The following is a 112,885-nucleotide window of genomic DNA, read 5'->3' on the forward strand; positions in this document are numbered from 1 at the left end:
TCGTAGCGCTTCACTTCGCGCACGTGGTCGGCTTGTTCCTCGACCGTCAGGTTGCGGTGCAGGATGCCCATGCCGCCGGCCTGGGCCATGGCGATGGCGAGCCGGCTTTCGGTGACCGTGTCCATGGCGGCAGACACGAGCGGAATGTTCAGACTGATTTCACGCGTGAACTTGGTCTCGGTCGTCACCTGGGTAGGCATGACGTCTGACGGACCGGGTTCGAGCAAAACGTCGTCGAAGGTGAGCCCTTCGCGAATCTCCATTGGAGTCTCCATTTTGCGAGCCGCGTATACCTATGCAGGGCCGTCGTGTCGACCTGATTTGGCGGCATAAATGGTGACGAGGGGGCCGGAAGTTCAGGGTCGGCGGCGTCGAACGAGGCTCGACGCCGCCGGATCGCCTCAGGGAATGGGCTTGGCGCCGGGCGCGGAGCACTTGGCGAACTTGCCCTTGGCGTCCTTGCACTTGACCGGCTTGGCCGGGGCGGCGGCCGGACACTTGGTGAACTTGCCCTTGGCGTCCTTGCAGGGCGCGGCGAAGGCGGACGGCGAGGAGGCCGCCAGTCCAATGGCGAGAGCGACGGCGATACTGAGCGATTTTGACATCTAACGGCCTCTCGTGGTGACGCGTCGAATACGCCTGACGATGGTCACGCGCAGAATCTCGTCACCACAAGAGTTCGAAATGCAAATTTCGTCCCGCAGTCAGTTTCAGTGGGGAAAAGACAAGGAAAACACATCCAATGGAGGATTTAATTTCCTTGCAATCTGACCGATCTCTTCTTGGGCGAGATCCGAACATGCGAATTCAATTTAGACGTTATTTTATAAGCTCGAAATATCGGGAACTCCTTGGGGCGCTCTACCGCCCCTTGAACCCCGTCGCCACGAGGAAGACCTCCGAGCTGTCGCTACGGCTGGCCTTGGGCTTGAAGTGCACGACCTTGTCGAAGTGCTTCTTGAGCTGGGCGATCACCGCCGCAGTCTCGCCGCCCTGGAAGGCCTTGGCGACGAAGGCGCCGCCGGGCTTGAGCACCTCAATGGCGAAGTCGGCGCCGATCTCGATCAGGCCGACGATCCGCAGGTGGTCGGTCTCGCGGTGACCGACGGTGTTGGGCGCCATGTCCGACATCACCAGGTCCGGCGCGCCGCCCAGCAGCTCCAGCATTTTCGGCGGGCAGGCCGGGTCGGTGAAGTCCATCTCCAGGATATGGGCCGGCGCCACCGGGTCGACCGGCAGCAGGTCGACGCCGACGATGTCGGTCACCCCGCGCTCGGTGGCCATCTGCAGCCAGCCACCCGGCGCGCAGCCCAGGTCGATGACCTTCGCGCCCTTCTTGAAGAACCGGTACTTGTCGTCGATCTCGCTGATCTTGAACGCCGCGCGGCTGCGATAACCCAGGGCGCGGGCCTTGGCTGAGAACGGGTCGTTGATCTGGCGCTCCAGCCAGGCCTGCTGCGAGGGCGTGCGGCCGAACGCGGTCTTCAGCCGCGCCGGCTTGGCCCGGCCGCTCTCGTTGCCGCCGGCCGGCGGCTTGACCATGCGCTTGCGGGGAGGTTCGTCGTTCATGCGTTCACCGTCGAGGGGCGGGACGACCGACCCGCGCCGCCTCGCCGACGCCGGCGCGGCTTTTGCTGTTGATCGGACATCAGGGACATCAGGAGCCCCTCTCTAAGCCCCCGATCGGCGACACGCACGCGCGAACACGGCCAAAGCTCCTGCACGGCCTGCAGGATCGCCGCTCCGGCCAGCACCAGATCGGCGCGATCGGCGCCGATACAAGGCTCCAGGGCCCGCTCCCGGGCGGTCAGGGTCAGCAGGCGATCGGCGGCCGCCTCGCACTCGTGGCGCTGCATCCACAAGCCGTCGACGATGTTGCGGTCGTAGCGCGGCAGCCCCAGGTGCAGGCCGGCCAGGCTGGTGATCGCGCCGGAGGTGCCGACCATGTGGGCGCGGCCGTTCTCGAACAGTCGCCGCATCGGCTCGGCGTGCGGAAAGGCCTCGATCCGCGCCTTGACCGCGTCGACCATGGCCCGGAACCAGCCCTCCTCCACCCGCTCGCCTTCGGGAAAGCGCTCGGCCAGGGTGACCACGCCGATCGGGATCGACAGCCAGGCCTTGATCGGCAGCTTCCAGGCCGCGAACTGGCGCGGCTTGCTGTCCAGCCCGCCGCCCTTGAGGTCCACCCACGACAGTTCGGTCGAGCCGCCGCCGACATCGACCACCAGGGCGGCCTCGGCGTCGCGGTCGAACAGGCTCATGCAGCCGGCCACCGACAGTTGGGCTTCTTCCTTGGGGGTGATGATCTGCAGCCGAAGGCCGGTCTCCTCGGCGACGCGGCGCACGAAGTCGGGACCATTGGTCGCACCCCGGCAGGCCTGAGTGGCCACGGCCTTCACGCGCACCACCTTGCGGCGGCGAATCTTCTCGGCGCAGACCTTCAGGGCGGCCATCGAGCGGTCCATGGCCTCGTCCGAGAGCTGACCCGTCTGGGAAAGCCCCTCGCCCAGACGCACGATGCGGGAATAGGCCTCGACGACGCGAAAGCCGCGCGGCGAGGGCGTCGCCACCAGCAGGCGGCAGTTGTTCGTACCCAGGTCGAGCGCCGCATAGCACGACTGCTCGCCCGGCGGCCGGCGCCGGCCCGAGCCCGAAGGCTGAGGCGCGCCGGGCGCTCTCGGCGCCTCCGACATGGTCGTTCCACCTTGTCTCGCAGGCGATTCATGCCGAACCACCTCACTTCGGAAGCGAGCATAGCGGCGAGATTCCCGCGCCGGAAGGCCTCGCCTTGTTATCCGATGACGGAAGTCTACGTTCAGGTTCTAGTCAGGAGACTCGTGTAGGCTGCTCGACATGAATTCGAGACTTGCCAAATTCGCGATCGGCCAGGTGGTCAAGCACCGGATCTTCCCGTTCCGGGGCGTGGTGTTCGACGTCGACCCGGTGTTCGCCAACACCGAGGAGTGGTGGAACTCCATCCCCGAGGACATCCGGCCGACCAAGGACCAGCCGTTCTACCACCTGCTGGCCGAGAACGACGACAACACCTATGTCGCCTATGTCTCCGAACAGAACCTGCTGGCCGACGAGACCGGCGAGCCGGTGGGCCATCCCCAGGCGGCGGTGATCTTCGAGAGCTTCGACCACGGCGCCTACAAGCTTCGCCCCCGGATCTCGCACTAGGCGCAAGCTCTCTCCGGACGATCCTGGTTCTCGCGCAAAATCCGAACGGAACTTGCCGCGAGACGGGCGTAACGTCGCTTCATGAGCGCAGACGGTTTTAGCAGCGGCCCGCCTCCCGGCGCGGCCGCCGATTGGACGATCGACCAGGGCTGGGAAAACTATTCCCAGGCCGAGCACGACGTCTGGATCACCCTCTACGAACGCCAGACCGCCCTGCTCCCGGGCCGGGCCTGCGATGCCTTCCTGCGCGGCCTCGACGCCCTGGACCTGCACCGGTCGGGCATTCCCGACTTCCGGCGGATCAACGAGGAGCTCCAGCGCCTGACCGGCTGGAGCGTGGTCGCCGTGCCGGGCCTGGTGCCCGACGACGTGTTCTTCGACCACCTGGCCAATCGCCGGTTCCCGGCCGGCCAGTTCATCCGCAAGCCCGACCAGTTGGACTACCTGCAGGAGCCCGACGTCTTCCACGACGTGTTCGGTCACGTGCCGATGCTGACCGACCCGGTGTTCGCCGACTATATGCAGGCCTACGGCCAGGGCGGCCGGCGGGCCTTGAGCCTGGGCCGGCTGGCCAACCTGGCCCGGCTCTACTGGTACACGGTCGAGTTCGGGCTGATGGAGACCCCCGCGGGCCTGCGCATCTACGGCGCCGGCATCGTCTCCTCCCGCGCCGAGTCGATCTTCGCCCTCGACGACCCCTCCCCCAACCGGCTGGGCTTTGACCTCGAACGGGTGATGCGCACCCCCTACCGGATCGACGATTTCCAGCAGGTCTATTTCGTCATCCCGTCGATCCAGACCCTGCAGGAGGTCACCCTGCGCGACTTCGGGCCGCTGTACGACCGGCTGGCCGGCGCCAGCGACCTCGGCATCGCCGAGATCACCAGCGCCGACCGGGTGATCACCGCCGGGACCCAGGCCTATGCGAAGACCGGCGGGCGGCTGGCCTCGGCGGGCGGCTGACCTTTCAGGCCGAACAGGAGCCGAACTCCGGGGATCCGCCGGACGATCTCGTAGGTGGCGAAGCAGCCGGCGAAGGTGAAGACGACCAGGATCAGCGCCTCCAGCGGCTGCGGCAGGCCCAGCTTGGCCAGGTGGTGGGCCATCACCACGATCAGGGTCTGGTGCACCAGGTAGAACGGAAACACGCCGAGCGTCAGGTAGCGCAGCGCGGGTCCGCCCCGGTTCAGGTGCTTGGCTCCGAAGCCCAGGATGGCGGCGATCGAGCACCAGGCGTCGGTGGCCTGGACGAAGCGCATGATCGGGCGCAGCCATTCCGGCGGGATCGGCGTGTCGTTGCGATAGACATAGGCGTAGGTCGCCCAGCCCAGATAGCCGGCGATGGCCAGGGCCAAGGCGGGCCAGCGGGCCGCGATCAGCCGCTGGCGCAGCGTTTCGGACTTGGCCAGGCCGAACCCCAGCAGGAAGGCCGAGAACGACACGGCGTGCACGTAGTGGTCGCCGACCAGGGCGTGGGTCTCGCCGAAGCGCGGATAGAGGGTGGCGCGCAGCAGGCCCAGAAACAGGATCGGCCACAGGATCAGGCCGGGGCCACGCAGGGCCGTCTCGGCGGCGGCCTGCAGGTGAGCGCCCAGCCGACGCCAGACCAGCAGCAGGCCCGCCAGCACCAGGGTGTAGAACAGCAGGTAGGCCACGAACCACATGTGGTTCCAGGTCGGGGTGACCAGGCAGCCTTCCGGGGTGCACCAGCGGCCGGAGGCGGTGACGTACTTGGTCCAGAACTCTCCGTAGGAGGTGAAGTGCAGCGACGCGCCCGGATGAGCGGCCACGTATTCGACGATCTGGTAATAGGACTGCGGCGGCACGATCACGAACATCGCGAACAGCAGCGGTGGCAGCAGGCGGGCGATCCGCGCCCCGGTCAGTTTCCCGACCGTGACCTTGTCGGCCATGAACCGGGTCGCCGCGCCCGAAACGAGGAACAGCAGCGTCAGGCGCCAGGGATTGGTCAGGAACATCGCCAATTCCAGTTCCTCGACCGGATGCGGCGACTTCACGTGCCAGTCCCAGGGCACGTAGAACATGCCGACGTGGTACAGAATCAATAGGAAGAACGCGCCGACCCGAATCCAGTCGAGGTCGTAGCGGCGGTCAGGGATCGAAGCGGTCAAGGGCATGACGGGGCGTCCGGCGTGAAAAACGATGTGAACGTCGTGGCCCATGCCGCCGACGCCAGCCAAGCCCCGGGGGACCGGCGGCTGCCGGCAGGGACGAACGGAAAACGCCCGGGGACGAACGGCGCGCTTTTCGGGATGAGCGGCGAAGAGCGCCAAGGCGTCTGGCGCGCCTGGCTGCTCGGCGTGGGCCTGATCTCGTGCATCGCCGTGGTCAACGTCCTGACCATCCGCCACGATGCGCCGCGCCTGGGCACGCTGCCTCCAGCGATCTGGGAAGCCAGCAGCGCCCTGGTGACGATGGTGATCTTCACGCTCCCCGCGGCCGTGGCGGTGTGGACGACCCGAACGGCGCCGCGCTGGTGGCGCGCCCTCCCCGTTCACCTGGCGGCGGTCGTGCTCTATTCGGTGCTGCACGTCTCCGGCTTCGTGGCTTTGCGCAAGCTGGCCTATTGGGTCGTGATGGACGGCCCGTACCGGTTCGGCCCGTTGTCGACGGAATTCCCCTACGAGTTCCGCAAGGACCTTCTGGCCTACGGCCTGGCCTCGATCATCTTCTATCTGTCGCTGAGGCGCAGCGCTCGCGAGGCCGCCGCCCAGATCCAGACGACGACGACCGCCGCCAGCTTCGACATTCGCGACGGCGCCCGGCTGGTCCGCGTTCCGGTGTCAGAAATCCTCGCCGTGCGCTCGGCCGGCAACTATGCCGAGTTCCTGCTGGCCGACGGCCGGCGACCGCTGATGCGAACCTCGCTGGGCGCGCTGGAGACCGGCATGGCCGAGCACGGCTTCGTGCGCACCCACCGCTCCTGGCTGGTCAATCCAGTCCGTGTGACCGGCCTGCGCCCCGAAGGCTCGGGCGACTACGCGGTCGAACTCGGCGCGGTCGAGGCGCCGCTGTCGCGACGCTTCCCACAGGCCCTGGCGGCGCTGCGCGGGTAGGACGGCTTCAGCCGTGGCGGCCGAAAACCTCGTCCTTCGACAGGCTCAGGATGAGGTTTTCTAAGCGCCGGGCTTGCAAATGGTCCTCATCCTGAGCCTGTCGAAGGACGAGGACCACGCACCGCCTGAACGTCGATCCGCCCTAATCCAGCAACAGACCCATGACGATGTCGTCGTCGACCGTGCCGTCCGGCAGCCGGCCGCGCCCGATCATCCGGCCCTCGATTCGGAACCCCAGCCGCTCATAGAGCCGCTGGGCGCCGAGGTTGGCGGCGCCGGTCCACAGCTCGATCCGGCCGACCGGCGGCGTCATCGTCCGGGCCGCGGCGATCAGGGCGCGGAACAGGGCGGAGCCGACGCCCCGCCCCTGCCAGTCCGGATCGACCGCCACGGTCAGGTCGGTCAGCACGTGAGCGAAGATCGCCACCTTCATCCGCTCGACGTGCAGTTCGCCGCACAGCGCCCCGTCGACGCCCACCGCGACCAGGTTGACGCCGCCGTCCGCCGCGGCCGCCAGGGCGTGGGCGACATAGTCGGCCGTCACCTCTTCGGGCTGGCGCGCCAGGCCGCCGGGCTGGGCGGCGACCTTGCGGTGCAGGGCCAGGACGGCGGCCGCGTCCTCAGGGGTCGCGGGTCGGATGGTGAAGTCGCTCATGGTCAGGCGGCCTTCTGGAACGGGTAGAAGTCACCGCCAAGGTCGAGGATCGTCGTCAGGTCGTCCAGCGCCTCGCGGCCTTCGACGATCAGCGACGGATCGGCCAGGTCGGCCGGGGCCAGGCGGTCGCGATAGCGACGCTTGGCCCAGGCGTTCAGGCGCTCATGCAGGACGGCGTCGAAGCGCTGGGCGGGATTGGTCGCGGCCAGCTCGGCCTCGGTCAGCACCACCCGCAGCCGTAGGCAGGCTGGGCCGCCGCCGTTGCGCATGCTCTGGCGGACGTCGACATACTCCACCCGGCCGATCGGGCCGTTCGAGCCGGCCAGCCCCTGGGCGACGGCGTGGGCCCTGGGGTTGTCGCGGGTCTCGCCGGGCGCCAGCAGCACCAGGCGGTCCTCGCCCGGCAGGACCAGGAGCTGGGAGTTGAACAGGTAGCTCTTCACCAGGTCGTCCATCGGCAGGTCGGCCTCGCTGATCTCGACGAAGACCGGCTCGAACAGGCCGTCGGCGGCGCGGCGGACGTCGGCCTCCATCGCCGCGCGGTCCTCGAACGCGCGCTCATGGAACAGCAGGCATTGGCGCGTGCCGACGCAGACCACGTCGTTGTGGAACGCCCCGCCGTCGATCGCCGCCCGGCCCTGGCGGGCGAAGACGCCGCGCGCCGCGCCATGACGGCGCTCGATCGCCTCGAAGGCCTCGCGGGTCTGGCGCGCCGGATAGCGGCCCTCCCAGCGTTCCCAGGCCTCGCGGCCCCAGACGAACAGGTTCACGCCCGCCTCGCCATGGTCGGCGCACAGCCGCACGTGGTTGGCCGCGCCCTCGTCGGCGAAGTGGGGCTGGGCCGGCAGCGGATCGTGCACCGCGAACCGGGACGGGTCCGGGAACAGTCGCCGCAGCGAACGCGCCGTCTGCGGTCCCTCCAGGCTGCGATGCAGATTGGTCAGCAGGTTGGCGGGCGTGAAATGCACGCGGCCGTCGCCCGTGTCGGCGCTGGGGGTAACCGTGGCGGCGTTGGCGGCCCACATCGGCGAGGCCGAACAGGCCGCCGCCGCCAGGGCCGGCGCGTCCTTCCAGGCCTTTTCCAGCACGCTGGCGTCCGAGCCCGAAAAGCCGGTCGACCGAAGCAGGGCTAGGTCCGGACGTTCGTGCGGCGGCAACACGAACTGCGGCACGCCCCAGTCGGCCAGCTTGCGCATCTTGGTCAGGCCCTCCAGCACCGCGGCCCGCGGGTTGGAGACCTCGCCGGCGTTGGTCTGGCTGGCGATGTTGCCCGGCGACAGGCCGACATAGGAGTGGGTCGGCCCGACCAGGCCGTCGCAGTTGGCCTCGACCGCGCGCGAGGTCATTCGCGCAGCCCTTTGATATCGCTCAGCGTATTGACCACGCCCTGCGCCTCGAAACTGGCGACGGGATAGGCGCAGTAGTCGGCGGCGTAATAGGCGCTGGGCCGGTGGTTGCCGGAACTGCCCAGGCCGCCGAACGGCATGGTCCCGGCTGCGCCGGTGGTCGGACGGTTCCAGTTGACGACCCCGGCCCGGATGCGCTTCAGGAAGTGGTCCCAACGCGCTGTTTCATTAGAGATAAGTCCCGCCGAGAGGCCGTAGCGCGTGGCGTTGGCGGCGGCGATCGCCTCGTCGAACGACCCGACTTTGCGCACCTGCAGCAGCGGCGCGAACAGTTCCTCGTCCGGCACGGTCTCGCCGGTTACGTCGACTAGGCCCGGCGAAACGAACGCCCCGCTCAGACCGTCGACGGCGGCCATGGCGCGCACCGCCTTGCCGGGCATGGCCTTGGCGCCGGCCAACGCCATGGCGGCGGCGCGGGCCGAGATCAGCGGCCCCATGAAGGGCTCCTCACGCCCGTTCCACGGACCGATCACCAGGCGCTCGGACAGGCCCGCGATGGCGTCGATCACCGCCCGCCCCGCCGCATCGTCCGACACGATCAGGCGCCGGGCGCACGAGCAGCGCTGGCCGGTGGTGATGAAGGCCGACTGCACGACCAGAGCCGCCACGGCCTCGGCGTCGCCGGCGTCCCAGACCACCAGCGGATTGTTGCCGCCCAGCTCGAGGGCCAGGATGACGTCGGGCCGGTCAGCGAAGTGGCGGCGGAAGAAGGCCCCGGCGGCGGCGGAGCCGGTGAACAGCAGGCCGTCGATTTCCTGGTCGATCAGGGCCTGACCGACCTCGCGGCCGCCCTGCACCAGGTTGATGACGCCGGACGGAACGCCGGCCGCCTCCAGGGCCTCGACCAACAGCTGGCCGGCCAGGGGGGTCTCTTCCGACGGCTTGAACACCACCGTGTCTCCGGCCAGCAGGGCCGGCACGATATGGCCGTTGGGCAGGTGGCCCGGGAAGTTGAACGGCCCCAGCACCGCCATCACCCCGTGCGGACGGTGGCGCAGCACCGCCCGGCCGAACGCCATGTCGCTGGCGTGCTCGCCGGTGCGCTCGTCATAGGCCTTGATCGAGGCGTCGACCTTGCCCGCCATCGAGCCCAGCTCTGCCTTGGTCTCCCACAGCGCCTTGCCGGTCTCGCGGCTCAGGGCCTCGGCGAAGGTCGCGGTGCGGGCGACCAGCACGTCCTTGTAGCGACGCAGGACCGCGATCCGCTCCTCGCGCGGCATGTCGGCCCAGGCCGGGAACGCCTTGCGGGCCGCCGCGACCGCCGCCGCCACGTCGGCCGGACCGGCCGTGGTCTGGCGCCAGATGACCTCGCCCGTCGCCGGATCGACCGAAACCGCTTCCGTTCCGGCGCCGACGCGCCAGACCCCGTCGATGAACACGCCGCCGCTCATGCCTTCACCCGCACCATCTCGCCTTCACTCACGCCCAGGGCCGCCGCCGCGTCGCGGCCGATGATCGCCGTCTCGCCGTCGATCAGCACCGGCGCCCGCACCGCCCGGAAACTGGCGACCGCGCCCGAGGAGATCAGAGCCTCCTCGCCATAAGCGTCCTCGCCCAGCCGCACGCGCAATCGCCGCCCCTCGCGCACCGTCTTGATGTCGTCGCGCCGGGCCGCCACGGTCGGGCCGGCGTCGAAGATGTCGACCAGGCCCGAGAACCGGAAGCCCTCGGCCTCCAGCATGGCCCGCGCCGCCTCGCCCTCGCGGTGCACCCGGCCCAGGGTCTCCGAGGCGGCCGACGGCAGCAGCTCGACATAGATCGGATGGCGCGGCGCCAGGTCGAGGATGAACTGGCCGTCGGTCGACGCGCTCATCCGGTCTGCCTCGTCGAACTCCAGGCGAAAGAACTTGCTGGCCACGTGGTCCCAGAACGGACAGCCGCCGTCCTCGTCGAACCAGCCGCGCAGCTCGGCCAGCACCATCTCGGCGAAGCGCTGTGGCTCCAGCCCGATCAGCATGTAGCGCGACTGGGCTAGCAGCCGCCCCGCCCCGCCCTTGCGGCGCTCGGGCTTGAGGAACAGCGAACCCACCTCCGACCAGCCGGCGCATTCGTTGACCAGCACCAGGGCCCGGTGGTCGAAGCGCTTGTCCAGGGTGGGAGAAGACTGGGCCAAGGTCACGACGCGGAACGAGAAATGCGGCCGCTTCAGGCCCACTCCCGCCTTGATCCCAGCCACCCCGACGATGTCGCCGGCCTCGAGATCCTCCAGCATCAGGGTGTACCAGGCCTCGGGCGCGGCGACCTCGGAATGGAAGCTGGCCTGGGACAGGGCCAGGCGCGAGCGCAGGGTCTGCTCGTCGGCCGGCAGGCTGGTGAAGCCACGGCCCGACAGCACGGCCAGCTCCATCAGGCTGTCGAAATCGGCGGGCAGCGCGGGACGGACGACGAGCATGCTAACGGGACTCCGCAAGGTCGGTCATGGCGGCGCGCAGGGCCGGACCGTCGATCTCGCCGCTGGCCAGTTTCATCAGGATCAGAGCCGAGAGCTGGGCGCGCTCGACGAAGCTGTCGGGCCAGGCGTGCTCGGCCTCGCTGTGGATGTCGCCGCCGCGCACCCCCAGGGTGTCGACATTGGGCAGGCCGGAGGCGAACAGGTTGTTGCCCTCGCAGACCCCGCCGGACGGCTTCCAGACGATGTCCTGGCCCAGCAGCGCGCCCGCCTCCTTCACCGCCCCGAACAGGCGTTGCTGGGCGGCGTTGAACGGCTTGGCGCCGCGGGTGATCCGGCCGTGAAGGTGGGCGTTCAGCCCCTCGCCGATCGCGGCGACGATCCCGTCGACCTCGCGTTCGAACCAGGCGGCGTCCTCGGCGGCGGGGAAGCGGACGTTGAACCGCACCACGGCCACGTCGGGCACCATGTTCAGCGGCGAACCGCCGTCGATCTTGGCGATGTTGCAGGTCACGCCGTCGCGCAGGCCGTTCAGGGCGTGCAGGGCCTGGGCGATGCGGGCGGCCTCCATCACCGCGTTGCGGCCGGCGGCGAAGTCGCGCCCGGCATGGGCGGCCTTGCCATGGACCACGATATGGAAGTTGCCCGAACCCTTGCGGGCGCTGGCCAGGGCGCCGTCGGCCAGGGCCGGCTCATAGGTCAGGCCCACATGCCCAAGGTGGGCGAACTGCGCCAGGATCGGGGCCGAGGCGACCGAGCCGATCTCCTCGTCCGGCGACAGCAGCACGCGATAGCCGAGCTTGTGGGCCAGCGGATGGCGCTCGAAGGCCTCCAGCGCCGCCAGCATCACCGAGATCCCGCCCTTCATGTCGGCGATCCCGGGCCCGTGCAGGGCGCCGTCAGGGCGCGTCGTGACCGTCTGGAAGCCGGAGGTCTCGGGATAGACCGTGTCGTAATGGCCGGTCAGCACGACTTGCACCGGCGCTTCGGGTCGGACGACCACGGCGATCGCCGCCGGATGCGCCTGCTCGCCGATCCGGCCATCGGCCCCGACCTCGGGCGACGCGCCCAGCGGGATATCGGTCGGCGCGGCCGGCAGGTTTCCGAAGGCGTCGAGCAAGACTTGCCGCTGGCGCTCGAGTCCGGCCAGGTGCCGGCTTCCCGAGTTGATGGCGCACCAGGCGACCGCGCGATCGATGATCAACGGGCCCTGGCCGGCCAGATGTCGCAGAACGGCGCGATCCTCGTCGTTGAGTCGCATGAATCCACTGTCTCCCTCAGTTCAAACTAAACCAAGGGCCGCGGACAATTCGTGCTTCCTCGAACCTGGAAACCGGTCGCCCGCGCAACAGCCTTGCTCTGAACAAGGTCCGCCCCGCGGCCAAGCCTGGGTCGGGATCCGGATCGGTCGCCGCGTGCGTCCGCCTCCGGGATCCCGGAGGCCGCTGGCGGAGCGGCCTAGTTGTAGTCCTTTCTCCAGCGGACCGAAAGCTGGGCGTCGCCCTGGCTGCCGATCTTGGACACCAGCGACAGGGCCCGGCGTACGCGCCATTCGACCTGGGCCGAGGTGCCTTCGCGTCCGCCGCCGATGATTTCGACATAGACGTCGTCGGTCACGTACTTGCCGCCGGAGACGGTCATGCCCGTGGCGCTCTCGGCGAACGACAGGCGGTCCAGCCCGGCCAGGCTGCGCAGGTTGCCGATCACGTCGAAACCGCCGCCGCCGGCCAGGGCGGCCAGGGCCGAGGCCAGCTGCGCGGCCTCGATCGGGGTCAGGTTGGCGGCCGACGAGCCGAACAGCACCTGCGACAGCACCTCGTCCTGCGGCAGCTCGGGCTTGGAGGTCAGGGTGATCTCGGGCTTGGCGGCGGTGCCCTGCACCCTGACCACGGCGGTCAGGGCCGGGTCTTCGCGGGTGGCGGTCAGGTCCAGGCGGATGCGGTCCAGCTGGGTGGCCAGGCGGACCGTGCCGTTCTGGTCGAACTCGAAACGCTTGCCGGCGAAGTCGTACTCGCCGCGCACCATCCGCGCCTCGCCGTCCAGGACCGGGCTATTGGTCGAGCCGCCGACATGGGCGTTCAGCGACAGTTCGACGTCCAACCCGCGACCACGCACGAAGATCCGGCGCGGCGCGGTCAGGGTGACGTCCAGCAGCATGCCGCTGCCGGGCTCGACCTTGCGGGCCTCGACGCCCTGGTCCATCTCGTCCGGCCTATTGCGCTCGATGACATCCATCGAGACCACGCCGGCCGGGGTCTTGGTCTGGGCCGAGACGTCGGCGCGGTCGATGACCAGGGCGCCGGCCATCTTGACCTTGCCGTCGGCGCCGCGATTGACCGTGGTCTGGCCGCTGGCCGTGGCCGAGGCCAATTCGTTGTCGATGACCCGGAAGCCCTTCAGGTCCAGCTTGAAGCTGCCCAGGCCGCCCCGGGCCAGGCTGATCCGGCCCGAGCCCGACATCGCGCCACCCTGGCCGTCGTTGGCCGAGACCTGGCTGACGTCGATGGCGTTGTCGGCCAGGGCCAGGCGGACGATCACGTCGCGCAGGCTCAGGCCCGTCTGGCCGTCGTCGACCCGGCCGCCCTCCAGGCTGGCCCGGCCGGTCAGGCGCGGATCGGCCAGGGTGCCGGCCAGTTCGCCCTCGGCGTCGATCTTGCCCGACACGCTGCGTTCGGAACTGCCCAGCAGGTCCCACAGCGGCTTGATCTCGCCCTGGGCGGTGAACTGGCCGCGCACCGCACGCTGGCGATTGATCGCCAGGTGGAACGGCTTGGCCGAGGCCTCGGTCGGCAGGGTGACCTCGGCCTTGGCCTGCAGGCCCTGGGTGGTCGTGCTGCTGGCGTTGATGGTCATGGTGTTGTCGCGCAGCACGCCGCGGATCTGCGCGTTCAGCGCCCGGTCGGTGCGAGGGCCGCGCTCGCGGGCCCCGATCAGGTTGGCGTCGAAGTCGCCGGTCAGGGTCGGGCCCGAGCCGCTGAGCGACAGGTGCGCGTCGACCTTGCCAGCCATGTCAGGATTGATCGCGGTGAGGCTGACCCCGGTCAGCTGGGCGCGCAGCGTGGCCAGGTCGCCGCCGACATCGGCGTCGAGATCGGCCGCGCCGTCGCCGACCGACAGCCGCAGGCGGGCGTTGGTCCGCGGTCCGCCGAACCGGATCTGGGCGGTCTCGCGGGTCTTGATCTCGGTCCGCGCCATCGCGCCGGCCGCGTCGAGGGCCAGCAGGTATTCCGTGTCCGACTGGGTCAGCACGCCCGAGCCGTTCAGCTTCCAGCGGCCGGACGGAGCTTCGCCGCGTGCGTCGATGGAAAGCGGCAGGCGGGCCATCGGACCCGCGGCCTTGACGGCCGCGTGCCGGACCTTCCACGCCCCGCCGACGATGTCGTCGGCGGCCAGGTCGAGCTGGGCGACGGGCCCCGTCGGGCCGTCGGTGATCTTGGCCGTACCGGCGACCCGGCCCTGGGTCAGGAAGGCGCCGGGTCCGACGGCCACCACCAGGTCGGCGGTGGCCGGCCGGCCGCTGCGCAGCGACACCGCGCCCTTGGCCTTGGCGCCGCCGGCGTCGACATCGAGGTCGGACAGTTCCAGCCCGCCCGGCGCGAAACTGAAGGCCGCGCGCCCCTTGGCTGGACCGTACTGGCTGCCGGCGGTGATCGAGGTCACGCCGTCACCGCCGTCCGGCCGCTTGGCGAAGGACAGCACCACATGGGCGTCCTTCAACGGCAGGCGCGGAACGTCGATGGAGTCGAAGTCGGCGATCAGGTCGGCCTTCGGCGCCGTCAGCGTCCCGGTCACCGCGCCCGTGCCCTTGGCCTTGCCGGCGACCTCGACGGGACCGGCGACGAACGGTCCGGTGGCCGTCCAGTCCAGCTTGAAGCCCAGCGCCGCCGCAGGACCAAGCACGCCGGAAGCGCGCACCGAGGCCGCCGTCCCGTCCAGCTTGGCGTCGGCGACCGACAGCCGCTCGTTGGCCCATGACGCCCGGGCGTTCAGCCGCGGGGTCTTGCCCAGCAGGCGATCCAACTCGGGCAGACCCGTGGCGAAATTGCCGCCGCGGGCGTCGACGGTCAGTATCCATGGCCTGTCCACGCCTTGGCTGGCCGACCATTTGGCGGTCGCCTGCCCGGCCATCCCGGCCCGCACCGGGGCCAGGGAGGCGACCTTGGCTTCGCCCTTGAACGACAGACCGCCCAGGACGCCCCGTTCGCCTTCCGCGACCACGGTCAGGTTCGGGGCCTGGACCTTGGCCGAGCGGATCAGGAAGCGGCCGTCCTTCAGCCTCGCGCCCTCGAACTGGGCCGACGGCGCGCGACCCAGCACGGCCAGAAGCCCCTGCCCGCCGCCGCCCTCGCTGGCGGCCGCGCCCTTGAGGCTCAGTTCACCTCGTTTCCAGCCAACGGTAACCGGTCCCCTGACCCGGGCGAGGCGGTAGCCCAGCAGAGAGATGTCGCGAACATCGACCCGGCCGTCGATCAGCAGGCCGTCGCCGGTCAGGTGCAGGACCCCGTCCGCGACGCCCGCCCCCATGGTCGGCAGCGGCGTCAGGCGCGAGAGGTTGCCGACTTTGGCGTTGACGGCGAGGCCGGCCGGCGCGGTGATCCGCTTGCCCAGGTCGGCCGGGCCGTGGGCGGTCAGGCTGAGGTTCTGGCTGTCGACCTTCAGATCGAGGTCGCTGAACGCCCCCGCCTTACGTCCGACGATCGAGAAGCGGGCGTCGGCCCCGAACATCTTCTCCTCGCGGTCGGTCAGGGTGGAAGCGGCCAGGTCGATATGGCCGGTCGCCGAGCCGCCCTGCGGCGTCCAGGCTCCGCCGGCCTTCAGCGGCGTGGCGTCGCCGGACCGCGCCAGGACGGTGAAGGCGCCCTGGCTCATGGTGCCGTGCGCCTTGGCGTTCAGGTCGAAGGGCCGGTCGGGCGACAGGCCCATCGCCCCGGCCAGGGCTCCGCCATTGGCCTCCTGAGCCTCGGCGTCGAGCAGCAGGGTCTGGTCGCGGCCCAGGTCGAAGACCAGCTTCAGGTGATCGCCGACATGGGTGCGGCTCGAAGCTCGCAGAGCGCCCTTCTGGCCGCCCTGCCGCTCGGACTCATAATCGCCGCTCAGGTCGAAATCGCCGGCCTGGCGGCTGAACTCCGGACGGGTGATCAGCCGCAGGGCTACGCGGTCGAGGTCCACCGACAGCGGCGCGGCGCTGGACTTGCCCTTGGGGGTCAGGGTCGGACGGCGCAGGACCACGACCTGGCGGGCCGTGATCTCGTCGGCATGGAAGCGCCGGTAGAACAGTTCGGCCGGACGCCAATCGACATGGAGGTCGGCGGCGTCAAGCCAGACGCCCTTCTCGTCGCTGATCGTCAGGCGCCGAACGCCGAACGCGCTCCAGATGTCGCCGGTCAGGCCCTCGATCTTCAGGCGGCCCATGCGCCCCAGCTTCAGGCCGCTGGTGCGCGCTTCCAGGAAGGCCCGGCCCTGCGGGGTGATCGCCCCGAAGCGCACCCCGCCCAGCAGCACCGCGACCAGCACCACGAGGCTGACCGAAACGATGATCACAAAGCCCGGCCAACCGATCTTGCGCGCGACCTTGGTCGCCGTCTCGGCGACGGCTTCCGGAATGTCCTCGGGCGGTGGCCCGCCAGGTGGTTTTTGGGCGTCGGTCAAAAGGCCTGCCCGATGCTGATATAGACCTGGAACGCCGGATCGCCCTCGCGCCGGTTGACCGGCATGGCGATGTCGGCGCGGATCGGGCCGAAGCCGAGGTCATAGCGGACGCCGACGCCCACCCCGACCCCGAAGTCGTCGCCGTTGGGCCACTTGTCGACCCCGACCGCGCCGGCGTCGATGAAGGCCACGCCCCCCCAGGTGTTGGTGAAACGATGGCGCAGCTCGAGCGAGCTTTCCAGCACCGACAGGCCGCCCTGCGGCGTGGTGGTGTCGCCGATGCGGGGCCCGATGGCCTGGTAGGAATAGCCGCGCACCGAGCCGCCGCCGCCGGCGTAGAAGCGCTTGGAGGCCGGCACCTCGGGCATGGTGCCGCCCAGGATCTGGCCGGCCTTGATCCGCCCGGCCAGCACGGTGCGCGCGCCCTCGCCGAACGGCAGGTAGGCGGTGCTCTGGGCCTGAATCTTCAGGAAGGCCATCGTCAGGTCGCCGGTGATGGCGGTCGGCTCGGCCCGGGCGTCCAGCCGCCAGCCCTTGGTCGGATCCAGCACGCTGTCGGACCGGTCCCAGGCCTGGGCTCCCAGCAGGGTGAAGGTGGCGAAGTTCTGCCGGACGTCCGAGGTCACGCCGTTGGTGGTGGTCGGCGAATCGATCTGCGACAGGTCCAGCGAGACGCCGTAGGTGCGGTAGATGGTCGGCTGCAGGCGCCGGGTCAGGTCCGCGCCGATGTGGCCGCCGGTCTCGGTATAGGCGTCGGTGTTGTCGCGGAAGATGGCGGTGTTGAGCTTCAGAGTCTGCTGGCTTCGGCGCCAGTGCGGCAGGGCCAGTTCCGCCTCCAGGCGACTGTCCAGCTTGGCCAGCCGCGCGGTCAAGGTGGTGGTGTCCGCCCGATGGAGGCGATTGTAGCGGATCCACTTGGCGTCGACGCCCGGGCCGTCGGTGCTCGAATAGCTGGCGCCCAGTTCGATCGTCTTGGCCTTGCGGTCGGCCAGGGTGACGATCACCGGCCGCAGGCCGTCGGCCAGCGCCTTGTCCTTGGGCGCCAGCGAGACCGACACCGTATCGTAGACGCCGGTGTCGCGCAGCCGGCGCTCCAGCTCGGCGATGTCGTCGGGCTCGTAAATGTCGCCCGACTTCCAGGGCGCCAGATGCTGCACCCAGGCGGGTTTGGACCGGCCCTGCGTCACCACCTGGATGCCGTCGACATGGGTCAGGTCGCCGGCCGCGATGTGAAAGGTCGGGCGCAGCGTGTGATCGGCGTGGTCGACGACCACTTCGCGCGGTTCGGCCGCGGCGTCGGCATAGCCCAGCTGCTGCACCTGGGAGATCACGCGCCCCTCGGCCGCCAGCACGTCGGCGGCCCGGCCCGGCGCGCCTGGGGTCAGCCGGATCACGCTCTGCGCCCGCTGAGCGACGCCTTCGTCGGGCGGGGTCCCGCTCCAGGCCAGCCTGGGATCGGCGATCACGAAGACCGGACCGGGGGTGATCTTGAGAATCGCGCGGGGCGGATCGGCTTCGGAGACGTCCGGCTCGACGACATAGCCGTAATAGCCTTCCGAGCGCAGCACGGCGACAGCCTCGTCGCCGGCGTCCCGGGCCCGGCGGCGGGCTTCGGAGCGGCTGCGCGCAGGCTGCTTGGCCTCGGTCATGGCGCGCTGGATCGCCTCGCGCAGCGCACGGTCCTCGACGCCGGTTATGGTGGCCGCGGGCTCGGCCGCATTGGCATGGCCAGCGACCATCAAGGTCGCGGCGGTCATGCCAAGGGCAAATCTCTTACGCACCAAGCCTTCCGATTCCCGCGTGGAGCGCCCCCGAACCCCTGTAATCGCCCCCCCGCCCGCTGTCACGCGGTGAAATGTAACCAAACGCTTCCGGCCACGGGCCTGCATGCGCCAGAGCGGCGCCCAAATGTTGGGCAGGACCGCACATTTCGTCATCGCGGCAAGAAAAGCACCGCTTGCGCCCCTCGCGCGTTCTAGGCTGGATCGGGACGCACCGCCTCATTGCGGCGCGAAGGGCGGACAAAGTGGACACGGGCGTGGCGGCGAAAATCCAGGACATCGACGATACTCCCACCTTGCCGATGACCGGGGCGGCGTACCTCCCTGGCGTGGCCTATGACGAGATGATCGCCCAAGGCGGCGATGTGCGGGCCCATTACGCGGCGCTGCAGAGCCGGATCTCCACCCTGGGGGCCGGCGAGCTGGCCGACCGCCAGCGGATGCTGGAACGCTCGTTCCTGCTGCAGGGCATCACCTTCACCGTCTACGGGGCCGACAGCGCCACTGAGCGGATCATCCCCACCGACCTGTTCCCGCGCATCCTGCCGGCCCAGGAATGGGCCAAGATCGAGGCCGGCCTGACCCAGCGCCTGCAGGCGCTGAACATGTTCCTGGCCGACATCTACGGCGAGCAGCAGATCCTGATGGACGGGGTGGTGCCGCGCGAACTGGTGCTGGGCGCGCCCTCGTACCGTCGCGAGATGCAGAACCTCTATGTGCCGCACAAGGCCTACGCCAACGTCTGCGGCAGCGACCTGATTCGCGGCCAGGATGGCGAGTTCGCCGTGCTGGAGGACAATCTGCGGGTGCCGTCCGGCGTGTCCTACATGCTGGCCAACCGCGACGCCTCCAAGCGGACCTTCCCCGGCGCCTATCGCGAGGCGGGCGTGCGGCCGGTCGAGCGCTATCCCGACCTGCTGCTGGCGACGCTGAAGAGCATGAGCGCCGACTGGCGGCCCAATCCGCAGGTCGTGGTGCTGACCCCCGGGGTCTACAACTCGGCCTATTACGAGCACGCCTATCTGGCGCGGCTGATGGGCGTGCCGCTGGTCGAGGGCCGCGACCTCGTGGTCCATGACAACATGGTCTACATGCGCACCACCACCGGCCTGCGCCGGGTGGACGTGATCTACCGCCGGGTTGACGACGATTTCATCGACCCCCTCACCTTCCGGCGCGACTCCTCGCTGGGCGCGGCGGGCCTGTTCAACGCCTATCGGGCCGGCAACGTGGTGATGTGCAACGCGCCGGGCACCGGCGTCGCCGACGACAAGGCCGTCTACGCCTTCGTGCCCGACATCATCCGCTACTATCTCGGCGAGGACGCCATCCTGCCGAACATCGAGACCTTCCTGTGCCGCGAGCCGGCCCAGCTGAGCCACGTCCTGGCCAATCTCGACAAGCTGGTGGTCAAGGCGGTGGGCGCCTCGGGCGGTTACGGCATGCTGGTGGGGCCCCACGCCTCGGCCCGCGAGCGCTCGGAGTTCGCCGACGCCCTGAAGGCCGATCCGGCCAACTACATCGCCCAGCCGACCATCCAGCTGTCGACCGCGCCATGCCTGGTGGACGGCCGCATCGAGCCGCGCCACGTCGACCTGCGACCCTTCATCCTCTCGGGCGAGAAGACCGTGGTGACGCCCGGCGCCCTGACTCGCGTGGCGCTGAAGCGCGGGTCGCTGGTGGTCAATTCCAGCCAGGGCGGCGGCAGCAAGGACACCTGGGTGCTGGCCGAGGAGAACGGCCACAACGGCAATGGCAACGGCCACTCCGCCGAAAAAGGAGCCGGCCAATGATGCTCGCCCCCTTCCTGACCAAGGAGTCGCTCGCATGATGCTCGCTCGGGTCGCCGACAGCCTCTACTGGCTGGGCCGCTACATCGAGCGGGCCGAACACCTGTCGCGCCTGTCGACGGTGATGCTCAACGCCACGCTCGACCAGACCGACACCGGGGCCGAGGCCGTGCGCATCGCCCTGTCGGCGGTGGGCGAGACCGACCTGACCGCCGGCGCCTTCGAGGCGGCCAAGGGCCTGGTCCTGGACCGCTCGGATCCCAACTCGGTGGTCTCGTCGCTGTCGCGGGCCCGGGAGAACGCCCGCCAGGTCCGCGACCAGATCACCACCGAGACCTGGGAGCGGCTGAACCTGCTGTACCTGAAGGTCATCGACCGCAACGCCGGCCGCGAATTCGCCGACAATTCGGTGACCTTCCTGCACGACATCATCGCCGACGTGCACCTGTTCAAGGGCGCGGCCGACACCACCATGAGCCATGGCGAGAGCTGGCGCTTCATGATGGTGGGCATGTACCTGGAGCGGGCCCAGCTGATCGCCGGCCTGCTGGAGGCCTGCTTCGCCGAGGACAGCCCCAAGGTCAACGATCACCTGGCCCTGGTCAGCCTGCTGCGGATGGGCTGCGCGCTGGAGCCCTATCTGCGGGTCTACACCGCCGAGATCGAGCCGCGGCACATCCTGGAGTTCATGGTCTTCGACGAGGACTTCCCGCGCTCGATCCGCTTCGCCACCAGTCAGATCGAAAAGCACCTCAGCGAGCTGGCCCGACACGTCGAGGCGACAGGCCGCGCGGCGCCCGAACGGCTGGCCGGCCGGCTGAAGGCGCGGCTGGAGTTCGCCGACGTCGGCGAGCTGGAGAGCCAGGGCGCCGGCGAACTGCTGACCACCGTCGCCAACGAATGCGCCCGCATCCACCTGGCGATCTACGAGACCTTCGTCGCCTACCCCCTGGAAATGCGCCTGCCTGCTTAGGACGAACGCCTGTGCTTCTCGAGATCCGCCACGTCACCCAGTACCATTACGAGCGGCCCGTCCGCGAAAGCCTGATGGAGCTGTGGATGCAGCCCCAGAAAGGCGCGCGCCAGCGGCTGGTCAGCTTCGAGCTGGACATCGAGCCGGCCGCCCAGATCTTCTCCTACGCCGACAGCTTCGGCAACGCCGTCTACCATTTCGACGTGCCCCAGCCACATGACGGCCTGACGATCATCGCTCGCTCGGCCGTCGAGACCGAGCCGGTGCACGAATGGCCAATGCCGCTGGACATGGGCGAGTGGGAGCGGCTGAAGAGCGCCTTCGTGAAGGGCGAGTGCTTCGATTACCTGCAGCCGCACGGCTTCGTGCATCTGACGCCCGCCCTGGAGATCTTCATCGCCGAGCACGACTTGGACGCCCTGCGCCGGCGCGATCCGTTCTCGGCGGTCCAGGCCCTGTGCGACACGATCTACAAGGCCTTCGAGTACCAGCCGGGGGTCACCGACGCCGACAGCCCGATCGACCTGGCGCTGAGCGCCGGCCGCGGGGTGTGCCAGGACTTCGCCCACATCATGTTGGCTGTCTGCCGCGCCTGGGGCATCCCGGCCCGCTACGTCTCCGGCTACCTGTTCACCGACCGCGAGGCCGGCGACCGCTCCGACCCCGACGCCACCCACGCCTGGGTCGAGGTGTTCCTGCCCAGCTATCGCTGGGTGGGCTTCGACCCGACCAACAATGTCATGGCCGGCGAACGCCACGTGGCCGTGGCCGTGGGCCGGGACTACGGCGACGTCACCCCGTCGCGCGGCGTCTACAAGGGGGATTCGGAGAGCCACCTGGCGGTCGGCGTCTCGGTGCGCCGGGCCCGGGCGGCGGTGGCCGAGCCGGAATTCCTGCGCCTGCCCCGCCCCTCGGCCCCGTTCGGCTCGGCCAACCGCCGCCGCGCCAGCGCCGACGCCATCCGCGAACAGCAGCAACGCCAGCAGCAACAGCAGTAAGGACCCGCCTCTTAAGCCGCGAAGACGTGGGTGCGGCGGGCCGAGAGCTTGATCTCGCCGCTGAACTCGGCGGCCTCGTCGCGGGCGGCGCGGATCTCGATCCGGCGGCCGTCGGGCAAGGCGGCGTCGACATTGGCCAGCGGTCCCTGGATCACCACCCGCTCGACCTTGGCCGCGAAGCCCCCGGCGTCCAGCACCAGGTCATGCGGCCGTACGAAGGCGATCGCCGCGCCGTCGGCGGCGTCCGGGGCCGGCAGCACGACGGTTCCAGCGGTGAAGCGCTTGCCCGAAACGGCTCCCTCGAAGCGGTTGGCCTCGCCCACGAAGCCGCAGACGAACGGCGTGGCCGGATTGTCGTGCACCTCGTGCGGCGTGCCGATCTGCTCGATGCGGCCGGCGTTGAGGATCGCCACGCGATCGGCCAGCTCCAGCGCCTCTTCCTGGTCGTGGGTGACGAAGATGGTGGTGACGCCGGTGGCGTCGTGCACCCGGCGCAGTTCCTTGCGCAGCGACTTGCGGACGGTTGCGTCCAGGGCGCCGAACGGCTCATCCAGCAGCAGCACGCTGGGCTGCACGGCCAGGGCGCGCGACAGGGCCACGCGCTGGCGCTGGCCGCCCGACAGCTGCGAGGGATAGCGCTTGCCCAGCCCCTCCAGCTCGACCAGCTTCAGCAGCTCGTCGACCCGCCGGGCGATCTCGGCCTTGGGCGGCTTGTCCCGGCCCTTTCGCACGTCCAGGCCGAAGGCGATGTTGCGGGCCACGGTCATGTGCTTGAACAGCGCGTACTGCTGGAACACGAAGCCGACGCGGCGGGCGGCCGCCGAGGCGAAGGTGACGTCCTGGCCCGCGAACAGCACCTGGCCGGCGTCGGGGAACTCCAGCCCGGCGATGGTGCGCAGCAGGGTCGTCTTGCCCGAGCCCGACGGACCCAGCAGCGCCACGAGCTCGCCGTCGGCGATCTCCAGGTCGACGCTGTTCAGGGCCGGATAGCGCCCGAACTTCTTTTCGACGGAACGGATGGAAATGGTCATGGGAGCGTCTTCGTTCCGGTCATCTAGTGGCCGCCGCCGCGCTTGACGTCGGGTTGGGCGATCTCGAGCAGGCTCTTGAGCACCAGGGTCACGATCGCCAGCAGGCAGAGCAAGGCGGCGACGGCGAAGGCGGCGACGAAGTCGTACTCGTTGTACAGGATCTCCACGTGCAGCGGCATGGTGTTGGTCAGGCCGCGGATGTGGCCGCTGACCACCGAGACCGCGCCGAACTCGCCCATGGCCCGGGCGTTGCACAGCAGGACACCGTACAGCAGGCCCCAGCGCACGTTGGGGGCGGTCACTCGCCAGAAGGTGTAGAGGCCCGAGGCGCCCATCGAGACGGCGGCCTCCTCCTCCGACACGCCCTGTTCCTGCATCAGCGGGATCAGCTCGCGGGCGATGAACGGGAAGGTCACGAAGATCGTCGCCAGCACGATGCCCGGCACGGCGAAGATGATCTTGATGTCGTGGTCGATCAGGTGCTCGCCGAACCAGCCCTGCAGGCCGAAGACCAGCACATAGATCAGGCCCGCCACCACCGGCGACACCGAGAACGGCAGGTCGATCAGGGTGATCAGCAGGGGTTTGCCGGGAAAGTCGTGCTTGGCGATGGCCCAGGCGGCGCACAGGCCGAACAGGGCGTTGAACGGCACGGTGATCCCCGCCGCGATCAGGGTCAGCTTGATCGCCGCCCAGGCGTCGGGCGTGGTGATCGCGTCCAGCGCCGGCCCCAGCCCCTTGCGCAGGGCCTCGGCGAACACCGCGACCAGGGGCAGGATCAGGACCAGGCCCAGGAACAGCAGGACCAGGCCGACGACCACGATCTTGGCCCACAGCGGGTCGTCGGTCGGGTGACGGAAGTCCGCCTTGGTCGGGACGGCCATCAGACGAACCTCCGCGACCAGGCCTGGATGGCGTTGATGACCAGCAGCATCAGGAACGAGACGCCCAGCATGACCAGGGCGATGGCCGCGGCGTTGGCGTATTCGAACTGCTCCAGCTGGATGATGATCAGCAGCGGCGCGATCTCGGACTTGTAGGGCATGTTGCCGGCGATGAAGATCACCGAGCCGTACTCGCCCACCCCGCGGGCGAAGGCCAGGGCGAATCCGGTCAGCCAGGCCGGGCCCAGGGCCGGCAGGATGATCCGGCCGATGGTGGCGAAGCGGCCCGCGCCCAGGCTGGCGGCGGCTTCCTCGACGTCCGCGGAGAGGTCGCGCATCACCGGTTCCAGGGTGCGGACCACGAACGGCAGGCCGATGAAGATCAGGGCGATGGTGACGCCGATCGGGTTATAGGCCGCCTTGATCCCCAGCGGGGTCAGGTATTGCCCCACCCAGCCGTTGGGGGCGTACAGCGTGGCCAGGGCGATGCCGGCCACGGCGGTGGGCAGGGCGAACGGCAGATCGACCAGGGCGTTGACCACGGCCTTGCCGGGGAATTCGTAGCGCACCAGGGCCCAGGTGGTCAGCACCCCGAACACCCCGTTGATCACCGCCGCCACGAAGGCCGCGCCGAAGGTCAGCCGATAGGCCGCCATCGCCCGTTCCGAGAAGGCGGCGGCGACGAACTGGGCCGGCGACAGGGCCGAGGCCTTGATGGCCACCGCCGACAGCGGGATCAGCACGATCAGCGACAGGATCGTCAGGGTCACGCCCAACGTCAGGCCGAAGCCCGGAATCGCCGAGCGCCGGCGAAACAGCGGCCGGCGCGGCGCGGGCGCCTTGTTCGCGGGAGCGGGTGCGGAGATCGTTTCGGCGGTCATCGGGTGATCGTCGTCCAGCATCCGCGTCGGGGCCCCGGAAGGAGCCATGAAAACAGGAACGCGCCAAGCCGCCAAATGGCGAAAGGCGCTGTGAAGCTGGGCGGCTTAAATCCCTACACGGCCAGTCGGGTCAATTGAGATCGTCGAGGGGGAAGGACAGAAAAACTGCGGCCGACGCCGTTCCCCCTCCGGCCCTCCGGGCCACCTCCCCCAAAGGGGAAGGATCTGTTGCGCCAAGATGCTCCCCCTCTGGGGGAGCTGTCGCATAGCGACTGAGGGGGTCTTCGCGGACGCAGCTTCACGCTCACGCGCCGAAGCTGCGATGGAGTGGGAAGGGTTGCGAAGCGCCCGGGCCTCGCCCGGATGATTTGCAGTTTTGAGTACCGTTTCGACGAAGTTCAGGCGCTTCGCGTGGAACCGTTATCCGGAAGCCTTCGGATCGCGGATTTTTAACCCGCTCCGATGGAGGCCCCCGACGGGCGGAGCGTTGGCGTGCTCCGGACCGCCCGGGCGATTTCAGCCCGGGCCTGCTGGCTCTATCCGCCTATCCGGGCGCCGAAGCTTCGTCGCGACTGAGGCGAACCTGCTCCGAACCGACCTGGACGCTTCCGAAGAAGCACGACGGACAGGGCCTTCCCGCTCGTCCACCCCTGAAAGCCGCATCGGTCGCCGTACGTGCGCCCTCCCCGTGCCTTCAGGTGGGAGCATTATGGGACAGGCTGGAAACCCAAGGATCGGAAACGTGCGTTTTCCTCCAAGGCTTTGATCTTTTTCAATGTTGTTTCGATGATCGCGGGGATAGACGCGCGAACCATGGACACCGGGTTCATCGCATGGCTGAATCGCGGCCTAGATCGGGGGCTTTCCAGACATGACCGACGCCGCAGTGCAAAGGGGCTTCGAAGCCGCGCGCGTGTTGAAGCACGCCACGACGATCTTCCGGCGCGACGCTTTCAAGATCATGCTGTTTTCAGCGCTTTTCGTCGCCCTGCCCGACCGGGGCATGAACGCCCTGACCGGGGTCTTCAGCAGGCCCGAGACAGGCTACGCCGCCCCGAATACCTGGATCATGCTCTTAGTCAGCCTGCTGGTGTCCATGCTCGGCTCGGTCGCCTTGCAGGCGGCGATCTCTCGCAGCGCCCTGAGCGGGCTGGAAGGCCCCCACGCGGCCGGCGCCGCGTCGTTCGGCGGCCCCCGCGACTACCTGACCCTGCTGGCGCTCGGCGTCGTCACCAGCCTGGGAATCCTGGGAGGATTCGTCCTGCTGGTCATTCCCGGCGTCATCCTCTCCCTGGCGTGGATGGCGGTGGTTCCGGCCATGGTGACCGAACGCCTGGGCGTATGGGACGCGATCCGACGCAGCAACAGGCTGACGGGTGAGCGGCGCGGCGCGATCTTCGGACTGTCGCTGGCGGTCGGCCTGATCTGGTTCGTCTTTGCCTGGCTTATCCAACTCGCAGCCAGCGCGGTCGGAAACCCCGTCGTCGACGCGATCGCGGAGCCGACGATGCAGGCCCTGTTAAGCATCGTCAACGCGCTCCTCGCTGTCTCGATCTATTACGAACTGCGCTGGAGCAAGGAAGGCACGCCGGCCGAAAGCCTGGCCGAAGTCTTCGCCTAGCTCTTGTCGAACTTGTCCTTGCGCCGCTTGCCCAGCAGCAGCCGCGACTCCAGCCGGCCGCGCAGGGCGGCGTAGTAGGCGGCCAGGAAGTCGCCGTCCGACTCGTCGGGCGCGGCGCTCCAGCCGATCTTCAGGCGGATGCGGGCGGCGACCAGGGCGATCGTCTTGGTCTCGTAGCGACGCAGCACGTCCTCCAGCACGTGCAGTTCCTTGACCCCGTAGGCGTCGAGCTGGGCCATGGTGAACTTGAAGCGTCCGACCGACGGCCGCGAGGTCTCCACCAGGTCCGGCGCCAGCTTGCGGGTCGGGGCCTTGACCACCCAGGTGCCGGCCACTAGGTCGCCCACCCGCAGGCGGTCGCGGTTGAACAGCGGGAACAGCATGAAGACCGCGCACCACGTCAGGCCGGCCAGGCTGATCCACGCCCCGACCTGGTCGCCCTGCACGGCCAGGAAGCTGATGGGCAGGTAGAGCTCGATCTCGCGCATGGCGTTGCGGGCGAAGATGGCGTCGGCGGTCAGGCGGCCGCCGTTGCGGGCCGCCACCCGCAGGCCCATGGCCCGCTTGCCCGGGGTGGCCGCGCCGGGCGTCAGCTCGAACAGCACGAAATAGAGGTTGCGCAGCACGAAGAAGACCAGCACCGCCACCGTGCCGATCACCTCCCCGCCCTTGCCCTTGGAGCCGATCATCGCCAGTCCCGCCAGCAGGGCGAAGGCGATCAGCGCCGCCACCATGATCAGCAGGTCGATCAGCAGGGCCGAAGCGCGCTCGCCCGCGTCGCCCAGGCGCAGCTTCAGGTCGACGCCCTCGGGCGTGACCAGCGAGCGGGCCCGGCGGTCGTCGCCGGTCGTCGGGTCGCCGATCGCAGACACCGCCACGGCGGCCTTGGGTTTCTTCCACGCCGCCCTCATCCGACGACGCTCCGGCGGCGCGGCAGATAGAGATAGGCGGGCCAGGCGACCAGGGTGGCCAGGCCGATCCCGTAGCGGGCGAAGTCGTTCTGGATCACCTGCCGCCCGACGCCCTCCAGGATCCCGGCGCAGAACAGCATGACCACGACCCCGCCCATCAGGGTGGCCGACTGCCGCCCCGCCTGAGCCATGGCCGCCGGCCGGCTCAGGTCGCCCGGGAAGGCCAGGGTCCAGCCGATCCGCAGGCCCGCCGCCCCGGCCAGGATCACCGCCGAGATCTCGGTCACCCCGTGGATCGCCAGCCAGCCGCCGGCCTCGAAGCCCAGGCCCTTCATGCCGAACGCCGCCAGGAAGGCCCCCAGCATCGCGCCGTTGTAGGCCATCAGCATCGAGGTCGGCAGGCAGAAGGCGAAGCCCAGGGCGAAGGCGAAGATCGCCACGCCGGAATTGTGGGTGAACAGGAAGGCGGCGAACACCGACAGGCCCTTGTGCTCGCCGTGGTCGTAGAGCGTGGCCCGCATGGCCTCGACCGACGCCGTCGGCCCGCGCCCGCCCGCCAGGTCGCCCGGCACGAAGGCGCTGAACCAGTCGGGGTCGTGCAGGGTCAGGAAATAGGCCGCCAGCACCCCGACCAGGGTCAGCAGGAAGCTGGCCAGGGTCTCGCGCCACAGCGCCTTGGCCGCGTCGGGCCAGGCATGGCCGAAGAAGCCGCCAAGGCGCTCCAGGAAGTTGGACCGCGTACCGTAGACCAGGAAATAGGCCCGGGTGCTCAGGCTCTCCAGATAGTCGACCAGCCCCTGGTCCAGCGAGGTGGCGCGGGCCACCGACAGCGAGGACAGGGCCTGGCGGTACAGCACCGGCAGGGCCAGCAGTTCCTCGTCGCTGAGCGCCTTGGCCGAGCCCTTGCCGACCTTGGTCAGCAGCTTCTCCAGCCGCCGCCAGTCGTCCTCGCGCTCGGCCCGGAAGCGGTAGCTCTTCAGGTGCAGCTCGGCCATCAGAGCAGGTCCCGGCGCTTGAGGTCCAGATAGCTCGCCAGCAGGGCCGGCCCGACCTGGTCGGCCGGCGCTTCGACGATCTCCACGCCCATGCGGCGCAGGCGGGTCACCACCACGTCGCGCTCACGCAGCAGCGAGGCGGCGACCACGGCGCGCGAGACGTCGTCGGCGGTCTCGGGAGCCTTGCGCTCAATCGCTTCCAGCTCCTCGTCGCGCATCATCACGAACAGCACCAGGTGCTGGCGCAACAGGCGGCCGACGTTCTCGAGCATCAGCTCGGCGCTGGTGGAGTCAGCGATATCGGTGAACACCACGATCAGCGAGCGCCGCGACAGCTGGCCTGACAGCTGGGTCAGGCCCAGGGTGTAGTTGGTCTCCTCGGTCGAGTAGTCGATCTTCGAGGCCAGGCGCTGCAGGGCGCCGAAGGCGTTGGGGCCCGAGGTGACGCCGCTGGAGACGTTGGGCCGGGCGTCGAAGCCGAACAGCCCGACCTTGTCGCCCATCTTCAGGCCCACATAGGCCAACAGCAGCGTGGCGTTCAGGGCGTGGTCCAGGCGCGGCCGGCCCAGCAGCGACTGGCTCATCAGCCGGCCGGTGTCGATGGCCGCCACGATGTGGTGGTTGCGCTCGACGTGAAACTCCTTGGCTAGCAGCGCGCCGTGGCGGGCCGACTGCTTCCAGTCGATGGCCCGGCGGTTCATGCCGGGACGGAAGTCGGTCAGGGCGTGGAAGTCGCTGCCGCCGCCCAGGTCCAGCTGCAGGCGATGGCCGACCGACGGGTCGCGCGAGAACAGCCGCAGGGCTTCCTCCTTGACGGCGGCGATGTCCAAGGTGACGGGGATTACCTTGTCCAGGGCGTCGTCGCGCTGCTTCCAGGTCAGGCCCAGCGGACCGCGCCAGCGGGCCGAGACGCGGTGCACCCTGCCCTCCCCGCGCCGGACGGCGGTCAGGCTCATCGGCAGGGCGACCTGGCGCTCGCGGGTGCGGGCCCGGCCATGGGCCGGCTCGGCCGACAGCCGGTCGTCCAGGTCGATGGCGAACTCCACGCTCCCTGGCGCCACGCCGCGTGGGAACGAGGCCTGCAGCAAGGCCGGCTTGGTCGCGCCGCTGGCCATCGAGCCGGGGGCTGTCAGGGTCAGCTGCATCCGGCGCCGGCCGGGCGCCAGCAGGGCGTCGACGAACAGCAGGGCCGCGACCAGGGCGATCCAGGCCGGCCCAACCAGCCACAGCCGCGCCGAGACGAGCGCCGCCGCCAGGGCCAGGGGCGCGCCCAGGACCATCAGGAAGATCGCTCTGGCCGTGGGATAGATCCGCAAGGCCGGTCCCCTAGGCTCTCGGACTCATCGCGGGGCCTCGACCTGGTCGACCAGGCCGCGAACCACGTCGTCGACCTTGCGCCCCTCGATCTCGGCGGCCGGCGACAGGATCACCCGATGGCGCAGGGCCGGCAGGGCCAGGGCCTTGACGTCGTCGGGAATCACGTAGTCGCGGCCTTCCAGGGCGGCGCGGGCCCGGGCCGCCACGGCCAGCATGGCCGCGCAGCGCGGCGAGGCCCCGCCCGACAGCTCGCCGGTGTCGCGGGTGGCGCGCACCACGCCGACGATGTAGCGGACGATGTCGTCGGTCAGGCGCACGGACGCCACCGCCGCCACGGCCTCGCCGATCGTGACCGTGTCGCCGGCCGCCTCGACGCCGAACGCTTCCGGCGAGGGCTGGCCGGTGCGGCCGCCATGGCTGGCGACGATGGCGGTCTCCTCGGCCAGGCTGGGATAGGCCAGTACGTGCTTGAACAGGAAGCGGTCCAGCTGGGCTTCGGGCAGCGGATAGGTGCCCTGCTGCTCCAGCGGGTTCTGGGTGGCCACCACCATGAAGCGGTCGCTGAGCGCGTGGCGCTCGCCGTCCAGGGTGACGTTGCGCTCCTGCATGGCTTCCAGCAGCGCCGCCTGGGTCTTGGGCGGGGTGCGGTTGATCTCGTCGGCCAGCAGCAGCTCGCAGAAGATCGGCCCCTTGACCAGGGTGAAGGCGCTGGTCTGGAAGTTGAACAGGTTGGCGCCCAGGATGTCGCCCGGCATCAGGTCGGGCGTGAACTGGATGCGGCCGAACTGCAGGTTCACCGCCTGGGCGAAGCACTGGGCCAGGAAGGTCTTGGCCGTGCCGGGCGGACCTTCCAGCAGCACGTGGCCGCCGGCGAACAGGGCCGTCAGCATCAGGTCGATGGTGTCGTTCTGGCCCACCACGGCCTTGGCCGTCTGGGCGCGGATCCTGCCGGCGAGCGCCTGCACCTCAGCGACGTTCACGGGTCATCTCCAGTCTCCACTGATGCCATTTGACGGCGACCTTCATCAGATCGCCCAAGGAACGGACCGTCCGGGTTTCCTCGTCCAGGGTCGAGGCGCTGTCGGCCGCGCCGAAGCGCTGGCCCTGGCGGTCCAGGAAATCGGTCAGGGCCTGGCCCTCCAGGCGCGAACCGCCGTGCCGGGCGCCGCCCAGGGCCCGGACGGCGGCGGCGCGCTGCAGGTCGGCGTAGCGCGGGGCCAGGGCCGGCTCGCGGCGGGCCATGCGGATCAGGCCGGCGGAATTGTCGATCAGGGCGTCCTTGCCCAGGGCCAGGGCCCGCTCGCCGCGCCGCACCGCCCGGAACCGCGCGGCGGCGTGCAGGCCCATCAGCAAGGCGGCGGCCACCAGACACAGGGTCGCCCCGACGAACGGCGCCTCGAAGGCCAGCTTCAAGATGCTCTGCGACCGGGCGAAGCCGTTCAGCGTGGCGTCGAAGGCGATGGTCCGGCCGGTGTCGCGCCGATAGATGCCCGACCGGTCGTCGCGCAGCGCCCGCAGGATCTCGACGCCGGCGCGGGCCGTCCGGGCGTCCTTCAGGCCCATGGTGTTCAGAAGGTCCGGGTCGGCCAGGACATAGGTCTCGGTCGGCGCGCGACGGGCCAGGACCATCCGGCCCTTGCCGTCGACCAGCACCGGCGTCAGGCCCGGACCGGACAGGGTCTGCAGGTTGCGGATCGGGCCGGTCTCCAGCACTAGCCCCTCGGCCGGGCTGTCCGGCGCCCCGATCAGCCTCTGCGGCGCGGCGCCCTTGTCGATCGTGGTCGAGGCCTTGGGGATGCCGACCGCCTTGAGCAGCCCGGCCAAGTCCTTGGGCTCCACGGGCTCCAGGCCGCCCACCCAGCCCGGATGGCGCGGATCCAGTCCGCCCGTCCACTTGGGCAGCACCACCAGGGTGCGCGACGACAGCTGGGCGGCCTTGACATAGGCGTCCCGCGACAGGTTCGACTCCGGCGTGAAGATGATCAGCGCCGGCTCCTCGCGACGCAGGTCGCGGCGACTGACGATCACCGGCTCGTTCAGGTTCCGCAGCAGGCGCACCATGCCGCCATAGCCGATCGCCGACCTCGACAGGGCGTGGGCCCGGCCGTTGTCGCCCGACTGCAGGTCCGGCGCGTAGGTCGACAGCACCACGAAGGCCGAGAAGGCGAACACCCCGGCCACGATCATGCCCAGCACGACCTTGGGCGAGAACAGCCCCTTGTCGCCGTCGCCCTGGACCTCGGCCTGGGTCGTGGTTTCCGCCGCGCTCATCGCCAGGCCTCGTTGAAGGCGAAGCCCTCATAGGCCTGGCGGCAGGCGGCGAATTCGTCGGCGCCGACCGGCCGCCCGCCGAAGAAGCTGCGCTCCACCACCCGGGCGATCTGGCTGAAGGTGCGGCGCACCCGCTCGGGCACGCCGTCCAGCTGGGCGATGTCGCGACTGGTCAGGGCCGGCTTGATCAGGTCCGGGCGCTTGCCCTCGATGTCCTCGATGCTGCGGAACAGGATCAGGTGCACCGCCTCGGCGAAGCGGCCGGCGGCGGCCAGGCGGTCGGCGTCCTCCAGCAGGGTCCGGGCCTTGGCGGCGCTGGGCCGCCAGGCCTCGTCGCCAAGGACGGGACCCTTGTGCGGCTTCAGGGACGGCCAGCGCGTGGCGATCAGCTCGCGTCCCAGGAAATAGAGAATGACCGCCGCCCCCAGGATCAGGCAGGCCCAGAACACATAGGTCAGGTAGGGCGCGGCGGCCCCCAGGGCCTTGCCGACCGCCAGCAGCCAGTCGGGAACGTCGGGCGGCTTGGGCGCGGCGGTCGGCTCGAACTGCAGGTCCTTGCCACGCAGCAGCGCGTCGTGGGCCTGCGCGAAGCCGTCCGACGCGCCGTCGAGGCCCGGCGACGCCGCGTCGCGATCCACACCAGCCCCCGCCGCCAAACGCCCGCTCCACATAGCCCCGACGACCACTGCTAGACGATTCAACCTTCAGTGTCGCCTGCAACCGACACGCCCGGATGGCCGGCGTCAAAGCCCTTCTCCTGCCCGAAGAATCGATTCGGCGGGGCGGCTTCGGGGAGACCCGGCGCGGCGGCGCCCTGGTGCGGCGCGCGTCTTTAGGGCGCGGCTCTTGACCAGCCGCCGCCCAGGCCGCCGAAGCGGTGATTTTCGCCAATCATTTCAAAGGGAGGTTGGTGGGCCGGCTGGGATTCGAACCCAGGACCATTCGATTAAAAGTCGAATGCTCTACCACTGAGCTACCGGCCCGCATCGACACGGCGGGAGGCCGGTGGAAGCGGCGCGGACCATAGTCGGGGGCCGCCCGGCTCGCAAGCGCGCTTTCGCTCGGGAGAGGAGATGACGAACGCCGCATCCTGGCGTTAGGCTGGCGGCATGCGCAGCCTCGTGCCTCTCGCCATCGCCGTTCCCCTGCTCGCCGCCTGCGCGTCCAAGTCGGAACCCCCGCCGCAGAAGATCCAGACGACCTCGGACGCCAACAAGGACGGGATCACCGGGGCCGCCGGCGCGCCGCTGCGCGACATGAACCTGCTGCGCACCAAGATCCCGCCGGTCCTGCTGGAGGCCATGGCCGATCCCTACGCCCGTCCGCCCGGCAAGAAGATCAGCTGCGAGATCCTGGTCTCGATGGTCGCGCCGCTGGACCTGGCCCTGGGCGAGGACGTCGACCGACGTCCTCCGGAGGAGAACGAGGACCTGATGGACCGCGGCAAGCGCATGGCCGGCTCGGCCGCCTTCGGCGCCATGGCCAGCGCCGCCCAGGACCTGATCCCGATGCGCGGCTGGGTCCGCAAGCTGAGCGGGGCCGAGAAGCACGACAAGCTGGTGCAGAGCGCCATGGCCTCGGGCGCGATTCGCCGCGCCTATCTGAAGGGCCTGGGCGAGGCGCGCGGCTGCGATCCGCCGGCCACGCCCCAGCACCTGGCCAAGCCCGCCGCGCCGATCGTCGAAAAGCGCTTCCCGTGGATGAAGGACGAGCCCGCCGCCGATACGCCGGTGGTCGAGGCGCCCGCCGCCGACGGCTCCGTGGCCGACGCGCCGGCGGTCGCGGCGCCGCCGGAACAGCCGGCCCCGCCGCCGGCCAAGAAGAAGAAAAAGCCGTTCTACAAGGTCTGGTAGGGCTCGCTCGATATCCCAATCAACCGGACGGAGTCGCGGTGGGTTTGCCCAAGATAGCGGTCGTGATCGCCCTGGCCCTGCTCATGACGCCGCGGCCTGCCGCCGCCACGCCCGGCGAGGGCTTCGACGTCGTGCGCTACGACCTCGCCCTGAAGCCGGACATCCAGAACCGCACCGTCGCTGGGCGCGAGGTGATCCGACTTCGCATCACTGCTGACGGACTCCAGAGCCTCGGCTTCTCGGGCAACGCCCTGACCATCGACGGCGCCACGCTCGACGGCGCGCCCGTCACTGTCCGCTCCCAGAACGACGGTCTGCATTTCGAACTTCCCAAGCCGCTCGCGCGCGGCCGCACCGTCGAGCTGGCGCTGACCTATCATGGCCGACCAGCGCGCGGGCTGGCCGGTTCGGCGACCTCGCTCCACACGAGCTATTTCGCCTGCGACTGGATGATCTGCCTTCAGGACCAGTTCGGCGACAAGGCGGCGTTCTCGCTGGCGCTGCACGTCCCGGCCGGCATGGACACGCTTTCGGTCGGCCGCAGGATCGCCCGCAAGCCCGCCCCGGACGGCGGGGAAATCCACCGCTGGACGGCGTCCCGGCCCTATTCGGCCTATCTCTTCGGCTTCGCGGTCGGCCGGTTCGCCCGCGCGGACGACCGCGTCGGATCAGCCAGGCTCGCCTATCTGAGCGAGGCGGCCGAACCGGTCGAACTGAAGCGGCGATTCGCCGAGACCGGCCGCATGGTCCGGTTCCTGTCCGACAAGGCGGGCATGCCTCTTCCCGTCCCGGAATACAGCCAGCTTCTGGTCGAGGGCCGGGACGCGCAGGAGGCGGCCTCCTACGCCGTGCTGGGGATCGACGCACTGTCGACGACGGAAGGCGATCCGGCGGAAGACTGGGCCATCGTGCATGAACTCGCCCATCAATGGTGGGGCAATCTCGTCACCTGCGCCACGCTCAAGGACTTCTGGCTCAACGAGGGCATTACGACCTTCATGACGGCCGCGTGGAAAGAGCACCGCTACGGCCGCGCCGCCTACGAGGCCGAACTGGCCGTGGCGCGAAGCCGGCTGGACAAGGCGCGGGCCGCGGGCTTCGACAAGCCGCTGGCCTGGGACGGGCCCTACCCGACCCTGGCGACGCGTCGGGCGGTCCAGTACAGCAAGGGCGCGCTCTTCATGGACCATCTGCGCGCCGTGCTGGGCGAGGACGCCTTCTGGGCCGGCTTGCGACGTTACACCCGCGCGCATGCCGGCGGTACGGTCACGAGCCTGGACCTGCAGAGAGCGATGGAAGCGTCCAGCGGCCGGGATCTGCGTCCGCTCTTTTCGGAATGGGTGTTCGGCCCGCCGCCCTACCCGCCCCGCTGACGCGCGGCGAAGTCCCGGCGGAACGCCTCGAAGCGGCCTTCGGCGATCGCCGTCCGCATGGCCGCGGTCAGGGCCTGGAAGAAGGCGATGTTGTGCCAGGACAGCAGCACCTGGCCCAGGATCTCCTCGGCCTTGAACAGGTGGCGCAGATAGGCCTTGGAATAGTCGCGGCTGGCCGGGCAGTCGCTGGCCTCGTCCAGCGGGTCCTCGTCCTCGGCGTAGCGGGCGTTCTTGATGTTGATCGCCCCGTCCCAGGTCCAGGCCTGGCCGTGGCGGCCCGAGCGGGTCGGCAGCACGCAGTCGAACATGTCGACGCCGCGATAGACCGCCTCGACCAGGTCGATCGGCTTGCCCACGCCCATCAGGTAGCGCGGCCGGTCGGCGGGCAGCATGGCCGGGGCGTAGTCCAGGACCTCGCACATCGCTTCATGTCCCTCGCCGACGGCCAGGCCGCCGAGCGCGTAGCCGTCGAAGCCGATCTCCCGCAGGCGGTCCGAGGACTCCTGGCGGAGGTTCTGGAAGGTCGAGCCCTGCTGGATGCCGAACAGGGCCTGCGCATCCCGCGTGCCGAAGGCGTCCTTCGACCGCTTGCCCCAACGGGCCGACAGCTCCATGCCCTGGCGCGCCCTGGCCTCCTCGGCCGGCCAGGCCACGCACTCGTCCAGCTGCATGACGATGTCGCTGCCCAGCAGGTCGGCCTGGATCTCCATCGACCGCTCGGGGCTGAGCACGTGCTTGGAGCCGTCGATGTGGCTGGAGAAGGTGACGGCCTCCTCGGTGACCTTGCTGATCCCCGACAGGCTCATCACCTGGAAGCCGCCGCTGTCGGTGAGAATCGGCTTGTCCCAGCGCATGAACTTGTGAAGCCCGCCCAGGCGCTTCACCCGCTCGGCCGTGGGGCGCAGCATCAGGTGGTAGGTGTTGCCCAGGATGATATCGGCGCCGGTGTCTTTGACTTGGTCGACGGTCAGGGCCTTGACCGTGGCGGCGGTGCCCACCGGCATGAAGGCCGGGGTGCGGATGTCGCCACGCGGGGTCTTCAGCACCCCGGTGCGCGCCGCGCCGTCGGTGGCGGAGATCTCGAAGGGAAAGGCGACCATCAGACGTGCTCAAGATCGGCGCGGAACAGCAGGGATCCGTCGCCATAGGAATAGAAGCGATAGCCCGTGGCGATCGCGTGTTCGTAGGCCGCCTTCATCGTCGCCTGGCCGGCGAAGGCGCTGACCAGCATGAACAGGGTCGACTTGGGCAGGTGGAAATTGGTCATCAGCACGTCGGCGGCGCGGAACCGGTAGCCGGGGGTGATGAAGATCGCGGTCTCGTCGGCGAACGGCCGCACGACGCCATCCTCGCCCGTGGCGCTCTCCAGCAGGCGCAGGGAGGTGGTCCCGACGCAGACGATGCGGCCGCCGGCGGCGCGGACGGCGTTCAGGGCGTCGGCGACGGCGACAGGGACCTCGCCGAACTCGGCGTGCATCCGGTGTTCGGCGATCACGTCGGTCTTGACCGGCAGGAAGGTGCCCGCGCCGACATGCAGGGTGACGAAGTGCAGGCTGACGCCCCGGGCCTTCAACAGTTCCAGCAGGTCGGGGGTGAAGTGCAGACCGGCGGTCGGGGCGGCCACCGAGCCGTCCTCGCGGGCATAGACGGTCTGGTAGTCGGCCCGGTCTCGGTCGTCCTCGGCCCGCTTGGCGGCGATGTAGGGCGGCAGCGGCATCTCGCCGTGGGCGGCCACGGCCAGGTCCAGGTCGACGCCGGCGAAGTCGAAGGCCAGCTCGATCTCGCCGCCCTCGTGTTTGGCGGCCACGGTCGCGTCCAGCAGCCCGGCCAGGCACGCGCGGTCGGCCCCAGGGGCCTGGTTGTGGCCGAAGGCGATGCGGTCGCCCGCCTTCAGCCGCTTGCCCGGACGCATGAAGGCCAGCCAGCGGTCGGGCGCGATACGGCGGTGCAGGGTGGCCTCGACCGCCACCGGCGCGCCGTCGCCGCCGCCCGTTTCGCGGCCGGCCCGACGGCCCATCAGCCGGGCGGGGATCACCCGGGTGTCGTTGAAGACCAGGGCGTCGCCCGGTCGCAGAAAGTCGGGCAGGTCGCGGACGACCCGGTCTTCCAGGCCCTCGCCGGGCTTGACGACCAGCAGGCGCGCGGAATCCCGCGGCTCGGCCGGCCGCAGGGCGATCGCCTCGTCGGGCAGGTGGAAATCGAAGTCGGACAGGCGCATGGGGCGGCTTCAAGGCCACGACGGGGCGTCGAGGTCAAGCGCCGAGGCGGCGCGACGCGGCCAGGATTCGATAGGCGTTCCCCATTTTAGCCGCACTCAAGGCCGCTAACCGAAGCCGGTGTAAGGAGTCGGATATGGGTCGATGACCGCCAATTCCGCAACGTCGTTTTCGAGTTCTTCGGCGGCGACTAGCCGGGCGCGAACGTCATGCAGTCGTGCTAAGGGCGTGAAATGCGCCTGATCCTTCATTTCGCCAATCTGTTCCTGCGCGGCACCGCGCTCATGCTGTGCCTGGTCGGCGCGGTCGCCGGCTTGGCCTGCCTTGGCGGGGCCTTCAGCGATCGGCTCGACGCCCTGGCCCACGCCGCGCCGCTGTGGATGGCCTGCAGCCTGCTGGGCCTGGTCCTGGCGCTGGCCGCCTCGCGAGACGCCGAGCGCCGGGCGCTGGTGGGCGTGGCGGCCCTGGGCGTGGCGAGCCTGCTCGTGCTGATGGCGCCGGAGCTGTCGTCGATCCTCCGCCCGCCCGAGAAGCCCGCCAAGGACGCCGCGACGCTGAAGCTGATCCAGTTCAACCTCTGGGCCGAGAACCATGACCCCGAGGCGACCGCGGCCTGGATCCTGGCGCAGCACGCCGACGTCGTGATCACCGAGGAGTCCGGCGGCGCCGCCGGGCCGGTCGTGCAGGCCCTGAAGAAGGCCTATCCCTACGGCACGATCTGCCGCGCCAAGCAGGGTTGCGACACCCGGATCCACAGCCGCTGGCCGATCATCGACGAGCACGACGTCTACGGGGATGGCGAGCACCTGGCGTCGACCTGGGCTACCCTGCGCCACCCGCGCGGCGATTTCACGGTGGTGGGCGCCCATTTCACCTGGCCGATTCCGGCCGGCCGCTGGCAGGCGCAAAGCCGTCTGCTGACGGGCAAGCTCGCACGCTTCCCGAAGGACAGCCTGATCCTGACCGGCGACTTCAATTCCACGCCCTGGTCATGGGGTCTGCGTCGGCAGGACAAGGCCCTGGGCCTGGAGCGCCGCACCCACGCCCTGGCCAGCTGGCCGACCGGCGAATTCTCCCGCCTGGCCAGCGCGCCCTTCCCCGTCCTGCCGATCGATCAGGTCTACGCGGGCAAGGCCTGGAAGACGGTCAAGGTCGAGCGTGGGCCCAGCCTAGGCTCGGACCACAGGCCGATCGTGGCGATCCTGGCCCGCTGAAGGTCCGCAAGCGAGCGCTCAGCAAAAAGGGCCCCGGTCTCCCGAGGCCCTTTCCAGTTTCAAGGCCGGGACGCTCAGGCGTCGGCGGCGATCTTGGCGCTGAGGATCTTGCCGGGGTTGCGCGGCGGCTCGCCGGTCGGCAGGGAATCGACGTTCTCCATGCCTTCGACCACCTGGCCCCAGACGGTGTACTGGTTGTCCAGGAAGGTGGCGTCGTCGAACACGATGAAGAACTGGCTGTTGGCCGAGTTCGGATCGGGGGTACGGGCCATCGAGCAGACGCCGCGCACGTGCGGCTCCTTGGAGAACTCGGCCTTGATGTCGGGCTTGGCCGAGCCGCCGCGGCCGGTGCCGGTCGGGTCGCCGCCCTGGGCCATGAAGCCGGGGATCACGCGGTGGAAGACCACGCCGTCATAGAAGCCCTCGCGGACCAGTTCCTTGATGCGCTCGACATGGCCAGGGGCCAGGTCGGGACGCAGCTTAATCGTGACGGGCCCGGTCTCGAGCGTCAGCAGCAGGGTGTTTTCGAGGTCGGCCGACATGGTCATCCCTTGAGGATTGGAGGAGTCGCAAGGCTTCTAGCCCGCTTTCCGCGAGGGGGAAACCGCGCGGTTGCATCCCGAATGCGGATCAATCGCCACGGCGCCGCTTCATGGCTGGCGGACATCGACCGCCAGATCGAGGTCGCAGACCGAGAAGTCGGCGCCCCGCGCCGCGCGCTTGCGGGCGATTTCGGCCTTGAACCAGGGGCTGGCGGTGTCGACCACCCGGACGCTGGGCCGCTCGGCCGGCGGGATGTCGGCCAGCAGCCGCACCTTGATCATCCGGTCCTGCGGCGCGGCCACGGGCTCGCCGGTCTTGATGGCCCGCACCACGTCCAGCCCGACCAGGACCCGGCCGAAGGCGGTGTAGCGCTTGTCCAGCGACGGATAGGGCTGGCGCATCAGGAAGAACTGGCTGTTGGCCGAATCGACGCCCTCGTCACGGGCCTCGCCGACCACGCCGGGGCAGTAGGTTCCCCAGGCCGCGACCTTCTTGTCCGAGGTGACCTCGGCCCAGCTCCAGGCCTGGCTAACCACCGGCAGCGACTTGAGCAGGCCCACCTCGGTCCCGGCCGGGGCGGCGGCGGCCACGAACGGCGTCGCGGCGTCGCGGCGGAAGGTGAACTCGGCCTTGAGGTTGGGCTTCTTCGTGCCGCCCTCGCCGGTGTCGTCCGGATCGCCGGTCTGGGCCATGAAGCGGTCGATGACCCGGAAGAAGGTGCGGCCGTCATAGACGCCCTCGCGGGTCAGTTCCTGGAAGCGCGCCACGTGACCGGGGGCGACCTCGGGGACCAGCTCCACGACGATCCGGCCCTTGTTGGTGTCGATCACCACTACGTCCTCGGGGGCCGGCGTGCGCCATTCCGTCGGCCCCGGGGGCGCGATCTTCGGCGCGGCCTGGGCCGCGCCGAGCGCGACGAGGCTCGAAAGAACGGCGGCCGCGGCGATCGGCGGACGGATCATCATTTCACCTTCACCGGCACGTCGACGTCGCAGGGCCCGAACGCCCCGCCCATCTCGGCCCGCTTCTTCTCGACCAGCGCCGCGAAGGCGGCCGAACGGGTGTCCATCACCTGGATGGACGGGCGCTGGGCGGCGGGCATGTCGGACAGCACGCGGACGGTCAGCATCTTGTCCTGCGGATCCGGCACGGGCTCGCCAGTCTTGATCGCCCGGATGGCCTCCAGGCCCGTCAGGGCGCGGCCGAACGGCGTATAGGTCTTCTCCAGCGAGGCGTAGTGCTGGCGCATGAAGAAGAACTGGCTGTTGGCGCTGTCGGGGTCGTTGGCCCGGGCCATGCCCAGCACGCCGGGACAGAAGGCGCCCCAGGCTGCGACCTTGCCGTCGGCGGTCATGGCCGCCAGGGCGCTGTTCTGGCTGTACACCGGCAGCGCGCCGACGAAGCCCATCTCGACCGTCCCGGCCTTGCCGGCGGGGGCGTAGCCGGGGCCGCGGCGGAACAGGAACTCGGCCTTCAGGTTCGGCTGGTCGGAGCCGCCGGTGCCATCGTTCTTGGGATCGCCCGTCTGGGCCATGAAGCTGTCGATGACCCGGAAGAAGGTCAGGCCGTCATAGAAGTGGGCCTTGGCCAGGTCGCGCACCCGCGCCACGTGGTTCGGCGCGGTCTCGGGCGACAGCTCGACGATGATCCGGCCCTTGTTGGTGTCGACCACCAGGATGTTCTCGGGGTCGGGCATCCGCCAGTCGGAGGCCTGCTGGGCGCTGGCGGCCGAGGCCGCGGTAAGCGCCAGGACGGCGGCGATGGACGCAAGCTTCATGGAGATCCCCGATAGAACTGACCCGACGGCGTAGAACGCCGCCGCGCGGACGACAAGTGGCGAGGCTTTAGAGCCGACGATTCCGGCGAGTTTCCGGCGCACGGCTTCTCGACCTCAGCCTTCGCGGGCGAGGAGGATGGGGAGGCGCGGAGCGGTCCGGGCCTGGCCCGGATGACCGTGGGTATTGAGTGTGCGTTTCGGCTAGACCTGACCGCTCCGCGAAACCGTTTGTCTCGAGGGACGCAGACTGAGGGCTTGTTTCATCCCGGTCGGCGTTCCCCCTCGGACGGGCAGGATCAAAGTCGCCCGGAAGGGGCCGTCGGCGACTCCGACTGATCCTCGAACAGGCCGGTTTGAACTCCCGGCCCCGTCAACCCGCCTGTCCCGCCACCGTCCCCGCCGGGCCTTGGAGCCTTCTGAGCCCCGCCGCCCGCCGCGGTCCGATCGCCAGGCCCAGGCGGCCCCGCTCGGTTCCACCCCCATCGCCTGCTTGGGCCGGTACCAAGAGCCCTCCCCCGCGATGGGGACAGCTTCGATTGTGCGGGAGGTTTGAGGTCCGAGGACTTGTGACGCTGATTATTTTTCAGGGCGTTGAAAAGACTGGGGTTCTTTGCACCGCCAGCGGGGATTTAGCGTCGTCTGTCCCCTTGGAACCCTCTCTCTTTGAGAGAGGGAGGGGCCCGCCGCGAAGCGGTGGGAGGGTGAGAGGTTTCACCGCTGGCCGGAAAATCCCGATTCCCATCGTTGCGTAATCTTTGCGGTGCTCCAGCATCTCGCCATGGACGCCACCGCTAACGCCCGCCGCCTTCGCCAGAACCAGACCCTGGCCGAGAAGGCGTTCTGGAAGCTGGTGCGCAACCGCCGGCTGGGCGGCTTCAGGTTCCTGCGACAGGTCTCGATCCACAGCTATTTCGCCGACTTCGTCTGCGAGGCGGGCAAGCTGATCGTCGAACTGGACGGCGCCGCTCACGAGGAACGGGAGGATTACGACGCCCGCCGCACGCAGGTGCTCGAACTGTTTGGCTATTTGATCCTGAGGTTCCCCAACGAGCGGGTCCTGGCCGACCCCGGCGGCGTCGCCGACGACATCCTGGCCGTGCTTAGGCCGGAGAGGCTGTAACCTCTCACCCTCCCACCGCCTGCGGCGGCGGGCCCCTCCCTCTCTCTATGAGAGAGGGTCTGGGTAGCGTCCGCTCAGGGTCGAAAGCCGCCGTCTCAACGACATCCGAAGACGGACGTTCGCCCCCTACTTCTGAAGCTTGCCCAGCAACTGCTCCGCCACGCCTGGCGGCACGAACTTGTGGACGTCGCCGCCGAGGGCCGCGATCTCCTTGACCAGGCGCGAGGCGATGGCCTGGTGGCGCGGGTCGGCCATCAGGAACACGGTCTCGATCTCGCGGTCGAGCTGCTGGTTCATGGCCGTCATCTGGAATTCGTATTCGAAGTCGGCCACGGCCCGCAGGCCGCGCACGATCATCTGGGCCCCGACCTCGCGGGCGAAATGCATCAGCAGGCTGTCGAACGGCCGCACCTCGATCTCGGCGATCCTGGTCAGGTGGGCCGTCTCGCGCCGCACCATCTCCACCCGCTCGTCCAGCGAGAACAGCGGCCCCTTGCCGATGTTCACCGCCACCCCGATCACCAGCCTGTCGACCAGCTTGACCGCCCGGCCGATGATGTCCAGGTGGCCGTTGGTGACCGGGTCGAAGGTACCCGGGTAGAGACCGATCCGCATGCTTTTCCCTCACCGGACCTAAGCCCGCTGGCCCTTGCTCTGGGTCGCTTACGAGGTCTCGTCCGCCCCGTTTTCGTCGCCCGTGTTGTCGTCGCCGCTAGTGTCGTCGCCTGAAGCGTCGTCCCCGCCGGCTTCGGCGAGGCGCTCGACGCTGACGACGTGCTCGTCGGCGGCGGTGCGGAAGATGGTTACGCCTTGAGTATTCCGCGCCGCAACACGAATTTGCGAGACGGGCACGCGGATCATCTGGCCGGCGTCGGTGACCAGCAGGATCTGGTCGCCCTCCTCGACGGGGAACGAGCCCACCAGCTTGCCGCCGCGCTTGCTGAGGTCCTGGGCGGTCAGGCCCTGGCCGCCACGGCCGGTGCGGCGGTAGTCGTAGGCGCTGGTGCGCTTGCCGAAGCCTTCCGACGACACGGTCAGCAGGATCTCCTCGGCCGCGCCCAGCTCGGCGATGCGCTCGGGGGTCAGGCTGGCCTCGCCGCCTTCCTCTTCGCCCTCTTCCGGCGCGGCGGGGGCCTCGTCGCCTTCCTCGCCCAGGGCCCGGGCCAGGGCCCGCTGGTGCTTGAGGTAGGCGGCGCGCTCGGCCGGGGTGGCGTCGACATTGCGCAGCACGCTCATCGAGATGACGCTGTCGCCAGCGGCCAGGCGCACGCCGCGCACGCCGGTGGAGTCACGGCTGGCGAACACCCGCACCTCGTCGGCCGAAAAGCGGATGCAGCGGCCCGAGGCGGTGTTGAGCAGGATGTCCTTGCCGCTGTCGCAGACCGCCACGCCGACGATGCCGTCGCCTTCGTCCAGCTTCATGGCGATCTTGCCGTTGCGGCGCACGTCGACGAAGTCCGACAGCTTGTTGCGGCGCACGCTGCCCGAGCGGGTGGCGAACATCACGTCCAGGCTGTTCCAGGTGGCCTCGTCCTCCGGCAGGGCCAGGATCGAGGTGATGGTCTCGCCCGGCTCGATCGGCAGCAGGTTGACGAAGGCCTTGCCGCGGCTGTTGGCGACGCCCAGCGGCAGGCGCCAGACCTTCATCTTGTAGACCTTGCCGCCCGAGGTGAAGAACAGCAGCGGGGCGTGGGTCGAGGCCGAGAACACGCGGGTGACGGCGTCCTCGGTCTTGGTGGCCATGCCGGCCTTGCCCTTGCCGCCCCGGTGCTGGGTGCGGTAGGCGGCCAGCGGCGTGCGCTTGACGTAGCCGCCCAGGGTGACGGTGATGACCATCTCCTCGCGGACGATCAGGTCCTCGTCTTCCATGTCGGCGTCGCCGTCGACGATCTGGCAGCGGCGCGGGATGGCGAACTTCTCGCGCACCTCGACCAGTTCCTCGCGGACCACGGCCATGATGTTGGCGCGGTCCGACAGCAGGTCGAGATAGCCCTTGATGGCTTCCGACAGCGTGGCGACTTCGTTGCCGATCTCGTCGCGGCCCAGGCCCGTCAGGCGCGACAGGGTCAGGGCCAGGATGGCGCGGGCCTGCTCGTCGGTCAGGCGGATCAGCCCGCCCTCTTCCTGCACTGTGCGCGGATCGGCGATCAGCTCGACCAGCGGCAGCATGTCGCCGGCCGGCCATGACTTGGCCACCAGCCGCTCGCGGGCCTCGGTCGGGTCCTTGGACGAGCGGATGATGTGGATGAACTCGTCGATATTGGCGACGGCGATGGTCAGGCCGACCAGGACGTGGCCGCGGTCGCGCGCCTTGCCCAGCTCGAACTTGGTCCGCCGGACCACCACTTCCTCGCGGAAGGCGACGAACAGCTCGATCAGCTGGCGCAGGCCCATCTGCTCGGGGCGGCCGCGGTTCAGGGCCAGCATGTTGACGCCGAACGAGCTTTGCAGCGCCGTGAAGCGGTAGAGCTGGTTGAGGATCACCTCGCCCGAGGCGTCGCGCTTCAGCTCGACCACGATGCGCATGCCGTCGCGGTTGGACTCGTCACGAATGTCGGAGATGCCCTCGATCCGCTTGTCGCGGACCATTTCGGCGATGTACTCGACCAGGTTGGACTTGTTCACCTGGTAGGGAATGGCCGTGATGACGATGGCCTCGCGGCCGGCGCGGATCTCTTCCACCGTGGCCAGGCCGCGCATGACCACCGAGCCGCGGCCGGTCAGCAGCGCCTGGCGCGGGCCGGCCCGGCCGATGATCTCGCCGCCGGTCGGGAAGTCGGGACCGGGCACCAGGTCCAGCAGCTGGTCGGTGGTGACGTCCGGCTGGTCGATCACCAGCAGGCAGGCGTCGATCACCTCGCCCAGATTGTGCGGCGGGATGTTGGTGGCCATGCCGACGGCGATGCCGCCGGCGCCGTTGACCAGCAGGTTGGGGATCCGCGAGGGCAGGACGACGGGTTCCTGCTCCTTGCCGTCGTAGTTGTCCTGGAAGTCGACCGTGTCCTTGTCCAGGTCGGCCAGCAGCGACATGGCCGGCGGAGCCATGCGGCACTCGGTGTAGCGCATGGCCGCGGGCATATCGCCGTCGACCGAGCCGAAGTTGCCCTGGCCGTCGATCAACACCAGGCCCATCGAGAACGACTGGGTCATCCGCACCAGGGTGAAGTAGATCGAGGCGTCGCCGTGCGGGTGGTACTTGCCCATGACGTCGCCGACCACGCGGGCCGACTTGACGTAGGGCCGCTCGGGCGTCTGGCCCTGCTCGTGCATCGAGAACAGCACCCGGCGGTGCACGGGCTTGAGGCCGTCGCGGGCGTCCGGCAGCGCGCGGCTGACGATCACGCTCATCGCATAGTCGAGATAGGAGCGGCGCAGCTCGTCCTCGATATTGATGGGGGTGACGTCCCCGCGGGACGCCGGCGAGGCCGGGGACCCGGGGATGGTGTTTTGATCGTCGCTCAAGGGAATTTTTCGCCGTCAGAATCGAACACGGAACCGTCAAAAACAGTTAGCATTCCCCTCGCCAAGACGCCACCTTCACGGCCCCAACCCTTGGTTTTCCGGGAGTTTCAGATGCGTTTGACCGCCCTCGCCCTGTCCTTTGGCCTGATCGCCGCCGCGACCGCCGTCCAAGCCTCGACCGCCCAGGCCGCCACCGCCGAGCTGAAGGGCGCCGACGGCAAGGCCCTGGGGACCGCCACCCTGACCGACGCGCCGCACGGCGTGCTGCTGCGCCTCGAGGCCAAGGGCCTGACGCCCGGCTGGCACGGCCTGCATTTCCACGAGAAGGGCGATTGCGGCGCGCCCGACTTCAAGTCGGCCGGCGCCCACGTCCACACCACGACCGCCGTGGTCCACGGCCTGCTGAACCCGGACGGCAACGACAACGGCGACCTGCCCAACCTGTTCGCGGCGGCCGACGGCTCGGCGACCGTCGAGCTGTTCTCGCCCCTGGTGTCGCTGAACGGCGCGGGCGGCCGCCCCGCCCTGCTCGACGCCGACGGCTCGTCCATCGTCGTCCACGCCAGCCCCGACGACTACAAGACCCAGCCGATCGGCGGGGCCGGCGCGCGGGTGGCGTGCGGGGTGGTGAAGTAGAGCGCCTTGCGTCCTTCGAGGCCCGCTGCGCGGGCGCCTCAGGATGAGGAGCTTTGTGCTGATTTCCTCATCCTGAGGTGCGAGGCGTGGCCGAGCCTCGAAGGACGCACCGCGCCTAAGTCGCCTCGCCCTCGGCCGGCACGACCTTCTTGGCCGTCAGGGCCACCAGGGCCACGCCGCCCATGGTCGCGGCGGCCCCGATGACCAACTGCGGCGACAGGGCGTCGCCCATGAACAGCACGCCGATCGTGCACGACACCAGGGGCGTCAGCAGGAAATAGGGCGTCACCCGCCCCGCCTCGCGCCGCTGGACCAGCCAGAACAGCAGGGCGCTGGCCCCGATGGTCGAGACCACGCCGGCGAAGGCCACGCAGGCCCAGGCGATCGGCGCGGCCGTCCGCACCCGCTCCACGACATTGTCCTCGAAGCCGAACGACATGGCCAGCAACGCCGGCGCGGCGACGACGGCGGTCAGGGCCTGGACCTGCAGCGGCTTGGCGCCGGGGGTCTGGCGGACGAGCACCGTGGCCAGGGCCCAGCAGGCGCTGGCGACCACGCCCAGCGCGATGGCCGGCAGGTCGGCCGCCCCGTGCGGGTCCAGGCTCATCCAGGCCACGCCGACGAAGGCCACGACCAGGCCCGCCACGGCCAGCGGCTTCATGGTCTCGCCCAGCATCTTCCAGGCGAACAGGGCGGTGAACGGGATCCACAGCTGGGTGGCCACCACCAGCGGGCTCAGCGACTTGGCCAGGCCGAAGGCGATGTAGATGATCCCGAAGTGGATCGGTCCCGACAGCAGGCAGATGGCCGCCAGGCGCTTGGACCACGGGAACGGCGGCTTGAGAAACGGCGCCAGGAAGGCCAGGGCCAGGGCGAAGCGCAGGGCCCCGACCATCATCGGCGGCAACTCGGCGGTCGCCACCTTGGCCGCGGCGTTGTTCAGGCCCCAGGTCAGGATGATGGCCGCGATGGCCAGGCGCTCGATCGCCGTGAGGGGCGTGCTGGACGACATGGCCTCGCTTGGATCAGACCCCGCCGCTTCCTTCAACCCCGCCCGCGCCCACGACCCTGCGGATGGCGCGCATCAGGATCGCGAGATCCGCGTCGGGCGTCGTGAAGGCGGGGGTCAGGTAGACGGTCCTGCCCATCGGCCGGATCCACGCCCCCTCGGCGGCGAACGCGTCGCACAGGGCGCCGACGGCCACCGGCGCGTCGAATTCCACCACCCCGATCGCGCCCAGCACGCGGACGTCGACCACGCCCGGCGCGGCGCGAACCGGCTCCAGGCCCTCGGCCAGGGCCGCCGAGACCCGCGCCACATCGGCCCGCCAAGCGCCGGCCTCGAACAGGTCCAGCGAGGCGTTGGCGGCCGCGCAGGCCAGGGCGGCGCCCATATAGGTCGGGCCATGCATCAGGGCCGCCCCCGCGTCGTCCGACCAGAAGGCCTCGAACACCCGGCTCGAGGCCACGGCGACCGACAGCGGCAGGGTCCCGCCGGTCAGGGCCTTGGACAGGGTGACGATGTCGGGCTCGACGCCCGCCGCCTGCATGGCGAAGAGTTCGCCCGTGCGCCCGAACCCAGTGAAGATCTCGTCGAAGATCAGCAGCACGCCGTGCTTGTCGGCCAGCCGCCGCAGGACCCGCAGGACCTCGGGGTCATGGAACAGCATGCCGCCCGCGCCCTGGACCAGCGGCTCGGTCAGGATGGCGGCGATCTCCCCGCCCCGCTCCGTCAACAACGCGTCGAGCGCCGCCTCCGACGCCGCGTCCACGGGCAGGTCGGCGATGACCTGCGCCGGCATCACGCCCGAGAACAGGCTGTGCATGCCCTCCTCCGGGTCGCAGACCGTCATCGTCGCCAGGGTGTCGCCGTGATAGCCGCCCCGGAACGACAGGAACTTCGTCCGCCCTTCCCGGCCCTGGTTGATGTGGAACTGCAGCGCCATCTTCATGGCGATCTCGACCGACACCGAGCCGGACTCGGCGAAGAAGGCGTGGTTCAGCTCGCCCGGCAGCAGGTCGGCCAGGCGCTTGGCCAGGCGATAGGCCGGCTCGTGGGCCAGGCCGCCGAACATCACGTGCGGCATGCGTTCCAGCTGGTCGCGGATCGCCCCTGCGATATGGGGGTGGTTGTAGCCGTGGCAGGCGGTCCACCACGAGGCCAGGCCATCGACCAGCTCGCGCCCGTCGTCCAGAATCAGCCGCGAGCCGCGGGTGGCGACGACGGGCAGCGGCGGCCGGGCGGTCTTCATCTGGCAGTAGGGCCGCCAGACGTGAGGCGCGCCGGCCGCGAGCCAGTCTGGGCTTTCAACGGTCATGGCGCGATCCTTCGTTGCTTCGGCGGGGCGCACTGCCTATGCCCTCCCGCACCGGGGGGCAAACGGGAACCGCCATGCACAGTCTGGACACCTACGCCGCCGACAAGATCCAGCGCCTGGAGGCCGCCAGCCTGATGCGCCGGCTCAAGCCCACCCAGCGCACCGCCGGCGCCTTCGTCGAGCGCGACGGCCGCAGGCTGCTGTCCTTTTCCTGCAACGACTATCTGGGCCTGTCGCAGCATCCGGCGGTCAAGGCCGCCGCCCAGGCCGCGATCGAAACCTACGGCGCCGGCTCCGGCGCCTCGCGGCTGGTGACCGGCGACACGCCCCTGCTGTCGGAACTGGAGACCCGCCTGGCGCGACTGAAGGGCACGGAGGCCTGTGTGGTGTTCGGCTCGGGCTATCTGGCCAATACCGGCCTGATCCCGGCCTTCGCCGGCAAGGGCGACATCGTGCTGGTCGACGAGCTGGCCCACGCCTGCATCTGGGCCGGGGCCCAGTTGTCGGGCGCGCGGATCATCCCGTTCGCCCACAACGACACCGACCACCTGGCCGCCCTGCTGGCCGAGCACCGCGCCGGCGCCCGCCACGCCATCGTCGCCACCGACGGGGTGTTCTCGATGGACGGCGACATCGCCCCGCTGGACTGGCTGTCGGCGGTCTGCGAGGCCAACGACGCCTGGCTGCTGTCGGACGACGCCCACGGCGTGGGGGTGCTGGCCGACGGCCGCGGCTCGGCGGCCCTGTTCCCCGAGGCCCAGATCCCGTTCCAGATGGGCACCCTGTCCAAGGCCCTGGGCGCGTACGGCGGCTATGTCTGCGGCTCGCAGGCCGTGGTCGACCTGCTGAAGACCCGGGCCCGCACCCTGGTCTACACCACCGGCCTGCCGCCGGCCGCCGCGGCCGCCGCTCTGGCCGCGCTCGACATCGTCGAGGCCCAGCCGGCCCTGACCGCCCTGCCCCTGGCCAAGGCCCGGGCCTTCACCAGGGCCGTCGGCCTGCCCACGGCCGCCAGCCCGATCGTGCCGGTGATCATCGGTGAGGCCCAGGACGCCCTGGACGCCTCGCGCGCCCTGGAGGCCGAGGGCTTCCTGGTGGTGGCCATCCGACCGCCCACCGTGGCGGCCGGCGCGGCCCGCCTGCGCATCGCCTTCAGCGCCGAGCACCCCGACGCCGAGATCGCCCGCCTGGCGCAGTTGGTGAAGCCCTATGTGAAGGCGCGCGCCTGATGCCGGCCCTGTTCGTCACCGGCACGGGCACCGACGTCGGCAAGACCTATGTCAGCTGCGCGCTGATCCGCGCCCTGAAGGCTCGCGGCGCCGCCGTCGACGCCTTCAAGCCGGTGGTCAGCGGCTTTGATCCCCGGGACGCGGCCGCCAGCGACCCGGCCCGGCTTGCCGCCGCCCTGGGTGCGCCCGGCGACGTGTTCCGCATCGCCCCGCGCCGCTACCGGGCCCCGCTGTCGCCCAACATCGCCGCCCGGCTGGAGGGGCAGACCCTGGTGCTGGACGACATGGTCATCGACGCGGTCGCCCGCGCCGCCGAACACCGCGACGGCCTGCTGTTGGTCGAGGGGGCCGGCGGGGTGATGTCGCCCCTGACCGACGGCGAGACCAACCTGGACATGATCACCGCCCTGGGCGCGCCGGCGCTGCTGGTGGCCGGCTCGTATCTCGGCACGATCAGCCACGTCCTGACCGCCCTCGTCGCCCTGCGCGCCGCCAAGGCCGAGGTCGCCGCCGTGGTGATCAGCGAGAGCCTCGACGCGCCCGACCTCGACCAGACCGCCCAAGCCCTGTCGCCGTTCCTGGCCGGCGCGCCACTGTTCCTCGCGCCCCGGGCCCAGGCCTGGGACGCCGCCGCCCTGGCCGACCACCTGCTGACCCGTCCGAGAACGCCATGACCCCCGCCCCCCTTCGCGTCGCCATGATCGGCCTGGGCGACATCGCCCGGAAGGCCTACCTGCCCGTGCTGGGCCCGCGTCCGGACATCGAACTGACCTTCGTCACCCGCGACGCAGCGACCCTGGCAGGACTGGGCGCGGCCTGGCGCGTGGATCGACTGCACGCCGACCTCGACGCCGCCCTGGCCCCGGGCCTGGACGGCGCCTTCGTCCACGCGGCCACCGCGGCCCACCCGGACATCGTGCGCCGCCTGCTGGAGGCCGGCGTGCCGACCCTGGTCGACAAGCCGATCGCCGACACCGCTGACGAGAGCGCGGCCCTGGTCGACCTGGCCGAGACTCGCGGCGTTTCGCTGATGGTCGGCTTCAACCGTCGCTTCGCCCCCGCCTATCGCGACGCCGCCGCCCTGAACCTGCCGCTGGTGGTGATGCAGAAGAACCGCGCCGGGCCGCTGGACGATGTGCGCCGGGCGGTGTTCGACGACTACATCCACGTGGTCGACACCCTGAGGTTCCTGGCGCCCGGCGCGGATCAGGCCCAGGTGCGCGGCCGGGTCCGCGCCGGGCGGCTCGAACACGTGGTGCTGTCGCTGTCGGGCGACGGCCGCGATGCGATCGGGATCATGAACCGGGTCAGCGGGGCCAGCGAGGAGACGCTGGAGGTCTCCGGCGAGGGGCTCAAGCGCAAGATCGTCGACATCGACCAGATCGTCGATCAGGGCTTGAGCGAGGCCGTGACCCGGCGCGGAAACTGGACCTCGGTCGGCCGTCAGCGCGGGTTCGAGGCGATGTGCGAAACGTTCCTGAGCGCGGTGCGCGACGGCCGCCGGCTCTCGGCGCTGGACGCGCTGGAGACCCATCGACTGTGCGAGACGGTGGTCGCGGCGCTCGGCGCATAGAACGACCTCACCGTTCTTCCCGTTGTCATCCCGGAAGCCTCGCAGAGGCTGTCCGGGATCCAGGGGACTGGGCGAAGGCCTTGCGGTTCACCTGGGTCCCGGACAGCGCTGCGCGCTTCCGGGATGACAACCTCGGAGGTCAGGGTCGATGAAGCGCGGCGCTGATCAGCGCAGCCGGTCGGCATGCGTCCCCGGTCAAGCGCTCTGGCGCTCGACCACCTCGACCTCGATGGCCGCAACCGGCGTCGCGCCCGCGCGGCGGAACAGCTTGCCCAGCGCCAGGAACAGTCCCCGCTCTTCGACCCGGTGATAGGGCGAGGTGGCCGCCAGCTGGGCCGACAGCCGCGCATGGGCCTTGCCCAGGTTGTGGTACGGCAGGCGCGGCAGCAGGTGGTGCAGGGCGTGGTAGCGCAGGCCGACCGGCGCCCACAGGAACGGCAGCAGGGCCGGCGGCGGCACATTGACCGAGTCCAGGAACTGGTCCTCGAAGCTCATCCGCTCGCCGTCGTTCTCCCAGTAGTGGGCGACCAGGGTCCGCAGTTGGTTGATGAAGGTGGCCAGCGAGAACAGGACGAACCAGGTCAGGATCGCGCGCACCGGCGCGACCCCGGCGACGGCCAGGGCCGCGACGCCCCAGCACCACAGCCAGCAGCCCACCTCCTGGGCCAGCCAGTCGGGCCGGGTCTTGTCGTTGTCCTCGCGCACGAAGTCCGGGTTGATCACCAGGGCCGACAGCTTGGTGCGGACCAGCCGGCGAACGGCCGGAAGCACGAACGACAGCGGGATCAGGACCCCCGAGCGCAGGATCACGCCCAGCGGGGCCAGCAGCGAGATCGCCGCGAACAGCGCCAGTTTGAACGGCGAATAGCGGCCCAGCGGCAGGTATTCCGGGTCGCGGACGGTGCCGAAGCGGTCCTTGGCGTGGTGCAGGTTGTGCACGCCCTCGTACATCATCGACGGGGTCATCAGCGGCGCGCCGATCAGCAGATTCCAGCCCAGGCGGAAGCCCGGCACGTCCTTGGGGCGAAGATGGCTGATCTCGTGGATGAAGCTGAGGCCGCGATAGAGGGCCAGCAGACCGACCAGGCCCGCGACCAGGCCGACCGCCAAGGCGTGGGTGGTCGCCGCCAGGGCCAGGCCGCCCCAGGCGGCCGCGGCCGTCAGGACCAGGTCGAGCCAATAGATGGCGCGGCTGGGCGTCGTCAGGTTCGCCGTCAGGCCGTGCGCCTGACGGACCAGGCCGGCCTCGTCTTTCGGGGATGATCCCACGTCGTCCTCACGCCCACGCCAACTTCAGCGCCCCGACTTGGCGCCCCGACCTCCGAAATTCAATGCACGCGGCGGTGAACGGACGAAAATCGTTCAAAGCCTCTAACGCAAAATAGCCGGCGTCGAAACGCCGGCCATTGTCGCAGACCCGGGAAACCCGGCTCTAGCAGGCTGTTGAAAAAGTCCGTGGCGGCGCGGGCCTCGGCTTGATTCACGCTTTTGGACGGGAGTTCCGGAGGGGTGCATGCGCGGGTCGGACGCGCGGACGGGGTCGCTCTTCTCGCCTGTAGATCTGGATGCTCGGGTTCGGCGTGACCATCCTTTGCGGCCGATCCAGGCGATTGCGAACGCGGCGCTTGCGGATCCGAGCGCTGACTTCGCGGCGCTCTATCCAGGCGCTGCGGAACAGACCCTGCGCTGTCCCAGATTCCCGACGTTCGGTCGATGACTACAGGCGCGGCCTGGCTCATCTCGATGAGGGGCACATCTTGGATGGAAAGTACCATTCTAAGACCAATTCACCGGCGCGCGCTTTAGGTATCTGCCAGAGGCACAGCTATCGATCGTAATGGTGGCTGGACTTTCCAAGCGGGAAATTGGACTTTGATTGGTAATATAAAATTGTTCCCGCCGCGAGCCGATCGGGGAAAACCCCCTATCGTAGATCGCTTTCAATAGAGGCGCCCTGTGCAACAATAGCACCATTTTAGGGCCAATTTCCGGTCACAGACGTTGGCGTTGGCCCGGGAATATTGACACTCATATTGATGGGATAATTGGTCGCTTTCCGAGTGGATCTAGATTGGCATTAAGGAGGACCCGACTTCTCGGACGCGCGTACGACGCCCCTTAGGCCCGTGACGGCGCTGCACGCCCCCTCACGAACACGCCGGAGGCAACATGAGTTGATTGCAACAAAATCACCGGTCCCGTCGTCAAAACGACGCCAACGACAACCAAATCGACGCCAAGAAGGGCGTCAAATAACTGCATTTTTGAACTGTCGCCGGAGAATTCTCAAAAGACTCTGGTCGACCTTGGGGGACACAAGATGAATATTCGAAACTACGCTTTGCTGAGCACGGCGCTTTCTGGTTTCTTGGTCGCGAGCGCGGCGTCGGCCCAACAGACCGCGCCTGCCAGCTCCGGCGACGAGCTCGAGGCGGTCGTCGTTACCGGGTTCCGCAAGAGCCTGGCGACGGCGCTCCAGACCAAACGCAACGACATCCGCGTCTCCGACGGCATCTCGGCCGAGGATTTGGGCAAGTTCCCAAGCGACAACATCGCCGAAGCCATCCAGCGCATTCCCGGCGTCCAGATCCAGAACGTCAACGGGCGCGGCGCCACCATCAGCATCCGCGGCCTTGGCCCGCAGTACGCGAAGGTGACCCTGAACGGTCAGGACTTCGCCAACCCCAACTTCATCGACGGCTTTCGCTTCGACATCATCCAGACCGAACTGGCCAGTTCGGTGCAGGTCTACAAGTCGCCGACAGCCGACATGGACATGGGCGGCCTGGCCGGCACCATCGACATCAGCACGGCCAAGCCGCTTGATCTGAGCGGCCAGAAGCTGATCCTCTCGGCCAAGGGCCAGAAGGCCAAGCTGGCCGGCGGCGGGGTCAACCCCGCGTTCGGCGTCGTCTACGCCAACCAGTACCTGGATGGACGGCTGGGGGTCTATGCCGGCCTGAACTATCAGGAACTCGACGACCGCGCCGACTACGCGTTCATGGACCGGTGGTACACGGCCTCAGGCGCCGCGGGCGAGTTCTCCGGTTCGGTCGCGACGCCGCAGGGCACGCTGGTCCCGCGCCGCTTCCGCTACCGCCGCATCGACCGGACCTCGAAGCGCACCCAGTTCAACGCCGGCGTCGAATACAAGGCGACCGACAATCTGAAGGTTGGCTTCACCGGCGTCTATTCGAAGGACGCCACCAAGTACAACGTCAACCAGATGGTGTTCGGCAACTTCGCCAAGTCGTCGATCACCCCGGTCACCGTAACCAACGGCGCGGCCACGGCCGTCAATCTCGGCAACTTCACGTTCGACAACAACAGACAGCTTGAGGTGCGCAACCTGTCGACCCAGGCCTATACCGGCTACGCGCGCTGGGACCTGGCCCCGAAGTGGCAGGCCAACGCCGTCGTGCACTACACCAAGGGCGACGGCTATCTGAGCGAAGAGGCCGCGATCATCGAGCCGAAGATCGCCTCGGGCGTGCTGGACATCAGCAATCCCGACAGCATCAAGTTCAGCATGTCGAGCGCCGCGACCGATCCCAGCCTCTACGCGCCCTCGAACCTGTCTTGGGCGACCTATCCGAACGGCGCCCAGAACCACCAGGTCACCGACAGCAAGTCCGCCCAGCTCGACGTGAAGTACGACGCCGACTGGGGCGCCCTGCACGACGTCCAGTTCGGCGGAAAGATCAAGAAGGAGGGCTTCGATCGCAACGTCACCCGTCGCGACTTCTTCGATGATTTCTTCCAGTATGTCCCGACCTATACGACCAGCAACCCGAAGGTCACCAACTTCCTGGACGGCGACATCACCGGCGTCGACAGCTGGCTGACGCCCGACATCGAAGCCTATCGCAAGGCGCTGGCGGACAAGGGCGTGACGGTGCCGGCCCTCTATAACCCGCAGGCGTCGTACGGCCTCTCGCGCGATGTCGACTCGCTCTATGCGATGGCGAACTTCCGCGGCGACCTCGGCCCCGTTCCCTTCCGCGCCAATGTCGGGGCGCGTTATGAGAACACCAAGCAGACGGTCAATTCGAACCTGACCGACGGCTGCGACTGCGACATCCAGAACCTGCTGGGCAAGATCTCGACGACCAGCAAGTACGACAACATCCTGCCCAGCGCCAACGTGATGTTCGACCTGACCGACAGCCTGATCCTGCGCCTGGCCGCGGCCAAGACGCTGGTCCGGCCGATCCTCGATAGCAGTTCCAAGCTCAACACCACCCAGTTCGAGGCAAAGGACAGCGCCGGCCAGACCACGGTCTTCGTCGATCAGGGCAGCCCGACGCTGAAGCCGCTGACCGCCAAGAACCTGGATGTCAGCCTGGAGTGGTACTACGGCCAGGGCGCGGGCCTGAGCTTTGGCGCCTTCTCCAAGGACGTGAAGAACGGCACCTTCACCTCGCTGGTCTGTCCGACGTCGTGGAACAACGTCAATCTGACGATGAACGCTTCGACCAACGACTGCACGGGCGCCAACGGCAAGATCTACGACATCACCGTCACCCAGAACGACCCATCGGTGATCAAGCTGCGCGGGTTCGAGGTGAACTGGCAGCAGTCTCTCGACGTCTGGCTGCCGATCGATGGCTTCGGGATCATCGCCAACTACACCTATGTGGACCCGAAATACTCCACCACGGGCTTTTCGCTGCGCAACCTGTCGCGCAAGTCGGGAAACCTGACCGGCTACTGGGAGAACGACAAGTTCAGCGCCCGGGTGTCGGCCAACTATCGCAGCGCCTATGAGCAAAACAGCGTCGACAGCTTCTTCGCGCGCGAGGGCCACACGATCAAGTCGGGCGTGCAGACGGACTTTTCGGCCAGCTATAATCTGGACGAGCACATGACGCTGACCGTGGCCGGGCAGAACCTCTTCAACAAGAAAGAGGAGGCTTACAAGAACACCCCCAGCATTTGGCAGGAGACCGGCGTCTTCGGTCCCAGCTATCAGGTCAGCTTCGTCTACAAGATGCAGTAACTGTCAACAGCGCGTCGCGGGCCCGCCCGCCACGCGATCTTCCTCCTCCCCGCCCGCCGCCTCAGGCCTGCAACCTGATCGGCGGGCGGTTTTCCGCACCCAGGAGCGCCTGACTTGCCGATCGATCGACGGACCCTGATCAGCGCATTGTCCACGGGCGCGGCCATCGCGCCTTCCTTGGCGACTGCCGCCGGGCCGGAACCGGCGATGACCTCGCCCCGTCAACGCATCCGCCTGGACCAGGGTTGGCGTTTCGCCCTGGGTCACGCCGCCGATCCTGATCGCGACTTCGGCTTCGGCGATTCCCAGCGCACCTTCGCCAAGCAGGGCCAGGCCATTGGCCATGTCGCCGACGCCGACTTCGACGACAGCGGCTGGCGGGAGGTGACGTTGCCGCATGACTGGGCGGTGGAGCTGCCGTTCGTCGGCAATGCGCGCTTCGTGCGCAATCCGGCCGACAAGGACGACGAGGATCTCGCCGCCGCCCACGGCTATCGGCCGATCGGCCGCGGTTTTCCGGAGACCTCGGTTGGGTGGTATCGCACGGTCCTGCCTGTCTCGCCCGGCGACGCCGAGGGCCGCGTGAGCCTGGAATTCGACGGCGCCTTTCGCGACGCCACCGTGATCGTCAATGGCTACGTCGTCGCCCAGCATCACAGCGGCTACGCCTCGTTCGGCTTCGACATCACCGAGTTTCTCAACACCGACGACAAGCCCAATGTGCTGCTTGTGCGGCTCGACGCCAGCCTGGGCGAGGGATGGTTTTACGAGGGCGCGGGCCTTTATCGTCACGTCTGGCTGGTGAAGACATCCACGCTGTTCGTCCCCCAGTGGGGCGTCTTCGTCCGCGCCGCGCCTGACGGCCGAGTCGAGGCCGATATCGAGCTGGCCAACCGACGTGACACGCCGGCCCAGGCCAGGATCGAGGCCGTCGTGCTGGATTCGACCGGCGCGCCCGTCGCCTTGGCGCAAACCGCCAAGGCCGTCGCCGGCTGGCGGACCGAGACCGCGAGCCTGGCTTGCACCATCCCCTCGCCCCGCCTCTGGTCGACGGACGAGCCCAACCTCTACGCCCTGCGGGTGACTGTGCGGGAGGGCGAGGCGATCCGCGATGTCTACGAGGTGCGATTTGGGGTGCGGGCGTTCCGGTTCGACGCCCGCAAAGGCTTTTTCCTCAACGACCGGCCGCTGAAGCTGAAGGGCGTCAACAACCACCAGGATCACGCCGGCGTCGGCGCGGCGATCCCGGACGCCCTGCAGGTGTGGCGGCTGAAACAGCTGAAGGCCCTGGGCGCGAACGCCTATCGCACCGCGCACAATCCGCCCACGCCCGAGCTCCTCGACGCCTGCGACGCGCTGGGATTGCTGGTGATCGACGAGACCCGCCAGATGAGCTCCGCGCCCGAGCCCCTCGACGAATTGCGCCGCCTGGTCCGGCGCGACCGCAACCACGCCTGCGTGATGCTGTGGTCGATCGGCAATGAGGAGCCGCAGCAAGGAACCGCGCGCGGCGCCAGGATCGCCAAGGCCATGGCCCGCGAGGTCCGCGCCCTGGACCCGACCCGCAAGATCATCGCCGCCATGAACCGCGGCCAGGGCCAGGGGATCACCGAAGCGCTGGACGTGATGGGTTTCAACTACCACGAAGATCTGATCGAGCCGTTCCGCCTGAAATATCCGGACATGCCGATCATCGGCACGGAAACCGCCAGCGCCGTCTCCACGCGCGGCGAGTACGCCCGCGACGACAAGCGCGCCGTCGTCTCCTCCTACGACGTCGATGCGCCCTACTGGGGCAAGACCGCCCAGGCCTGGTGGCGTCTCTACAATTCCAAGCCCTACCTGCTGGGCGGTTTTGTATGGACGGGCTTCGACTATCGCGGCGAGCCCACGCCCTTCAACTGGTGGCCGTCGGTGTCGTCCAATTTCGGGATCATGGACCTGTGCGGCCTGCCCAAGGATATCTTCTACTACTATCAAGCCTGGTGGCGGCACGACCTGCCGGTCCTGCATCTCCTGCCCCATTGGAACTGGGAAGGCCGCGAAGGCCAACCGATCGAGGTCTGGGCCTATTCGAACCTGGAGGCGGTGGAGCTGTTCCTGAACGGCCGCTCACTGGGTCGGCAAGCGCCGCCGAAGGACGGCCGCGCGCAATGGACGGTTCCCTATGCGCCCGGCCGGCTCGTCGCCTACGGCTTCAGGAATGGCCAAGTGGTTCTCAAGGCGGAGCGCCGCACGGCCGGCGCCCCTGCCCGCCTCGTCCTCGCGCCCGACCGCACTCAGCTGACCGCTGACGGGCAGGATTTGGCCGTGGTCAATGTCTCGGTGCGCGACAAGGCCGGCGTCATCGTCCCCAAGGCGGCCGTGCGGATCGATTTCGACCTGACGGGTCCGGGAAGATTGATCGGCGTGGGCAATGGCGACCCCAACAGTCACGAGCCCGACAAGGCTTCGTTTCGCACCACTTACAATGGCTGGGCGCAGGCTCTCGTCCAGACGAGCAAGGTTCCAGGCAGCATCCGCCTGGAGGCCGTCGCGGAGGGATTATCAGGCGCGATCACCATCTTCCCAAGCGAACGCGCCCCGTCGTTGCGAGCCTGAGTTTCCCCATCGCGCTAACGGCGTGGCGATTTAGAACCCGTCGCAATTAGTCTCGCGTTTGGGGGCGAGAACCAATTCTGGTGCACGATCGAGACCGCCATTCGTGCTCAAGTTTTCAAGGATAGCTAGCGCCGGAACCAACTTCCGCTCCCCACCCTTCCCTGCCGATCCGGAGGGACGCCACTCTCGCGCTTGACCAAGATCGGTAGCCGCTCTCCACAAGAGCGGACATGCAATCGGACAACCGGCCAGGTCATGTGGACGCCCCAAAGCACGCGGTCCGGCTTCCGTCCGCCGCACGTCCTGCGACGGACTTCAGAAAAGCGGCTGTTGGACCGGGTCGGTTCCAGACTCGGCGGGCGTGGCGACGAAGTGATCGCGAATGGCCTTGTTGAAGTACGCGCCCTTGGCGAAGGCCAGGCGCAAGCCCTCGGCGACGTCCGCGGGCACCTCCTGATAGGCGTATGCGCGCCCACTGACGAAGGTGACGGTCAGGACCTGACCTTGGGGTTCATAGGCGAAGGCCTTGATCACCGAGGATGGCATGGCCGCCGCCTAGTGTTTCTGGCGATCGCCCCTGTCGCCTTGGCCGCGTCCAGCGTCGTGCTTGGCGTGCTGGCGCTGGTCAGCGGGGTCGTCGCGGCGCACATAGCGCTTGTCGCCGGGATTGGGCTCGATCAGTTCACGTTTGGACATGGTTGAAGCCTCCTGCTTCCCAAGCGAATCCACGACTCAGCCAAACTGTTCCCTGCGCTTCAAAACGGCGGTGCGGCGCACCGGTTGGAAGGCGAAGGAGCCAAGGTTCGCCTTGCCCTGATTCCTTTACTCTGGAAGAAATGTGATGCTCGCGGGGGAGGTCGTCTAACGCCAACGCGGCGCCAAGCGCGAGCGCGGTAGCGCGACCGCGTCTAGAATTTGACGCTCGGACGTCTCGCTAGAGAAAGCTCGATTCTAGCCCTCGCCTGCCTATGATAACGCCGCGCGCCAGGGGCTTTCGTACCGTCGAAGATTCGGCTGCGCGAAGTCTACAACTCGAAGGCTGATATGCAGGGTGCAGGCACGCGCGATCCGAGCGACGATGACGTCATTGTCCTCACGGGCGCGGCGCCGAGCCCGACGCACAGGCTGCTAGCGCTGGGCGTGGTTCCAGGTCTCCTGGTCTTGCTCTTCGTCATCACGCGTCCCTTCGCCAGCCTGCAGTTGCCGCGCGTGCCGGCCTTCGTGCCGATCGAGACATCGGCGTTGTTCGTGATCGATCTGGTCACCGCCGTGATCTTCTTCTCGCAGTTCTCGATCCTGCGCAGCCGCGCCCTGCTGGTCATCGCCAATGGCTATCTCTTCGCGGCGCTGATCCTCATCCCCTATCTGCTGGCCTTCCCCGGCTTGTTCGCGCCGGACAGAGCCCTGGTGGGAGGCCTGCAAACCACCGCCTGGCTCTATATCCTCAAGCACTGCGGCCTGGCGGGGTCGATGGTCGCCTTTGCGGTCTTGAGCCGGAGCGTGACGACGGCGCCAAAGCACAGCAGCCACCGCCCGGCCGTCCTCTTCAGCCTCGCGACGACGACGGCCCTGGTCGTCGCGATCGGCGTGCTCTGCATCGCCGGCGACGAGCATCTGCCCACCGTCGCCGCGGACGGTCGACGGTTCAGCGCCAATTGGATCTTCTACGCGGGCGCCCCGATAGCAACGCTCTACGGCTCGGCCGTGACCCTGCTCTGGCCACAACGAAACACGGTGTTGGGGCTTTGGCTGCTGGTCGTCGCGTCGGTGCACCTGGCCGGCGTTCCGATGGCCTTCTTTGGACCTTCCAGCCGTTTCAGCGTCGGGTGGTACACGGTCGTGATCATCAACCTGGTGGCCAACAGCCTTGTCCTGGTGGTGCTGCTGGTCGAGGTCTCCAACCTCTACCGCCGCCTCCTGAAGGCGGTTCGCGCCCAGCGGGCCGAGCGGCAAGCCCGTCTTTTCACCGGGGACGCGGTGGCCGCCATGATCGCGCATGAAGTCAAGCAGCCACTGGCCGCGATGATCATGCGCGCCCGGACAAGCGCACGCACGCTGGCTCGACCAGAACCCGATCTGGCGACCGCGAAGGTCAACATGCAACGGATCGCGGCCGACGGTCTTCGCGCGGCGGAGATCATCGACAGCATTCGCGCGAACTTCAAACAGGACCAACGCGCACGAACCGTCGTGGACATCAACCGACTGATCGCCGAAACGACCTCGTTGATGCATACCGACCTGCGTAAGCGGCGGATCAGGATACGCGTGGGGTTGGCTTCGCAGACGTTGACCGTCGCGGGCAATCGCACCCAGCTGCAGCAGGTCCTTTACAACCTGATCATGAACGCCGCCGAGGCCACGGCGGCCACGCACGAGGTCAGCCCCCTCGACGTCCAGTCGCTGAGCGGCGAAAATGGCGAGGTCCTGGTTTCTGTCGCGGACTTGGGGAGCGGCGTCGGCGCGCAGCACTTGGAACGGATTTTCGATCCGCTGTACACGACCAAACCGGACGGCATGGGCATGGGCCTTTCGATCTGCCGCTCGATCATTGAAGCCCACGGCGGTCGCATTTGGGCGTCCCCGAACAGCCCCAACGGCGCGGTCTTTCAGTTCACCCTGCCAGCGGCGCCAGAAAGCTGACGTTCAGCGCTGCGTACCTTCCGCAACTGGTCGTCCGCCGTCCGTCGATCGCAGGGCGCAACCTCGGCGTACGATCCGAAAGCCAGGACCAAGGCGTCCGACATTCGCACGAGCTCGGCCAGGGACGTGGCGTTCATCTTGCGCATCACCGCGCCGCGATGGGCCTTCACCGTGATTTCGCTCAAGCCCAGAACGCCGCCCACCTGCTTGTTGAGTTTGCCGGCGGTGACCAGCGCCATGACCTGACGCTCCCGGGGCGAAAGGGTCGAGAACCGCCCTTGCAGAAACGAAAGTCGCTGCGCTTGCAGACGACGCTTGCCCCCCAGGCGGACGGCCGCGCGGATGACGGCGATGGCGTCCCCGTCGTCGAATGGCTTTTCGAGGATGTCGCTGACGCCGGCGCGGATCGCCCGCACGGCGGCGGCGAACTGGGCCGGCTCCGCCGTGACGACGACGGGATAGGCCAGGCAGTCCGCTCGCGGCCGGCGCTCATGCGTCGCGAGCACCAGCCCGACCAGCGCGGCGTCGATCACGAGACAGGCGGCGTCGCCAGGCCGCGCGGCGTCGAAGAAGGCTTCGAGGTCGCCATGGGTTCGCGCCTTCAGCCCATCGGCGAGCGCGAGTTTCGCCAAGCGTTGCCGGACATCGCTGTCCGGCTCGACGATGTGCACGATCCCGGCCGCGGCCGCGGCGCGCGACGGAGACCTCGGATCACCAGGCGAGTTGCACGGCGGTTCGGAGAACCCGTCGGCGGCGTGGATGGTCGCAAGCCCGCCTCCGAAGAGGTCGAGCAAGTCATTGCGGTTCAGGGAGCCCATGGCTGGCCTCGTTTTCGTGAGGACGCGGGCCGCCGCGACACGGCGGCCCTTTTTGGCTGACGTGGATCAGGTCCCGCCGGCCGCCCGTCGCTTGCGATACTCCGGGACGGGCAGACCGCCCCAGCCCCAGTTCTCCAGTTCGACCTCCTCGATGACCACGAAGGTCGAGTCGAGCGGCTTGTGCAGCACGTCCAGCAGCAGTTGGCTGACTCCAGCGATCAGGGCGGCCTTCTCCTCGGCCGTGACCGCGTCGCGCCCGGGGCCGGAGCCTTCGCGCGTGACCTGGATGTTGACGATCGGCATGGCGATCCCTCCCTAGTGACCGGCGCTCTGGCCGCCATCCACGTGCAGGATCTCGCCCGTCACGAAGCCGGCCGTTTCCAGGTAGAGGACCGCCTCGACGATATCGCGGATCTCGCCCAGGCGACCCACCGGATGCAGACCGGCCAGGAAGGCGTGGGTTTCCGGCGCGTGCATCGGCGTCTTGATCACTCCGGGCGAGACGGCGTTCACCCGCACACCCTTGTCGGCGAACTCGATGGCCAGCGACTTGGTCGCCGAGTTGATGCCGCCCTTGGTCAGGCTGGCCAGGACCGAAGGCACGTTGACGTTGGCGTGATCGGTCAGGCTGGTGGTGATGCTGACCACGTGGCCCGAGCCCTGCTTCAGCATCTCGCTCGCCGCCCGCTGGGTGATGTGGAAGAAGCCGACCAGGTTGGTCGAGAGGTTGGCTTCGAAGTCCTCGGCCGTGAAGGCCGTGAACGGCTTGGCCGTGAAGATGCCCGCGTTGTTGACCAGGGTGTCGATCCTGCCGAAGCGGGCCAGGGCTTGGCTGACGACGCGCTCGGCGGTGGCCGGATCGGCGATGTCGCCCGCCACGGCCAGGATGTCGGGATCAGCGCCTTGCTTGATGGAGCGGGAGGTGGCGACCACGCGATAGTTGCGGTCCCGATAGGCCTTGACCAGTTCGGCGCCGATGCCCTGCGAAGCGCCGGTGACAATGGCGACCTTCTGTTGATTGCTCATGACTTGCCTCATTCGTTCGGGGCGGGATCGCCGCCGGATGAGAGCAATGTCGGATCGATCGGCGCGCGAGAGAATGGACACTTTGGTATAGGCAGCCTTCCGCAAATCGGCAGAATGCCCCGGTATCAGCAGCCGTTCACACCGTGGGCCGCCCAGGCGCCAATGCCTCCGCGTCCGCCGACAGCCGCGCGAACTCGGCCCTCAGCCGGGGCGCGGCGAAATCCAGGAATGCGCGGACCTTCGGCGTCGAAGTCCGCCCCTGAGGCGTGATCAGGTGCACCGGCAGGGGCGGCGCCTCGGCGTCACGCAGCAGCAGCCGCAAACTCCCGTCCAGTACGCGCTCCGCCACGTGATAGGTGTAGAGCCGCGTCACGCCGCCGCCAGCGACCGCCGAGGCCAGGGCGGCGCGGACGCTGTTGACCACCAGCCGCGGCTTGAACTGCACCGACCGGGCGATCCCGCCTGGCGAGGCGGGCGGGAAGACCCAGGTGTCGTGGCCGAAATGGGTGGTGGTGACGATCCGATGCCGGACCAGGTCGGCCGGTTCGTCAATGCGGGGATGCTCGGCCAGGTATCGCGGCGCGGCGGCGATCACCCGCTTGACGCCGCCGCCCACCCTGACGGCGACCATGGAGGAGTCCGGAAGCTGGCCCACCCGCAAGGCGACGTCGATCCCCTCCTCCACCAAGCTGGCATGGCGGTCGAGCAGCAGCAGGTTCACGGTGACGGCCGGATAGGCGTCCAGAAAGGCGTCGATCACCGGACGCAGGATTTCCTCGCCGCTGATTGGCGGCGCGGTGATGGTCAGGGTTCCGCGCGGCGCCGAGCGTTCGCCCAGGGCGATCAGGTCGGCCTCCTCAAGGTCGACCAGGATGCGCCGACAGGCGGACGCGTAGCGCTCGCCCGCTTCGCTGAGCCGCAACGACCGCGTCGTGCGGTGAATGAGCTCCGCCCCGACGTGCTGCTCAAGGGACGCGATCGCCCGGCTGACGGCGGCCGGCGAGCGGTTCAGCCGCCGCCCAGCCCCCGCCAGGCTGCCCTCGTCCAGCGCGGCGATGAACACCCGCATCGCCTCTATACGATCCATGGCGCCTTCCTCAACGAACGGCCTTGAAGCCTGGATCGAAGCGATACCGTCAATCCAGGCGACGATCCATTCAGCGTGAAGCGTTGGACCTCAACCTCTCGCCTGCTCGCCGGCCATGTGGGCCGCGTACCAGTCGGGCCAGTTGGGGTCGGCCGCGCCGGTGAGCTTTTCGTGTTCGCCATGGGCCGCCGCCGCGCGCCTCAACGCTTCAGCCAGATCCGCGACCGAGCCGAAGTTCGTCACGCCGGCGTCGATCCGTCCTGGGAAGCGCGAGGTGATCTCCTGCAGCACCCAGCCGTTGCCGTCCGGATCGCTGAAGGTCACGAAGGAGGCGTAGCTGCGACGCTCGGGATCGAGTCCCTCGGCCCGCACCGCCGGGTCGAAGCGGTTGTAGCCGCCGCCGGCGTCGTGGAAGACCGCGCTGGCGTCAACGCCCTTGCTCACCAGTTCAGCCCGCGCGGCCTCGATGTCGGAAACGATCAGGTGCAGGAACTGCGCCGTGCCGGGCGCGGATGGCGTCAGGCCTGTCCCGATCAGGATCGAGGCCGGCGAGCCCGGCGGCGTGAACTGCAGGATCCGGCCGCCGCCCTCGGTGGCGATGTCGGCGTCCACCCGCCAATCCAGCCGACGATAGAACGCCGCCGCCCGGCTCACGTCCGACACGGGGACGACGACCACCTCGAGCTTGAAATCAGACATTTCCACCTCCTTGGTTTGGGATCGGGCCGCGTTCTCATTCCGGACGAAGTCCAGGCAGGTATCGGCCGAAGTTCAGTTCGAAATCGCCACGCCGGCCGTAGTCCAGCCCGCCCAGCCGGGCGCGCCGGGCCTGGGTGTCCGGATGCTTCAGGGCGTCGAAGAACATCCGGTTGCTGGTTTCGAGCTCATCGGCCGTGGGCACGCCCACGCGGTTCACCTGCGCCTTGAGGTCGCCCAGGGTCTGGCGATCGAACGACGCCAGCCGGGCGGCCAGGGCGTCGACGAACCCGTCGAGGGCGTCGTCGTCGAGAGCGCGGTTGATCCAACCGTAGCGCTCAGCCAGATCGGCGTCGAAATCGTCGCCGCTCAGCACGATCTCCAGCGCTCGGGATCGCCCAGCCAGCCGCGGCAACCACTCCAGCGCCCCGCCGCCGGGCGGCAGACCCACGCCCACCTCCGGATTGCCGAGGATGGCCCGTTGGCGGCTGGCGAAGCGCATGTCGCAGGCCAGCACGAACTCGCTGCCGACGCCACGCGTTCGGCCCCGGATCTTGGCGATGCTCACCACCGGCGAGCGGGCCAGGCGGACGACGACGTCGATCCAGGGCGAGTGGCCGCTGGGTCCCGGCTGACGCGGCAGGTCGGCCGCCTTGGTGGTGTCGAAATGGGCGATGAAGAACTCCGGATCCGCCGACTGGAAGACCAGGACCTTGGCGTCCGGGTCGGCCTCGACCTGGCTAACCAGCGCCTGCAGTTCGACGATGCCGGCGGGCGCCAGCATGTTGATCGGCGGATTGTCGAAGGTGACCTGCCAGACGCCGGGCTGGGACCGGTCGACGGTCAGGTGGCTTGCGGCGCTCATCGCGGGATCTCCCGCAGGCGGCCGACCAGGGCCGCGGTGGTGAGGATCTCGCGCGTGTAGGTCGGCCCGTTGATCTCGTGAGCGGCGTGCATCGCTTCGGGGCTGAAGGCGGCGGTCGCGTCGCGGACCAGGGTGACGTCGTAGCCCAGCTCCATGGCGAAGCGGCCCGTGGCCTCAATGCAGGTGTTGGCGATCAGGCCGATCAGGATCACGCTCTGGATGCCGGCCTGCCTGAGCCGCAGGTCCAGGTCGGTGTTGGCGAAGCCGCTGGATCCCCAGTGCTCCTTGGCGACGATGTCGCCCTCGCGCGGCTGGAAGTCGTCGTGGAACGTGCCGCCCCACGAGCCGCGGGCGAATATCTGCCGCTGGGCGCCGGCCCGCTGGTAGGGCGTGGCGTGACGCCAGTGCTCGTAGTCGCCAGGCTCCCACCGGTGATGGGGCACGAAGACGATCTGTAGCCCGGCCGCTCGGGCCTCGGCGACCACCGCCCGCAAGTGGTCCAGCAGGTTCACGTCTTCGGCGATCGCCTTAAGGCGCGGCCAGGTCTTGCCGCCCTCGCTGAGGAAGTCGTTGTAGGGATCGACCAGCAGGATCGCGGTCGTCTTGGGGTCATAGCTCATGGCTCAGACTCCCCCGGCCTGCCGCAGGGCATGGCGCTCCAGGCTGGCGGCGAAGAGCGGGGTCTCGCCGGCGTTGTGCGCGAGGCTGAACGGCTGGCGCTGGGCGCGGAAGACCTCGAACGGGATGCCCTGCCGGTCCAGATAGGCGTTGAACTCCTCGGTCGGCCAGGTCCGCACGTGGTTGGTGAATTCGCAGCGCTGGTCGTCGATCCGGGTGACGCTCAGTTCCCACATCACCACCATGGTGGTTCGACCGGCGGCGGTGAACAGGTCCGAGACGGACTCCAGGACCAGGTGATGCGGCTCGGCCAGCTTCTCGACATAGTGTTGCACCATCGGCGTGCCGCCGATCACCTCGACATTGATCGACATGCGCCGCCCGTCCGGCGCCGTCGTCGCGCCCGCCGCGACGTGGGCGGGCGAGCAGCCCTGGTACTCCTTGTCTGGCAGGCTGAAGCACCAGGCCGGGATGTTGATGGCGTCGATCGGCGCGTTGATGACGGCCTTGAAGCTGGAGTCGACGATGACGTTGTCTTCCATGGGTTCAATCCTTCTGAAATTCAGCCGCGGACGACGTCGAGGATCGCCAGGGCGAAAGCCTCGGGCGCTTCCTGCGGCAGGTTGTGGCCGACGCCGCCGTCGATCAGGCGGTGGGCGTAGGGGCCGGTGAACTTGGCGGCGTAGGCCGAGGGGTCCGGGTGCGGCGCGCCGTTGGCGTCACCTTCCAGGGTGATGGTCGGGACGCCGATCGTCGGACCACTGGCCAGGCGCTGCTCGAACGCGTCGTAGCGGGACTCCCCCTGCGCCAGGCCCAACCGCCAGCGGTAGTTGTGGATCACCACCGCGACGTGGTCGGGATTGTCGAAGGCCGCCGCCGACCGGTCGAACGTGGCGTCGTCGAACGTCCATCTCGGCGAGGCCAGGCGCCAGATCAGTCGGGCGAACGCGCGGCGGTTGGCGTCGTAGCCGTCCCGGCCGCGTTCGGTCGCGAAGTAGAACTGGTACCACCACTGCAGCTCGGCCTCCGGAGGCAGCGGCCTGGCGCCGGCCGCCTGGCCGCCGATCAGATAGCCGCTGACCGCCACCAGGCCCCGGCAGCGCTCCGGCTGCAGCGCGGCGATGATGTCGGCGCTGCGCGCGCCCCAGTCGAAGCCGCCGAGGATGGCGCTCTTGACGCCCAGCGCGTCCATCATGGCCACCGTATCCAGGGCGACCGCCGAAGGCTGGCCGTTGCGGACGGCGTCGGGCGACAGGAAACGGGTCTCGCCGAACCCCCGGAGATAGGGCGCGATCACACGATGACCCTTCGCGGCCAGCAACGGCCCGACCTCGGCGAAGGCGTGGATGTCGTAGGGCCAGCCGTGCAGCAGGATGACGGGCGGGCCTCGCGGCGGTCCCCATTCCACATAGGCGATCTCGAGATCGGCCGTCCGGACCCGCTTCAGGGGCGGAAGGTTCCCGCCCGGCGTGGGGCCGGCATGGGCCGCCGGGGCGAGGGTCGACGCTGCCGCCGAGATCATGGCGGCGCCTAGGAGGCTGCGGCGGAGCGGGTCGACGATCTTGGACATCCGGTTTCTCCTGCTATCCGAAGGTGAAGCAGTAAGCGCGCGGTCCCGCGCCCTGGAATTCGATCTCGAAGGTGCGGTCGCGGATCTGTCCGGATTGGCGGATCAGCTGATGCATCCGGGCTTCGCGGACCTCGCCCCAGCCCTCGGCGTCGACGTCGACCCCATGGTCCGCGCGGGGTTCGGCCCCATCGATCCGCACACGGAAGCGGGTCGGACGCTCGTCCACCCCCGGGGTCATCACCAGGTGCAGATCACGGGCGTGGAAGCGGAAGGCGATCGATCCGCCTGCCTCGGCCAGGGCGGCGAATTCCGACTGGACGTCCCACCGGCCCGACAGCGCCCAGCCGTTTAGCGGCAGGCGCTGGGGCGGCGCGTATCCGGCCACGACGCCGCGACGCAGACCGCCGCCCCCCGCGAAGTTCTCGGCCTTCGCATAGCCGGCATAGGTTTCGGGACTGGCCAGGTCGGCCCAGTCCGGCGCGGCTTGAGCGCCCTGGCCAGGGACAGGAAGGATCGGGTCGGCGATCCGCTCGCCGCGCGCCTCGCCCAGCAGGTCCTGGATCACCCGTTCGGAACGGGCGTAGTCCTCCTCGCCCAGGCGCCGGTGGCGGACCTGGCCTCGCGCGTCGATGAAGTAGAAGCCCGGCCAGGCCGAGTTGTCGAACGAGCGCCAGATGGCGAAGTCGTTGTCGAGCACGACCGGATAGCGCACGCCCTGCTCGGCGACCGCCTGGCGCACCCTGGGCAGTTCGCGCTCGAAACTGAACTCCGGGGTGTGAACGCCCAGCACGACAAGGCCGCGATCACCATACTTGTCCGCCCAGGCCCTCAGATAGGGTAGCGGCCGCAGGCTGTTGATGCAGGTGTAGGTCCAGAAATTGACCAGCACGACCTTGCCTGCCAGATCGGAGGGACGCAGAGGCGCGGTGTTGATCCAGGCCTTGCCCGGAGACAGCGCCTGGAAGGACTCGGCGCGGCTCACGCCGCAGGTCGCCAGCAGCGCGCCCGTAGCGGGAAGCGCCGCAAGACCGAGGGCGGCCGCCCTGCGGGTCGGCCAAGCGGTCGTCGTGCGAGAGATGACAGGCATCGCGCATCCTCTGGCGGGTGGAAAGGTTCGGGGCGGATCGGACTTGGGGGGAGGACGCCGACCCGCCCTGCCGGCCGCGGCTTAAGCGCGCCGCAGCGGCCGGAAGGCGGCCCGGAGATCCTCGGTGAGCCGCTGCGGCTGCTCCCAGGCGGCGAAGTGGCCGCCCTTGTCATGCCGCTTGTAGAAGACAAGGTTCGGATAAGCCTTTCGGGACCAGCTCTCCGGCGCCTGGTACAGTTCGTCGGCGAAGGCGCTGACGGCCACCGGGATCGTCACGCCCTTGGGCGCGAAGAAGGCCAGCTTGCTTTCCCAGTAGAGCCGCGCCGACGACACGGCCGTGTTGGTCAGCCAGTAGAGCGCGACGTTGTCGACGACGTCCTCTTGCGACAGGCCCTCCTGCTTCCCGGCGAAGACCCGAGCGATCAGTTCCTGGCTCTTGGCGTCGTGGTCCAGCATCCAGGCGGCCAGGCCGATTGGAGAGTCGGCCAGCGCGTAGAGGGTCTGCGGCCGGTTCGCCATCTCGTTCGCATAGCCCAGCCCGTGCTTGTAGAAGCTGTCGAGCTGGTCGAAGGCATGACGCTCGTCGGCGGACAGGCCGGCCGGCGCGGGCTCGCCGTACTGCAGCGCCTTGGCGACGTCGGCCGGGACGGTGGCGGGCATGTTCGTGTGGATGCCGACCAGGCCCTCGGGCTTCAGCAGCGCCATCTGCTCGGTGACGGCGTTACCCCAGTCGCCGCCCTGGGCGACGTAGCGATTGTAGCCGAGGCGCTGCATCAGCACGATCCAGGCCTTGGCGATGCGGATCGGATCCCAGCCCGTGGCGGTCGGCTTGGCCGAGAACCCGTGGCCCGGCAGAGACGGGATCACGATGTGGAAGGCGTCGGCGGCCGCGCCGCCATGCGCCGTCGGATCGGTCAGCGGGCCGATGATCTTCAACTGCTCGATGATCGAGCCGGGCCAGCCGTGCGTGACGATGATCGGCAGGGCGTCGGCGTGCTTGGACTTGATGTGCAGGAAGTGGATGTCGAGACCGTCGATCTTGGTCACGAAGTTGGGCAGGTTGTTCAGATAGGCCTCGCAGCTGCGCCAGTCGTAGCGGTTGGCCCAGTAGTCGGCGAGCGCCTTCATGGTGGCCAACTGCACGCCTTGGCTATCGTCGCTGACGGTCTCCTTTTCCGGCCAGCGGGTGGCCAGGATGCGGCGCTTGGTGTCGTCCAGCGCGGCCTGCGGGATCTGGATCTTGTAGGGTCGGACGCCAGCGCCGCCCGCCGGCTCCGCGGCGAGGCCGGCGATCTCGGCGACCGCCGAGCCGGCGACGCCGATCGCCCCGGCGGCCGTCACCGACGCGGCCAGGAAATGACGGCGGGTGGTTGGAAAGATATCGGAATTCATCGCAGTTCTCCTGGACCTTTCGCCGAACGCTTCCGAGCAATTCAGCTTCGAGAACAGGATGTATTGAGATCTGCACGGCGCCCCATTGGACCTTGGTATCGGCGATACCTTGGTATCTTTCCAAGACTACCGAACGGCGGAACGCAAACGACCGCCGCCAGCTCTGAACCGGCGACGGTCGGATCCGCGTGACGAGGATTTGGCCCGTTCAGACCAGACTGGCCGAGAGCGTGATCTCGGCGTTCAGGACCCTGGACACGGGGCAGTTCTTTTCGGCCTCGCCGGCGATGCGCGCGAAGGTCTCGGCGTCGATCCCCGGAACCGAGGCTCGCACGCTCAGCGCCGACCGGGTGATCTTGAAGCCCGCCTCATCCTTGTCCAGCGAGACGGCCGCCTCGGTGGACAACTCGGTCGGCGTGACACCGGCCGCCTGCAGCGCGAAGGCCAGCGCCATGGTGAAGCAGCCAGCGTGGGCCGCCGCGATCAGCTCCTCGGGATTGGTCCCGGGCTGGGTTTCAAAGCGCGTTCGAAAGGAATACGGCGTGTCGTGCAACACCCCGGAGTCAGTGGTCAGGGCGCCTTCGCCATCGCGGCCTGCGCCTCGCCAAACGGCCTGTCCCTTGCGGATCATCTGTCGCTCCCTTGGCCGGACCATCCGGCCCGACCATCAATAGCGAACGGGCCGCCTGGTCGATTGGACATAGGTGTCGCCGATACCTTGGTGCAATCGACGCCCCCCGCCCCTTCGCGCGATGTTTCAGCGTGCTTGTGGGGAGAGAGGGATGAACGGGAGATCTTGGGTCTGCAGCGCCGCGGTAGTCGTGGGGCTAGGGGCGAGTCCCGCCCTGGCGGAAGACGACGCCAGCACGGCTGTCGAGCAGGTGGTGGTCACAGCCCAGAAGCGCGAACAGGCGGCCGACAGCGTGGGCATGTCCATCACGGCGGCGTCGGGCGAAACCCTGCGCCTTCGGGGCGTCGACGCCGTCTCCGACCTGCCGCGCCTCGTGCCGGGCCTGACCCTGCAGGAGAGCAACTTCGCCTCGACCTCGATCACCCTGCGCGGCGTGGGCTTCTTCAACAGCGACCTGGCCACCCCGCCGGCGGTGACGATCTATCTCGACGAAGCGCCCCTGCCCTACCCGGCCATGAACAAGCTGGTCGCCTTCGACCTGGCTCGGGTCGAGGTGCTCAAGGGGCCGCAGGGCACGCTGTTCGGCCAGAACGCCACCGGCGGCGCGGTCAACTACATCGCCGCGCCGCCGCGCGATGTGTCCGAGGCCGGCGCGGAAGCGACCTATGGCCGCTTTGATCGTGTTCGGCTCGGCGGCTACGTTACGGGGCCGATCTCGGACACGCTGACGGGCCGGATCGCTGTCCAGGGTCGCTGGGGCGACGGCTGGCAAAAGAGCATCAGCCGCCCGGGCGAGCGTCTCGGCCGCGTCCGCGAGCTGCAGGGCCGCGCGAGCCTGGAATGGAAGCCCACCGACAGGATCGTCAGCCGGCTGACCGCCACCCTGACTCACGACGGTTCCGATAGCCTGGCGGGTCAGTTCAACGCCGCCGCGCCGATCGTGCCCGCCCTGATGACGCCCGGCTTGCTGGACTTTCCCGTCGTGACCAAGCCTCGCGCCGCCGACTGGAGCCCGACGCGCGTCGGCACGGGCGAGCCGTTCCCCTACGCTAGCGACACCACCTTCTTCCAGGCGCTGTGGCGGACGGACTATCACGTGCGCGACAATGTCACCTTCACGTCCCTGACCTCGTTCGCCTCGCTGGACCTGGCCTATGGACAGGATCCCAACGGCACGCCCTTCGACCTGAACGAGGTCATCGACGAGGACGGGGTGATCGCCTCCTATTTCCAGGAGTTCCGGCTGTCCGGACAGAAACGGCGGCTGACCTGGCTGGCCGGGGTCAACTATGCTCGCGACAAGGTCAAGGATCAGCCGCGGCAGTTCTTTCCCGATGTGGACGTATCCCACACGTTCGAGGCGATCGACCCGCAGGCCTATTCCGACATGGATCTCATGACCAGCAGGGTGCGCGTCGAGACCGCCGCCGTGTTCGGTCGCGTGGAATACGGACTGACGGACACGCTGATGGTCGAGGGCGCCCTGCGCTACAATGCGGACCGGCGCACCTTCGACAGCTGCGTGCTCGCGGCCACCGACCATTTCGCCCGCTTCTGGAACTTCTTCCGCGGCGGCGCCGCGCCGCCGACCCGCGTAGGCGACTGCATCGTGCTCGACCCCGCCAACGGCCTGCGGCCGGCCGACAACGTGCACAGCGACATGGATCAAGATAGCGTTTCTTGGCGTTTCGGCCTGAACTGGACCGTCCGGCCCGGCGTGCTGACCTACGCCAATATCAGCAAGGGCTATAAGGCCGGCGCCGTGCCCGTAGCCTCGGTTTCGGCTGTTCCGCAGTACGCGCCGGTCGGCCAGGAATCGCTCGTCGCCTACGAGACGGGCGTCAAGGCCGGCTTGTTCGATCGCCGCGTCCAGCTCAACGCCGCGGTCTTCTACTACGACTATCGCGACAAGCAGCTGCGCGGCGCGGTGAAGGATATCGCGTTCGGCCCTCTGGAAGCTCTGGTCTCGATTCCCAAGTCCCACGTCGTCGGTGTGGAAGCCCAGCTGGTCGCCCGCCCCGTCGACGGCCTGACCCTGGATACCGCCCTGACCTATACCCACACCCGGATCGACCAGTTCACCGGCTTCGACGCCACGGCGGCGTTCGGCGACCAGTCCGGCACGCCGTTCCCCTTTTCGCCCGCCTGGCAGTCGGTGACCAACCTCGACTACGCTTTCCCGCTGACCGACCGGCTGCGCGGCTTCGTGGGCGGAACCCTGAATTATCGCAGCTCGACCTATGCCGGGGTCGGCGCGCCCGAGAGCTTTCGGATCGACGCCTATACATTGCTGGACCTGCGCGCCGGGATCGAGCGGGCCGACGGTCGCCTGCGCGCCTGGGCCTGGGGACGCAACGTCACCAACGAGTACTACTGGACGAACGTCTTCCTGAACGCCAACGCCGTCGCCCGCTTCGTCGGCCAGCCGGCGACCTATGGCGTCACCCTGGCTGGTCGGTTCTAGGCCATGGACGTCCTGTCCGACCAACACCAAAGTACTATGGACGGCGGCTTGCCTCGGTCCGCATCGTCAGAGACCGGGCCGCCGTGAAAGCCAAGGATGGACACCGACCTTCGCCGACTGCTGGACGCGCTTCCCGGGATGGTCTGGACCGCCACGCCCGACGGGACGTGCGATTTCGTCAGCGAGCGCTGGCGAGACTATACAGGGGTCGGACTTGACGCGCTGGCGGCCCAGGGTTGGATCTCGTTGTTCCATCCCGAGGACGTTCCGGGCGCGATGAACGCCTGGGCGTCCACCCTGGCGCTGGAGACGCCGCGCGAGATCAACATCGTGGCGCGCATGCGCCGCGCCGACGGGGTTTACCGACGCCTGAGCCTTCAGACGCGTCCCCTCTTCGACGCGGACGGACAGCTTGCCGGCTGGTGCGGCGTCAACACCGATGTCGAGGATCGCACGCGCGCCGAGGCGCAGCTGGCGGCCGAAAAGCGCCTGCTGGAACTGGTCGCCCGCGGGATGGACCTGCCCAGCATCCTGGAGGCGCTGTGCGTCCAGGTCGAAGGCCTGAGTCCGGACTCCCTCTGCAGCATCCTGTTCGTCGACGATGAGGGCGACGACGGCCAGCGCCGCTTCCGTGTCGGCGCGGGCCCAAAATTGCCCGAGGCCTATAACGCCGCCCTGGACGGTCTGAAGGTCGATCCTCATTACGGGCCCTGCTCGCTAGCCGTCGAAACCCGATCGACGATCATCGCGGCCGACCCGCCTGGCGATCCGCGCTGGAGATCTTCGTCCTGGCCGAAGCTCGTGACGGGCTTTGGCCTGGCGTCCTGTTGGTCGGCGCCGATCCTGGGCAGCCATGGCGAGGTCCTGGGCATCTTCGCCATCTACAAACGTGCGCCGCAGGGCCCGACCGACCAGGACGAAGAGCTCATCGACCGTTTCGCCCGCATCGCCGGCGTGGCTATCGAACGCGCCCAGGCCGACGAGGCCCTGAAGGCCCGCGAGGCCGAGCTGAGGCGAGTCAACCGCTACCTTGCCGGAGCCCAGACCCTCAGCCGGATCGGCAGCTTCACCCTGGACACGGCCACGGGCGATCAGGACTGGTCGGACGAGAACTATCGGATATGGGAGTTCGACCCGGCCATATCCCCCACCATGGAGATGGTCGCCGAAACCATTCATCCTGACGATCGGGAGCGCGCCCTGGCGGCTCTGGGCGCGGCAACGCGGAAGGGCGAGGATTTCGAGGTCTCCTATCGCATCGTCACGCGCAGCGGCGCCATCAAGCACCTGCGCACGGTCGCCGTCCGCATCCCCGAGATCGAAGATAGGGTGGTCTTTTTCGGCAGCAGTCAGGACGTGACGGAAGACAAGCTGGCGGAGGAAGCGCTGCGCGCGAGCCAGGCCGAACTGGTGCGGGCCAACGCCCATCTGACCGCCGCCCAGCGCCTGAGCAACACCGGCAGCTTCACCTGGGACGTGCTGGCCGACGATCATCACTGGTCGGAGGTCATCTATCGGGTGTTCGGCTTCGAGCCGGGCTGCAAGGTCAGCATGGACATGATGATGGCGGCCATCCATCCGGAGGATATGGCCGACGTGCAGGCCCTGATCGGCGGGGCGGCGAACGGCGAGAACTTCGAGTTGGTCTTCCGGATAATCCAGGCCGGCGGCGAGCTGCGCCATGCCCACGTCATGGGCCACCGCATCGACCAGATCCCCGACCATCCCGTCTTCATGGGCGCGCTGCAGGACATCACCGCCCGCAAGCTGGCCGAGGACGACCTAAACCGGGCCCGCGCCGAGTTGGCCCATATGTCGCGGGCCGCCGCGCTCAGCACCCTGACCGCCTCGATCGCTCACGAGGTCAGTCAGCCCCTGGCCGGCATTCTCGCCAATGGCGGCGCCTCCAGCCGGATGCTGGCCATGGACCCGCCGAACCTGGACGGGGCCCGCGCCGCGATCCAGCGCACCATCCGTGACGGACAACGCGCTTCGGAGGTCATCAAGCGGCTGCGCGCGATGTTCGCCCGACGCCCTCCCAGCCTCGAGCCAGTGGATCTGCACGAAGCCGCGCGCGAGGTGCTTGCGCTGTCTGCGAGCGAGCTTCAGCGCCGGCGCGTGATCGTGCGCACCGACTTCGCCGAGGCCTTTCCGCCGGTGCAAGCCGATCGGATACAGCTGCAGCAGGTGATCCTGAACCTGATCCTGAACGCCGTCGACGCCATGGAAACCGTAGATGGCCGCCCACGCGAGCTGCGCATCGCATCGCGCCGCGCCGGCGGGCAGGTCATGCTCGACATGCGCGACGTGGGCCAGGGGATCGAACTTGACAACATCGACCAGCTCTTCGACGCCTTCCATACGACCAAGCCGGAAGGAATGGGCATTGGCCTTTCGATCAGCCGGTCCATCATCGAGGCTCACGGCGGCAGGCTCTCGGCCACGCCCAATCCCGATGGCTCCGGCGCCACCTTCTCATTTTCAATTCCCTGCGACCCGTCGGTCGCGGGCCGCAGTACAGGGCATGCTTAATGGCCAATCGTAGTCTCGTCTCCGTGGTCGATGACGATGAATCGGTGCGCGAAGCCTTGCCCGAACTGCTTCGATCGTTCGACTTCGAGACGCGCGCGTTCGACTCGGCGGAGGCGTTCCTGGCTTCCGACGCCCTGGAGCAGACCGGCTGCCTGGTGCTTGACGTCGCCATGCCCGGGATGACGGGCCCGGAGTTGCAACGCGAACTTGTCCGGCGCGACATCAAGGTCGGGATCGTCTTCATCACCGCCCAATCGGACGACCGTGTGCAAGCCGAGGCGCTCGGCCTCGGCGCGACCGCGTTTTTGCTCAAACCCTTCGACGAGACCGTGATCGTCGACGCCGTCAACGCAGCGCTTGGCAAAGAGTAAGGGACTTTCCCATGCAATACGCGCCTTCAACCGCTTCAAAGCCGACCGCGAAGCCCGCTCCGGCGACGGTTCTCGTGGTCGACGACGACATTTCCATCCGCGAGTCTCTGGAGGCTCTGATCCAGGTCTGCGGCTGGGAGGCTCGCACCTTCGCCTCGGCCACCGCCTTTCTGGAGAGCCGGCCGCCGCCGGGCCCAAGCTGTCTGGTGCTCGACGTCAGCCTGCCCGATCTGAACGGCCTGGACCTCCAGGCCCGGATCGCCGACGAGCGCGCCGAGATGCCGATCATCTTCATCACCGGCTACGGCGACGTGCCGACAAGCGTCCGGGCCATGAAGGCCGGCGCTGCCGAATTCCTCACCAAGCCGTTCGGCGACGAGGTGCTGCTCACGGCCATCGGCGCGGCTCTGGAGCGGAGCGCGAGCGCCGTCGGGGAGCGGGCGGCGCTGCAGATCCTGCGCGAGCGCCGCGCCTCGCTGAGCCGCCGTGAGTGCGAGGTCATGGACCTGGTGGCCTCGGGCCTGCTCAACAAGCAGGTCGGCGGCGAGCTTGGCATCAGCGAGATCACCGTGAAGGCGCATCGCGGGCGCGTCATGGAGAAGATGCAGGCCGGCTCCCTGGCCGACCTGGTGCGGATGAGCGAGCGTCTGGGACTGCACACCGGGCGCGCGCGATACGAAGGTCTCGGCGATACCTAGGTTCAATGGTCCCGTGCGGGGTTCCGAGGTCTGATCCGAGCCAAGCCGCGGCGCGGTCGTCGCGCGCGACATCGGGAGATCGGGCATGTCACGGGACTTCCAAATGGCTTCGACCCGCGGCGCGGGCCTTCCCCTGCACCTGGTCGAGGAAATCAACCACCGGGTCGTCAACGAATACGCCGAGGCGATCTCCGGACTTTCGCTGGCGGCGACGGGGCCGGTCGGCGGGGATCTTCGACAAGCGCTGCGCCAGGCCGCCGATCGCCTGCACGCCCACGCCGAGAACCATCGCGCCCTGCTGCCGCCGATGGAGGCCAGGGTCAATCTCGCCGACTATGTCGGACGGCTCTGCGCGGCGTTTTCCCGCGCGACCCTGGCGGAGCGACGCGTCGGCCTGGTGCTGGAGACCGACGACGTCTGGCTCGCTTCCGACCGGGCCTGGCGACTGGGCCTGGCCGTCGCCGAACTGATCCGCAACGCCGCGCGCCATGGCCTTCATGGCCGGGCCGGCGTGATCTGGGTGCAGGTCACGCGCTCGTGTGGCGATGTGGTCTGCCTGGTCAGCGACGACGGTATCGCGCCGGCGCGCCTGGCGCCCGGCCGCGGCATGGCCCTGGTCCAGGCGCTGGTCGGCGAGCTGGGCGGCGCCGTGGAGTGGCGGTCCGGCGACAGCGGCTGCCTGGCGTGCCTGCGTGTTCCAGCGGAGCTGGGCGCATGAGCGACCTGTGCTCGCGGCTTGGGATCCGGCTGCCGATCATCCAGGCTCCCATGGCGGGAACCTCGACGCCGCAGCTGGCGGCGGCGGTCACCAATGCCGGTGGCCTGGGCTCCATCGCGCTCGGCGCCGTCGACGCGACGGCCGGGCGGGACATGATCACGGCGGTTCGCCAGGCCACGGATGGCCCCTTCAACGTCAACGTCTTCTGCCACCGGCCGGCCCGGAGCGATCCAGCGGTCAACGCCGCCTGGCTCGCCGCGCTCGCGCCGACCTTCGCCCGGTTCGGCGCCGCGCCGCCGGACAGGATCGGCGAGATCTATACGAGCTTCGTCGCCGATCCAGACATGCTGGCCATGCTCGAAGACACCCGGCCGCCCGTGGTCAGCTTCCATTTCGGCCTGCCGTCGTCGGAGACCATCTCGCGGCTGAAATCAGCCGGCATTGCGTTGCTGGCGACCGCAACCTCGCTCGCCGAGGCCCGTGCCTCGGTCGACGCCGGCGTCGACGCCATCGTCGCCCAGGGCTGGGAGGCCGGCGGCCATCGGGGGGTGTTCGACCCGGGCGCGCCGGACGCCCAGCTGGGCGTCGCGCCCCTGACGCGTCTGCTGGTCAGGCGCATGCCCATCCCGGTCATCGCTGCTGGCGGGCTGATGGACGGGGCGGCCGTCGCGGCCGTCCTGGCGCTTGGCGCCCAGGCCGCCCAGCTGGGCACGGCATTCGTCGCCTGTCCGGAATCCAGCGCCGACGCCTTCCACCGGGAGGCCTTGATGGGCCCCGGCGCGGCGGCCACCGAAATGACCGCCCTGATCTCCGGACGCCCGGCGCGTTGCCTGCCCAACGCCTTCACCGCCCTTGCCAAAGGACCGCTCGGGGTCACGCCGCGCCCCGACTATCCCATCGCCTACGACGCCGGAAAGGCGCTTGCGGTCGTGGCGCGGGCGCGCGGCGACGGCGGCTATGGGGCGCAATGGGCCGGCCAGGGCGCGCCGCTCGCGCGCGCCTTGCCGGCCGTGGCGCTGATGGCCGCACTGGAGCGTGAACTCGACGAGGCCCGGCGCCGACGCTAGGACGCGCGCGCCGCCCAGGCTCTTTCCTCCACCCGCTCAAACCCTTGAAGGCCCGGCGCTCGGCGATCGCGGATCGGCGACGTCGCCGCCTCACGCGTCGCTCACACCTCCTGGGGACGACCGAGACGAAGGTGTCGACGACACCAAGGTCCAATATCGACCCGCTCGCCGGCGGCCCAGGTTTCCCGTTGAGCGGGCGATGGCCCGGCCTGAACCGACGGAAAACCACGATGACGCGCAAGCAGACCCTGGCGAGGGCCCGCCCTCGCAACACCTTTCTCGCGACCCTCGGCGCGGCGACGATAGCGGCCTTGGCCTGCACCGCCCCCTCGACGGCCCAAACCCAGGCCGAGCCGGGCCAACCCGGTGTTCCCTACAAGGACATGCCCGCCCTGGCCCCGATCGGCGTCAGGGTCGACCACTACCTGCCCGTTCACGGCCCCGCCGCCCCGCCTGTCGACCCGGCCAAGGGCTACCGGCTCCAGGACCTGGGGACCGGGCTCTACCTGGTCACCGACAACGCCTACCAGTCGATGTTCCTGGTCTACGAGACCGGCGTGGTGGTCGTCGACGCGCCCCCCGGCTACTCGGCCAAGATCCGCCAAGCGATCGCCGAGGTCACCGACCGCCCGATCACCCACGTGATCTACAGCCACTCCCACATCGACCACATCGGGGGCGTGACCGACCTGGGCGGCCATCCGACGATCATCGCCCATGAGGAGACCCAGCGCCTGCTGGTCCGGGCCAAGGATCCCAAGCGCCCGCCGCCGATGGTGGTGTTCAAGGATCGCTACGTGCTCAAGGTCGGCAGCCAGACCCTGGAGCTGAGCTATCCGGGCGTCGCCCATGAGCCCGGAAACATCTTCATCTACGCCCCGCGCCAGAAGACGCTGATGGTCATCGACGTGGTGTTTCCGGGCTGGATGCCCTGGCGCCGGTGGGCCCTGGCCCAGGACGTCCCGGGCTACTTCGCCCAGGTGGCCGAGATCGACCGGGTGCCGTTCGAGACGCTGGTCGGCGGCCACGTGGACAGGGTGGGAACCCACGACGACGTCCGCGTCCAGCTGGAGTTCATGAACGACGTGAAGGCTGCGGCCACCACGGCGCTGAAGTCCACCGCCCTGGGCGGCGAACTGGCCGACCGGGACAAGGCCAATCCGTGGGCGGTCTTCGACAACTACATCGACCGCGTGGTGGTCCAGTGCGTCAACGCCGTGACGCCCAAGTGGCAGTCCCGTCTGGCGGGGTACGACGTCTACATCTGGGACCAGTGCTACGCGATGGAACAGAGCCTCCGGATCGACTGATCCCCCCCTTCAACGCGGAGAGTTCAAGCCATGAACAGCAACACCAAGGGCTTCGCGGTGGTCACCGGCGCCTCGACGGGCATGGGCGCGGTCTACGCCGATCGCCTCGCCCGTCGCGGGCACGACCTGATCCTGGTGGCCCGCAACACCGACAAGCTCAAGGCCCTGGCCGACCAAGTCGTCCAGGCGACCGGCCGGCGCGTCGAGACCCTGACCGCGGACCTGCGTCGCGCGGCCGACCTGGAGACCATCGCCCAACGCCTGCGGACGGATCCTGCGATCAGCATGCTGGTCAACAACGCCGGGGTGGGGTCCTCGACACCGCTGCTCGACAGCGACGTCGCGGCGATGGGCGAGATGATCGCCCTGAACGTCGACGCGCTGATGCGGCTGACCTACGCCGCCGCGCCCGTCTTCGTCGCGCGGGGCGGCGGCACCATCGTCAACATGGCCTCGATCGTCGCCATCGGTCCGGAGATCCTGAACGGGGTGTACGGCGGCACCAAGGCCTTCGTCGTCGCCTTCACCCAGTCGCTGCACCACGAGCTGGCCGGGCGCGGACTGCGGGTCCAGGCGGTGTGTCCAGGCGCGGTTGGGACGGACTTCTGGGCGCTGGCCGGCACGCCGCTGGACCAGCTTCCGCCGACCATCGTCATGAGCCCGCAGGATGCGGTGGACGCGGCCCTGGCGGGCCTGGACCAGGGCGAGATCGTCACCCTTCCCGCCCTCGCCGATCTCGCCGCCTGGCAGACCTACGAGGACGCCCGGCAAGCCCTGATCCCGATCATCTCGCGCACCCAGCCCGCCGCCCGCTACGGCGTCGGACGCTGACGGCGCCCTCCCCGCCATCGATCCCAGATCACCACGAGCGGACTCCGCCATGAAACGCCTTCTCCTCGCCGCCGGCCTCGCGTCGGTCGCCGTCTTCGCGGAGCCGACAGTTGCTGGCGCCCAGGGCCGTCCCACCCAGGCCGAGGCCGAGCGGCCCGCGGCCGAGACCATCCGCCTGACGAAGCACAGCCCGGCCTACTGGCGGGTGACCTTCGCCAATCCGCCGCTCAACATCGTGGGCCCGACCGAGGTGCGGCGGCTCGTCCAGGTCCTCGACGAGATCGAGGCCGACCCGCGCGTGAAGGTCGTCGTCTTCGACAGCGCCGTGCCCGGCTACTTCATGGCCCACTACGACCTGCTCAAGCCGCTTGAGGACTCCACGGGCATGGCGCCGGGGCCCACCGGCATGCATCCGGTGCCCGACTTCATGGTCCGCCTGGCCCGGCTGAAGGCGGTGACCATCTCCTCGATCCGCGGCCGCACCAGCGGCATTGGCAGCGAGCTGGTCCTGGCCACCGACATGCGGTTCGCCAGCCGCGAGAAAGCCAAGCTCTCTCAGTTCGAGGTCGGGGCCGGCTTCGCGCCGGGCGGCGGACCGATGGCGCGTCTGCCGCGGCTGGTCGGCCGCGGACGGGCGCTGGAGATCCTGCTCGGCGCGGACGGCTTCGACGGCGCGCTGGCCGAACGCTACGGCTATGTGAACCGCGCCCTCCCCGACGCCGAGCTCGACGGCTTCGTCGACGCCTTGGCCCGGCGGATCGCCTCGTTCGACCATCAGGCCATCATCGACACCAAGCATCTGGTCGACCTGGCCAGCTTGCCGCCGGACGCGGAGATGCGCGAAGGGTGGGACGCCTTCATCACCTCGGTCCAGCGTCCGGCCGCCCAGGCCCGCGTCGGCGCCCTGGTCAAGCGCGGCCTGCAGAAGCCCGGCGACCTGGAGGACAACCTCAACAAGCGCACGGCCGACTATCGGCAAGCCCAGGACTGAGGCCATGGGCTCTTCCCCGATCCTGCCGTCGACCTCGGTCACGACAACCTATCATCGGGCCCAGGTCGATGGCGTCGGCGTCTTCTATCGCCAAGCCGGACCGACGGACGCGCCCGTCGTCGTGCTGCTGCACGGCTTTCCGTCCTCGTCGCGGATGTTCGCCGGCCTGATTCCTCTGCTGGCCGTCAGCCACCGGGTGATCGCGCCGGACTATCCGGGCTTCGGGCACAGCGACGCGCCGACGCCGGATCGCTATGCCTACACCTTTGACAACCTGGCGCGGACCATCAGCGGCTTGCTCGACCAGCTGGGCGTGACGCAGTGCGTTTACCTGATGCAGGACTACGGCGGTCCGGTCGGCTTTCGACTGATGGAGGCCCGGCCCGACCGGGTGCTGGGGCTGGTGGTCCAGAACGCCAACGCCTACGCCCAGGGGTTGGGGGTCAAATGGACAGGCATAGCCGACTATTGGCGGGACCCGGGGAGCCACCCCGAACAGCTCGACGCCTTCCTCTCGCTTGAGGGCGCCCGGCAGCGCCACATCGCGGGCAGTCCCGATCCGGACCGCTACGATCCTGACAGCTGGACCGATGAATTCGCCATGCTCTCGCGACCCGGCCAGCGGGAAATCCAGGCAGCGCTGCTGTTCGACTACCAGTCCAACGTGGCGGCCTATCCGCGCTGGCAAGCCTGGCTGCGCGCCCGCCAGCCGCCGACCCTTGTGCTCTGGGGGCGGTACGATCCGTCGTTCGTGGCGGCGGGCGCGCAGGCTTACCGCCAGGACCTGCCGGACGCGCGGATCCATCTCCTCGACGCCGGACACTTCGCCTTCGACGAGCGTCTGGACGAGGCGGCGGCCCTTATCCTCGACTTCCTGGCGGGAATATCTCCATGAAGACGGCAGGCCAGCCACCCCTCTGGCGCGCGGTGGTCTCTGGCGCCTGCGCCGCCCTGATCGGCATCGGCCTGGCTCGGTTCGCCTATACGCCGCTGTTGCCGGCGGTCGTCTCGGCCGGCTGGTTCAGCAACGAGTCGGCCACCTATCTGGCGGCCGCCAACCTCGGCGGCTACCTGGCCGGCGTCCTGCTGGCGGAGGCGTTCGCTCGGGGACTGTCGCCCATAACGGCGCTGCGCGGCGCCATGGTCATCGCCGCCGGCAGCCTTCTGGCCTGCGCGTTTCCCGTCGGCTTCGCGTGGTTCTTCGCCTGGCGCTTCGGCTCGGGGGTGGCGGGCGGAGTGATCATGATCCTGGCCGCGCCGCTGATCCTGGCCCACGCCCCGCCGGCCCGCCGAGGCCTGATCGGCGGCTTCATCTTCATGGGCGTCGGCCTGGGTATCGCGGCGTCTGGGACGCTCGTCCCCGTGCTGCTGCGCGAGGGTCTCGCCCAGGCGTGGATCGGCCTGGCGATCACCGCCGCCCTGCTCACCGCCTTGGCCTGGCGGGGCTGGCCAGAAGCCGCCCCCGCGTCGCCGAGCGAAGGCCCACGCCGACACCGGCGTCCCACGCACCGGCTCTGGATGCTGCACGCCGAGTACGCCCTGAACGCCGTGGGCCTGGTCCCGCACATGGTGTTCCTGGCGGTGTTTGTCGCCCATGGTCTGGGCCAAGGCGTCGAGGCGGCCGCCTTCTACTGGGTGTTGTTCGGCCTGGGCGCGCTCGTCGGTCCCTTGCTGTTCGGCCATCTGGCCGATCGCGCGGGACATGGACCGGCGCTGCGCCTGGTGCTCCTGCTCGAAGCCATCGCGACCCTGGCGCCGGCGATCTCGTCCTCGCCCGGCGCGCTGATCCCCTCCAGCCTGTTCATGGGCGCGTCCACGCCGGGCGTTGTGCCGCTGGTGCTGGGGCGCGTGCACGAACTCGCCGGTTCGAGGCTCGGCGACCAGCGGGCGGCTTGGCGGCTGGCCACCACCGGCTTCGCCGCCGCCCAGGCGATCGCCGCCTATGGCCTGGCCTATGGGCTCGACGCGTCCGGTGGCGCCTATGGCCTGATCTTCGCGCTGGGCGCGGCGGCCCTGCTCCTGGCGCTTCTGGTCGACGTCCTGGGCGAAGCGCTCCTGAAGCCAGGACTGCGGCGGCCCTGACCAACACCTTGGTCTCGCCGATACCTCCGTTCAATGTCGCCGGCGGCTCCACGGCGATATCCAGGTCGAGCGCCGCGGGGCTGTCCCGCGGCGAACAATGACGGTGTCGCCATGACCAGCAAACACAGGGTCGCCGTGATCGTCGGCAGCCTCCGAAAAGGCTCCCACACCCGCAAGCTCGCCAGGGCGCTGATCGCCCTGGCGCCCGCCAGCCTCGACTGCAACTTCGTCGAGATCGGCGACCTGGCCCTCTATACCGAGGATCTGGACGAGACTCCGCCGACGGCGTGGACGCGGTTTCGGGAGGAGATCCGCAGGGTCGATGCGGTGCTGTTCGTCACGCCTGAATACAATCGCTCGGTCCCGGGCGGCCTGAAGAACGCCATCGATGTCGGCTCGCGGCCGCCGTTCCAAAGCGTCTGGGACGGACTGCCCGCCGCCGTCGTCAGCCAGTCGCCCTACAAACTGGGCGGATTCGGCGCGAACCATCACCTGCGCCAGAGCCTGGTCTTTCTCAACATGCCGGTGTTGCAGCAGCCGGAGGCCTACATCCCGGAAGTCGCCGAGATGTTCGACGGCCAGGAGGGGCTCACCCCCGAGGCACGAACCTTCCTCGAACGGTTCGTCGTGGCGTTCGCCGACTGGGTGTCGCTGGTCCGCGCCGCTCGCGTGCGCGCGACGGAGGGCTAGGCCTTGGACGCCGCGATTTCATACGCCGGCGCGCCTCGCCCAGCGCGGCCTGTCGCGCCCTTGGAAACGCGCCCAGGCGTCAAGGCCCCATTCCTGCCCCCGTGGCGCCTGCGCAAGATCATGTGCTGTATCGACGCTCACCTCGACAGGCAGATCAGGGTCTCGGAGCTGGCCCAGGTGGCGGGCCTGTCGATGAGTCACTTTGCCCGGGCCTTCAAGAACAGCGTGGGCGTCACGCCTCAGAGCTTTATTCGCCGCCGCCGGATAGAACGGGCCAAGACGCTGCTGGCGGACACCTCGGCCGCGCTGGCCCAGGTCGCGCAGGATTGCGGCTTCTGCGACCAGGCCCACCTCACGCGCGCCTTCCACGATCTTGTAGGTCTGCCGCCGAGGCGTTGGCGAAAGAGCCTCCCCGTAGCGGCCGCGGCCTGCCACGCTGAAACACGAGGGTCCGCAACGCATCGCGCCAACTGAAGATTGCAGCCCGCGCCGAAATATTCTGAAATTCACGGATCGGCCGACGCGGGTTCGGCTCCCGAGCGGTCGCTCTCAAGGCGCGGAAGTCATCATGGAAGAAAACACTGCGCCCCGGCCGCGCGCAGACTGGGACCTGACTGCGGCGCGCAACGTCTACGCGCTTTTGGACGGTGCGGACGAGCGCACGGACGACGCGGTGCGCGAGAGCGAACGCGAGCTGCGGCTGATCGTGCAGAGCGTCGCGGCCATGATCTGCGTGTTCTCACCGCAGGGCGAGTTGATCGGCGGCAATCAGCAGCTTCTCGACTACTTCAAGCAACCGCTCGAGGAGGTTGCCCGCTGGGCGACGAACGGAACGACCCATCCGGACGACCTGCAACATTGCATCGAAAGCTTCGGTGCTTCGCTGGCGTCAGGCGAGCCCTACGACTTCGAAACCCGCTTCCGGCGTTTCGACGGGGCGTTTCGCTGGTTCCAGATCCGCGGACAACCGCTTCGCGACGCCAGCGGCCAGATCGTCCGCTGGTACGGCCTGCTGACCGACATCGATGATCGCAAGCGGGCCGAAGAGGCCCTGCGCGCCAGCGAGATCGATCTTCGGCTGACCATCAACAGCATTCCGGGCCTGGTCTGCACGTTCACGGCGGACGGCCGGTTCGAAGGCGGCAACCAGCGTTTCTACGACTATCTGGATATCGACCGGGAGAGCGCCGAAGCCTGGGCCACCAAGGGCCCCGCCCATCCTGACGACGTCCACATCGCCATCGCCGTGTTCAGGAAGGCCATGCTGGCCGGCGAGCCCTACGAGTACGAGTCGAGGGCCAGGTGCTTTGACGGCGTCTACCGCTGGTTCCAGGTGCTGGGTCGCCCGCACAGGGACGATGAAGGGCGTATTGTTCGCTGGTATTGCCTGCTGATCGACGTGGATGACCGCAAGCGGGCCGAACGGGCCCTCGAGGCCAGCGAGCGCAATCTTCGGCTGACCATCGACACCATTCCGGCCCTGGCCTGGTCGGCGCGCCCGGACGGCGCGGCCGACTTCCTCAACCAGCACTATCTCGACTATGTCGGCCAGTCGCTCGACCAGTTGAGCGAATGGCAGTGGAGCCATTTCGTCCACCCCGACGACCTTCCCGCCTTGAGCGAGGCCTGGTCCGGCTTCCGCGCACGCGGGGCGGGCGGTGAAGCCGAGGCGCGCATCCGGCGCCACGACGGCGTCTACCGCTGGTTCCTGTTCCGCGTCGACCCGTTGCGAGACGACGCCGGCGGCATCGTGAAATGGTATGGGGTCAACACCGACATCGAGGATCGCAAGCGAGCCGAAGCGGCGCTCAGGCGCAGCGAGACGTTTCTCGCCGAGGGCCAGCGCATCAGCTCCACCGGCAGCTTTTCCTGGCGTGTGGATACCGACGAGCTGAACTTCTCCGACGAACTCTATCGGATCTTCGAATTCGACCATCGCGGGGTGGTGACGTTCGATCTCATACGCGATCTGGTCCATCCCGAGGACCAGATCCTGCTCGACGCCAAGATGGCGGACATCCGCGCCGGGGTGGACAATCCCGAATACGAGATCCGGCTCAGGACGGCGGACGACCGCATCAAGCACGTGCGCGTCTTTGGACGATTGGTCCGCCACCCGGATGGCCGCCTCGAATGCCTGGGGGCCGTTCAGGACGTGACCCAGCGCAAGATCGCCGAGGAGGGGCTTCACAAGGTTCGCGCCGAGCTGGCGCACGTCACGCGCGTCTTGAGCTTCGGCGCGCTAACGGCCTCGATCGCCCACGAGGTCAACCAACCTCTGTCCGGCATCATAACCAACGCCAACACCTGCCTGCGCATGCTGGCGAGCGCTCCCCCGAACATCGACGGCGCCCTGGAGACGGCGCGGCGCACGATCCGCGACGGCAACCGCGCGACCGAGATCGTGCTGCGTCTGCGCAAGCTCTACGCGAAGGAGACGGCGCGGGGCGACAATGTCGACCTCAACGACGCCGCCTCGGAGGTCGTGGCGCTGCTGGCCAATGATCTCCAGCGGTCCTACGTGACGATCCAGACGAAACTCGCCGAGGATCTGCCCGCGATCGCCGCCGACCGCGTGCAGTTGCAACAGGTCATCCTGAACCTGCTGACCAACGCCGCCGACGCCATGTCTGACGTTCGCGGCCGGCAACGACTGGTCACGATCCGCACGGCGCATGACCGTGAGCACGGAATCGTCTTGAGCGTCCATGATGTCGGAGCCGGCATCGGAGTCGACGACGCCGAGGCGGTGTTTCAGCCGTTCTTCACGACCAAGAGCAACGGCATGGGCATCGGCTTATCGGTCAGCCGCTCCATCATCGAGAGCCATGGCGGACGCCTTTGGGCCGAGCCCAACGCCGACGGCGGGGCGACCTTCTCGTTCTCCATACCCGTCGGCCTGGAGCCTCTTTCCGCGCGTGGCGCGGCGTCGCGAGCCTGAGTCCATGCGCTAGGCGCGAAGCAGCCGCAACAGCTCCAGGGCGCCGTAGGTCGACGATGCCGGGTTCTGACCGGTCACCAGCCGGCCGTCGACGACGGCGAACGGCAGCCAGTTGTCGGTCTTCTCGTAGAGGCCGCCCAACCGCTTGAGCTCGTCTTCGACCAGAAACGGCACGACGTGCGTCAGCTGGACCTCTTCCTCCTCCGTGTTGGTGAAGCCGGTGACGCGCTTGCCCTTCACCAGCGGCTGCCCGTCGTGCATGACCTTGTGCAGCACGGCCGGGGCATGACAGACCGCCGCCACCGGCTTGCCCGCGTCGTAGAAGGCCTCAATCAGCGCGATGGACGCTGGATTGTCGGTCAGGTCCCACATCGGCCCGTGGCCGCCGGGGTAGAAGACGGCGTCGAAACCCTCGTCGGAGACGGTTTCCAGCTTCACGGTGTTGGCCAGCGCCTCCTGGGCTGCCGGATCGCCCTTGAACCGCGCCATGGCGTCGGTCTGGTTGCCGGGCTCGTCGCTCTTGGGATCGATCGGCGGCTGGCCGCCCTTCGGCGAAGCCAAGGTCACTTCGGCGCCGGCGTCCTTGAACACATAGTATGGGGCGGCGAACTCCTCGAGCCAGAACCCGGTCTTGCGGCCGGTGTCCCCGAGCTTGTCGTGAGAGGTCAGAACCATCAGGATCTTCATCAGCGGTCTCCGTCGATAGCGCCTGTCCGGGTCGGGGCCATGGACGCCTGAGCGCCCCGGACTGGTCAGCGCGGGCTTGGAAAACTCCAGGGCTTTGACGCCGTCCTGGGTGGGGTCAGCCTACGGGTCGTCAGACCGGAGGGCCATTGCACCAAGGTGTCGTCGACACCTAGGTCTCGCCCTGTCGAACGGGCAGCGCGTCTTCTCAGGCCGCTTCTGACAGGGCCTTGCGAATAACCTGCTCGAACGCCTCGGGCGGTTGAGCGCCGGAGATCAGGTAGCGCCCATCGACGACCACTGCGGGCACGCCCGTTACGCCCGCCCGCAGCCAGGCTTGCTCGGTCTCTCGCACCTCGTCGGCATACCGTCCGGAGGCGAGCACCTCGCGTGCGGCGGCGCGATCCAGGCCGGCGGACGCCGCGGCGGCCTCCAGCACCTCATGATCGTTCGGGGCCTGCATGTCGGTATGGTACGCGGCGAGCAAGGCGCGCTTCAGCGCCGGCTGGCGGCCTTCGCCCTGCGCCCAGTACAGCAGTCGGTGCGCGTCGAAGGTGTTGTAGAACCGGCTGTCCTCCGTGGTCACCATGTCGAAGCCCACCTTCGCGGCGAGGTCTCGCTGCCGCTCCCGGTTTGCCTTGGCCTGGGCGTGGCCCGTGCCGTACTTGCGCGCGACATTGTCGTAGCGGTTCTCGCCCTCTGGCGGCAGGCCGGGATTGAGCTCGAACGGCTGGAAGCGGATGACCGGCTCGACCAGGTCTTCGAGGCGCTTCAGCGCGACGTCCAGGTTTCCAAGGCCAATGACGCACCAAGGACAGGAAACGTCTGAAACGAAGTCGATCGTGATCGTTCGGGGCATGGGGCATCCAATCCTGGCATGTTGAAGGGCGCTTCGCGCCTGAGCCGGTCGGCTCCCGCTCCGGGCGCATTCGGCAAATGGGACGGGCCTCGCCCAGCCAGAACGGTCACTCTCCGGCCGACACCCTTACGCCGCTCGGTATTATGGCGAGGCCAGACCAGGCTGCCGGGTGTGGTGGCGCGGATCGTTCTCGGCGGCGACATATTCCAACCCCAGCGGCCCCAGGGCCGAAACCTGGGTGACGTATTCGCCGTCTCTGGCCCAGTGGAAATGAGACTGGCCGCCCGGCAGCACGACCAGGCTGCCAGGGGCGAACGCCTGAAGCTTGTTCACATCGAAGATGTCCCCGAGGCCGACGTAAAAGATCCCGGAAATCACGGTGTAGATCCGGTCCTCGGGGTGCCGGTGCGGGGCCATCCGGACGCCGGCGGGCAATTTGACCCGGATCACATAGACGCCCGGCTGACCCGGATCTCCCAGCAGCACCGCCAGGCGCGCCTCGGGCGGAAAGGCGGGGAATGGCCGCCAGGCGACATCCTCTGGCCGAACGAAGTGAAAATGGTCCTGGTCGCGCTGATGTGGGCTCAACATGACGGGCTCCCGCGGATGATCCTGTTCAGATCTCGCAGATGCGCGCCGCGGACTTCGGTCGCCATAGGACCTTGGTGTCGTTGGCAGGCTTGATGAAGCCAAAGATCGGGCTCGATACCAAGGTCTCATCGAATTTGCGCCCGCGGCGTCCCAAATCGGGTGCGGTTCTCACTCAGCAAGGTTCCGCCGCATGGTCGCCTACGCAATCTTCATCCGTGATCGGCTACGCGATCCGGAGACCATCAAGTCCTATTACGAGAAGCTTCCGCGCAGTTTCGAAGGCCGCGACTTCGTGCGCCGCGCCAGCCAGTCCGCACCCCAGGTCCTGGAGGGCGCGGCGATCGAAAGCGTCGTGGTGCTGGAATTCCCCACGATCGAGGCGGCCCGGGACTGGTACGACAGCGACGCCTATCGCGAGGCCCGCGCCTTCCGCCACCTGTCCGCCGACTATCGAGCGTTCATCGTCGAAGGCCTCTGAGCGCGAGCGATACCATGGTGTCGGCGACACCACCCCAACGAGCCTCGGCCGCGACGTCCAGCCTGCGCATCAGGTTGGCTGTCGTGTTCAGTATCCGATCGTGCTTGAGCGTCTCTGCCTCGTTCCCCACTGGAAGGCCGTCTGCGGCCGTCCAAAGAAATGCTCGGCAGACATTCAATAGAGTGTAATAATTCAGGTAGGGCACGCTCATGCCTAGGTTATGCTTGGCAGAATACTCCGAGGCTCCCACCATGATGGATGCGTTTATGACGTATTTCAGGGCCAGGTAGTGTCGCAACATCCATCGGCTATTGTCGGCATCGGTAAAACATTTTGCGATCGTAGCGAACCGCTTCCGCGAGTCGGCGCAGTAAGCGGCAACTTGTTCGTCAGTGACCACGAGTGGAAGCTGGACGTAGTCATAGGCAAAGCCTGAGCCCGTATATTGATCGTATCTCATCGAACCTGCTGTTCCCCCTCGTCATGCAGCATGTCTACGCCTCAAGGCGCAAGCCACCAAACCATGGCGCAGATTGTCTGGCGGGAACATTGGAAGGCGCCATGCGGGATCCGGACGCTCGACCAGGGCCGTAGGCTCGCCGGTTCGGACTTCGGCTAAGTACCAGGCCCTGCCGGTGAGGTCGTCTCGACGACCTATTGGCCTTGGTTGAGGTAGTCCTGCTCGAAACGGTAGGAGCTCGTCCCCTGGACCGTCTCGAAGACATAGTTGGCTAGCGCCCCGATCAGGATGGAGACCCAGCCTCGCCAGAGGGCGCGATCGTCAAGGAACTCCAAGCCCTCGTCGATCACCAGGAAGGGCATCTGAGCGTCATGATCGACATGCGCCTTATGGGCCGTCAGCAGGACGCGCATCTGCTTGGGGTCGGAATGGGCCACGACCTTGTTGCGGAAGATGCGAAGACGCTCATGCAGGGCTTGCTGTTCCGCCGTGGGCACGACGCCCAAGGCCTCGAAGCCAAGCGCCGGCAGACCATCGGCGACCGCGAAGGGTCGCCAATAGGCGATGACCGCGCTCTCCAGGAAGCACCGGTAGCGGCGCAGCTCGATTTTCGAATACCGCGCTGTGACATCCAACTCGTCGAGGAACGCCAGGGCGCTGTTGGCCAGCTCAAGGTCCCGAAGCGAATAGACAAGGCGGAGGTGAAGCTTTTCCTCGGGGCTCATGGCTTACTCGATGACAAAGGACGGCTGGTAGCTCTTGTTGCCCCGGCGATCGAAGTCAAACTCGTAGACGACGCAGGGCGCGACGCCGCGATGTTCCTGACCCAGGAAGAACATAACGCTGTTGGGGCAGGCCGCGAAGATGTGCACGACCGCGTCGGGGTCCTCCCGGGAGTCGCGAACCTGGTTGGCGATCTGCTCGGCCAAGGCTGCGGCGTGGCCGCCGCCGGCGACGACCTGTTGCCCTGGCCCGGACGGCATCGTGAACGTCAGGAGCTTTCCCACACCCTTCAGCGACTTGGCGACATAGGCGCGCGTTTCCTTTTCGGCGTCGCGCGACACGCCCAGCGCCACGGCAATGTCCCTACCCTTGCCCAGCGCCGTCGAGGTCACGACGAGCCTGGCCGCGCCCGCCCCCGTTCCATCGTCGGCGCGCCACTCGCGACTACCGACCCGCCCCTTCTGGACCAGGGTGGTGTCGACGCCCGATTTCACGTCCAGCACCGAGCCGGCCAGGAAGGCGATGGAGGCATGGGCGTCCAGCGACAGGCGAAGCTTCCCCGACCGCCGGGCGGCCTCGGCCAGGAAGGTGGAAACTCGCGGCCCGATGTCGTCCTGCCAGCTGCGATCCGCGCGCAGGTATCGTTGATTGAACGCCTCGGTCAGGACCAGGGTGTTCTCGGGCGAGGCGATGCTCAGGTCGGCCGCCAGACCGTGAAAGCTGCGAATGGCGACCGGCAGCGGCGCGTCCGCCAAGGGCGCGACCTCCGCCAGCAGTCCTTCCTCGGCCAGGATCGCGCGCAAGGTCTCGCGGGTAAAGCTGTTGAGGCGCCGCGATTTGAGGGCCTGGGCCAAGCCGTCATAGCGGAAGTCGGAGTTGTTCCGGCAGGTCAGGGCGCCGACCACCTCCGCCCGCAGATTGACCTGGGCGCGCAACTCATCGAGCGACAACTGCCCATCGAAGATGCGTAGCCCCGAGACGACGGCCTTCAGCTCGTCGTCCGAAGCCAGTCCCAGGTGCTCGCGCCAGAGCTTACGGATCTTGCCGGTCTTGCTTCGGTCGGTGGTTCCGTCGAACAGGCGGTCGATGAGGATCGAGCGATCGGTCCCCGACAGCAGCGGCGACAGAGGGTCGTCGTCATGGATGCGATAGGTGGTCACGAAGTCGAACTGGGCGCCAGCGGGCGCGATCTTCTTGGCCTCGCGCAGCCGCTGGAGAAGCGACACGCTGGTTGCGCCGATGAAGTCCGGCTCGATGAAGTCCTTGTAGCCAAAGCGGCCACCCAGCTCGACGTGCCATTTGACCTGGTGATAGGTCGCAGGCACCCGCACCGGTCCAGACCCCGCGATGGGCGGATCGTATTTGACCACGACGTCGTCGAAGGCCTTGGGCGCGTCGGCCTCGAAGGTGACCTCCACGACGACGGAGTCCGTGGCCAGCATGTGCAGGGCGTTATGCCAGAACACCCGCGCCTGGTACTTGTCGCCGTTCCATCGCGGCGTCACCGCATCGGCCATCATGATCTCCAGAATATGCGGTCGGCGCGACGCGCCCCTACGACAGCGGGAACTTGGGCCCAAAGAGCGCGCGCCAGGCCTTCAGCGCCTCGCCGTTCTTACCCTGCCGGCTCAGATTGATCGCCAGGCTGGCGTCGCGGCTGGCCGTCTGCAGCAGGGTTTTCGCCCGCTGCTTGCGGGCCGCGTCCATGCCGTCGCTGATCGGCGGGCCAAGGCCGGCCGGATCGGGCCATTCGTCGGTTATCCTGTCGGCCAGGGTCTGGAAGAACGACTGGAACTCGTAGTCGAACCGGCCTTGCCAGCCCCCGTACAGGCACTGGAGCGCCATGACCTCGATCAGGAACGAGGGCTTGACCGGCTTTTCACCGTGACGGGGGTTGTTGTTCCAGTATTTGGCCATGCGCACCAAGCCCTTCCATTCGTTGGAATAGGCCTGGTGGGCGGCTACGGCCTTGGAGGCGTGAATTTCCGGATTGGTCTTGATCCACTCGCCCTTGTCGGTGTCGGCGATCTCGTAGTCGCCGCCGCAGGTGAAGGCCGGGACGACATCTACGCTGAGCACCCGGTAGTCGGTGTTGTCCTCGGCGTCGGCGACGATGCCGAAGTTGACATTGACCGAACGGCCCTGCTTGCGGACCGCGCCGGTCCCGTACTTCTCGACCAGGGCGTCATAGAAATCGCCGATGACCATCGACGGCGCCTTGTCGCGGTACGTTTCGCGCTCGGAGTCCTTGAGGACGAAGAAGATGTCGATGTCCTTGAGCGGCTTGGTCTTGGTGTGCCGCTTGTAGGACCCGGTCAGGAAATCCTTCTCGATCTTGAACTTCGTGTGGATGTAGTCGCGCACTTCGGTATGGCGCGCGGTGGCGTTCTTCTGCTCGCGGTCGTTCAGCTCCAGACGGCTTTTGAACTTCCGAAACGCTTCATCGACGGTGAGCATCAGGCCTTCCTCCAGTAACCGGCATTGGCCCCAAGGCCGCTGTGATCGATCGTTGTACCCAGGGACTGCTTGGTGAAGCCGGCCGTAGACCGGGCGCTGGTCTTGCTCCAGCCGGCCACGTCGGGGCGGCCCGGCTTGGTGTGCAGCAGCAGACGGTATCTGGCCTGGCTGGGCCACACGCCGGCCTTGAGGATCGCGTACTTCAACTGCTCGGTGTCGACCCAGAAGTTGCCGTCGCCGGAGCTCCAGCCGTAGACGACGTCCATGTCCCATCGAACAAGAAGCGCGTCGGTCTTGGGATCGAAAATCTCCAGCTTGACGGTTTCGAGGTCGCCGGTGTCGAGCCAGGTGCGGATCCCCCGCATGTTGACGTCCCAGTCGTCGATGAATGCGGCGGGGTCCAGGCCGCTCAGACGGATGATGTCCTTGAGGCTCTTGAGCATGTTGTCGGCCACGTAGGTGACCGAGTGGGTGTAGGTGTTGACGGTGACGGCGGTCATGACCCGAGGAATCCTTTCGGGTCCAGGACAAGACCGGCGGCCCTCTGGCCACTGCTGGCGCTTTCGCCGCCAATGGCCGAGGCCTTGTCCCGGGCGGTAATGCGCGTGCTGTGCTTTTTCAGCGCCCCCTGGACCCAAGCCAGGTCGTCGGGCTCGCAAGGGAGCGACACGCGCCAATCGCCGTCCAGGGGATCATAGCCAAGGGCGTCTTCGTTCGCGTCCGAGCCGTCGATGGCGTCATCGTCGTAGAGGCAATAGATGCGGGTGCGCGGCCCATCGCAGGTGACGACGATGGCCGCGTCCTTGGCCGCCATGTCTGCGATGATGCTGGAGGCGACGCCAGCCACGGCCAGCAATTCGTCGCGTTTGGCGCCGGTCGCGCCCCCCGTCAGAAGATCGACGACGGCCCGCCAGGTGGCGCCGGCATCGCGTTGAGGCGTGCTGGAAAACCTGCGGCTGGCGACGGTGGTCATTTCGACTCCCCCCCCATGCGATTGGCCTTGGCGCGCTGGGCGGCGCGCAGCACGTCATCGAGCGTGACCTTGGCCGGATCCATCGCCACCTCCTGGCGACAGGCCAAGGCGTTGGCCACCATCTTGCGGATCGCGCGGCCATCGAGCCCGACGCATTCCTGGGCGCAGCGCTCAATGCCCGGCGCGGACGCCAGGCGACCGATCTCGGGATAGGTCCTCCCCAGGCCCGTCAGGCAGTCGCGCAGGATCTGGCCGCAGGCCGCCCGGTCGGGCAACGGCACGCGCAGGACCAGGTCGCAGCGGGAGGTGAACGCGCTGTCGACGGCGTCGGGAAAATTGCTCGTTGCCACGAAGAGCAGATCGGGGAACCGCTCGGCTAGCGCGTCCAACTGCACTAGGACCGCGTCGGTGGCGCGGTGGATATCGATGGGGTTGGCTTCCAGGCTCATCTTCGAGCGGTCGGCCGCCAGGGTCTCGACCTCGTCCAATAAGACGATCGTGGGCCCGCTCATGGCGGCCTCGGCGATCGCTTGGGAAAAGAGGTCCGAAACTGCCCGCTGGGTTTTGCCCATCGCCGAGCTGGTCAGGGAATGGGGCTCGACTTCCAGCAGCTTGAACCGGCCGCCCCGGAACGCCATCGCCGTGCGATGAGCCAGCCCCCGCGCCAGCGACGTCTTGCCTGTGCCGGGCTCACCGGTGAGCAGGATCACGCCGTGCAGGGGAATGACGGTCCGATCGACCTTTCCCCGCAGGGTGAAGTTGAGAACCGCCTGGGACAGAAGCTGCTTTTTGGTCTCCTCCTCGATGACGATGGAGTCCCACAAAGCGCCCAGCTTCTCGTCCGGCAGCGGCCGGCTGCGGCTGATGCCCTTGGGCAGCTCCGCGTTATAGGCGTGACCGTCCCTCATAGCTGGACCTCCAGGCAAGCGGCCTGACGGGCCGGCGGCGTTGAACGAGGACAGCAGTGGACGGTGTCGAGGTCGGCGCTAGGGACCATGGGTCCCTCCTTTGGTTGGCGCTCGGCCGCTGAATGGCTGTGGCATTCACGGTCGCGGGCGGATGTAACCAGACCTCCCCGACAAAATGGGACGTAGGGTCAGCCGCCAGCGCGCGCTGTACCTACTAAGGGTCCTTCACGACCCTGGAGGAATGATTTGGAAACATCCGAGCCGGCCAACGGCGCTGTTAGCAGTCGCGGCCATTGTGTGCTTACGCGGCCGCCGCTATTGCTCGCTCACCGACTCGGAAACGGGTTGGGAATCGGGTGAGAGGATGGACTTTCCGGTGACCGGCAAAGTTCCAGGATGTTCCGTCCTCTCCCCACCATCAGCGATCTACGCTGCTTCAATGCTTTTCAGCCGTCGCTCCTGCTTTGAAGACGTCCTGAACATCCGACCAAACCCGTCGGCGAGATAAGCAAACTCAAATGACGTGGGAGTGGAAACCGGAATCATCCACTCGCCAGTACCCGATAATACGAGTCGGCTGTGGGCGGAAAGACCCCATTTACCAATTCCGACTATGAGGCCGATTCGTCCCACCTGTCGACCTTCAAGTCAAGATGTAGTGGTCCAGGCGTCCATAGCCTCCAGATCGTGGTGAGATCGGACTGCGAGCGGCGGGTTTGAACCGGCGCCGCTCCGCTTCCGATCGCCAAGCATCCCCAGATAATTGCCGGCACGCGGGTCGAGCCGAGCGCGCCTAGCGCCTCGTCCTAAGGAATGCCGCACCGACATGTGGCTGCGTTCGAATACGTGTTGCCCCAAACGCAATTAGACAGATCGCACTCTCTGCGCAGCCCGCCGGGTGCACTGACGGGCCCTCCGGCCCTTCCACAATGCCAACACACGCTAAACCGCCCGCTCCATCGGGAAGCTGTGAGCCACGCCAACGGCTTCGATCATCCGCGCGCCCATGGTGTCGGCCAGGCGGAAGCCGTGCCGCTCGAATGCGGCCCGCAAAGGCCGATTGGCGGCCGTCAGCGTCAGCTTCTCCACACCCAGCGCGGCGGCGGCCGCCCGCAGATTTTCCAACAGAACACCGAAAAGTCGAAGGCTGGCATACTTCTGATCGACCCATCGGGAATCCTGCCTCGGCCGGTTCGGGTCGAGGAGCAGCACGTCGCCGATATGCAGATGGTTGGGGTATAAGTGGGCCAGGCTGACCGAAGCGAACGGCTCCGGCGCGCCAGGCATCCGCGCCTCGGCATAGTGGAAATCGAGAAGCGCCCGCCGCCCAAGCGCCGCTTCGACGTGCCGAATAAACCAGGGGTCCTCATCGTTGATGGGCCCCGCCAGCATCTGGGGATCGAGATCGTCATGTCGGCCCGAGGATAAGGCGTGGTCCCAGGTCGCGAACCCGAAGGCGATCATGGTGTTTGGGTTATCCGCCGTGAAAGCCTCCAGTCCCTGCACGTCGAGGTCGCGGAACACCGCCCCTGGCACGGCCGCCGCGATCTCAGCCCTCGGAAAGACGTCGGCAAGGCGCATGGGCGAGTTGTCTCCTGTGGGTGCGCCTATGGGCGGCGATGGTCTCAAAATATCGTCCCCAATACCCGCCAGGTATCGAGGACGATCGGCACGCCGTTCATCAAGGTCGAGGACGAGGGGAACTGTACGAACTCGCCTTCGCCACTCTGGCCGACGTTCTCAAGATAGTAGACCGATGGCGCGCCCGGCATCTGCTTGCCGAGGCGTTTGAGGTAGGCAAGCCCCGGCAACTTCCGAAGCTGATGGAAAATATTCTCTATCGTGGATGCGGACAGTTCGGCACCGGTTCTCAGATTCACGAACAGGAAGCCATGCCGCATTGCGCGTGACGGTGCCTCGGCCCTCACCCGCAAAATATAGGTCGACAGCAGGTCTACGACGTTCGACCGAAGATCTAGCAACCTGCCCTGGGTCTTGAGCACGGGCTGACGCCGCCTCGAATCTCTGCTGTTGTCAGGGCGACGGATCAGGCGGACCTGCCCCTTCTGGAGATCCACGTCCTCGACGCGCAGCGCGAGCAATTCGCCGCGGCGTAGGCCCAATTGCAGCAGGAGGGTGATCATCAGCAGATTGCGCTGGCGAACGGCCTGACCCTTCCAAGGATTTGCATCGCTTACTGGATTGATGGCATCGAGCAACGTGTTCCGCTCGTCATCGTCCAGTCCATGGCGGGTCTCGCACCGCCGGCCCAGGCTAGTTGACCGCGCTACAAGCGAACGGAGCAGTTCGTCGCGCGCTGTGCGGTATGCCTGCTGGGCGTCAGGCTGGTGGCCCAAGGCGAAGAGCCGCCGCTCGCTGAGCCAAGCCAAATAGCGCCGCACCGCCCCGCGTCGATTGCCTACGGTGTCGCGGGCGAGACCCGCCGGCTTCCGGCCAAGTTTCACAACGTTTCGCGAGCACCGGTTGGAAGCCGAAATCATCTCGCCTAGGTCGGCGATCGGACGTGCGGTTGCATCCCAGAGACCATCGACTTCGTGGCCTCGAAATAACGTGCCCGAGTTGATGCGGTCGTCGAGAGAAATACCTTCAGCGTGACACCACAAAAGCAGAACCTGCACGCCAATAAGATGTTGTGCGATCGTATTGGCGGCGCGCGATCGGAGGGCCGTGATCACGTAGATCGTCGGCAAAAGAAGCGGAACGCCAGCGTCACGATCGATCAGGATCGGGATCCGCTCTCCGCACGGTCGGACGTGCAATCGGACGACGGGCCAAACCATGTGGACGCTCCGAGCGAGGTGGGCCTTTTAAGGCTACGACCACCGACGAGCGCTCGGGAAGGTGCAATAAAAAACGGCCGGCTCCAAGGAGAACCTGCCGCTGTTTACAGATCTAGCGTTGCTCCGCTCTAGAACGGTTATGCACACCTATCGGGCTGCAACAGCTGGCAAGCATCTGATCCACAGAAGCTTTTTCGTTTTCACTCAGCAAAAATGACAACAACTAGCTGTTTTGGCTTCGTTTTTGTTGCGCGGCGCGAGCCTTTCCGCTCGCGCGCGCCGCGCATCTTTTCTTTCAAGATGAGGATGAGGGGGGCCGGGGGAGAAGGAGAAGTGCGACGCTAAAACGGACGTTGGCGGAGTTAGGGTGACGCGGAGGATCTAGCTCAACCGTAGCCGAACACGTTCTGCCGCCGCTCGCCACCCTAGGCCTCGACGGCCTCGACGTTCTTGCTAGCCGCATCCGTCTGACTCTGCACGGCCGCCTCGCGGATCGACCAGACATCGAGCGCTGTATTGGCGTACCAATCGCGCCGCTGCTCGACCGCCGCGCTACTCCATTCCGGAGCGGGGTCGAGGCGCTGCATCGCACGCGTGATCTGATCGTTCTTGCCGACCTTCAGCCTCTTCTGCTGACAGCGCGTCAGGAGGAATTTCGAGGACGGATAGACCTCGCACTTTGCTGAATAGCTTGCGTTGCTGGCGACGCTGTTGACGCTCTTTTCCAGCAGTATGAGATTGCCGAGGCTGGCGATGACATACTGGTCACGCGCGCCCTTGCCGAACTCCCCGGCCGCCGTCGGCGTCACACCCTGCGCCAGCACATGCTCGACCTCGACCGCCGAACTCAGATACGGTGCCAGCGCCTCATGCTGCTGGCGGCCATAGGCCTGCATATCGAAATACTGGGTCACCTTGGCAAGGAAGTATTTCAGCCGGAATTGCCGAACGTCCCAGGTGTGAAGCGCCTGCAACGCCGTGACGAACTTCTGGTGATGAGCACGCTTCTCGGCGAACACGAAGCCCTTCTCGAACGCCTCGAACTCAACAGGGGTCTTCACCGCCCGCACGGCGCGCGCGGCGGCAATGATCGAGCGCTCATAATCCTTGGCCGGCACGCCGGCGAAGAGCCAAAGGCACATCACCTGTTCGATGCCGTCGCAAAGACGCGTGAACTGTGCCGGCGGGAGGTGGCGGCCGGCCAACAGCAGAACAAAGTGCTGCTTGATCGCGCTGCCGCCCAGCGCTCGCGTGTTCACCAAACCGTGCTCTAGCCCCCCGGCCGGGTTTTCGCCACGCGAGAAGTGAGCATAGGCCTTGGCGGCGGCCTTGAGCGTCGCGGCAAAGCCGAGCGGATCGACGACATGGCCGGTCTGAGCGCTGGCCTTGGTCAGCCAGTCGTAAATGTCCTCCTCGCGTAGCTTGGAGTCCCTCACGTCATAACTGGCCAGGATAAGATAGCGCAGGAACCGCAGGGGCTTCTCGCCGGCATCGAACAGTTCCTGGGTCAGGTCCTTCCATTCCGCCTTCAAGGTGGCGAACTGGCTTTCCTTAGCGCTCATGAAGAGCAAGTTCTTCAGCAGATCCATGCCGTCGAGCCCGATCCCGCGGTCGTTGATCGTCTCGAAGATCTTCAGCGCCCGGCTGACTCCCGGCGTCCGGATCCGGATGAGCTTCACCTTATTGGTGAAATAGCCGTGGAACCGGCGAAGTTGGTCCGCGTCGTGCCCGAATTTGTCGCGCAGAAACTCCCGGATGGTACCGTAAGCGTTCGCCAGATTCCGGATCGACCTAGTTGTCGTGCGCGGCGCTTCGGCTCCGCGCCCTGCGCCATATTCTGAGAGAACGCCGCCTGCGTCTTCGTACTGCAACTCAAGTCGCATCCGTGGTTCCGTCAAGCCACGCCAATCGGTGTGCGAGGACGAAATCTGGTCGATCAACGAAGGTGGAACAGTCGCGCTCAGCTCGACGAGGGCGTCGCGTAGCGCGCAAAGGGTTAGGAAACTCGTAGTGGTTCGCTGCTGTCCGTCGATTAGGTCGAACACGCCGTCCTTCGGCTCCCACACGACGGTCGTGCCGATGAAATATTCCGGCGCGTCATCGTCAGTGGCCGCTTCGAACTCGTTTTGGATGTCCTGCAGGAACTGATCGACCTGATCGCCGCCTTCCCCCTTGGGACCTTTTTCGCCCCAGACATATTCACGCTGATAATCCGGCACGCGATAGTAAGACTGGAACACCCGCGCGAGGCTCAGATCTTCGGAATCGATCGTCTTCGACATGCCGCCCCCGGCCTTTTTGAATCGCACAACGATAGGTCAAGTTGGTGGCGTGTCCACGCGGAATCGTTGCCCCGATGCGTCGGCGGCCGCGCTGCGCCAGGAACGGACCTTGATGCGTATCCAGATTCCGGACCTTCAGCCTCGGGAGCCAAGGGCGTGGTCCGACCTAAAGCGCAAATAGATCGGTCGCCCTCACCCCGACGAAGCCGGCCTCTTGAATTTGACTTCAAGATGCCATAGTGAGCGTCACAGCCAAGCCCGGCGTGTTTCTGAAACTGGAAAGGAGAACATCATGCGAGCGACTTCAGCCCGTCAAGAAAATCTCCTCATAATCCAGACTCTTCAGGAACAGATTGCATGGGCAATTCGCTGTCGGGCGATGTCACTCGCCTGACCCCTTTCGGCAGGGTGAAAACACCTCGCCGTATCTTCAAATATCCGCTGTTCAGCCAGACGCCGTCGGCTTCCGTTTCTCGGGAGGGCCGTCATGCGCGCTGACATGTTCAAAGTCGTCGTCGAGCGACCACGATGGGGCGCCGGGCATGCGCCATCACCGAAACTGAAAAGGACACCTGATCCGAATATCCAATACATTGGCCTGAAACGTCACGCGTACATCGCGGCGCCCTATTCAAAATCGCTCAACGAAAACCTCGCACCTCTCGTGCGATTTTTGCGAAGCCGAAGGGGGCGTCCATGGGACAGCGTGTTCAGCGAGATCTGCGCCACTCTCGACACCGGCAGCACGATCAAGATGCATGTGCGCTCGCACATCGAGGACTACGTCCTGACGCGCATCTCGGTCGGGCGGCGCGGCGAGTGGATGCACGAGGGTGAGGTGCTCGGGCGCGAGGACCGATGGCGTCGCCGACGGGCGTTCTTCGTCGATCCGCGTGATGGGATCCTCAAGGACATCAAGGGCCTCGCCCAATGCCTGCCCGCAGCCAATTGCGGCGGGAAAGGCGGTGCGCTGTGAGCCTGTCTCCTAAAATCACGCTGATCTCGGCGGACCCCTCCCGCCTGGATCCGGCCGCCATCGATCAACTAGAGGCGTCGGCCCGCTATGAGGGGATCGAGCGCGTCGTCGGCCTGCCCGATCTGCATGTCGGCGCCGGGATCGCGGTGGGCGCCGCATTCTGGTCGCCGGATCGGATCTGGCCACATCTCGTGGGCGGCGACATCGGTTGCGGCATGGGCCTGTGGGAACTGAGCAGCCCCTTGCGCAAGTTCAGACTCGGGTCCGTGGAGCGCAAGCTCCACGGCCTCGACGAGCCCTGGTCGGGCGACACCCTGGCCGCCGTGGCGGGTTTCGAACTGCCACCGAATTTGGCCGGCCCGGCGCTGGGCACAATCGGCGGCGGCAACCACTTCGTGGAATTCCAGCGGATCGAAGAGGTCGTCGACGGCGAACGTTTCGAAACACTGGGCCTGCAGGCGGATCGTGTGTGGATGATGGTTCACAGCGGATCGCGGGGATTGGGACAGGCTGTTCTTCAGGCGCACAAGACGGAGCCCGTCAGCGCCGGGCTGCTCGCGGCCGGCCTTGCGGGGCAAGCCTATCTTGCCGAGCATGATCAGGCTCAGGCCTGGGCCGTGCTGAACCGGCGGATCATCGCGCAACGCTTCTGCGACGCCATCGGCGCCGAGGGGCGGCCTGTGCTCGACATCTGCCACAACTGCGTGACGCCCCACCTTGGCGGATGGCTGCACCGCAAGGGCGCAGCCCCGGCCGATCGCGGGCTGGTCGCCATCCCGGGATCGCGCGGCGATTTCAGCTACCTGGTCGAACCGATCGCCGACGGCGCTGACCGGGCCCTTAGCTCGCTCGCCCACGGCGCTGGGCGCAAGTGGAGCCGCTCGGACGCGCACGCAAGGCTGTCCGCGCGTTTCCGCATCGCCGATCTTCAGCGGACGGAGCTCGGCAGCCATGTCGTCTGCGAGGATCGCCGGTTGATCTATGAGGAAGCGCCCCAGGCCTACAAGGACATCCGGCGGGTCGTGGCCGACCTTGAACACGCCGGTCTGGTGCGCGTCATCGCGCGGCTGCGTCCCCTGCTCAGCTACAAGACAAGGGCGGCGTCATGAGCGAGGTCATCTTGCACCTGACGTCCGGGCAGGGACCGCAGGAATGTCGGTGGGTCGTCGCTCAATTGGCGGCCGCCTACGCCCGCGAAGCCGAGGCCTATGGCGTCGTCTGCGAGGTCCTGGAAGGCTTTGAGGATTATCCCTCATCGCTGCTGATGCGCGTCAGCGGCGACCAGGCGCCGGCGTTCGTCGCCGGGCGGACCGGCACGGTCCTGTGGATCGGCGATAGTCCGTTTCGGCCTGGCCATAACCGCAGAAACTGGTTCGTGGGCGTCGCCCTCGCGCCAGAGCCTGACCTTATCCCTGACTTGAAGGCCGAGGACATCGACTACCAGACCCTGCGCGCCAGCGGTCCGGGCGGCCAGCATGTCAACAAGACCGATAGCGCCGTGCGCGCCACCCACCGCCCCACCGGTCTGGTCGCCACCGCGCAAGAGCAGCGCTCGCAGCACGCTAACCGCAAGTTGGCGCGGTTGAAACTCGCCATGATGATCGAAGAACAGCGGGGCGCGTCACGCGACAAGGCCCGCCGATCGCAATGGAGCCTCAACCAGCAACTTGAGCGCGGCAATCCTGTCAGAACCTACAAGGGGGTCCGCTTCACGCCGAAATCCGCGACCTGAATCCAAACGGGCTGGGCGAAATCCTGCGAATTTCGCCTACCCCTCTGGGTCGTTGGACACGTCCGCTTAGCCAGCGCGATAGCGCCAATAGCGGAAGTTGGTATCGCTCCAGGAAGGCGACGTTCAGCGTCCCACGACGAGGATCGCGAAACTACCCGGCTTGACCCGTGCCCGGCCACCTGGCTGGGAGGGGCTGTCGTATTCGGCCGAGGGCAGATAGACCTTGCCCGTCTTGGGATCGAGCGCGCCGGTGCGGGCTCCCAGACGGGTCTGAAGCGTCTGGACCAGGACCACATCCTTGGGGCCGCGCACGGCGAGCACCGACAAGGTCCCCGTCCCGCCGCTGGGCACATAGGCCAGGTGGCGCCAGGCGTCGTAGAAGGCCGCGTCGGGCTCTTCGCCGACTGGCAAGCTGGCCACGACCTTGCCGGAGACCGACGACACGACCTCGGCCTTGCCGTTGGCGCAGGCGGCGATCAGCAGGTGGACGTCGGCGGCGTAGGCCAGGCCGCTGGGCTCGTCGCAGCCGGCCATGGCCCAGTGAGCGACGACCTTGCGCGCGGCGGTGTCGATGACGGCGATCTCGCTCTTGTCCTCGATATTGACGAACACCCGGCCTCGGCCGTCTGAAACGCCGAACTCCAGCTTGCCGCCGACCGGGATCACCCCCACCGCCTTGGCCGCCTTGGCGTCGATCAGCGTAATGTCGCCGCTGCGACCGTTCATGACGAAGGCCAGGCCGCTGGCGGGGTCGAACAGCGCCGCATCCGGATTCTGACCGGTCGCGACCGTGGCGCGGACCATGCCGGTCATGGCGTCGACCAGAGTGGCGGTATTGGCGCCGCCGTTGGTGACCAGCAGTTCGTCACCGCCCGGCAGCGGCAAGGCGATATGTGCGCGCTGGGCGGCCACCAGCGCCGGCGTGACCATGCCTGTGTCGACATCAATGGCGGTGACCGCCGCGCCGTGCGCCACGTATAGGCGGCGGTGGACGGGGTCGAAATTGGCGTAGTCCCAGCCGCCGTCCGGACCGGCGATGCGGTCGACGATCTTCATCGGCTCTGGCGCGGCCAGGGCCTGGGCGGCCGTCGCGACGGTCAGGGCCAGGATGGAGGCGGCCAGGAACTTGGTCTTCATGGGGAAATCCTGCTGAGACGAGCCGAACGACAAGGGGTGAACTAGGGGACTTCCGCCGCGCCGACCGAGCGCGGCGCGCGGCCGTAGCGCCAGATCAGGGACGGCAGCACGACGAGACTCGCGATGGTCGAGGTGATCAGGCCGCCCAGGATGACGATGGCCATCGGTCCTTGGATCTCACGGCCGGCCTGGCCGGTCTGGACGGCCAGCGGCAGGACGCCCAAGGCCGTGACCAGGGCGGTCATCAGGATCGGCGTCACCCGCTCGCGGGTCGCCTGGGCCAGGGTGGCCAGCGACCAGTCGCGGCCTTCCACCGTGATCAGGTTGTCCAGGTGCGAGACCAGCAGGATGGCGTTGCGAGCCGCGACGCCGAACAGGGTCACGAAGCCGACCAGCGATCCCAGCGACAAGCTGGCGCCGGTCAGGGCCACGGCGATCACCCCGCCGACCAGAGCGAACGGCGCGGAGGCCAGGATCAGGCCAACCGCGCGACCGTCGCCGAAGGTGATCAGCAGCACGGCCACCACGGCGATCAGGGCGATGGCGACGTTGAACAGCAGCTGGCGCTGCGCGGCCTGCGTCCCGGCGGCCGTGCCGACATAGTCGACATAGACGCCCGGCGGCAGGCGAACCTGGCTGGCGATGGCGGCCTGTACGGCCTTGGTCACCTTGGCGGCGTCCTGGGGCGGCGGATTGGTGGTGATCACCTGCCGCTGGCGCCCGCCCTCGTGCGAGACGCTGGTGCGGCCGTCGGTCAGGTAGACGTGGGCCACCGCTTTGAGCGGCACGACCTGGCCGCTGGTCGAGCGGATCAGCAGTTCACCCACCGCCTCGGGATCCTGGCGGGTGTCCGGCGTGGTGGTCACCGCGATGTCGAGGGCGCGGCTCTCCTGGTAGACCTGGGCGGCGACCGAGCCCTGATAGGCCGTCTGGACCGCGTCCAGCACCTCGGCCGGCGCCAGGCCGTAGCGGGCCAGGGCCGGCAGGTCGAGATCGGCGCGGATCATCGGCGTGCTGGGCGGGGTCTGGATCTTCACGTCGACCGCGCCAGGGACCTTCTCCATGACGGCGGCGATCTGGGCGGCGGTCTCGTCCAGGGTGTCCAGATCGGCGCCGTAGACGCCGACGGCCAGGGCGGCGGTCTCGCCCGACAGGGACTCCCCGATCCGGTCGCCCAGGAAGGTCAACACCTCGGTCTCCAGGCCCGGATAGGCGTCCAGCGTCTTGTGGATCTCCTCCTGGATGCGGTCCTGATCCTTGCCGGGCAGCCTGGGCTTCAGCTCGACGTGGAATTCGCTGCGTTCCGTGCCCCAGGTGTCCTCCCCGCCCGAGGCGCGGCCGATCGTCTGCTCGACGCTCTGGACCCCGTCGATGGCCAGCAGGTCGTGGGTGATGCCCTCGCCGTACTTGCGCATCACCGACAGCGAGGCGCCGGGCGGGCCGGCGACGCCGAGCACGAAGTGACCTTCGCGGAAGCTGGGCAGCAGCTCGGAATTGAACAGCATCAGGCCGGCGACGGTGACGATCGTCGCCAGGATCGCGCCGATCGCGGCCAGCACCGGACGGCCTGCCGCGCGAACTAGCACGGCCTCGTGCCAGGCCTTGGCCCGCAGGATCACGCCCGGCTCGTCCGGCAGGCGGGTGTTGGACAGCATCAGCAGGCAGAGCGGCGGGGTGACGACGATGGCCACAGCCAGGGAGGCGACGGTGGCCAGGATGAACGAGGCCGCCAGGGGCGAGAAGAACGCCCCCTGCAGTCCGCCCAGCATCAGCACCGGGGTCAGCGCCAGGGCCACGACCAGTGTGGCGTAGATTACCGGCGCGCGCACCTCCAGCGAGGCGGCCAGCACCGTGGCCGCGGCGGGCGCGTCGCCGCGCGAGCGCAGGCGGCGGACGATGTTCTCAACGTCGATGACCGCGTCGTCGACCACCACCCCCAACGCCACGGCCAGACCGCCCAGGGTCATGGTGTTGAGGGTCCAGCCCAGGGCGTCCAGCACGATCACCGCGGTCAGCAGCGACAGCGGGATCGAGACGAACGACACCAGCACCGTGCGCAGGTCGCGCATGAACAGCAGCAGCACCACGGCGATCAGCACCGCGCCTATGACCAGGTCCTCGGCGATGCCGCTCAGGGCGGCGGCGATGAAATTGGCCGGACGGTGCAAGCCGGCGTCTACCTTCACGCCTTGGGCCTCCAGCGCTGGCCTCAGCTCGGCCAGGGCGGCCTCGACAGCGTGAGTGGCGTCCAGAGTGTTGGCCCCGTATTGGCTGGACAGGTTCACCAGCACGCCGGGCTTGCCCATGATCAGGGCCGCGCCGGTATCGGGGGCCGGGGCGTCGACCACGTCGGCCACGTCCCCCACCCGCATCGGCGCGCCGCTGGCGCCGCCGGGGATCGGAGCGGCCGCGATGTCGGTAGCGCTCATGGCCTGGCCGCGTGCATCGATCAAGATCCGCTGCTCGGGGGTGTCGATGAAGCCGCCGCCGCTGACGCCGGTGGAGGCCTTCACCGCCGCCACCATGTCCGCCAGCGACAGGTCTCGCGCCGCCAGGTCGTCGGGTCGGACGCGCACCTCGAACCGTCGCACTTCGCCGCCATAGACCGTGGCCCGGGCCACGCCGGCAGCGGCCAGCAGGCGCGGCCGCACGGTCCACTGCACCAGGTCGCGCAGCTGCATGGGGGTCAGCTTGTCGGAGGTGAAGCCGATCTTCAGCAGGTCCATGGTCGAGGAGGTCAGGGGCGCGACCTTGGGCGGCAGCACGCCGGCCGGCAGGGCGCCCTGCACCTCGGCCAGCGCCTCGGCCACCACTTGGCGGGCGCGATAGGGTTCGGCCCCTTCGGCAAACGTGACGCTGACGATCGAGATGCCCTGGATGGACTCCGAGCGCACCGTGGCTACGCCCGACGCGCCGTTGACCGCCTGCTCGACGGCCCGGGTGACCAGTTGCTCCACCTGTTCGGCGGTCAGGCCCGGAGCCTCGGTCTGGATCTCGGCCTGGGCCGGCACAAACTCTGGAAAGACGTCGAACTTGGCATGGGCCAGGACGATGCAGCCGTACAGGAACAGCAGCAGGGCGGTGACGGCGACCAGGCGCGGCCGGGCCAGAGACCAGCGGACAATGGCGCTGAGCATCGCCTAGTCCTCGGCCTTGGGCGCGGTCTCGGCGGCCAGCAGGGCCGAGGCCCCGGACACCACGACCGGTTCGCCAGGGGCGAAGCCGCTAGCCGAGAACAGGCCCTCCGGCTGCGAGGTCGGAGCGACCAGCGCCCGCCGCTCGAAATGGGTGGCGTCTTTGCGGACATAGGCGAAGGTTTGGCCCGCCGTGCGGATCAGGGCCGAACGGGGAACCAGCACCCCTGCCCCGCCCGCTGCGCCGGACAGCGTGACCGGCGCGGACATGCCCACGCCCAGGCGGGCGGCGACCGGGCCTCGCACGACGCCGATCAGTCCGCCGGTCTGAACGCGCGGGTCGGCCGTCCGTGCGACCCCGAGGATCGCGACATCGACCATTTCGCCGCCGCTCAGCTGCATCCGCGCGCCGTGGGCCCCGCCGGTTCCGGCCGGAGCATCGATCCGCACAAGCACAGTCCGTCCCGCGACGAGTTCGGCGATCAGCCGCGAGCGGCTGGCGTCATTGGCGAAGGCCGGGCCCCATTCCAGGCCGACGCGGCGGCGCAGCAGCACCAGCTTGGCGAGGTCGGCGCTGGCCTGGGCCTGAGCGGCCTGGGCGAGCTTCAGCGAGACGGTGGCGTCGGCCGCGGCCAGGGTCTTGGTCCGAGCGGCCTCGGCGCGCGAGGCGGCGGCGGCCGTAGCTGCGGTGACGAGATCGCCGTCCAGCGTGGCCAGCGGCACCGGATCCAGCACGCGGGCGAAGCCGGTCGCCACCGCCTGCCGCCGAGCGGCGGCCAGGGGCGCGGTCGTGACGCCGAACCGCTTCTGGGTGGCCGCATCGACCTGAACCTCAGCCGCCTGGACGACGCCGGCCCAACTCACGCCGGCGATGAGGGCGAATACCGCGAGCTTGTTCATTGTTGGCCTCCAAGCGTGCGGGACGCGTTCTGCAGCAGGGCGGTCTCGGCCGGATCGAACGGGACCCGCAGGGCGTCCTCGAGATCGACGCCGGCGATGATGGCGGCGCGGTGCGCGTCAAGCACGGCCAACTCGGCCTCGATCAGGGTCGCCTGGGCGCCCAGGTCGTCAACGCGGTCGGCCTCGCCGGCCTTGGCGCCGCGGGCGGTCGCCTCGGCCAGGCGCCGGGCGGCGGGCAGGTCGCGCTCGCGGGTCGAGGCCTCGGTGATCCGCGCCGCGCCCAGGGTCGCCCATGCCTGATCGAGCGCGCCCAGGGCGGCGGCCTGGACCGCTTCCAGGGAGCGCCCTGCCTCGGCGCGCTTGGCCTCGCCCTGGGCGATCGCCGCGCGGTTCAGGTCCATCGGCGGCAGGAGAAGACCCAGGTTGAAGGGCAGCTTGGCGACGCCATGGTCATAGGTGTAGCCCGGCCCGACATGGATCTCCGGATACTGTTTGGCGACCTCCAGCCGCAGCGCGCTTTCGGCCAGGTCGTAACCGACCACGGCCCTGAGGACGTCACGCCGAGTCAGGGCGGCGTCGCGGCGGGCCTGGATCAGGTCCAGCCCTTCCGGCGGCGGCGCGACGGGGGCCAGCGACAGGTCGGCGATAGCGACGGCCGGCACGCCCAGAGCCTGGGCCAGGGCGGCGTCGGCCTGGACGCGACGGGCGCGGGCGTCGGCGAGGCGGCGGTGGGCGACGGCCAGATCGCTCCGGGCAGCCAGGGCCAGGCTTCGGTCGTCCTCGCCGGCCGCGACCCGGCGGTCCAGGCGATCCACGCGAGCTTGGCGAACAGCCTCGAGGCGTTGGGCCAAGGCCGCCTCGGCGTCGGCCGACAGGCGATCGGCCCGGGCCCGCGTCAGGGCGGTGCGGACGGTCCACACCGCCTCGCCATAGTCGTAGAGCGCTTGCATGGCGGCCAGGTCGGCGGCGTTGAGCCGCTCGCCGCGTCGCGCGCCGATGTCCAGCGGGACGTCGGAACCCACACCGAACAGCCACTGTTTCGGCTCGCGCCTGGCGTATTCGCCCGTGAGCGTCAGGGTCATGCTCGGCGCGACCCGCGAAGTCTTGGCCGCCGCCACGGCCGTCCGGTACTTGGCCGCGGCCTCGGCGACAGAGGGGTTGCGCGCCAGAGCGGCCGCCAGCAGGTCGCCGCCGGTCCAAGTCGCGCCGGCCGGCTTCTCGTCCAGCCGGCGGGCGTCCAGCGCGATGGGATAGGCCTCCAGGTGAACGGGGGCAGCGACATAAGGGGTGCAGCCGGCCAGCGCCAGGGCGACGACGACGAACGCGGGTGTGACGACGGCGAAGCGGACGGCGGGCATGCAAGGCTCCTGAGCGTATCCGACTTAGCGGTGGCGAGCTGACGACCTCATGACGGGCACATTGCGAATTCCCAACCTGACGCGGCCGGCCTCACGAGGCGGGGAAGGTGACGCGCGCTTCCAGCCCCGGCCGGGCGTCGTGCAGCCGCACCTCCGCGCCATGCAGCCTGGCCACGGCGGCCACAAGCGCCAGACCCAGGCCGCTGCCCGGCGCGGAGCGACTATGTTCCAGCCGATAGAAGCGGTCGAACAGCTTCTCGCGTTCGACCGCCGGCACGCCGGGCCCATCGTCGGTCACCCACAGCACGGGCGCGCTCACGCCGCGAGCGACCCCGACGCGGATCGCCGCGCCCTCCCCGGCGTGACGCAGGGCGTTTTCGACCAGATTGACCAGCATCTGGGTCAGCAGCTCCGGGTCGCCGTCGATGACCACGTCCGGTTCGCCCTCCAGCCGAAGGGTTTGGCGCGCGTCCTCGGCCGACGGCGCGAAGGCGTCGACGACCGTGCCGGCCAGCTGGGCCAGGTCGGTGGCGCGGAACGCCGCCCGCCTGGCCCCGCCCTCGATCTGGGCGATGCGCAGCAGCGCCGCGAAGGTGTCGAGGATGGTGTCCAGGTCGCCTAGCGCACCCTCGATCGCCTCGCCCCGCTCGCCCTCGCGGGCCAGGCCAGCCTCCAGGCGCTGGCGGAGCCGGGTCAGGGGCGTGCGCAGGTCGTGGGCGATGTCATTGGACACCTGGCGGAGGCTCTCCATCAGGCCGGTGATCCGGTCGAGCATGCGGTTGATGGTCTCGGCCAGGCGGTCCAGATCGTCCTGCGAGCCGCGCACCGGCACCCGGCGGCTCAAGTCGCCGTCGATGATCGCCTCGGCCGTGCCCGAAATCGCCGCCAGCCGCCGGTGGACGTCACGGCTCAACGCAAAGCCGCCGGCCACGCCCAGGATCACCACCCCCGCGAACGCCCAGGCAAAGCCGCGCAGCACCGCCCCATCCAGCGCCTCGATCCGCGCCTCGTCATCGCCCACCATCAGGCGGTAGCCGCCAGGCAGCGCCACGGTGAGCACCCGGATCGGCTCGATCTCGCCGTCACGCTGCCCGCTGCGGACCGTCGACCAGCCGGGCCTCGCCCCGCTCACGGCCAGACGGCCGGCCAGGGGCTTGGCGCCCGGGCCAACCAGGCCATAGTCCAGCGCGCCGGGCGTGCGGTCCCGCTCACGAACGGCCTGGACGACGCCCTCCAGGCCCTCGCTGTAAAACTCCTGGGTCAGGGCCCCGGACTCGGACTGGATGCGGGCGTCGAACTGCTCGGACAGCGCGCTCCGCGTCGTCAGCAGGGTGATCGCTCCCAGCGCCACCACCGACAGGGCGAAGGCGGCGGTATAGAGCGCCGCCAGGCGCAGGCTGGTGGAGCGGAACATCTAGTCCGGCTCGCGCAGGCAATAGCCCGCGCCGCGCACCGTATGGATCAGGTCGTGGCGCTGGCCGCGATCGACCTTGGACCGCAGCCGGCTCATGTGGGTCTCGACGATGTTCGTCTTGGGATCGAAGTGGAAATCCCAGACGCTCTCCAGCAGCATGGTGCGCGTCACGACCCGGCCGGCGTGGCGCATCAGATATTCCAGCAGCTGGAATTCCCGCGGCTGCAGTTCGACCCGGGCGCCGGCCCGGATGACCGTGCGCTTGAGCCGGTTCAGCGTCAGGTCCGACACCTGCAGGGTGGTCGGCTCCTCCTGCGGCGGCGGACGGCGGGCCAGGGCGTTGACCCGGGCCTGCAGCTCGGCGAAGGCGAACGGCTTGACCAGATAGTCGTCGCCGCCCGCCTCCAGACCTTCCACGCGATCGTCGATGCCGCCCAGGGCGGTCAGCAGCAGAACCGGCGTCTTGACCCCGGACGCGCGGATCGTCCGCAGGATCGCCAGACCGTCGATCTGGGGCAGCATGCGGTCCAGCACGATGACGTCGTAGGTCTCGGCGGCCGCCAGCATCAGGCCCTCTCGGCCGGTCGCGGCATAGTCGACCGTATGACCGGCCTCCGACAAGGCCCGCTTCAGATAGGCCGCGGCTTCCTTGTCGTCCTCGACCAGCAACAGTTTCATGCGGCCAACCTGCCTCGATTTGCCGGGAGAAGAAATCGCCTAGTCGGGGTTCCTCCCTCGGCCCCGTTCTCCAGCAGCTTGCCCTCGGTCGCCTCGCCCCCCGACCGTCGCGACCCTTGGGGCGATGGCCACGCGATTACCGATGGCCAATCGAGATGGCGTTCTCGAGGGCTCGCAGATCGGCTTCGGCGGCGGCGACATAGTCGCGTGTCAACGGCGCGCTCCCCTGTCGGCTGACCAATTGCAGTTGGAACACCACGACCTGTTCGTAACGGAAGGCGGTCTCCGACATGGCCAGGTAGTATTCCCACATCCGGCAGAAGCGCTCGTCGAACATCGCGACCGCCTCGGCGCGACGGGCGATGAACGCCGTGCGCCAGGCCCGGAGGGTTTCCGCGTAATGCAGCCGCAGCACCTCGATGTCGGAAACCACCAGGCCCGATCGCTCGACCGCCTTGAGGATGTCCGACAGCGACGGCAGGTGGC

Annotated in this window: 102 protein-coding genes, 1 tRNA gene and 1 pseudogene (2 of these 104 running past the window's edge); 38 read left to right on the plus strand and 66 right to left on the minus strand. The window is 68.4% G+C overall.

Annotation, left to right across the window (positions count from 1 at the left end):
• The 4 genes from guaB to J2X41_RS01310 form a co-directional block, all read right to left on the minus strand.
• Positions 1-263, minus strand: the beginning of a protein-coding gene (gene guaB, locus J2X41_RS01295) for an IMP dehydrogenase (RefSeq protein ID WP_310079005.1). The gene continues 1,201 nt to the left of window position 1, outside the view; the window shows 263 of its 1,464 coding nt (coding positions 1-263); it begins with the start codon at positions 261-263; its stop codon lies beyond the left edge, outside the window.
• Between the two features lie 138 nt (positions 264-401).
• The gene (locus tag J2X41_RS01300) at positions 402-605 is read right to left on the minus strand and encodes a hypothetical protein (RefSeq protein ID WP_310079007.1); all 204 of its coding nucleotides are present in this window, start codon (positions 603-605) and stop codon (positions 402-404) included.
• Between the two features lie 256 nt (positions 606-861).
• Positions 862-1,569 carry an RlmE family RNA methyltransferase gene (locus tag J2X41_RS01305; RefSeq protein ID WP_028038611.1) on the minus strand — a complete coding sequence of 236 codons (708 nt, stop codon included), beginning with the start codon at positions 1,567-1,569 and terminating at the stop codon, positions 862-864.
• Positions 1,566-2,693 carry a Ppx/GppA phosphatase family protein gene (locus tag J2X41_RS01310; RefSeq protein ID WP_310079010.1) on the minus strand — a complete coding sequence of 376 codons (1,128 nt, stop codon included), beginning with the start codon at positions 2,691-2,693 and terminating at the stop codon, positions 1,566-1,568. The genes J2X41_RS01305 and J2X41_RS01310 overlap by 4 nt, the downstream gene beginning before the upstream one ends.
• A gap of 160 nt (positions 2,694-2,853) precedes the next feature.
• Here J2X41_RS01310 and hspQ point away from each other — a divergent pair, with 160 nt between their 5' ends.
• Together hspQ and phhA are read left to right on the plus strand one after the other, a co-directional pair.
• The gene (hspQ, locus tag J2X41_RS01315) at positions 2,854-3,183 is read left to right on the plus strand and encodes a heat shock protein HspQ (RefSeq protein WP_145687186.1); all 330 of its coding nucleotides are present in this window, start codon (positions 2,854-2,856) and stop codon (positions 3,181-3,183) included.
• 81 nt (positions 3,184-3,264) lie between these two features.
• Positions 3,265-4,146, plus strand: a complete 882-nt coding sequence (gene phhA / locus J2X41_RS01320; protein ID WP_310079013.1) for a phenylalanine 4-monooxygenase — start codon at positions 3,265-3,267, stop codon at positions 4,144-4,146.
• On the opposite strand, the gene J2X41_RS01325 is transcribed toward phhA, so the two are convergent.
• A complete protein-coding gene (locus J2X41_RS01325) occupies positions 4,104-5,321 on the minus strand; it encodes an acyltransferase family protein (RefSeq protein WP_310079014.1) in 1,218 nt (405 codons plus the stop codon). The genes phhA and J2X41_RS01325 overlap by 43 nt on opposite strands.
• Positions 5,322-5,336: 15 nt before the next feature.
• On the opposite strand from J2X41_RS01325, the gene J2X41_RS01330 reads away from it, so the two are divergent.
• Complete coding sequence (locus tag J2X41_RS01330) at positions 5,337-6,260, plus strand: LytTR family DNA-binding domain-containing protein (RefSeq protein ID WP_310079016.1); 924 nt, start codon at positions 5,337-5,339, stop codon at positions 6,258-6,260.
• A 142-nt stretch (positions 6,261-6,402) separates the two neighbouring features.
• Here the strand turns inward: J2X41_RS01330 and J2X41_RS01335 are convergent, their stop codons facing one another.
• The 7 genes from J2X41_RS01335 to J2X41_RS01365 all read right to left on the minus strand — a co-directional run bounded on the left by J2X41_RS01335 (position 6,403) and on the right by J2X41_RS01365 (position 18,116).
• The gene (locus tag J2X41_RS01335) at positions 6,403-6,915 is read right to left on the minus strand and encodes a GNAT family N-acetyltransferase (protein ID WP_310079018.1); all 513 of its coding nucleotides are present in this window, start codon (positions 6,913-6,915) and stop codon (positions 6,403-6,405) included.
• Between the two features lie 2 nt (positions 6,916-6,917).
• Entirely contained in the window at positions 6,918-8,261 is a 1,344-nt protein-coding gene (gene astB / locus J2X41_RS01340; protein ID WP_310079019.1) for an N-succinylarginine dihydrolase, read from the minus strand.
• Positions 8,258-9,712: a succinylglutamate-semialdehyde dehydrogenase gene (astD, locus tag J2X41_RS01345; RefSeq protein WP_310079021.1), complete on the minus strand. Its 1,455-nt coding sequence runs from the start codon at positions 9,710-9,712 to the stop codon at positions 8,258-8,260. The genes astB and astD overlap by 4 nt, the downstream gene beginning before the upstream one ends.
• Entirely contained in the window at positions 9,709-10,713 is a 1,005-nt protein-coding gene (locus J2X41_RS01350; RefSeq protein WP_310079022.1) for an arginine N-succinyltransferase, read from the minus strand. Before J2X41_RS01350 ends, astD begins: the two co-directional genes overlap by 4 nt.
• 1 nt (position 10,714) lies before the next feature.
• The gene (locus J2X41_RS01355) at positions 10,715-11,971 is read right to left on the minus strand and encodes a hydrolase (RefSeq protein ID WP_310079024.1); all 1,257 of its coding nucleotides are present in this window, start codon (positions 11,969-11,971) and stop codon (positions 10,715-10,717) included.
• Positions 11,972-12,168: 197 nt separating this feature from the next.
• Positions 12,169-16,359: a translocation/assembly module TamB domain-containing protein gene (locus tag J2X41_RS01360; protein WP_310079026.1), complete on the minus strand. Its 4,191-nt coding sequence runs from the start codon at positions 16,357-16,359 to the stop codon at positions 12,169-12,171.
• Positions 16,356-18,116 (minus strand): autotransporter assembly complex family protein, encoded by a 1,761-nt coding sequence (locus J2X41_RS01365; RefSeq protein WP_310079028.1) that lies wholly within the window; start codon positions 18,114-18,116, stop codon positions 16,356-16,358. Before J2X41_RS01365 ends, J2X41_RS01360 begins: the two co-directional genes overlap by 4 nt.
• A gap of 281 nt (positions 18,117-18,397) precedes the next feature.
• Between J2X41_RS01365 and J2X41_RS01370 the strand changes: the two genes are divergently transcribed.
• The 3 genes from J2X41_RS01370 to J2X41_RS01380 are packed head-to-tail and all read left to right on the plus strand — an operon-like array spanning position 18,398 to position 21,901.
• Positions 18,398-19,933 (plus strand): circularly permuted type 2 ATP-grasp protein, encoded by a 1,536-nt coding sequence (locus tag J2X41_RS01370; RefSeq protein ID WP_310079030.1) that lies wholly within the window; start codon positions 18,398-18,400, stop codon positions 19,931-19,933.
• A gap of 34 nt (positions 19,934-19,967) precedes the next feature.
• Positions 19,968-20,903: an alpha-E domain-containing protein gene (locus J2X41_RS01375; protein WP_310079032.1), complete on the plus strand. Its 936-nt coding sequence runs from the start codon at positions 19,968-19,970 to the stop codon at positions 20,901-20,903.
• A gap of 11 nt (positions 20,904-20,914) precedes the next feature.
• Positions 20,915-21,901: a transglutaminase family protein gene (locus tag J2X41_RS01380; RefSeq protein ID WP_310079034.1), complete on the plus strand. Its 987-nt coding sequence runs from the start codon at positions 20,915-20,917 to the stop codon at positions 21,899-21,901.
• A gap of 11 nt (positions 21,902-21,912) precedes the next feature.
• Here the strand turns inward: J2X41_RS01380 and J2X41_RS01385 are convergent, their stop codons facing one another.
• Genes J2X41_RS01385 through cysT form a run of 3 tightly spaced genes read right to left on the minus strand, consistent with a single transcriptional unit; the run spans position 21,913 to position 24,697 of the window.
• Positions 21,913-22,932: a sulfate/molybdate ABC transporter ATP-binding protein gene (locus tag J2X41_RS01385; RefSeq protein ID WP_310079035.1), complete on the minus strand. Its 1,020-nt coding sequence runs from the start codon at positions 22,930-22,932 to the stop codon at positions 21,913-21,915.
• A gap of 23 nt (positions 22,933-22,955) precedes the next feature.
• Positions 22,956-23,816 carry a sulfate ABC transporter permease subunit CysW gene (gene cysW / locus J2X41_RS01390; protein WP_404979858.1) on the minus strand — a complete coding sequence of 287 codons (861 nt, stop codon included), beginning with the start codon at positions 23,814-23,816 and terminating at the stop codon, positions 22,956-22,958.
• Positions 23,816-24,697 carry a sulfate ABC transporter permease subunit CysT gene (cysT, locus tag J2X41_RS01395; RefSeq protein WP_310079037.1) on the minus strand — a complete coding sequence of 294 codons (882 nt, stop codon included), beginning with the start codon at positions 24,695-24,697 and terminating at the stop codon, positions 23,816-23,818. The genes cysW and cysT overlap by 1 nt, the downstream gene beginning before the upstream one ends.
• An 871-nt stretch (positions 24,698-25,568) precedes the next feature.
• Between cysT and J2X41_RS01400 the strand changes: the two genes are divergently transcribed.
• Positions 25,569-26,318, plus strand: a complete 750-nt coding sequence (locus tag J2X41_RS01400) for a hypothetical protein (RefSeq protein WP_310079040.1) — start codon at positions 25,569-25,571, stop codon at positions 26,316-26,318.
• On the opposite strand, the gene J2X41_RS01405 is transcribed toward J2X41_RS01400, so the two are convergent.
• From J2X41_RS01405 to J2X41_RS01435, 7 genes are all read right to left on the minus strand, one after another.
• Positions 26,315-27,229: an RDD family protein gene (locus J2X41_RS01405; protein WP_310079042.1), complete on the minus strand. Its 915-nt coding sequence runs from the start codon at positions 27,227-27,229 to the stop codon at positions 26,315-26,317. The genes J2X41_RS01400 and J2X41_RS01405 overlap by 4 nt on opposite strands.
• Complete coding sequence (locus J2X41_RS01410; RefSeq protein WP_310079044.1) at positions 27,226-28,224, minus strand: stage II sporulation protein M; 999 nt, start codon at positions 28,222-28,224, stop codon at positions 27,226-27,228. Before J2X41_RS01410 ends, J2X41_RS01405 begins: the two co-directional genes overlap by 4 nt.
• Positions 28,224-29,540 carry a DUF58 domain-containing protein gene (locus tag J2X41_RS01415; protein ID WP_310079046.1) on the minus strand — a complete coding sequence of 439 codons (1,317 nt, stop codon included), beginning with the start codon at positions 29,538-29,540 and terminating at the stop codon, positions 28,224-28,226. Before J2X41_RS01415 ends, J2X41_RS01410 begins: the two co-directional genes overlap by 1 nt.
• 24 nt (positions 29,541-29,564) lie before the next feature.
• Positions 29,565-30,521, minus strand: a complete 957-nt coding sequence (locus tag J2X41_RS01420; RefSeq protein WP_057185710.1) for a MoxR family ATPase — start codon at positions 30,519-30,521, stop codon at positions 29,565-29,567.
• On the minus strand, positions 30,508-31,812 hold the full coding sequence (locus J2X41_RS01425) for a hypothetical protein (protein WP_310079051.1): 1,305 nt from the start codon (positions 31,810-31,812) through the stop codon (positions 30,508-30,510). The genes J2X41_RS01420 and J2X41_RS01425 overlap by 14 nt, the downstream gene beginning before the upstream one ends.
• Positions 31,809-32,450 (minus strand): DUF4129 domain-containing protein, encoded by a 642-nt coding sequence (locus tag J2X41_RS01430; RefSeq protein ID WP_310079053.1) that lies wholly within the window; start codon positions 32,448-32,450, stop codon positions 31,809-31,811. Before J2X41_RS01430 ends, J2X41_RS01425 begins: the two co-directional genes overlap by 4 nt.
• Before the next feature lie 270 nt (positions 32,451-32,720).
• Positions 32,721-32,795 (minus strand) — tRNA-Lys (locus J2X41_RS01435).
• A gap of 126 nt (positions 32,796-32,921) precedes the next feature.
• On the opposite strand from J2X41_RS01435, the gene J2X41_RS01440 reads away from it, so the two are divergent.
• Positions 32,922-33,665 (plus strand): hypothetical protein, encoded by a 744-nt coding sequence (locus J2X41_RS01440; protein ID WP_310079055.1) that lies wholly within the window; start codon positions 32,922-32,924, stop codon positions 33,663-33,665.
• Between the two features lie 44 nt (positions 33,666-33,709).
• Positions 33,710-35,038 (plus strand): M1 family metallopeptidase, encoded by a 1,329-nt coding sequence (locus J2X41_RS01445; RefSeq protein ID WP_310079057.1) that lies wholly within the window; start codon positions 33,710-33,712, stop codon positions 35,036-35,038.
• On the opposite strand, the gene tgt is transcribed toward J2X41_RS01445, so the two are convergent.
• The gene (tgt, locus tag J2X41_RS01450) at positions 35,023-36,138 is read right to left on the minus strand and encodes a tRNA guanosine(34) transglycosylase Tgt (RefSeq protein ID WP_310079059.1); all 1,116 of its coding nucleotides are present in this window, start codon (positions 36,136-36,138) and stop codon (positions 35,023-35,025) included. The genes J2X41_RS01445 and tgt overlap by 16 nt on opposite strands.
• On the minus strand, positions 36,138-37,256 hold the full coding sequence (queA, locus tag J2X41_RS01455; RefSeq protein WP_310079061.1) for a tRNA preQ1(34) S-adenosylmethionine ribosyltransferase-isomerase QueA: 1,119 nt from the start codon (positions 37,254-37,256) through the stop codon (positions 36,138-36,140). The genes tgt and queA overlap by 1 nt, the downstream gene beginning before the upstream one ends.
• A 231-nt stretch (positions 37,257-37,487) precedes the next feature.
• Between queA and J2X41_RS01460 the strand changes: the two genes are divergently transcribed.
• Complete coding sequence (locus J2X41_RS01460; RefSeq protein ID WP_310079063.1) at positions 37,488-38,468, plus strand: endonuclease/exonuclease/phosphatase family protein; 981 nt, start codon at positions 37,488-37,490, stop codon at positions 38,466-38,468.
• A 74-nt stretch (positions 38,469-38,542) separates the two neighbouring features.
• Here J2X41_RS01460 and J2X41_RS01465 read toward each other — a convergent pair whose 3' ends face one another.
• The 3 genes from J2X41_RS01465 to J2X41_RS01475 form a co-directional block, all read right to left on the minus strand.
• Complete coding sequence (locus J2X41_RS01465) at positions 38,543-39,010, minus strand: peptidylprolyl isomerase (RefSeq protein ID WP_310079064.1); 468 nt, start codon at positions 39,008-39,010, stop codon at positions 38,543-38,545.
• 108 nt (positions 39,011-39,118) lie between these two features.
• A complete protein-coding gene (locus J2X41_RS01470) occupies positions 39,119-39,973 on the minus strand; it encodes a peptidylprolyl isomerase (protein ID WP_404979867.1) in 855 nt (284 codons plus the stop codon).
• Positions 39,973-40,788, minus strand: coding sequence for a peptidylprolyl isomerase (locus J2X41_RS01475; RefSeq protein ID WP_310079068.1), 816 nt, complete (start codon positions 40,786-40,788; stop codon positions 39,973-39,975). Before J2X41_RS01475 ends, J2X41_RS01470 begins: the two co-directional genes overlap by 1 nt.
• Positions 40,789-41,566: 778 nt before the next feature.
• Between J2X41_RS01475 and J2X41_RS01480 the strand changes: the two genes are divergently transcribed.
• Positions 41,567-41,908 (plus strand): endonuclease domain-containing protein, encoded by a 342-nt coding sequence (locus tag J2X41_RS01480; protein WP_310079070.1) that lies wholly within the window; start codon positions 41,567-41,569, stop codon positions 41,906-41,908.
• Positions 41,909-42,034: 126 nt separating this feature from the next.
• On the opposite strand, the gene coaD is transcribed toward J2X41_RS01480, so the two are convergent.
• The gene (gene coaD / locus J2X41_RS01485; protein WP_310079072.1) at positions 42,035-42,523 is read right to left on the minus strand and encodes a pantetheine-phosphate adenylyltransferase; all 489 of its coding nucleotides are present in this window, start codon (positions 42,521-42,523) and stop codon (positions 42,035-42,037) included.
• 48 nt (positions 42,524-42,571) lie between these two features.
• Positions 42,572-45,370, minus strand: coding sequence for a DNA gyrase subunit A (gyrA, locus tag J2X41_RS01490; RefSeq protein WP_310079074.1), 2,799 nt, complete (start codon positions 45,368-45,370; stop codon positions 42,572-42,574).
• A 111-nt stretch (positions 45,371-45,481) separates the two neighbouring features.
• On the opposite strand from gyrA, the gene sodC reads away from it, so the two are divergent.
• On the plus strand, positions 45,482-46,006 hold the full coding sequence (sodC, locus tag J2X41_RS01495) for a superoxide dismutase[Cu-Zn] (RefSeq protein ID WP_310079076.1): 525 nt from the start codon (positions 45,482-45,484) through the stop codon (positions 46,004-46,006).
• A 115-nt stretch (positions 46,007-46,121) separates the two neighbouring features.
• Here sodC and J2X41_RS01500 read toward each other — a convergent pair whose 3' ends face one another.
• A complete protein-coding gene (locus J2X41_RS01500) occupies positions 46,122-47,018 on the minus strand; it encodes a DMT family transporter (RefSeq protein WP_404979859.1) in 897 nt (298 codons plus the stop codon).
• Positions 47,019-47,031: 13 nt separating this feature from the next.
• Positions 47,032-48,324 (minus strand): adenosylmethionine--8-amino-7-oxononanoate transaminase, encoded by a 1,293-nt coding sequence (locus tag J2X41_RS01505; RefSeq protein ID WP_310079080.1) that lies wholly within the window; start codon positions 48,322-48,324, stop codon positions 47,032-47,034.
• Positions 48,325-48,398: 74 nt separating this feature from the next.
• On the opposite strand from J2X41_RS01505, the gene bioF reads away from it, so the two are divergent.
• Genes bioF through J2X41_RS01520 form a run of 3 tightly spaced genes read left to right on the plus strand, consistent with a single transcriptional unit; the run spans position 48,399 to position 51,126 of the window.
• Positions 48,399-49,553: an 8-amino-7-oxononanoate synthase gene (bioF, locus tag J2X41_RS01510; RefSeq protein ID WP_310079082.1), complete on the plus strand. Its 1,155-nt coding sequence runs from the start codon at positions 48,399-48,401 to the stop codon at positions 49,551-49,553.
• Positions 49,553-50,227 carry a dethiobiotin synthase gene (gene bioD, locus J2X41_RS01515; RefSeq protein ID WP_310079083.1) on the plus strand — a complete coding sequence of 225 codons (675 nt, stop codon included), beginning with the start codon at positions 49,553-49,555 and terminating at the stop codon, positions 50,225-50,227. The genes bioF and bioD overlap by 1 nt, the downstream gene beginning before the upstream one ends.
• Positions 50,224-51,126 (plus strand): Gfo/Idh/MocA family oxidoreductase, encoded by a 903-nt coding sequence (locus J2X41_RS01520; RefSeq protein WP_310079085.1) that lies wholly within the window; start codon positions 50,224-50,226, stop codon positions 51,124-51,126. The genes bioD and J2X41_RS01520 overlap by 4 nt, the downstream gene beginning before the upstream one ends.
• Positions 51,127-51,321: 195 nt before the next feature.
• Here J2X41_RS01520 and J2X41_RS01525 read toward each other — a convergent pair whose 3' ends face one another.
• Entirely contained in the window at positions 51,322-52,395 is a 1,074-nt protein-coding gene (locus tag J2X41_RS01525) for a fatty acid desaturase (protein WP_310079087.1), read from the minus strand.
• A gap of 244 nt (positions 52,396-52,639) precedes the next feature.
• Here J2X41_RS01525 and J2X41_RS01530 point away from each other — a divergent pair.
• The 3 genes and pseudogenes from J2X41_RS01530 to galA form a co-directional block, all read left to right on the plus strand.
• Positions 52,640-52,786 (plus strand): annotated as a pseudogene (locus J2X41_RS01530) (IS5/IS1182 family transposase); the annotation flags it as partial.
• A gap of 660 nt (positions 52,787-53,446) precedes the next feature.
• The gene (locus tag J2X41_RS01535; RefSeq protein WP_310079090.1) at positions 53,447-56,125 is read left to right on the plus strand and encodes a TonB-dependent receptor; all 2,679 of its coding nucleotides are present in this window, start codon (positions 53,447-53,449) and stop codon (positions 56,123-56,125) included.
• Between the two features lie 207 nt (positions 56,126-56,332).
• The gene (gene galA / locus J2X41_RS01540; protein ID WP_310079092.1) at positions 56,333-58,726 is read left to right on the plus strand and encodes a beta-galactosidase GalA; all 2,394 of its coding nucleotides are present in this window, start codon (positions 56,333-56,335) and stop codon (positions 58,724-58,726) included.
• Positions 58,727-59,041: 315 nt separating this feature from the next.
• Here galA and J2X41_RS01545 read toward each other — a convergent pair whose 3' ends face one another.
• Together J2X41_RS01545 and J2X41_RS01550 are read right to left on the minus strand one after the other, a co-directional pair.
• Entirely contained in the window at positions 59,042-59,260 is a 219-nt protein-coding gene (locus J2X41_RS01545; protein ID WP_310079095.1) for a KTSC domain-containing protein, read from the minus strand.
• A 21-nt stretch (positions 59,261-59,281) separates the two neighbouring features.
• Entirely contained in the window at positions 59,282-59,422 is a 141-nt protein-coding gene (locus J2X41_RS01550; RefSeq protein ID WP_310079096.1) for a hypothetical protein, read from the minus strand.
• 348 nt (positions 59,423-59,770) lie between these two features.
• On the opposite strand from J2X41_RS01550, the gene J2X41_RS01555 reads away from it, so the two are divergent.
• Positions 59,771-61,369, plus strand: a complete 1,599-nt coding sequence (locus J2X41_RS01555; RefSeq protein ID WP_310079098.1) for an MASE4 domain-containing protein — start codon at positions 59,771-59,773, stop codon at positions 61,367-61,369.
• Here J2X41_RS01555 and J2X41_RS01560 read toward each other — a convergent pair.
• The 12 genes from J2X41_RS01560 to J2X41_RS01615 form a co-directional block, all read right to left on the minus strand.
• Entirely contained in the window at positions 61,336-62,187 is an 852-nt protein-coding gene (locus J2X41_RS01560) for a LuxR C-terminal-related transcriptional regulator (RefSeq protein WP_310079099.1), read from the minus strand. The two genes, J2X41_RS01555 and J2X41_RS01560, sit on opposite strands and share 34 nt — an antisense overlap.
• Positions 62,188-62,253: 66 nt before the next feature.
• Complete coding sequence (locus J2X41_RS01565; RefSeq protein WP_310079103.1) at positions 62,254-62,490, minus strand: 4-oxalocrotonate tautomerase family protein; 237 nt, start codon at positions 62,488-62,490, stop codon at positions 62,254-62,256.
• Between the two features lie 12 nt (positions 62,491-62,502).
• Complete coding sequence (locus J2X41_RS01570; protein ID WP_310079104.1) at positions 62,503-63,213, minus strand: SDR family oxidoreductase; 711 nt, start codon at positions 63,211-63,213, stop codon at positions 62,503-62,505.
• Positions 63,214-63,349: 136 nt separating this feature from the next.
• Positions 63,350-64,300, minus strand: coding sequence for a LysR family transcriptional regulator (locus tag J2X41_RS01575; RefSeq protein ID WP_310079106.1), 951 nt, complete (start codon positions 64,298-64,300; stop codon positions 63,350-63,352).
• Between the two features lie 90 nt (positions 64,301-64,390).
• The gene (locus J2X41_RS01580) at positions 64,391-64,999 is read right to left on the minus strand and encodes a VOC family protein (RefSeq protein WP_310079109.1); all 609 of its coding nucleotides are present in this window, start codon (positions 64,997-64,999) and stop codon (positions 64,391-64,393) included.
• A 34-nt stretch (positions 65,000-65,033) separates the two neighbouring features.
• Entirely contained in the window at positions 65,034-65,861 is an 828-nt protein-coding gene (locus J2X41_RS01585; RefSeq protein ID WP_310079111.1) for an enoyl-CoA hydratase/isomerase family protein, read from the minus strand.
• Positions 65,858-66,481: an isochorismatase family cysteine hydrolase gene (locus tag J2X41_RS01590; RefSeq protein WP_310079113.1), complete on the minus strand. Its 624-nt coding sequence runs from the start codon at positions 66,479-66,481 to the stop codon at positions 65,858-65,860. Before J2X41_RS01590 ends, J2X41_RS01585 begins: the two co-directional genes overlap by 4 nt.
• Before the next feature lie 3 nt (positions 66,482-66,484).
• Positions 66,485-67,021 (minus strand): hypothetical protein, encoded by a 537-nt coding sequence (locus J2X41_RS01595; RefSeq protein WP_310079116.1) that lies wholly within the window; start codon positions 67,019-67,021, stop codon positions 66,485-66,487.
• 20 nt (positions 67,022-67,041) lie between these two features.
• Entirely contained in the window at positions 67,042-68,049 is a 1,008-nt protein-coding gene (locus tag J2X41_RS01600) for an alpha/beta hydrolase (RefSeq protein ID WP_310079118.1), read from the minus strand.
• Between the two features lie 13 nt (positions 68,050-68,062).
• Positions 68,063-69,136 carry a redoxin family protein gene (locus J2X41_RS01605; protein WP_310079119.1) on the minus strand — a complete coding sequence of 358 codons (1,074 nt, stop codon included), beginning with the start codon at positions 69,134-69,136 and terminating at the stop codon, positions 68,063-68,065.
• Between the two features lie 81 nt (positions 69,137-69,217).
• Positions 69,218-70,528: an epoxide hydrolase gene (locus tag J2X41_RS01610; RefSeq protein WP_310079121.1), complete on the minus strand. Its 1,311-nt coding sequence runs from the start codon at positions 70,526-70,528 to the stop codon at positions 69,218-69,220.
• A 208-nt stretch (positions 70,529-70,736) separates the two neighbouring features.
• The gene (locus tag J2X41_RS01615; protein WP_310079122.1) at positions 70,737-71,159 is read right to left on the minus strand and encodes an OsmC family protein; all 423 of its coding nucleotides are present in this window, start codon (positions 71,157-71,159) and stop codon (positions 70,737-70,739) included.
• 151 nt (positions 71,160-71,310) lie between these two features.
• Here J2X41_RS01615 and J2X41_RS01620 point away from each other — a divergent pair, with 151 nt between their 5' ends.
• From J2X41_RS01620 to J2X41_RS01685, 14 genes are all read left to right on the plus strand, one after another.
• Complete coding sequence (locus J2X41_RS01620; protein ID WP_310079125.1) at positions 71,311-73,623, plus strand: TonB-dependent receptor domain-containing protein; 2,313 nt, start codon at positions 71,311-71,313, stop codon at positions 73,621-73,623.
• 96 nt (positions 73,624-73,719) lie between these two features.
• Positions 73,720-76,155, plus strand: coding sequence for a PAS domain-containing protein (locus J2X41_RS01625; RefSeq protein WP_310079127.1), 2,436 nt, complete (start codon positions 73,720-73,722; stop codon positions 76,153-76,155).
• Complete coding sequence (locus J2X41_RS01630; RefSeq protein WP_057186639.1) at positions 76,155-76,526, plus strand: response regulator; 372 nt, start codon at positions 76,155-76,157, stop codon at positions 76,524-76,526. Before J2X41_RS01625 ends, J2X41_RS01630 begins: the two co-directional genes overlap by 1 nt.
• A gap of 74 nt (positions 76,527-76,600) precedes the next feature.
• Positions 76,601-77,224: a response regulator gene (locus J2X41_RS01635; RefSeq protein WP_310079129.1), complete on the plus strand. Its 624-nt coding sequence runs from the start codon at positions 76,601-76,603 to the stop codon at positions 77,222-77,224.
• A gap of 103 nt (positions 77,225-77,327) precedes the next feature.
• Positions 77,328-77,942 (plus strand): sensor histidine kinase, encoded by a 615-nt coding sequence (locus tag J2X41_RS01640; protein WP_310079130.1) that lies wholly within the window; start codon positions 77,328-77,330, stop codon positions 77,940-77,942.
• The gene (locus tag J2X41_RS01645) at positions 77,939-79,009 is read left to right on the plus strand and encodes a nitronate monooxygenase (protein ID WP_310079132.1); all 1,071 of its coding nucleotides are present in this window, start codon (positions 77,939-77,941) and stop codon (positions 79,007-79,009) included. The genes J2X41_RS01640 and J2X41_RS01645 overlap by 4 nt, the downstream gene beginning before the upstream one ends.
• A 230-nt stretch (positions 79,010-79,239) precedes the next feature.
• Positions 79,240-80,319 (plus strand): MBL fold metallo-hydrolase, encoded by a 1,080-nt coding sequence (locus tag J2X41_RS01650; RefSeq protein WP_310079134.1) that lies wholly within the window; start codon positions 79,240-79,242, stop codon positions 80,317-80,319.
• Positions 80,320-80,349: 30 nt separating this feature from the next.
• Positions 80,350-81,150, plus strand: coding sequence for an SDR family oxidoreductase (locus J2X41_RS01655; protein ID WP_310079135.1), 801 nt, complete (start codon positions 80,350-80,352; stop codon positions 81,148-81,150).
• Positions 81,151-81,199: 49 nt separating this feature from the next.
• Positions 81,200-82,141 carry an enoyl-CoA hydratase/isomerase family protein gene (locus tag J2X41_RS01660; protein WP_310079137.1) on the plus strand — a complete coding sequence of 314 codons (942 nt, stop codon included), beginning with the start codon at positions 81,200-81,202 and terminating at the stop codon, positions 82,139-82,141.
• 4 nt (positions 82,142-82,145) lie between these two features.
• Positions 82,146-83,036 carry an alpha/beta hydrolase gene (locus J2X41_RS01665; protein WP_310079138.1) on the plus strand — a complete coding sequence of 297 codons (891 nt, stop codon included), beginning with the start codon at positions 82,146-82,148 and terminating at the stop codon, positions 83,034-83,036.
• Positions 83,033-84,223 (plus strand): YbfB/YjiJ family MFS transporter, encoded by a 1,191-nt coding sequence (locus J2X41_RS01670; protein WP_310079141.1) that lies wholly within the window; start codon positions 83,033-83,035, stop codon positions 84,221-84,223. The genes J2X41_RS01665 and J2X41_RS01670 overlap by 4 nt, the downstream gene beginning before the upstream one ends.
• A gap of 111 nt (positions 84,224-84,334) precedes the next feature.
• A complete protein-coding gene (locus J2X41_RS01675) occupies positions 84,335-84,913 on the plus strand; it encodes an NAD(P)H-dependent oxidoreductase (RefSeq protein WP_310079143.1) in 579 nt (192 codons plus the stop codon).
• Between the two features lie 3 nt (positions 84,914-84,916).
• Positions 84,917-85,387, plus strand: a complete 471-nt coding sequence (locus J2X41_RS01680; protein WP_310079144.1) for an AraC family transcriptional regulator — start codon at positions 84,917-84,919, stop codon at positions 85,385-85,387.
• A gap of 94 nt (positions 85,388-85,481) precedes the next feature.
• Positions 85,482-87,854 (plus strand): PAS domain-containing protein, encoded by a 2,373-nt coding sequence (locus J2X41_RS01685; RefSeq protein WP_310079146.1) that lies wholly within the window; start codon positions 85,482-85,484, stop codon positions 87,852-87,854.
• Positions 87,855-87,863: 9 nt separating this feature from the next.
• On the opposite strand, the gene J2X41_RS01690 is transcribed toward J2X41_RS01685, so the two are convergent.
• From J2X41_RS01690 to J2X41_RS01700, 3 genes are all read right to left on the minus strand, one after another.
• Positions 87,864-88,541: a type 1 glutamine amidotransferase domain-containing protein gene (locus J2X41_RS01690; protein WP_310079147.1), complete on the minus strand. Its 678-nt coding sequence runs from the start codon at positions 88,539-88,541 to the stop codon at positions 87,864-87,866.
• Between the two features lie 205 nt (positions 88,542-88,746).
• Complete coding sequence (locus J2X41_RS01695; protein ID WP_310079148.1) at positions 88,747-89,397, minus strand: DsbA family oxidoreductase; 651 nt, start codon at positions 89,395-89,397, stop codon at positions 88,747-88,749.
• Positions 89,398-89,538: 141 nt separating this feature from the next.
• Positions 89,539-89,988, minus strand: coding sequence for a cupin domain-containing protein (locus J2X41_RS01700; protein ID WP_310079149.1), 450 nt, complete (start codon positions 89,986-89,988; stop codon positions 89,539-89,541).
• A gap of 190 nt (positions 89,989-90,178) precedes the next feature.
• On the opposite strand from J2X41_RS01700, the gene J2X41_RS01705 reads away from it, so the two are divergent.
• Positions 90,179-90,466 carry a DUF1330 domain-containing protein gene (locus tag J2X41_RS01705; RefSeq protein ID WP_310079151.1) on the plus strand — a complete coding sequence of 96 codons (288 nt, stop codon included), beginning with the start codon at positions 90,179-90,181 and terminating at the stop codon, positions 90,464-90,466.
• Here J2X41_RS01705 and J2X41_RS01710 read toward each other — a convergent pair.
• From J2X41_RS01710 to J2X41_RS01755, 10 genes are all read right to left on the minus strand, one after another.
• Complete coding sequence (locus J2X41_RS01710; protein WP_310079153.1) at positions 90,447-90,926, minus strand: hypothetical protein; 480 nt, start codon at positions 90,924-90,926, stop codon at positions 90,447-90,449. The genes J2X41_RS01705 and J2X41_RS01710 overlap by 20 nt on opposite strands.
• 194 nt (positions 90,927-91,120) lie before the next feature.
• Complete coding sequence (locus J2X41_RS01715; protein ID WP_310079155.1) at positions 91,121-91,651, minus strand: hypothetical protein; 531 nt, start codon at positions 91,649-91,651, stop codon at positions 91,121-91,123.
• Positions 91,652-91,654: 3 nt separating this feature from the next.
• On the minus strand, positions 91,655-93,166 hold the full coding sequence (locus J2X41_RS01720; protein ID WP_310079157.1) for an SAVED domain-containing protein: 1,512 nt from the start codon (positions 93,164-93,166) through the stop codon (positions 91,655-91,657).
• A gap of 37 nt (positions 93,167-93,203) precedes the next feature.
• Positions 93,204-94,106, minus strand: coding sequence for a CBASS oligonucleotide cyclase (locus tag J2X41_RS01725; RefSeq protein WP_310079158.1), 903 nt, complete (start codon positions 94,104-94,106; stop codon positions 93,204-93,206).
• Entirely contained in the window at positions 94,106-94,606 is a 501-nt protein-coding gene (locus tag J2X41_RS01730) for an HORMA domain containing protein (RefSeq protein WP_304281566.1), read from the minus strand. The genes J2X41_RS01725 and J2X41_RS01730 overlap by 1 nt, the downstream gene beginning before the upstream one ends.
• A complete protein-coding gene (locus J2X41_RS01735; RefSeq protein ID WP_310079159.1) occupies positions 94,603-95,079 on the minus strand; it encodes a hypothetical protein in 477 nt (158 codons plus the stop codon). Before J2X41_RS01735 ends, J2X41_RS01730 begins: the two co-directional genes overlap by 4 nt.
• Positions 95,076-95,903 carry an AAA family ATPase gene (locus tag J2X41_RS01740; protein WP_310079160.1) on the minus strand — a complete coding sequence of 276 codons (828 nt, stop codon included), beginning with the start codon at positions 95,901-95,903 and terminating at the stop codon, positions 95,076-95,078. The genes J2X41_RS01735 and J2X41_RS01740 overlap by 4 nt, the downstream gene beginning before the upstream one ends.
• Before the next feature lie 1,026 nt (positions 95,904-96,929).
• The gene (locus tag J2X41_RS01745; protein ID WP_310079162.1) at positions 96,930-97,568 is read right to left on the minus strand and encodes a hypothetical protein; all 639 of its coding nucleotides are present in this window, start codon (positions 97,566-97,568) and stop codon (positions 96,930-96,932) included.
• 44 nt (positions 97,569-97,612) lie between these two features.
• Positions 97,613-98,788, minus strand: coding sequence for a tyrosine-type recombinase/integrase (locus J2X41_RS01750; protein ID WP_310079163.1), 1,176 nt, complete (start codon positions 98,786-98,788; stop codon positions 97,613-97,615).
• Positions 98,789-99,213: 425 nt separating this feature from the next.
• Positions 99,214-101,070 carry a DUF262 domain-containing protein gene (locus tag J2X41_RS01755; protein ID WP_310079164.1) on the minus strand — a complete coding sequence of 619 codons (1,857 nt, stop codon included), beginning with the start codon at positions 101,068-101,070 and terminating at the stop codon, positions 99,214-99,216.
• Between the two features lie 357 nt (positions 101,071-101,427).
• Between J2X41_RS01755 and J2X41_RS01760 the strand changes: the two genes are divergently transcribed.
• The 4 genes from J2X41_RS01760 to prfH are packed head-to-tail and all read left to right on the plus strand — an operon-like array spanning position 101,428 to position 103,778.
• Entirely contained in the window at positions 101,428-101,568 is a 141-nt protein-coding gene (locus J2X41_RS01760; RefSeq protein WP_310079165.1) for a hypothetical protein, read from the plus strand.
• Positions 101,558-102,046: a hypothetical protein gene (locus J2X41_RS01765; protein WP_310079167.1), complete on the plus strand. Its 489-nt coding sequence runs from the start codon at positions 101,558-101,560 to the stop codon at positions 102,044-102,046. The genes J2X41_RS01760 and J2X41_RS01765 overlap by 11 nt, the downstream gene beginning before the upstream one ends.
• Positions 102,043-103,155: an RNA ligase RtcB family protein gene (locus J2X41_RS01770; protein ID WP_310079168.1), complete on the plus strand. Its 1,113-nt coding sequence runs from the start codon at positions 102,043-102,045 to the stop codon at positions 103,153-103,155. Before J2X41_RS01765 ends, J2X41_RS01770 begins: the two co-directional genes overlap by 4 nt.
• Positions 103,152-103,778, plus strand: a complete 627-nt coding sequence (gene prfH, locus J2X41_RS01775; protein WP_310079169.1) for a peptide chain release factor H — start codon at positions 103,152-103,154, stop codon at positions 103,776-103,778. The genes J2X41_RS01770 and prfH overlap by 4 nt, the downstream gene beginning before the upstream one ends.
• A gap of 123 nt (positions 103,779-103,901) precedes the next feature.
• Here prfH and J2X41_RS01780 read toward each other — a convergent pair whose 3' ends face one another.
• From J2X41_RS01780 to J2X41_RS01810, 7 genes are all read right to left on the minus strand, one after another.
• The gene (locus J2X41_RS01780; RefSeq protein WP_310079170.1) at positions 103,902-104,915 is read right to left on the minus strand and encodes a hypothetical protein; all 1,014 of its coding nucleotides are present in this window, start codon (positions 104,913-104,915) and stop codon (positions 103,902-103,904) included.
• A 41-nt stretch (positions 104,916-104,956) separates the two neighbouring features.
• Positions 104,957-108,052, minus strand: coding sequence for an efflux RND transporter permease subunit (locus J2X41_RS01785; protein ID WP_310079172.1), 3,096 nt, complete (start codon positions 108,050-108,052; stop codon positions 104,957-104,959).
• Positions 108,053-108,055: 3 nt separating this feature from the next.
• Positions 108,056-108,949 (minus strand): hypothetical protein, encoded by an 894-nt coding sequence (locus J2X41_RS01790; RefSeq protein ID WP_310079174.1) that lies wholly within the window; start codon positions 108,947-108,949, stop codon positions 108,056-108,058.
• Positions 108,946-110,307, minus strand: a complete 1,362-nt coding sequence (locus tag J2X41_RS01795) for a TolC family protein (RefSeq protein ID WP_310079175.1) — start codon at positions 110,305-110,307, stop codon at positions 108,946-108,948. Before J2X41_RS01795 ends, J2X41_RS01790 begins: the two co-directional genes overlap by 4 nt.
• 91 nt (positions 110,308-110,398) lie before the next feature.
• Positions 110,399-111,721, minus strand: coding sequence for an ATP-binding protein (locus J2X41_RS01800; RefSeq protein WP_310079177.1), 1,323 nt, complete (start codon positions 111,719-111,721; stop codon positions 110,399-110,401).
• Positions 111,722-112,399: a response regulator transcription factor gene (locus J2X41_RS01805; RefSeq protein ID WP_310079179.1), complete on the minus strand. Its 678-nt coding sequence runs from the start codon at positions 112,397-112,399 to the stop codon at positions 111,722-111,724. It lies immediately after the preceding gene.
• A 136-nt stretch (positions 112,400-112,535) separates the two neighbouring features.
• Positions 112,536-112,885, minus strand: the 3' end of a protein-coding gene (locus tag J2X41_RS01810) for a cyclopropane-fatty-acyl-phospholipid synthase family protein (RefSeq protein ID WP_310079180.1). It continues 907 nt past the right edge of the window; only the last 350 of its 1,257 coding nucleotides appear in the window; its start codon lies beyond the right edge, outside the window; the stop codon is at positions 112,536-112,538.

It is taken from the genome of Caulobacter sp. BE254 (genome assembly GCF_031457295.1).
GTDB lineage: Bacteria > Pseudomonadota > Alphaproteobacteria > Caulobacterales > Caulobacteraceae > Caulobacter.

What these genes read in the sequence shown, in the direction of transcription:
- coaD (WP_310079072.1), bottom strand. Translation starts at nt 42,523, where the DNA reads ATGCGGATCGGTCTCTACCCGGGTACCTTCGACCCGGTCACCAACGGC.
- J2X41_RS01470 (WP_404979867.1), bottom strand. Translation starts at nt 39,973, where the DNA reads ATGATCCGTCCGCCGATCGCCGCGGCCGCCGTTCTTTCGAGCCTCGTC.
- J2X41_RS01605 (WP_310079119.1), bottom strand. Translation starts at nt 69,136, where the DNA reads ATGCCTGTCATCTCTCGCACGACGACCGCTTGGCCGACCCGCAGGGCG.
- J2X41_RS01640 (WP_310079130.1), top strand. Translation starts at nt 77,328, where the DNA reads ATGGCTTCGACCCGCGGCGCGGGCCTTCCCCTGCACCTGGTCGAGGAA.
- J2X41_RS01335 (WP_310079018.1), bottom strand. Translation starts at nt 6,915, where the DNA reads ATGAGCGACTTCACCATCCGACCCGCGACCCCTGAGGACGCGGCCGCC.
- J2X41_RS01610 (WP_310079121.1), bottom strand. Translation starts at nt 70,528, where the DNA reads ATGAATTCCGATATCTTTCCAACCACCCGCCGTCATTTCCTGGCCGCG.
- J2X41_RS01625 (WP_310079127.1), top strand. Translation starts at nt 73,720, where the DNA reads ATGGACACCGACCTTCGCCGACTGCTGGACGCGCTTCCCGGGATGGTC.
- sodC (WP_310079076.1), top strand. Translation starts at nt 45,482, where the DNA reads ATGCGTTTGACCGCCCTCGCCCTGTCCTTTGGCCTGATCGCCGCCGCG.
- J2X41_RS01405 (WP_310079042.1), bottom strand. Translation starts at nt 27,229, where the DNA reads ATGAGGGCGGCGTGGAAGAAACCCAAGGCCGCCGTGGCGGTGTCTGCG.
- J2X41_RS01780 (WP_310079170.1), bottom strand. Translation starts at nt 104,915, where the DNA reads ATGAAGACCAAGTTCCTGGCCGCCTCCATCCTGGCCCTGACCGTCGCG.
- J2X41_RS01755 (WP_310079164.1), bottom strand. Translation starts at nt 101,070, where the DNA reads ATGTCGAAGACGATCGATTCCGAAGATCTGAGCCTCGCGCGGGTGTTC.
- J2X41_RS01425 (WP_310079051.1), bottom strand. Translation starts at nt 31,812, where the DNA reads ATGAGCGCGGCGGAAACCACGACCCAGGCCGAGGTCCAGGGCGACGGC.
- J2X41_RS01760 (WP_310079165.1), top strand. Translation starts at nt 101,428, where the DNA reads ATGGGCAATTCGCTGTCGGGCGATGTCACTCGCCTGACCCCTTTCGGC.
- J2X41_RS01300 (WP_310079007.1), bottom strand. Translation starts at nt 605, where the DNA reads ATGTCAAAATCGCTCAGTATCGCCGTCGCTCTCGCCATTGGACTGGCG.
- J2X41_RS01535 (WP_310079090.1), top strand. Translation starts at nt 53,447, where the DNA reads ATGAATATTCGAAACTACGCTTTGCTGAGCACGGCGCTTTCTGGTTTC.
- J2X41_RS01690 (WP_310079147.1), bottom strand. Translation starts at nt 88,541, where the DNA reads ATGAAGATCCTGATGGTTCTGACCTCTCACGACAAGCTCGGGGACACC.
- J2X41_RS01385 (WP_310079035.1), bottom strand. Translation starts at nt 22,932, where the DNA reads ATGACCATTTCCATCCGTTCCGTCGAAAAGAAGTTCGGGCGCTATCCG.
- J2X41_RS01565 (WP_310079103.1), bottom strand. Translation starts at nt 62,490, where the DNA reads ATGCCGATCGTCAACATCCAGGTCACGCGCGAAGGCTCCGGCCCCGGG.
- prfH (WP_310079169.1), top strand. Translation starts at nt 103,152, where the DNA reads ATGAGCGAGGTCATCTTGCACCTGACGTCCGGGCAGGGACCGCAGGAA.
- J2X41_RS01465 (WP_310079064.1), bottom strand. Translation starts at nt 39,010, where the DNA reads ATGTCGGCCGACCTCGAAAACACCCTGCTGCTGACGCTCGAGACCGGG.
- J2X41_RS01795 (WP_310079175.1), bottom strand. Translation starts at nt 110,307, where the DNA reads ATGCCCGCCGTCCGCTTCGCCGTCGTCACACCCGCGTTCGTCGTCGTC.
- bioD (WP_310079083.1), top strand. Translation starts at nt 49,553, where the DNA reads ATGCCGGCCCTGTTCGTCACCGGCACGGGCACCGACGTCGGCAAGACC.
- astD (WP_310079021.1), bottom strand. Translation starts at nt 9,712, where the DNA reads ATGAGCGGCGGCGTGTTCATCGACGGGGTCTGGCGCGTCGGCGCCGGA.
- J2X41_RS01570 (WP_310079104.1), bottom strand. Translation starts at nt 63,213, where the DNA reads ATGAGCAATCAACAGAAGGTCGCCATTGTCACCGGCGCTTCGCAGGGC.
- cysT (WP_310079037.1), bottom strand. Translation starts at nt 24,697, where the DNA reads ATGACCGCCGAAACGATCTCCGCACCCGCTCCCGCGAACAAGGCGCCC.
- J2X41_RS01600 (WP_310079118.1), bottom strand. Translation starts at nt 68,049, where the DNA reads ATGTCCAAGATCGTCGACCCGCTCCGCCGCAGCCTCCTAGGCGCCGCC.
- J2X41_RS01790 (WP_310079174.1), bottom strand. Translation starts at nt 108,949, where the DNA reads ATGAACAAGCTCGCGGTATTCGCCCTCATCGCCGGCGTGAGTTGGGCC.
- J2X41_RS01595 (WP_310079116.1), bottom strand. Translation starts at nt 67,021, where the DNA reads ATGGAAGACAACGTCATCGTCGACTCCAGCTTCAAGGCCGTCATCAAC.
- J2X41_RS01730 (WP_304281566.1), bottom strand. Translation starts at nt 94,606, where the DNA reads ATGACCGCCGTCACCGTCAACACCTACACCCACTCGGTCACCTACGTG.
- J2X41_RS01350 (WP_310079022.1), bottom strand. Translation starts at nt 10,713, where the DNA reads ATGCTCGTCGTCCGTCCCGCGCTGCCCGCCGATTTCGACAGCCTGATG.
- J2X41_RS01665 (WP_310079138.1), top strand. Translation starts at nt 82,146, where the DNA reads ATGGGCTCTTCCCCGATCCTGCCGTCGACCTCGGTCACGACAACCTAT.
- J2X41_RS01785 (WP_310079172.1), bottom strand. Translation starts at nt 108,052, where the DNA reads ATGCTCAGCGCCATTGTCCGCTGGTCTCTGGCCCGGCCGCGCCTGGTC.
- J2X41_RS01745 (WP_310079162.1), bottom strand. Translation starts at nt 97,568, where the DNA reads ATGCGCCTTGCCGACGTCTTTCCGAGGGCTGAGATCGCGGCGGCCGTG.
- J2X41_RS01675 (WP_310079143.1), top strand. Translation starts at nt 84,335, where the DNA reads ATGACCAGCAAACACAGGGTCGCCGTGATCGTCGGCAGCCTCCGAAAA.
- J2X41_RS01645 (WP_310079132.1), top strand. Translation starts at nt 77,939, where the DNA reads ATGAGCGACCTGTGCTCGCGGCTTGGGATCCGGCTGCCGATCATCCAG.
- J2X41_RS01375 (WP_310079032.1), top strand. Translation starts at nt 19,968, where the DNA reads ATGATGCTCGCTCGGGTCGCCGACAGCCTCTACTGGCTGGGCCGCTAC.
- J2X41_RS01410 (WP_310079044.1), bottom strand. Translation starts at nt 28,224, where the DNA reads ATGGCCGAGCTGCACCTGAAGAGCTACCGCTTCCGGGCCGAGCGCGAG.
- J2X41_RS01660 (WP_310079137.1), top strand. Translation starts at nt 81,200, where the DNA reads ATGAAACGCCTTCTCCTCGCCGCCGGCCTCGCGTCGGTCGCCGTCTTC.
- bioF (WP_310079082.1), top strand. Translation starts at nt 48,399, where the DNA reads ATGCACAGTCTGGACACCTACGCCGCCGACAAGATCCAGCGCCTGGAG.
- J2X41_RS01480 (WP_310079070.1), top strand. Translation starts at nt 41,567, where the DNA reads ATGGACGCCACCGCTAACGCCCGCCGCCTTCGCCAGAACCAGACCCTG.
- hspQ (WP_145687186.1), top strand. Translation starts at nt 2,854, where the DNA reads ATGAATTCGAGACTTGCCAAATTCGCGATCGGCCAGGTGGTCAAGCAC.
- galA (WP_310079092.1), top strand. Translation starts at nt 56,333, where the DNA reads ATGACCTCGCCCCGTCAACGCATCCGCCTGGACCAGGGTTGGCGTTTC.
- J2X41_RS01585 (WP_310079111.1), bottom strand. Translation starts at nt 65,861, where the DNA reads ATGAGCGCCGCAAGCCACCTGACCGTCGACCGGTCCCAGCCCGGCGTC.
- phhA (WP_310079013.1), top strand. Translation starts at nt 3,265, where the DNA reads ATGAGCGCAGACGGTTTTAGCAGCGGCCCGCCTCCCGGCGCGGCCGCC.
- J2X41_RS01520 (WP_310079085.1), top strand. Translation starts at nt 50,224, where the DNA reads ATGACCCCCGCCCCCCTTCGCGTCGCCATGATCGGCCTGGGCGACATC.
- J2X41_RS01305 (WP_028038611.1), bottom strand. Translation starts at nt 1,569, where the DNA reads ATGAACGACGAACCTCCCCGCAAGCGCATGGTCAAGCCGCCGGCCGGC.
- J2X41_RS01695 (WP_310079148.1), bottom strand. Translation starts at nt 89,397, where the DNA reads ATGCCCCGAACGATCACGATCGACTTCGTTTCAGACGTTTCCTGTCCT.
- J2X41_RS01750 (WP_310079163.1), bottom strand. Translation starts at nt 98,788, where the DNA reads ATGGTTTGGCCCGTCGTCCGATTGCACGTCCGACCGTGCGGAGAGCGG.
- J2X41_RS01365 (WP_310079028.1), bottom strand. Translation starts at nt 18,116, where the DNA reads ATGACCGCCGCGACCTTGATGGTCGCTGGCCATGCCAATGCGGCCGAG.
- J2X41_RS01720 (WP_310079157.1), bottom strand. Translation starts at nt 93,166, where the DNA reads ATGGCCGATGCGGTGACGCCGCGATGGAACGGCGACAAGTACCAGGCG.
- cysW (WP_404979858.1), bottom strand. Translation starts at nt 23,816, where the DNA reads ATGGCCGTCCCGACCAAGGCGGACTTCCGTCACCCGACCGACGACCCG.
- J2X41_RS01700 (WP_310079149.1), bottom strand. Translation starts at nt 89,988, where the DNA reads ATGTTGAGCCCACATCAGCGCGACCAGGACCATTTTCACTTCGTTCGG.
- J2X41_RS01550 (WP_310079096.1), bottom strand. Translation starts at nt 59,422, where the DNA reads ATGTCCAAACGTGAACTGATCGAGCCCAATCCCGGCGACAAGCGCTAT.
- J2X41_RS01310 (WP_310079010.1), bottom strand. Translation starts at nt 2,693, where the DNA reads ATGTCGGAGGCGCCGAGAGCGCCCGGCGCGCCTCAGCCTTCGGGCTCG.
- J2X41_RS01460 (WP_310079063.1), top strand. Translation starts at nt 37,488, where the DNA reads ATGCGCCTGATCCTTCATTTCGCCAATCTGTTCCTGCGCGGCACCGCG.
- J2X41_RS01590 (WP_310079113.1), bottom strand. Translation starts at nt 66,481, where the DNA reads ATGAGCTATGACCCCAAGACGACCGCGATCCTGCTGGTCGATCCCTAC.
- J2X41_RS01400 (WP_310079040.1), top strand. Translation starts at nt 25,569, where the DNA reads ATGACCGACGCCGCAGTGCAAAGGGGCTTCGAAGCCGCGCGCGTGTTG.
- J2X41_RS01685 (WP_310079146.1), top strand. Translation starts at nt 85,482, where the DNA reads ATGGAAGAAAACACTGCGCCCCGGCCGCGCGCAGACTGGGACCTGACT.
- J2X41_RS01615 (WP_310079122.1), bottom strand. Translation starts at nt 71,159, where the DNA reads ATGATCCGCAAGGGACAGGCCGTTTGGCGAGGCGCAGGCCGCGATGGC.
- J2X41_RS01505 (WP_310079080.1), bottom strand. Translation starts at nt 48,324, where the DNA reads ATGACCGTTGAAAGCCCAGACTGGCTCGCGGCCGGCGCGCCTCACGTC.
- J2X41_RS01725 (WP_310079158.1), bottom strand. Translation starts at nt 94,106, where the DNA reads ATGCTCACCGTCGATGAAGCGTTTCGGAAGTTCAAAAGCCGTCTGGAG.
- J2X41_RS01705 (WP_310079151.1), top strand. Translation starts at nt 90,179, where the DNA reads ATGGTCGCCTACGCAATCTTCATCCGTGATCGGCTACGCGATCCGGAG.
- J2X41_RS01575 (WP_310079106.1), bottom strand. Translation starts at nt 64,300, where the DNA reads ATGGATCGTATAGAGGCGATGCGGGTGTTCATCGCCGCGCTGGACGAG.
- J2X41_RS01650 (WP_310079134.1), top strand. Translation starts at nt 79,240, where the DNA reads ATGACGCGCAAGCAGACCCTGGCGAGGGCCCGCCCTCGCAACACCTTT.
- J2X41_RS01800 (WP_310079177.1), bottom strand. Translation starts at nt 111,721, where the DNA reads ATGTTCCGCTCCACCAGCCTGCGCCTGGCGGCGCTCTATACCGCCGCC.
- J2X41_RS01655 (WP_310079135.1), top strand. Translation starts at nt 80,350, where the DNA reads ATGAACAGCAACACCAAGGGCTTCGCGGTGGTCACCGGCGCCTCGACG.
- J2X41_RS01620 (WP_310079125.1), top strand. Translation starts at nt 71,311, where the DNA reads ATGAACGGGAGATCTTGGGTCTGCAGCGCCGCGGTAGTCGTGGGGCTA.
- J2X41_RS01560 (WP_310079099.1), bottom strand. Translation starts at nt 62,187, where the DNA reads ATGGGCTCCCTGAACCGCAATGACTTGCTCGACCTCTTCGGAGGCGGG.
- J2X41_RS01630 (WP_057186639.1), top strand. Translation starts at nt 76,155, where the DNA reads ATGGCCAATCGTAGTCTCGTCTCCGTGGTCGATGACGATGAATCGGTG.
- J2X41_RS01765 (WP_310079167.1), top strand. Translation starts at nt 101,558, where the DNA reads ATGCGCGCTGACATGTTCAAAGTCGTCGTCGAGCGACCACGATGGGGC.
- queA (WP_310079061.1), bottom strand. Translation starts at nt 37,256, where the DNA reads ATGCGCCTGTCCGACTTCGATTTCCACCTGCCCGACGAGGCGATCGCC.
- J2X41_RS01710 (WP_310079153.1), bottom strand. Translation starts at nt 90,926, where the DNA reads ATGAGATACGATCAATATACGGGCTCAGGCTTTGCCTATGACTACGTC.
- J2X41_RS01555 (WP_310079098.1), top strand. Translation starts at nt 59,771, where the DNA reads ATGCAGGGTGCAGGCACGCGCGATCCGAGCGACGATGACGTCATTGTC.
- J2X41_RS01355 (WP_310079024.1), bottom strand. Translation starts at nt 11,971, where the DNA reads ATGCGACTCAACGACGAGGATCGCGCCGTTCTGCGACATCTGGCCGGC.
- J2X41_RS01475 (WP_310079068.1), bottom strand. Translation starts at nt 40,788, where the DNA reads ATGAAGCTTGCGTCCATCGCCGCCGTCCTGGCGCTTACCGCGGCCTCG.
- J2X41_RS01325 (WP_310079014.1), bottom strand. Translation starts at nt 5,321, where the DNA reads ATGCCCTTGACCGCTTCGATCCCTGACCGCCGCTACGACCTCGACTGG.
- tgt (WP_310079059.1), bottom strand. Translation starts at nt 36,138, where the DNA reads ATGGTCGCCTTTCCCTTCGAGATCTCCGCCACCGACGGCGCGGCGCGC.
- J2X41_RS01805 (WP_310079179.1), bottom strand. Translation starts at nt 112,399, where the DNA reads ATGAAACTGTTGCTGGTCGAGGACGACAAGGAAGCCGCGGCCTATCTG.
- J2X41_RS01670 (WP_310079141.1), top strand. Translation starts at nt 83,033, where the DNA reads ATGAAGACGGCAGGCCAGCCACCCCTCTGGCGCGCGGTGGTCTCTGGC.
- J2X41_RS01735 (WP_310079159.1), bottom strand. Translation starts at nt 95,079, where the DNA reads ATGACCACCGTCGCCAGCCGCAGGTTTTCCAGCACGCCTCAACGCGAT.
- J2X41_RS01500 (WP_404979859.1), bottom strand. Translation starts at nt 47,018, where the DNA reads ATGTCGTCCAGCACGCCCCTCACGGCGATCGAGCGCCTGGCCATCGCG.
- J2X41_RS01440 (WP_310079055.1), top strand. Translation starts at nt 32,922, where the DNA reads ATGCGCAGCCTCGTGCCTCTCGCCATCGCCGTTCCCCTGCTCGCCGCC.
- astB (WP_310079019.1), bottom strand. Translation starts at nt 8,261, where the DNA reads ATGACCTCGCGCGCGGTCGAGGCCAACTGCGACGGCCTGGTCGGGCCG.
- J2X41_RS01715 (WP_310079155.1), bottom strand. Translation starts at nt 91,651, where the DNA reads ATGAGCCCCGAGGAAAAGCTTCACCTCCGCCTTGTCTATTCGCTTCGG.
- J2X41_RS01580 (WP_310079109.1), bottom strand. Translation starts at nt 64,999, where the DNA reads ATGTCTGATTTCAAGCTCGAGGTGGTCGTCGTCCCCGTGTCGGACGTG.